Origin of the sequence: Tenacibaculum aiptasiae (assembly GCF_965221665.1) — a bacterium.
Classification (GTDB): domain Bacteria; phylum Bacteroidota; class Bacteroidia; order Flavobacteriales; family Flavobacteriaceae; genus Polaribacter; species Polaribacter aiptasiae.
This window is the reverse complement of record NZ_CBDCSN010000002.1, coordinates 403700-519042: the sequence shown is the minus strand read 5'-3', so window position 1 is coordinate 519042 and position 115343 is coordinate 403700. Positions and strand designations below refer to the sequence as shown.

The following is a 115343-nucleotide window of genomic DNA, read 5'->3' as shown; positions in this document are numbered from 1 at the left end:
AGTAGTGTTGTCTTTGTCAATAGTTACAGTTTCAGCAGTACCTAATAAATCTAAAGTTGCGTTTTCTAAAGAAAAACCTCTTTCTTCAGAAATAACAGTTCCACCAGTTAAAATAGAAATATCTTCTAACATTGCTTTTCTTCTGTCTCCAAATCCAGGAGCTTTCACAGCAGCAATTTTTAATCCACCTCTTAATTTGTTTACTACCAAAGTAGCTAATGCTTGTCCATCAACATCTTCTGCAATAATTAATAAAGGTCTTCCTGATTGAGAAACTGGTTCTAAAATTGGAAGAATTTCTTGTAAGTTAGAAATTTTCTTGTCGAATAATAAAATATATGGATTGTCTAAAGTAGCAATCATTTTGTCAGCATCAGTAACAAAGTAAGGAGATAAGTATCCTCTGTCAAATTGCATACCTTCTACAACATCAACATAAGTATCAGTTCCTTTCGCTTCTTCAACAGTAATAACACCTTCTTTACCAACTTTTTCAAAAGCTTCAGCAATTAAGTTTCCAATTACATTATCGTTGTTAGAAGAAATAGAAGCTACTTGTTGAATTTTTTCAGAAGAATCACCAACTTCTTTAGATTGTTTAGCTAAATCTTCAGTAATAGCAGTTACAGCTTTGTCAATACCACGTTTTAAATCCATTGGATTAGCTCCGGCAGCAACGTTTTTTAAACCTTCTTTTACTATAGCTTGTGCTAATACAGTAGCAGTAGTAGTTCCATCTCCAGCTAAATCGTTAGTTTTAGAAGCTACTTCTTTTACCATTTGAGCTCCCATGTTTTCTAACTCATCTTCTAATTCTACTTCTTTAGCAACAGAAACACCATCTTTAGTTACGTGAGGTGCTCCAAATGATTTAGAAATAATTACATTACGACCTTTAGGTCCTAAAGTTACTTTTACAGCATTAGCTAATGCATCAACTCCACGTTTTAATCCGTCACGAGCTTCTACGTCAAATTTTATATCTTTTGCCATTTTGATTTAATCTTTTAGTTGTTTTTTTGAATGAAATTAAATGATAGCGAAGATGTCGCTTTCTCTCATGATTAAATAATCTTTTCCTTCGTGTTTTAATTCAGTACCAGCGTACTTTCCGTATAAAACAGTATCACCAACTTTAACCGTTAAAGGTTCATCTTTAGTTCCGTTTCCAACGGCAACAACAGTTCCTTTTTGAGGCTTTTCTTTTGCGTTATCAGGAATAATAATTCCTGAAGCTGTAGTTGTTTCAGCGGCAGCTGGTTCTACAAGAACTCTATCTGCTAAAGGTTTAATGTTTAATCCCATTTTATATAAATTATGATTAAGTATTTGTTTTTTATTTTATGTTTTTGAAATAGTCAGAAATTATGCCATTAAAACTTTGCTGACATTTTTTCTAAAGAGGTTAAAATTACTATAAAAAAAATGCCAACGTGTCATTTACGTTGGCATTGTATATTTTGTATAGTTAAGATTAGTTAACGCTGTCTTTAGCCGCATCATTCGTTGCTGGCGTAGCAGGTGTAGTAGTCTCAACATTCTCTAATGTACTATCTAATTGAGGAGCATCTCCAGCATTACCTCTTGGGATAGCAAAATTAGCTAATAAGATCAATGCAAACATTGTAATCGCTAAAGTCCAAGTAGTTCTATCTAAAAAACTATTAGTGTTTTGTACTCCACCAATGTTTTGAGCACCACCACCTCCAAAAGAAGAAGATAATCCTCCACCTTTAGGATTTTGAACCATTACTATTAAGATTAATGCTATAGCAACAATCAAAATTAAAACTAAAAGTAAAGTATACGTTGTCATTATTTATTGTTTTGTAAAATTTGTATTCTTTTAATTTGGTCTGCAAAGAAACCACTTTTTTCTGGATATTTCAAACTTAATATTTTATAAGCCTGAATTGCGTTATCGTATTTTTTCTGTTCGAGATAAACTTTAGCTAAAGTCTCTGTAGCTAATTGAGAGTTTTGCTTACTTTCAATAACTTTTATTTCAGAAGGATTAGCCTTGTTTGGTCGAGAAATTTTAGGCGAAGTTTTAATAAATCGATCAATAATAGCTTCATGTTCTGACTTTTCAGGAGAAGTCTTTTCTTTTGGAGTTGATGAAGACTCCTGACTTCTTATAATTACTTTTTTTGAAGATAATTGTAGCCATTGATTAAATGAAAATGATTCATTTTTAGTAAATAAAAGAGGGCTTCCTATATCTAAATTTTTCTCAACTTCCGAGATTTTTTTTGCCTTTTTAGAAGGAAGTAGTTTTTCTTTTAATGTAACCTTAATCTCTTCTTTTAGGTTGGTTTTTTGAAAAACTTTTGAAGTTATAAAATCAAATAAAAGAGTACGGTCTGTCGTATAAGCAGCTGTAACCTTTAATTCGTTATTGTATTTATAACTTTCTTGATTTTTTAATTTTTTTAAATGTAAAGCTCTAGCTGATTGGAAATAAGGAAACTCTTGGATAATGTTTTTAAGCTCTGAATTATTTTCTTGAGAAATTAATTGAGGGCTTTCTAAAAGTTGTATGTACTTTTGTTTATCCAAAATTTACCACTTTCCTACAGATTCATTAAATATATCTTGAGTAATTCTCTCTAAGATATCTTTTAAAGCAGTGTCTAATAAACCTCCTGTTAATTGCTGAGTTGCCCCATAATCAAAATAGAAGGTAAAAGATTTTTCGAAATTTTTATCTTCATCTAGATTATTAACATAGTTTACATTAACAGTTATAGTTAGCCTGTTTTGTGCAGCAGTTTGGCTTGCTGTAGCACTCATTGGAGTAATTCTATAACCTGTTATTTCACCAGAAAAATGCAAATCACCACCATTATTAACTAAGGTTAAATTTGTTTGACGTGTAAACAAATCTTGTAATTCTTGTGTGAATCTTTGACTTAAAGAAGGTTCTACCAAAGGTGCTTGATTTGGAAAAAAATCAACTTGAATAGTTTTAGCATTTCCAGTATCACCACCCGTAAATGAATATGCTCCACAACCAATTAATATAGCTATTGAAAGTGCAAATGTAAATATGTAAAATAATTTTTTCATAGAGTCAAAAATAAAGAATTCATAGTCGTCTAATTGTTAATTAGATTATAAATCGTATTGTTTAATTTTTCTGTATAATGTTCTTTCAGAAATACCTAATTCTTTAGCAGCTAATTTACGTTTACCACTATTTTTTTCTAACGATTTTTTTATCATTTCAATTTCTTTTTCTTGCAACGATAAATTTTCATCTTCTTCTATTGTTTCAGCATATTCGTAATTGCTTGGAACTGTAGAAGATTGAGGTATTTGAACTACTTCAACGTTTTGCGTTTCTGGCAACTCTTGTTCTTGATATATCTTTTGTATCAATTGATGATTTTCTGCTTGTACCTGTTCAGAATTTCCGTTTTGCATCAAATCTAAAGTCAGTTTTTTTAAATCATTAATGTCATTACGCATGTCAAATAAAATTTTATACATAATGTCACGTTCATTTGCAAAATCTGAATTACTTGATTGACTTCCAACAATAGCAGGTAAATTACCTTTGTTGTTAGGTAAGTATTGAACTAATTTTTCAGGGGTAATTAGTCTAGTTTCTTCTACCACAGAAATTTGTTCAGCAATATTTCTTAGTTGACGAATATTTCCAGGAAAACGATAATTTAGTAACATTTTTACTGCATTCTGATCCAAACGAATAGTAGGCATTCGATATTTTTGAGCAAAATCTGAAGCAAACTTTCTAAATAATAAATGAATGTCTTCGTTTCTATCACGCAATGCAGGTAAACCTATTTCAATAGTACTTAAACGATAATATAGGTCTTCTCTAAATTTTTCTTTAGAAATAGCTTGATGCATATTTACATTGGTGGCAGCTACAATACGCACATTTGTTTTTTGTACTTGAGAAGAACCGACTTTAATAAATTCTCCATTTTCAAGTACACGTAATAAACGTACTTGAGTTGTTAACGGAAGTTCACCAACTTCATCTAAAAAAATGGTACCTCCGTCTGCAACTTCAAAATAACCTTTACGTGTAGCAGTTGCTCCAGTAAAGGCCCCTTTTTCATGACCAAATAATTCGCTATCAATGGTTCCTTCAGGAATTGCACCACAGTTTACAGCAATATATTTTGCATGTTTTCTGTGTGATAGTTGATGAATTATTTTAGGAATATTTTCTTTACCTACACCGCTTTCTCCAGTAACTAAAACCGAAATATCGGTAGGAGCAACGCGTATGGCTTTTTCTATGGCGCGATTTAAATGTAAATCGTTACCAATGATTCCAAAACGTTGTTTTATAGCTTGTAGGTTTTCCATTATTTATTTTAAAATTTAATTATTATCAGAGTATCCAACTGCAGTTCCTCTTAACGTAGCAGAAGTACAGTCTTCAACTTTAACATTTACAAAATCACCTAATTTATAATGCTCTTTAGGGAATACAATTATAGTATTTTGAGTATTTCTACCTTTCCATTCATTAGGGTTCTTTTTAGAAGTTCCTTCAATTAAAACTTCTTCTACTTTTCCTAAGTGCTGGCGAGTTCTATATAAACTGTGTTCTTGTTGTAAATCGATTACTTCTTGTAAACGTCTTTTCTTAACATCTAAAGGAACATCATCAGGCATTTTTTTAGCAGCTAGAGTTCCTGGTCTTTCAGAGTAAGCAAACATAAAACCGAAGTCGTATTTTACATGGCGCATCAAGTCTAAGGTGTCTTGATGGTCTTGTTCAGTTTCTCCGCAAAAACCAGCAATCATATCTTGACTTAAAGCCATTTCTGGGATAATTCTGAAAATATTATCTACTAATTCAATATACTCTTCGCGAGTGTGTTGACGATTCATGGCTTTTAACATATTGTTACTTCCACTTTGAACTGGTAAGTGAATGTATTTACAAATGTTTTTGTGCTTAGCCATTGTATGAATTACATCTAAACTCATATCCTGAGGGTTAGATGTAGAGAAACGAAAACGAGTCTTAGGATAGGCAGTAGCACACATATCTAAAAGTTGAGCAAAATCAACAGCAGTAGCTTGTGCTAACTCAGAAGCTTTTTTAAAGTCTTTCTTTAATCCACCACCATACCATAAATAGGAATCTACGTTTTGTCCTAGTAAAGTAATTTCTTTGAAATTCTTATCAACCATAGAGCCAATTTCCTCAATAATACTTTGAGGGTCACGACTACGCTCACGTCCACGAGTAAAAGGTACTACACAAAATGTACACATATTATCACAACCACGTGTAATAGATACAAAAGCAGAAACTCCATTTGAATTTAAACGTACAGGAGAAACATCAGCATAAGTTTCTTCTTTAGATAAAATCACATTTACAGCATCTCTACCTGCATCAACTTCTTCAATTAAGTTAGGTAAGTCGCGGTAAGCATCTGGTCCCACAACTAAATCAACAATTTTCTCTTCTTCTAAAAACTTCTCCTTCAAACGTTCAGCCATACAACCTAAAACACCAACTTTCATTGTTGGGTTTACTTTTTTTACCGCGTTGTATTTTTTTAAACGATTACGAACGGTGGTCTCAGCTTTTTCTCTAATAGAGCAAGTGTTTACCAATACTAAATCAGCGTCTTCTAAACTCTGAGTTGTATTAAAACCTTGTTCAGCTAAAATAGAAGCAACGATTTCACTATCGTTCATGTTCATTTGACAACCATAACTTTCAATAAAAAGTTTTTTACTGTTTCCTTCTTTCTGTTCAATAACAAGAGGTTTCCCTTGTTTATCTTCGTCAATTACCTTCTCTACGTGTTCCATAAATGCTAAAATCGTAATAAATAGTCTGCAAAGATACAACCAAAAAGGGTAACTTGTGACAAATTGGCATGAATACTTTTTAAAGTTAATAAATGGTAAAGTTTGTAGAAAAATCTTTCGTTAAAAAAAAACTACATACTTTTGCAAATTGAAAACACCATATTCTTATTAATATGGAGTGAAAAGAGATTAAGAGAAATACATATGGCAAAAAATTTAGTAATAGTTGAGTCACCTGCAAAAGCAAAAACAATTGAAAAGTTTTTAGGTAAAGATTTTCAAGTTGAATCGAGTTTTGGTCACATTGCCGATTTGCCTTCGAAAGAGTTAGGTGTAAATGTGGAAGGAGATTTTAAACCAAAGTATATAGTTTCTACAGATAAAAAAGCAGTTGTAAAAAAACTGAAAGATTTAGCAAAGAAAGCAGAAACTGTTTGGTTAGCAAGTGATGAGGATCGTGAGGGAGAAGCTATTGCATGGCACTTGGCTGAGCAATTAAAATTAAAAGAGGAGAAGACGAAACGAATTGTTTTTCATGAGATTACTAAAAAAGCCATTTTAAAAGCTGTTGAAAATCCAAGAGATATTAACTACAATTTAGTAAACGCACAACAAGCACGTCGTGTATTAGATAGATTAGTAGGATACGAACTTTCACCAGTGTTATGGAGAAAAGTAAAAGGAGGATTATCGGCTGGTAGAGTACAATCGGTAGCAGTACGTTTAATTGTAGAACGTGAGCGAGATATAGAAGGTTTTACGCCAGTTGCATCATATAGAGTAGATGCTGAATTCATAAATGAAAATGGTAAAAAGTTTAAAGCAAAATTAGCTAAAAACTTTACAGAAAAGAAAGAAGCAGAAGATTTTTTAAATTCATGTTTAGATGCAGAATTTTCAGTTGCTGATTTACAAAAAAAACCAGCAAAGAAATCTCCAGCGCCACCGTTTACAACATCAACATTACAACAAGAAGCTTCAAGGAAATTAGGTTTTCCAGTAGCTAAAACCATGATGGTTGCTCAACGTTTATATGAAGCCGGTTTGATTACTTATATGAGAACGGATAGTGTAAACTTATCAGATGATGCTAAAAATGCTGCACAAGCTGAGATTATAGCGTCTTATGGAGAAGAGTATAGCAAGCCACGTAATTTTTCAAATAAATCTAAAGGAGCACAAGAAGCTCACGAGGCGATTCGTCCAACTAATATGGAGAATCATGAAATTACAGGAGAGTATGATCAAACTAGATTGTACAGTTTGATTTGGAAAAGAACATTAGCATCACAAATGAGTGAAGCACAACTTGAAAGAACAGTTGTAAAAATAGATAATACTAAAAACGATAAACAATTCACTGCAAATGGGGAGGTTATCACATTTGAAGGTTTCTTAAAGGTTTACTTAGAAGGAACAGATAATGAGGAAGAAGAGCAAGCAGGAATGTTACCTAAAATGAGTGTTAAAGAAGTTTTAGGGAATGAATATATTACAGCAACAGAACGTTATTCACGTCCTCCAGCAAGATTTTCAGAGGCAGCTTTAGTAAAGCGATTAGAAGAACTTGGAATAGGGCGTCCATCTACATATGCACCAACAATTTCTACAATTCAACGTAGAGAGTATATAGAGAAAGGAACAGTAGAAGGAAAAGAAAGAAACTATGTTCAGTTACGTTTAGCTAATCAAGCAGTCAAAGAAGAATTATTAACTGAAAGAGTAGGTTCAGATAAAGGTAAACTAGTTCCTACCGATATTGGTAATATTGTAAATGATTTCTTGGTAGCTAATTTTGATGCAATTCTTGATTATGGTTTTACAGCTAAGGTAGAAAGTGATTTTGACGAGATAGCTGAAGGAAAAGAAGATTGGACTGCTATGATAAAGGAGTTCTATCAAGACTTCCATGTTGTTGTAGAAGATGTTGCAGCAAACGCCGAAAGAGCTAAAGGAGAACGTTTGTTAGGGGTAGATCCAGAAAGTGGTAAGAATGTTTATGTGCGTTTAGGACGTTACGGTGCAATGGTGCAAATAGGTGAGGCTACTGATGAAGAAAAGCCACGTTTTGCGAGCTTACAAGGAGATCAAACAATGAACTCAATTACTTATGAAGAGGCAATGGATTTGTTTAAATTGCCAAAAACATTAGGTGAATACGATAATTTAGAGGTAGTTGTAGCAAATGGTCGTTTTGGACCTTATATAAAGTTTGATGGAAAATATGTATCTTTAGATAAAGGTGAAAATCCAATGTCTGTAGATATGGATAGAGCTATTGAGTTAATTGAAGCTAAAAGAAAAGCTGATGCACCGATAGGAGAATATGAAGGCATGCCAATTCAAAAAGGAGTTGGACGTTTCGGACCATTTATTAAATGGAACTCAATTTTTATAAACGTAAATAAAAAATACGATTTTGATAATCTTTCTCAGGAAGATTTAGAAACGTTAATTGAAGATAAAAAGAGAAAAGAACGCGAAAAACTAATTCATAATTTTGAAGAAGTGGGTATTCGAGTAGAAAAAGCTCGTTGGGGGCGTTTTAATGTTATCAAAGGTAAGATTAAAGTTGAATTGCCTAAAACCACTGAGATTGAGAAGTTAACTCAAGAAGAAGCTGTGAAAATGATAGAGGCTAAAACTCCAAAAAAGAAAACAACTAAGAGGAAAACCACTAAAAAAAAATAAAGTAGCTTTTAGAAAAAAATAGTTTAGTATATTGCGAATTCGTTAATCTGATCCCCTTAAAGATGAATTACGATTTTTTTAAGCCAATAAAAGATGCTGTAGTTGAGCATGTATTGTCACAGCCAACATCTGCATTGGGTCAAAATATTAGTTTACACACAGCCGAAGATGGTTTCCCTAATTTATCAGGGGTAACCATAGCTATTCTTGGTGTAAAAGATGGTAGAGGAGCTGAAAATAATGAGGGCTGTGGTAACGACTTACAACATATTCGTAAAAAGTTGTACGAATTATTTCCAGGTAAATGGAAAACAAAAATTGCTGATTTAGGTAATATAGAACAAGGTAATACAGTTAAAGATACCTACTTTGCTGTGAGTTCTTCCGTAGAGTTTTTAATCAAAAAAAATATACTACCTATTATAATAGGTGGAAGTCAAGATATTACTTATGCCAATTATAGAGCTTACGATGCTTTAGAACAAACAGTTAATTTAGTATCAGTAGACAGTCGTTTTGATTTAGGTTCTATAGATGAGGAAATGTCTTCAAGATCCTTTTTAAGTAAAGTGATAATGGAGCAGCCTAATAACTTGTTTAACTATAGTAATATAGGATATCAAACTTATTTTAATTCACAAGAAGAAATTGACTTACTAGATAAGTTATATTTTGACGCTTTTAGATTAGGAGAAGTAAAAAATGTTACTTTAGTAGAACCTATAATGAGAGATGCCGATATTGTAAGTATAGATATTGGCTGTATACGTCAAAGCGAAGCTCCAGCAAATAGTAATGCTTCACCAAATGGATTTTATGGTGAAGATATATGTGCTATAACCAGATATGCTGGTATAAGCGATAAAGTTACTTCTTTTGGAATATATGAATATAACAGTAGATTGGATTCAAATTATCAAACAGCGAATTTAATTGCTCAAATGATTTGGTATTTTATAGAAGGAGTAAATTACAGAGCAAAAGATTACCCTTTTGTAACAAAAGAAAAATACCAAAAATTTACAGTTCTTTTGAACGATGACGACCCAATAAATTTTTACAAAAGTGACAAAACAGGTCGTTGGTGGATGGAAATAAATTTAATATCGAATAATAAACACAAAAGACATGCGTTAATACCATGTAACTATCAAGATTATGAACAGGCACTTAAGCAAAAAATGCCTAATAGATGGTTTAAAGCTTTGCAAAAGCTTGTTTAAAAGAGAGTTGTCTTTTAAATGGTAAAAAAATATAATACGTAATTGTTTTTTAATAAAAAAAATAATAGGTTTACGCCTCTTTTTTAAGAAAGGAATAATATGAAGAAAATAGCAGTACTTGCATTATTAGTATCTATCGCTTACTCTTGTGGTTCAAGTGGAGGAGATAGAGGAGAATTAGTCGGAGTAAAGTCAAAAAGAAAATGGTTCGCAGAAAAGCCATATGGTATGGCTAAAATCCCTGGAGGTTCGTTTACAATGGGTAAACAAGATGAAGATCCTTTAGGAGCTATGAATGCCCCAACTAAGACAGTTACCGTTCAGCCATTCTATATGGATGAGTCTGAAATTACTAATAGTGAATATAAACAGTTCGTATACTGGGTGAGAGATTCAATTACTAGAACAAAATTAGCTTACCAAGCAGAGTTTGCTTCAGGTGGTGATGAAGATCCAGCAAATGCAGGTAAAAATGCTCAAGGTATACAATTATATGCTTTCGCTTCTAAGGATACAGTAAATGAAACTCCTTACGAAAAGTATATGAGAGAAAATTACTATGAGTTAGGAGAAGGATTAGATTCTCTAAAGCCTTTAAACTGGCAGGAAGACTTAGTATGGGAAGCTCAGGAGTATCCAGATGCTGATTATGTAGAGGTTATGGATTCTTTATATATTAAAAAAGATGAAGCTTTAAACGGAATCAGAACTTTTAATACAAAATTATTAAACTACAGATACTTCTGGTTTGATAACGATGCTGCTGCAAGAACTGGTAAGAATAGAAAAGATTTCATGAAGAGTGAGGTAATCAATGTATATCCAGATACAACAGTTTGGATTAAAGATTTTAACTACTCATACAATGATCCAATGCACCAAGAATATTTTGCACACAAAGCTTACGAAAACTACCCAGTAGTTGGAGTAACTTGGAACCAAGCAAAAGCTTTTTGTCACTGGAGAACAAAAACAAAAAATAGATACCAAAGATCTAGAAAGAAATTAGGTTTAGTACCTAACTTCAGATTACCAACAGAGGCAGAGTGGGAGTATGCTGCTCGTGGAGGTTTAAACTATGCAAAATATCCATGGGGAGGTCCTAGTACAACAAGTGATAGAGGTTGCTTCTTAGCAAACTTTAAACCAGTACGTGGAGATTATGCAGCTGACGGAGCTTTATATACAGTAGAAGCAGTTTCATATAATCCTAATGAGTATGGATTATACAATATGGCAGGTAATGTTGCTGAGTGGACAAATACAGCATACAATCAAATGTCATACTACATGGGGTCAACAATGAATCCAAATGTAGAAATCAAAGAAAACAGAAGAAAAATCATCCGTGGAGGATCATGGAAAGATGTAGCGTATTTCTTAGAAGTAAGTTCTCGTGATTGGGAATATGCAGATACAGCAAGAAGTTACATCGGATTTAGAACAGTACAAGATTACTTAGGTACTAACAAAAATCAGTAAACAAATTACAAACAAGAATAAATATTAATTCCCTTAAAAATCAAAAGAATTATGGCACAATCAAAATCAACTAAGAAAATGTTCAATATGGCTTACGGTTTAGGAGCCGCAGTTGTAATTATTGGAGCATTATTTAAAATCTTACACTGGCCTTTCGGAAACGAAGTATTAATGGTAGGTATGATCGTAGAAGCATTAGTATTCGGTATTTCAGCATTTGAACCTGTTGAAGATGAATTAGACTGGACAAAAGTATATCCAGAATTAGCAGACGGAGAGTCTTTAGGAGGAAAAAATGGAGAAGCTACTCCAGCTGAAGCTCAAAGCATGTTATCTCAAAAATTAGATGATATCTTAAGAGATGCTCGTTTAGACGCAAACTTAGTATCAAGCTTAGGAGAGAGCATCAAAAACTTTCAAGGTGCTGCAGAAGGATTAACTTCAACTTCAAACACTATTGCATCAACTAATCAATATAACGAGCAAATGGCAATGGCTGCTGCTAAATTAGAGTCTTTAAACGGATTATATTCTACTCAAGTAGAAAATGCAGGTAAGCAAGCTGATTTAAACTCTGCATTAGTTGAAAATTCTCAACGTTTACAAGAACAAATGGAATCGTTAGCTACTAACTTATCTTCTTTAAATGGAGTATATGGAGGTATGTTAACTGCAATGTCGAATAAATAATTAGTTTATCTAATTAATATTAACTAACAAACTAATTATAGTATGGCAGGAGGAAAACTATCACCAAGGCAGAAGATGATTAACCTAATGTATCTGGTATTTATTGCGATGTTAGCAATGAATATGAGTAAAGAGGTATTATCTGCTTTCGGTTTGATGAATGAGAAGCTTGTAGAAGCAAATGATAAAGCAACTGTAAAGAACGCAAGTGCATACACTACTTTAGCTAAAAAAGCTCAAGAGCAAGCTAAACAGTATGGAGAAGCTAAAGAGAAAACAGATAAATTAAAAGTTTTAGCTGACGATTTATATGGATACATTGGAGATTTAAAAACTCAAATGATGGCAGGAGTTAAAGACCCTAAAGCATATGAATCAATGGACAAATCTAAATTCTTAGATGTACTTTTCTTCAAAGGAGGTAAAGTAACTAAGCAAGGAAAAGAATTTGTTGCTAAAATTGAAGAATTTAGAAATCAAGCTGCAGGTTTATTAGAAGGAACAGAAGTAGCAGAAGTTATTAAAGCTCGTTTTAATACAGACAAAGTAACTAATAAAGATAAAAAGAAAATTGACTGGTTAAAATATAACTATGAAGGATTTCCTTTAGTAGCATCTTTAACTAAGTTTACTCAGATTCAAGCTGATGTTAAAGCAACTGAATCTGATGCATTATCAACTTTATTACAAGGTGAATTAGAAAGTGCAGTTTCTTTAAAGAATTATGAAGCAATGGTTCTTTTTGAAAAGAATGCATATTATCCTGGTGAAAAATTATCTGGTAAAATTGTATTAGGTAAAAAAGATGATAATTTAACTGCAGAAAAAGTAATTGTTAACGGTAAGGAGATTGCTGCAGATAAAATTAAAGCTGGACAGGTTATCTTAGATGGACCAGCAGGATCTGTTGGAGATAAAGAGTTAAAAGGAGAGTTCCAATTCATGGAGAACGATTCTTTAGTAACTATTCCAATTGTTGGAGGTTATTCAGTAATTCCTAAACCAAATGAAGCTGTAGTATCTGCAGATAAAATGAATGTGGTTTACCGTGGATTAGCAAATCCTTTAACAATCTCGGTACCAGGAGTAGCAGGTAATAAAGTTAAGGCATCTGCACCAGGTTTAAGAAGAGTTAATGGAGATAAGTATATGATGAGACCAGGTAATGGAAGTGAAGTAACTATTAGAGTTTCAGCAGAATTACCAGGAGGTGGAAATATTAATACACCAAAGAAATATAGAATTAAAGACATACCACCAGCAGTAGGTATGGTAAGAGGTCAATATGGTACTGTAAGAATGCCTAAAGCTAGTGTATCTAGAATTAATGTAGGTGCAGGTTTACCAGATTTCTTATTCGATTTAAAATTAAATGTATCTAGTTTTAAAATTAAAGTACCAGGTCAGGTAACTGTACCAGTAAACGGAACAAGATTAACAGCTAGAGCAAAACAGGCACTAGGTAGAGCAAGAAGAAACGATGTAATTACTATTTATGATATTAAAGCATCTGTATCTGGTTCTAACTATAAAATCAAGAAAGTATTACCTGTTAGTATAGAAATTACGAATTAATAAGTAAAAATTTAAAGTATGAATTGGAAGCGTTTTTATATGGTTTTATTTGCACTTGCTACAACAAGTTATGTAAGTGCCCAAGCTAACCTCTTAAATGCTACAAAGGTAGATGAAATTGGAGTTAAATCTGAAGCACAAATAGTTTCAGAGGACGATAAGCCACTTCCTTATGGTTACATTAGCGATAGAGATGTGTTATGGTCTAAAGTGGTGTGGGAATATGTTGATTTAAATCAAAAGATCAATTTACCTTATTACTATCCAATTGATACTACAAATGCAGGTTTAACAAGACGTTCATTATTTGATACATTGTTAAAAGGTATCAAGAATGGTGAGATCAAAGAGGTTTATAGTGATTCTTATTTTACAACTAAGATTGGAATGGAAGAAATTAAATCTATGACTTACAACGAGCGTGATGATGGTTACGGAAACATTGACCCATATTCTGTACAGTCTGCAGATATCAAAGGATACTTAATTAAAGGTATTTGGTATTTTGACAAAAGAGGTGGAGAGCTTAAGTATCGTATGTTAGCTTTAGCACCAATGGGACCAGATGTACAGATTTTAGGTACAGATATTGAAGATGAAGGTGAGTATGCATTATTCTGGGTGTTTTTCCCAGATGCAAGAGAAACTTTACATGCATCAAAAGTATTTAATCCAGAAAACTCAGCACAACCGTTGTCTTACGATAACTTGTTAAATGCGAGAAGATTTACTTCTACAGTTAGAAAGGAAGAGAATATTTACGGAGACAGGTCTATTAAAGATTATGTAAGAGGTAATTCTTTATTCCAATTATTAGAAGCTGATAGAATTAAAGAAGGAATTCGTAACAGAGAAATGGATATGTGGAATTACTAATAATTCTCATTGAATAAAATAAAAAGCGTTTGCATTGCAAACGCTTTTTTTGTTTTAATAATAGTATTTTTGAACTATGAATATTGAGGTTGATTATATTATAGTAGGTTTAGGTTTAGCAGGGATATCATTTGCTGAAATTTTAGAAAGAAATAATAAGAGTTTTGTTGTTTTTGAAGATAATTCACAAAATTCCTCTATAGTGGCTGGTGGAGTATACAATCCAGTAATACTAAAACGTTTTACACCTGTTTGGAATGGACATAAACAAATAGAACTAGCAAAACCATTTTATAAAAATATAGAAGAAAAACTATCAACTCAATTGGATTATGAATTTCCAACAAAAAAAGTGTTCAATAGCATAGGGGATGAAAACAACTGGTTTATAGCTTCAGATAAACCAATGTTAGCTCAATACATGCTTCCTAAGGTATTAAAAGGAAAAATAGATGGAGTTGTAGGTGATTTTGGATTTGGCGAATTAAAAGGTACAGGAAGAGTTGATACTACAACACTTGTAAAATTGTATAAAGCGTATTTGAATGAAAAGAACTTGTTAATAAATGAAAGTTTTAAACATTCAGAGTTAATTTTAAAAGGAGAAAAAGTAAATTATAATAATATTATTGCTAATAGAGTTGTTTTTTGTGAAGGTTTTGGAGTAAAGAATAACCCATATTTTAATGAACTTCCACTAAAAGAAGCAAAAGGAGAAACGATAACAATTCATGCACCAGAATTAAAAATCAATTTCTTATTAAAATCAAGTGTGTTTGTAATGCCATTAGGCAATGATTATTACAAGGTTGGGGCTACCTTTAATTGGACAGATAAAACTTCATTACCTACAAAGGAAGGAAGAAAAGAGTTGGAAGATAAACTACAAAAAGTAATTTCAGTTCCATACACAGTAACCGATCAGTTGACAGGAATTAGACCAACAGTAAAAGATAGAAGACCTTTAGTAGGAACACACTCTAAATATAAACAATTAGCAGTTTTAAATGGTTTAGGAACTCGAGGTGTTATGATAGGTCCAAGTATAGCTACAAGTTTATTTAAATACTTAGAAAAAGGTGAAAAACTAGATAAAGAAATAGATATAAAGAGGTTTGAAAAATAAATTGTTATTTTTCAGATTGTAATTCCTTAGCCTTTTTATTGTAGGATACAAAGAGGTTAATCCAGATTATACGAGATAAACGTAAATTGATAGGAGTTAATAATAGAGAAACAACTACAATTGAGATAAAACTCTTTAAGATTGAGAGTCCAAGGAAAACTTTAGCAATAATAAAAATACCAACAAACAAAGCAACAGCAATAGCATAGTTAACATACATTGCACCAAAGAAAAAAGAAGGCTCCATCATGTATTTTAAGTTACATTTAGGACAGTTCTCATGCAAAGTTGTTATTTTCTTCGGATTGAAAGATATACGGTATTTAAAAAACTCACCTTCATGACAACGAGGGCATTTACTTTTAAAAATACTGTATAGTTTACTTCCTTTTCCAAACATATCTTATTATTGGCCTAATTAATTATTTCGTTTTGTAAGTTTGCACAAATTTCAACAAAAATAACACAGTATTTTGTAACAGTAGTTACAAAAACAAAGTAATTCGTAAAAAGACTATGTTAAACGTACATAATTTATCGGTTTCGTTCATGGGAACAGATTTATTCTCAGGAATCACTTTTAAATTAAATAAAGGAGATAGAATAGGATTGATTGGGAAAAATGGAGCAGGAAAATCTACTTTATTAAAAGTGCTTTCTAAAGATATTGAAAGCAGTGGAGGTACTATGGCTTTTGATAAAGAAGTACGAATAGGTTTTTTACGTCAGGATATAGATTTTGTTCATGGTAGAACAATATTAGAAGAAGCGTATCAGGCATTTACAGAAATTAAAGAAATAGAATTTGAACTTGATGAAATTAACCAACAGCTAGCTGAAAGAACCGATTATGAAAGTGAAGCTTATAATGATTTAATTATAAGCTTGAATGAAAAAACAGAGCGTTATGAGTTGTTGGGAGGTTATAATTATCAGGGAGAAACAGAAAAGATTTTACAAGGTTTAGGTTTTCAAAGAGAAGATTTTGATAAGCTTACAGATACTTTCTCAGGAGGGTGGCGTATGCGTATTGAATTAGCAAAACTATTATTACAAAGTAATGATATATTATTACTAGATGAGCCTACTAATCACTTAGATATTGAATCGATTATTTGGTTAGAAAACTTCTTAAAAAATTATGCAGGAGCAGTAGTCTTAGTTTCGCATGATAAGATGTTTTTAGATAATGTAACCAATAGAACTATAGAAATATCTTTAGGTCAAATTTACGATTACAAAAAGCCTTATTCAGAATTTTTAAAGTTACGTGCAGAAATAAAAGAAAAGCAGTTACAAGCGCAAAAGAATCAACAAAAAGAAATAGAGCATACAGAAAAGCTAATAGAGAAATTTAGAGCAAAGGCGAATAAGGCTGCAATGGCTCAATCATTAATAAAGAAGCTTGATAGAGTTGAGCGTATTGAAGTAGATCAAGATGATAACGCAACAATGAACGTTCGTTTTGCAATTTCAAAAGAACCAGGTAAAATAATTGTAGAAGCAGAAAACTTAGCTAAAAATTATGGAGAAAAACAAGTGCTTCAAAATGTAGATTTACTAATCGAACGTAATAGTAAAATAGCTTTTGTTGGTCAAAATGGACAAGGGAAATCTACATTAGCTAAAATGATGGTGGGAGAAATTCCATTTGAAGGAAATTTAAAGTTAGGGCATAACGTAGAAATAGGATATTTTGCTCAAAATCAATCAGAAGAATTACCACCAGAAAAAACAGTATTGGAAATTATGGAGGATGCTGCGACAGATTCTAACAGAATGCGAGTTAGAGATATGTTAGGGTCATTCTTATTCGGAGGAGAAGCAGTTGATAAAAAAGCAAAAGTATTATCGGGAGGAGAACGAAATCGTTTGGCATTATGTAAATTATTATTATCACCTTTCAATGTGTTAATAATGGATGAGCCTACGAATCACCTAGACATAGCTTCAAAAAATGTACTAAAGAAAGCACTTCAAAGCTTTGATGGAACATTAATTATAGTGTCTCATGATCGTGATTTTCTACAAGGTTTAACTACAACAGTTTATGGTTTTAAAGACAAGGTAATAAAAGAATATTTAGGAGATATTGATTATTTCTTAGAGCAGCACAAAATGGAAAGTTTGCGTGATGCAGAAAAGAAAACAGTTGTAAAAGAAGGTAAAGATACTTCAAAAAAAGAAAGCTATAAATTATCTAGAGAACAAGAGAAAGAAATAAAAAAGCTGAAGAATAAGATAAATAAAATTGAAAATAGAATAGCTGATATCGAAGCAGAAATAGAAAAAATAGACTTAGAGTTAGCTCAAAACTATGAAGAGGTATCTTCTCAGCCTAATTTCTTTGAAAACTATAAAGCAAAGAAAGCAGAAGTAGATACTTTAATGGAAGAATGGGAAACAATAGAAGAACAAATATCTAAATACTAAAAAAAAGCTCTTATAATTTTATAAGAGCTTTTTTAATGACTTAATTATTGTTGAAAACAGGTTTCCATAACAACGTAATCAATTCCTCCTTTGACAAATCGTTTGTCAGTAAATTTTAAATTAAATTTTGTATAAAATTTAGATTTTTCCACTCGGGCATTACACCAAAGTTTTTTTAGTTTTTCTTCTTTTACTAAGGAAATTATATGTTTCAATAATATAGATCCATACCCAAAGCCTTGAAATTTGGTAAGTGTTGCAAACTTTCTAAATTGAGCTTCTTTATTTTTAACAAACAAAGAAATAACAGATGTTAATTCTCCATTTATAAATAAACCAAAATGTCTAGCATCTTTATCATTTTTTAAAGAAACGTAGTTCATAGGCATATTAGGCCACATAACTTTATGACGAATAGGTAAAACATCTTTAGTGTTGATTTGCTTTATTTGAATAGTTTGATATGTCATTTTTAAACCCTCTAAAGTTAGAATATGTATTAGTTCTTTTGCATTTGCTGAAAAAAGAATTTTATAACCTCAAAATTTATGTCAGATGTAGTCCAATGTCCTACATTTTCATAAGTTTTAAAAATAGGAAAGATATTATTGTTTTGATATATTCTTTGGCATTCTAAATATCTTTTATAAACTGATTCTCCAATATTTTGATTTATTATTTCACGCTCCTTTTCGTCATAAGCATCGTCAAATTGAACAGCATCATTTTTATCTAATTTACCCATATAGATAAATTGTGGAATTTGTTTGTATTGCTTAAGATCTAATTTTTGATGAAAGAGTTTTTCAAAATTCATGATTCCAATTGGATAATCTAAGTTAATCTTATTAATTTTCCTTAAAGGCAACATTAGTTCTCCATTAAATCCACCAATAGCTAAAGCTTTAATCGTTTGAGGATGGATAAAAGAAAAGCGATTCGTAAATGTTGCTGAAGCCGAAAAACCATTCATGAAAATTTTAGGAGCTACTTTAATGTTTAAGGAAGATAAAGCGTTTTTAGCATCATTTATCATGGCTAATAATTGTAAGTCTAATCGTTTCAATTCAGGAGATTCTTCAAGCATTACATCTTTATCTAAAGCATGAGTATACATTAGAGGTTTAGAATTAGGTCTTGGAAAAATAGGGACAAGTAAAGGAATTTTAAGCATTGTAGAAATGTTATTTCCAACTGAGCTCACTGAAGCTAGATCAATAGCATGTTTTTTATGAATTTCTATATTATCTGATGTTTTCCCTGTATTATTTGGTTCAACAAGTAAGAATGTTGATTTGTTAAGAGGAGTTTTTTTGGGGATAAATAAAATATAATCATGATGAAACCCTCTTTTAGGTTTCTTTTTAACGATGATTAGACTATCGCTTTTAAAAGATTTTACTTTTGAATTTTGAGCAGAAGTAACAAAATATGATATTGTTAAAAATAGGAAGAATACAAATCGCATTTAAAAAATATTTATTCTAATTTAACGATTGTTTTAAATTAATGTTACAAGAATTCTTGGTAATGGAATATGAATTATTAAATAATCAAGTTTATAAAAGTCCAGTTTTCAGTAATAAATCTAGTATTTTAGCACGTCAAATACAGTAATATTGAATAGTATTAGTAACTCTTTTTTTAAACAAGATTTTTTAAGTCAAAATCAACAAGTTCTTCTACCTATTTTAGAAGAAAAACAAGTGACGCTTTATATAAAACGAGAAGATCAAATTCATCCATTTGTTTCTGGGAATAAATTCAGAAAACTTAAATACAATATAGCTCAAGCTAAAGAACAACAAAAAAGTACTTTGTTAACTTTTGGAGGTGCTTATTCTAACCATATAGCTGCAACAGCAGTAGCTGGGAAGTTATCGGGATTTAAAACCATAGGAGTAATAAGAGGTGATGAATTAGGAATAGATTTAGATAAAACATTAGCTCAGAATGAAACTTTAAGAGAAGCTTTTAAAAATGGAATGAAGTTTAAATTTGTTTCGAGATCAGTTTATAGACAAAAAACAGGAGAAAATTTTATAAAAGAGCTTCAAAAAGAGTTAGGAGATTTTTATCTGATACCTGAAGGAGGAACTAATGAATTGGCTATAAAAGGTTGTAAAGAGATCTTAACAAAAGAAGATGAAAAATTCGATTATATTTGCTCTGCAATTGGCACTGGAGGGACTGTTTCTGGTTTAATAGAATCAGCTAAAGAGCACCAAAAGATAATTGGTTTTCCAGCGTTAAAAGGAAATTTTTTACAGGAAGATATTCAGAAATTTGTGAAAAGGAGTGATAATTGGAATTTGGAAAATGGATATCATTTTGGTGGATACGGAAAATATAATGAAGAGCTAATTCGTTTTATAAATGAGTTTAAAAAAGCTACAAATATTCCATTAGATCCAATTTATACAGGAAAAATGATGTTTGGATTGCTAGAGAAGATTAAGAAAGATGAATTTCCAAGAAATAGTAAAATATTAGTAATTCATACTGGAGGTTTACAAGGAATTTCAGGTGTAAACCAAAAATTAAAGAATAAAAATCAAGAGATAATAAACATTTAATGAGAATAAAGTTAGTTTTTTATATAGCAATTTGCACAACGTTTTTAGTAAGTTGTGGTTCTAATAAAAATGTAGTCAAATCAAAGCAAAAAGAAGTTGTGTTGGAAGAGGTTGTAGAAGTTGTGCCAGAATTACCACAATTGGAACAAGTACAGAAACCTTTGAAAACTAATACAAACCATACAGTAGCTTATATTCAGAAGTTTGCACCAATTGCAGTAAAAAAAATGCATGAGCATAATATTCCAGCTAGTATAACATTAGCACAAGGAGTATTAGAATCGGGGAGTGGTAGAAGTGATTTAGCAAGGAGGTCAAATAATCATTTTGGAATCAAATGTCATAGAGGATGGAAAGGGAAAAGTGTAACACACGATGATGATGAAAAAGGAGAATGTTTCAGAAAGTATAAATATCCAGAAACATCTTATGAAGATCATTCACAATTTTTACTTACCCGTAAAAGATATGCTAGCTTATTTAAATTAGGACATACAAATTACAAAGGATGGGCTTATGGTTTACGAAGAGCAGGTTATGCAACAGATAAACGTTATCCGCAAAAATTGATAGGTATTATTAAAAAGTATGATTTAGCAAAATACGATAGAATTAAACCTAAAAATTATAGAAAATCTCAAAAGGTTAAAGCAGGATATCATGAAGTACAAAAAGGAGATACTTTGTATTCTATTGCTAAGAAATACCAAACAACTGTAAGTAAAATAAAAGAAGCCAATGGGCTTACAAGCAACAGTATTAGTATAGGAGAAAAATTAGTAGTAAAATAAAAAAAGCGGAGTACCACTCCGCTTTGAAAACTAACTACTAATCAAACTAAACCTACCAAGAATAGTTTTTCTTTTTCGCTTGCTTTTTTATAGCTTTAATCATAACACTTTCCAACTCGTTATTCTTAGATGATTCGCGTTGTTTTTTAGCAACGTATAGTTTTCTTTTTTTATCCAATTCTTTAATTTTTTCTTGAATTTTTAATCGTTCTTTACGTTTAGTTTCTACATATTTTTTTATCTCTTTTGATGATTTGTTTTGTAAATGTTTAGGAAGTTGCTTTTTCTTTATTTTACTATAATCAATTTCTTTTTCTTCAGAAGCATCTACTAAATCCCATTCAGCATTTTTATACAGTTTAGAACTTTTAGTAACAGCTCTTTTTACAACGACAACTTCATCTAAAGTTAGAGCGTTAGCATCTTGTTTTGTTTGATTACTATATTTAGAATATCCTTTGTTTCCATAATGAATATAAGTTTTGTTTAGTTTCTTGTTTAAAATGATAATCTCTTGATCATAAGGAGTAACTATATGAACAATGTTCTTATTGTGATTAATAGTCATGTAATCTCCACCACCATAAAAAGCACCATCTTGCCACATTCCAGAAATACCTAGGTTATAATCTCCACAAAAAATAGTATTAATAGTGATACCTTTTTCTTTAGCATTGGTAATCGCATCTTTATAGTTTAATTTACCTTGTGTAAAAGGTTCGTTACCAGCAATAAAAATCATTTTTAAATCATTCTTTCTTTTTCCCCAATCTAGTTCATTCAGAGAGATTTGAATAACTTGTCCACAAAATTCACTACCTCCATTTGTAGTTAAAGAGAACAAATGTTCCGAAATATCATCTAAGTTACTGGTGAATTGTAATACCTGACGAATATATCCTTCTTTTGAAGATAATTGATCGTTTCCATATTCATATAAGGCAATTTCTAATTTAGGAGTTATTCCATTGCATTTAGCATAAGATAGTTCATTTACAATTTCCCACAATTGAGTTTTTGCTTGATTAATGAGTCCATCCATACTATTACTTGTGTCTAATAATAATGCAACTTTGGTAGTTTGTTTTTTACTTTCAGGACTAATAGTAGCATAACTAACTATAGAAAATAGAAAAGCAAAAACGAATAATACTTTTGATACATGAGTTTTCATATTTTTTTGTTTTAAGTTATAAATAGTTTGTTAGCTAATTACTTCAAAACTAAAAGCAACTTATTTGGAAAAAAAACGAAAATGAGTAAACAAGTTATATTGTTGAGTAATTAGAGTTAAGAAATGAGTAAAGTAGGTTTTTTGATAAGTATTATAGGTGTTTTGGAGTAATAGTCAATTTTTTGAACTCAGTTTTTGTATGTATGTTTACACCAATTAAGAAAGAGATGAATAAAAAAATATACATATTATTTACCCTGTTATTACTGAATGTTTGTGTAGCTTTTTCACAAAATAAAGAGAATGTAGCTAAAGAGTTTTCAGTAAAAGTGAAGATTGTAGAGGATAGCTCTGGAAAAGTAATTAAAAATGCAGATGTATCAGTAAATGGTAGGAAGTTTTTATTTTCAAATTCACAGAATAGATATATTGTTAAAGCAAAATCAAAAGATGAACTAGTGGTTACTCATCCAGATTTTATGACTGTTTATTACACTATAAAAGATAATGAAGATATAAAGGTTTTAGTAAAAGATTTTGAGGGAAAGAAAAAATCAAAATATAGTTTAAATAAAATTTCTTTTAAAAATATAGAAAAATCGAGAAGGAAAAAAGGATTGGATTTGTATGGACAGTATTTTGATTCTGTAAAGTTTTATAAGGAAAAAAATTTAGATAAAAGTTTAACTTTTGTTGAGAAAATGCTGAATGAAAGTGAAACTAAAAGAAGAAAATCAGTTTCTTATAAAGAATTAGGAGAAATATATACATATTGGAAGCAGTACGATTTAGCAATAGAAAATTATAAAGCATCTATAAATGAAGTTTATGACAATAAAGTATTGTTATTGCTAGCTAAAACAGAATTACTAGCCTTAAAAAATGGAGATGCAAAGAGGAATTATAAAAAAGTTTTGAAAGGAAAACTAGGTAAATATGATCGTTTATTAGCTTATGAAGGGTTAGGAGATGTATATAAAAATTTACAAGAGTTTAATAAAGCCATAGATAGTTATAAAAGTGCTTTGAAAATTGCTCAAGAAAATCAAATAAAATCTAAGATAATAGATTTGAATGCTAGACTAGCAGAAGTCTATGTTAAGTTAGGACAAGAAAATAAAGCAGACTCATTATTTAAAAATTCTTTAGATTTTGCTTATGATAATGCTGGTCGCACATTTAATTCCTTGAAAGTGCAACAAAAAGTTGCCGATTATTACAATCAAGCTCAGCGTTATGATGATGAAATAGATTTAAGAAAAGAGAGTTTAAAAAATGCTAAAAACATAATAGTTGATGAAAAAGATAAAGAATCACAAGTCGATTCAATTACGTCTCAAAAAATAAATTATAAGATTGGAAACGCTTATGTTTTAAAAGAAGAATATGATGAGGCAATACCTTATTTAAAAAAGAGTATAGAAGAGGCAGGTAAAAATGAAGATATTATTATTCAAAAAGATGCAACACGAAAACTTTCAGAAGCATTTGAATCTGTAGGAGATAACAAAGGAGCATTAGAAGCTTATCAAAGTTATGTTAAGTTGGTAGATACACTATATTCCAGAAAAGAGCAAGAGATACAACAAATCAAACGTTTTGGTAGGAGAATAGCTGAGAGTCAAAATAGAATATCAAGCTTAGAAAAGGATAAAGAATTAGCAGAAAATAAAATAGATTTAGCTTATAAAGATCAACAATTAACCCAAGAAAGTAATAAACGTCAAGAGTTAATCATTTATTCATTATTAGCAGGGATTTTATTAATGTGTTTATTAGCCTATTTCATGCATCGTACTAATAAAGAACAAAAACTAGCAAATAATTTATTAGCACTAAAATCGATGCGTTCGCAAATGAATCCTCATTTTATATTTAATGCATTAAATTCTGTGAATAATTTTATAGCAGTAAATGATGAACGTAGTGCAAATAGGTATTTGTCAGAATTTTCAGTTTTAATGCGTTCAGTGCTAGAGAATTCAGATGAAGATTTTATACCATTAACAAAAGAAATAGAACTATTAGAATTATATGTAAAACTAGAACATAATCGATTTAAGGATAAGTTTGAATATGTACTTGCTATTGATAAAAAAATAAAATTAGATACCTATACTATTCCGCCAATGTTATTGCAGCCTTATATAGAAAATGCCATTTGGCATGGACTTCGATATAAAAAAGAAAAAGGAAATTTAACAATTTCTATGGTTCAGTATGATGAAGAAAGTATTTTGATAAGAATTCAAGATGATGGTGTTGGACGTAAAAAATCAAAGGAGATGAAAACTAAACATCAATTAAAACAAAAGTCGAAAGGTTTAAGTACTATTCAGAATAGAATAGCTATTTTGAATGATATGTATAAAGATAGAATAGCTGTTTCTGTTTCCGATTTATTGGAAGATGGAAGTGGAACAAAAGTAGAAATGATTTTAAAAAGAAATTAGCAATGAAACTGAAAGCAATTATAATAGAAGATGAAGCAATTGGAAGAGATATATTAAGAAATTACCTCTCAAAGTATTGTCTTAATGTTCAATTGATAGGAGAAGCAAGTAATATAGATGAAGGGCAAAAATTAATTGAAAATAATAATCTAGATTTAGTGTTTTTAGATGTAGAAATGCCTTATGGAAATGGATTTGATTTGTTAGATAGAATAAACAATCAAACATTTGAAACTATTTTTGTAACAGCTTATGATCATTATGCAATTGAAGCATTAAATAATCAAGCAACATATTATTTATTAAAACCAATTTCAATTGATGAATTAATAAAGGCAGTAAGTCTAGTAACTGAAATAAAAGAAAGAGAAAAAGAGTTAGAAAATACAGTACTGTTACCAAAGAATAATCAAGCTTCAAAAAAAATAACAATACCGCAACAAGATGGCTTTGAAGTTATTGATATTAATGATATTCAGTTCTGTAAGGCAGATGATAATTATACTGAAATTCACTTTTTAAACTCTAAAAAATTAGTTAGTAAGACATTAAAATATTTTGAAGAATTATTAAAAGAAAGCTCATTTGCGAGAGTACATAAATCGTACTTAGTAAATGTAAATATGATTGTTAAATATAAAAAAGGAAAAGGAGGAAGTGTAATTTTATCTAATGGACAAGAAATTATGGTTTCATCATCAAAAAAAGCGAACCTGTTATCATATTTTAAATAGAAATGAAAAAGATTGCATTATTAATTTTAGTAGTTGTTTTTGCTTCTTGTCACTTTTGTGGAAGCAAAGTTGAATTCGAAATAGTTAATAACACAGAATTTGTTATAGATTCATTAAATATTGTTCCGAATTCAGAAAAACCATTAAAAAACATAACCTTAAAGCCATATCAAAAGTCTATGTATGTAGTTGATATGTCTGATATTCCTCCAATAGATGGAAGTTATAATTTGAGTTATAAAATGAATAACGAGTTTGTAAATAAGAATTATGGTTATTATTCAAATGGAATACCTCTCGAAGAATATGTAGTGGTTACTATAGAAAAAGATACAGTAACATTTAATCCAAAAGAAATAGAGTAAAAATGAAAATTATAAAACCAGTAAATGGAAAGTCACCTCAAATACCAGAAGATTGTTATGTAGCAGAAAATGCAACAATTGTTGGGGATGTAGTGATGGGAAAAGAGTGTAGTGTTTGGTTTAATGCGGTAATAAGAGGAGATGTTCATTACATTAAAATGGGAGATAAAGTAAATGTTCAAGATGGAGCAGTAATTCATGCAACATATCAAAAATCTCCAACAACAATAGGAAATAATGTATCTATAGGTCATAATGCAATAGTACATGGATGTACAATACACGACAATGTTTTAGTGGGAATGGGAAGTATTATTATGGACGACTGTGTTGTTGAGTCAAACTCAATTATAGCAGCAGGTGCAGTGGTAACCAAAAATACTAGAATAGAAAGTGGTAGTATTTATGCAGGTATTCCAGCCAAAAAAGTAAAAGATATTTCTAAAGAATTAATCTCGGGAGAAATAGATAGGATAGCCAATAATTATGTAAAGTATTCAGGTTGGTTTAAAGAATAAAAAAAGCCCGGTTTTGTTTCCAAAACTGGGCCTTCAATCAAAAACTACTACTACTAATCAATTTTATTTTTCATCATCATTTTTATGATGTCTTTTTTTATGTTTTCTACGCTTCATTTTTTTCTTAGCTTTATGCTTCATTTTAGTAGCCATTTTTTCAAATCTTTCGTATTGCTTCTCATTTAGAATACGTTTCATGTCAGCTTTAAAAGCAATTTGAGCATCTAACATTGCACTTTTTTTCGCAAATCGCTCATCAGCTGTTAATTTTTTTCTTTCTTTTCCGCTTTCCTTCATTGCTTTTCTTTTTTCGTGCATAGCTTTACGTTTAGCTATTTTTTCAGCAAGTAAAGGTTTAATTTTACGTTGTTGAGCAGGAGTTAAGTCTAGCTTTAAAGTCATTTTTTTAACAGCTAATTCAGTTTGTTGTTCTACAGTTAATTTTTCAAAATCACCTTTTTTTCCTTTTTGTGCTTGAGTTGTTAAAGTAAATCCAACAGCTAAAACAAATAGTGCGATTAATTTCTTCATCTTTATAAAATTTTAAGTTTTTTAAATATTTACACATCTATGACTATGCTACTTTAAAAAAGTTTAAATTTGAAATACGTTTTTAACATTTCTTTAAAATTTTATGAAAAATATAATCAGAGTTTTAGTAAGGCTGCTTGTTTTGGCAGCAGCAATGTTTTTAGTTTTTTTCTTTTGGGCTTCATCTCCAACTATGGAAGCAGAAGAGTATTCAAAATTAATTGAAAATAAATATCCTCAAAGTAAAGATAAAGACTCTGTATATAGTATAGTTACTTATAATGTTGGTTATCTGAGTGGAATGACGAATAATTTACCAATAGCAAAACCTAAAGAATTATTTGATACTAATTTAAAGAAAGTAAAAGAAGAGTTAAGTAAAGTACAGCCAGATATTATAGCTTTTCAGGAAATAGATTATAATGCATCAAGGTCTTATGAAGTTAATCAAGAAGATGAGTTTTCTAAACTAGGTTATAATTATATTGCTAGAGGAGTAAATTGGGATGAACGTTATTTACCATATCCATATTGGCCTCCAAGCATGCATTTTGGAAAAGTAGTATCAGGACAATCAATATTAAGTAAATACAAGCTGAAAGATTATGAGCGTATAGTTTTAGAACGAGTTCCAGATAGTCCATTTTATAGAGATGCTTTATATTTAGATAGACTAGTACAAGTGGTTAAAGTTGTACTAGAAGGAAAAGAAGTTGTAGTTATAAATATTCATTTAGAAGCATTTGATAAACCAACAAGAGTTCGTCAGTTTGAATATGTTTTAAATGTCTTTAAGAGGTATAAAAATAACTATCCAACAATTTTATTAGGAGATTTTAATTCGAGAGCTAGAGATCAAGAGGCAATTATCCAGAAAATGTTTAAAGAAGAAGGTATAGGGAATGCAGCGTTTAACAATCAAAATCCTGAAAATACATTTGATACTAGAGATTTGTATGAACGAATAGATTATATTTTTTATACAGAAAACAGCATTGATTATATAGAAGGTAAAGTGTTAAATGCTTTTGGAGAAGCATCAGATCATTTACCTGTTGAGATGAAGTTTAGATTAAAATAAAAATAAAACTCGAAGTGAAAACTTCGAGTTTTTTATTGTGTAAATATGCATTTATATCAAACGTTGATTTATTGTAGACTCTCCATTGAGTTTTTAACATTATCAAAATGTTCCATTTTATAATTAGCTAAATGAGTAAAAAACTTATAATGCTTGTTGTCTTTCTTGTAATAAAAAATGTAACGTTTATCTGTTTTTCCTTTTTTATTTGGTTTTGTCTCATAAGAAACTCCAAAAGCACCATTTTTTAAAGAGTGTTTTTTAATGTTATCATGTTCGCTTAGTGCTGTTACTAAGAATTCTACATTATTAGGAAAGTATTTTTCATCTATTTCATCCCATATAACAGTACTCTTGTTTTTTCCAAAATGTATAGATCTGTTATCGTCTCTAATTTTATTATAGGTATCATAAAGTTTGGCTTCAGATTCGTAAAGAGTTATTTCTAAATTTGTACCTATAACTTTTACAGTAACTAATTTTTCTTTTTTACAAGAAATAAAAATGATAGAAAAGAAGGCTAGTAGTATTAAAAACTTATTTTTCATAATTAAATTAATTAAGATTATTTTACTTTTTTACAACTCAATGGTGCAGTAGCTCCAACAGTATGCTGTTTAAGAAATGAATCATAACGACCACCTCCTAGATACTTTTTGATAAAACCAAAGTTTCTGTAACCACAGCCTTCGTTACTCTTATAAAGTACGTCACCCTCAATATACTTTCCTTCTATATTTCCGTATCTATCTTTTAGAACTGTCCAATCTAAGGTGATTATTGCTCGTTTAAAATCAACATCTGACCAATTGTTTTTTGATCCCCATAATTTTACTTGCATTAGCATGTCTCTTTCAATATTTCGGTCTTTACGAACAGCGGTAGGTATTTTCTTTTCATCTAAAGCTTTAGATGCTATTTTTTTAGACATTTCCAATAAGGTTTCTGTACCAGCGGTAGCATCATAATTAAAATAACCAGCAATTTTTTCTTCATTTTGTTCCATTTTACCATCAGTTAAGGCTACTCTAATTTTATGTTTCTTGCTTTGTAAGCGATTTCCCATACGTTTTAATAAAAACACACTTCCTTTTTTATCCATAACAGAAGTTTCGATAGTAGCTGGAACTAATTGAAATACAACATAATTTTTTTCAATATCTTTTTTGTATAAAGACTTTACAGTACATTGATTTACAATTTCGTTTTCCTTTGGCAATCTGTCTTTATCATTTTTATCAACACCAACAGTAATCCAATAATGAGTTTTACCATAGGCGTCATAAAAAGAATTGGTTAAACGTTTAAAGTATCTGTTAGAGTTGAAAGCACTAGGTAAATAAGCTACTGCCCATATTTCGTCTCCAACTTTAAAAGAGTTTTTAATTAAGGTTTTGTCTTCTTTACCAATTTCAGGCTTCTTAGAAAAGAATACTATTTTTCCTACATTTTGTTTATGGAAATCAGAAGTAGGATGTTTTAAAAAATACTCTTTGGTTGATTTAGCTTTATTATTATTTAGTTTAGCAAATACACTATTTTTAATACCTAGTTTTTTCTTTCCTTCACGTAAAGCTTTTTTAGAAGTAGCTAGTGCAACAGTGTGTTTTATTAAATTATTTTTATCAAGTTCTAAAAGAACTAGCACTCCTTTTTTATCAGTTAAAACAAAGTTACCTTTTGTTGATTCATAACTGCCTTTATTTTTATCTAAAGGTTTAAAAATGTAGTTGTAATTTCCTCTACTTGTATTAAAAGTAGCTTTTATAACGTTGTCATCTCTCAAAAGAACATCGATAGTGTTAATAGCATCTCCAGACGTAAAGTAACTGCCTGTTTGAAAACTTTGTGCAACTAATTGCTGAGTAAATACAAATAGTATTATATAAATTATAGACTTTATTTTTTTCATTTTTATGAGTATTAAACTAATCTTATTTCTTTTTTATCGAATGGGTCTAAAACAGCGCTTTTTACATCGACCTCTACTTTAATGAAGTAAGCAGATTTTTCATTGTTAGCGAATTTTGCAATACTTCCAATTTTTCCAATAGTACCGCCTTTTTCCTTTAGATTATCTGCATTAGATTTTAAAAGTTGAAAGGGTAATTCGAAATCAAAAGTTTTATTTTCTCCAGCTTTAATAAAGAAGCTGTTGTCGTTTGTTGTTTCGCCTAGTTCGAAAGATCTAGTTGTTTGGTTGTCTCCTCTTCCTTTAGAAAACTCTTCAATAAATACAAAGCGCATGTTTTTTACTTCTTGATCGCTTTTTGATTTTAACTCAACACTGCCATAAACAATGTTAGAATCTTGTTTAACTTGACCAGGTACTAATAATTTCACTTTAACACCACCTATACCAAGTTTGTTTTTAATCGTTTGTAATAGTTTCATCGTAATTTTATTTGTAATTAGGTATATAATTATGCTGTAAAATTATTTGAAGTAAAATGAGTTGACTTCACCCGAAAGGGGTGATTTTTAAGAAAAGCTCATTTAATTAAAAAATGAGCTTTTATAGAAGTAATACTTTACCCTTCAAAAACAGTATTACCAAAAACAATTTGTTTTTGAGGCAAAATTATAATGAATAACTCAAGTTTATTTCACCCTAAAAAGGTGATTTTTCTATTTTTAAAATATTGATATTTGTAGTTTACTACTGTTTTGATATTGAAAACATTTAATACATATTACAATACGATACTTCTTTTTTTAGGAATGATGTCAGTCTTGAATACAATTGCTCAGAATGCAGTGTATAAGCATTTTACAACAGAAGAAGGACTTTCGCATGATATTACTTATCAGATAATTCAGGATTCTGAAGGTTTTATTTGGATTGGAACAGATGATGGATTAGTAAAGTATAATGGTAGTGAGTTTGTTGTTTTTGGTAGTGATAAAGGCTTAAAGTCTAATTTCGTAATTGATGTTATTGAAGATGCTGAAAAGGAAGAATATCTTATAGCTACTTGGGGAAGAGGAATTCATATTTTAAAAAATGATAGCATTTTAAAAAAGCAATCTAGGGTTAAAGACTACTCGAAAATTAGTAAAATTTTTAAATTAAATGATACGCTAGTTTATGGTGTAACCAATAATAGTAAACAAATATTTTATAATTTAAACACAAGAGAAGTTATTCCTCATTTTTTAGGTTTTGATAAAGAACATTTATTATTGAAATTAAAAAATGAATTTAAAAAAACAATTCTAGATATAAATCAAGAGTTTGTTGAAGGTAAACTTTATGTATTCGATTCAGAGTTAAATACAGCAAAAGACAGTCCATTAAAAGGAGTTTATTCGCTAAATGATTTAGTATATGATAAAGAATATTTTGAAGGGGTAGGAGACAAAAATATTCATGCACTAACAAAAAATAATAACAACTATATATTATCATCTTACAATATCTTGTTTTTTTATGAAGGAAAAAGATTGATAAGCAAAAAGGCACTTAATTTAGAGAAAGGGAAGATAATACAACTTCAAATTTATAAAGACAAAATATTTTTTGTATTCATAAACGCTGAGAATGGAACGAGGGAGCTGTATAGGTATAATTATCTAAATGATTCTATAACTAATATATCAAGGAAATATTTATTAAAGAGTTCAGTATCAGATTTTATGTTTGATAATGATGCAAATTTATGGATTACAACTTATGGGAATGGAATTTATCAGGTGCTTAACACTAATAATGTTTTTTACGATAAACATTTTTTTTTAAATCCAGATTTAAGAGATGTAGCTGTTTATAAAGAGGGACTTATAACTATGGCTCCTAACATAGTTTATAATGTAAGAAATTCAGCTATTACATCTATAAAAATACCATTTCATACGGAGGTTTTTCAAGTCAAAGAAAGTAATTTGATCAATGTAATTGCTCCTAATAAAAGAAACCGAAGTTATAAAGAAAAAATAGGGGATTTTCAATTAAAAAACGAAAACTGTAAGCATTTTAACTTCAATATTAAAGAGAAACAGGTTGAGGTTTCTGGATTATCGTTTAAAATAGTAGATGATGAAACAATAAAAAAAGGCGAGTTTCATACAGTAGAAGGAGCTTATTTAAAAAATGCAATTGTATATAAAGATAATGTTTATGTGGTATTTGGAGCTTTAGGAGTTTATAAATTAAATGTTCTTTCAGGGAAGTTAGAAAAATGGAGTGAAAATTTAGGGATAGAGTCTAATATATTCATGGATATTGAAAAAGATGGTGAGTTTTTATGGTTAGCAACAAGTAATGGAGTTTATAAAGTTTCTAATAATAAAATTGTTAAACGATTTACAATTAAAGATGGTTTATTAAGTAATTATGTGAATGATCTTTTTATAGATAAACATAAAGTTCTTTGGACGGCTACACAAAAAGGGTTGAATGTTTTAAAAAAAGAAATATTTTATTCGTTAGATAAAAATTTAGGACAAGAATCTTCTTCAGTAAAGAAAATAGCAGAATACGATAGTTCCTTATATGTGGTAGGAAATAAAGGGCTTTTTAAATATGATAATTCACAACCATTTAGTCCTATATCGCATACAAGTTTAAAAATAAAACAAGAGAATACGAGTTTTGAAATAACCTCCATTAATTTTACAAATGCAAATACTGTAAAAGTTCAATATCAGTTAAATAAAGATTCTTGGATTGAAACTTCAGATAATAAAATAGATTTTAAGAATTTAATAGAAGATAATTACCAAATTGTTTTTAGGTATAAGGATGGTTTGAGCGATTGGAATTATTCTAAGATTTACGATTTTGAAATTATTTACCCGTGGTATAAGCAGTTGTGGTTTTATGTGTCGTTAATTTTTTTCATCGCAAGTAGTATTGTATTATTAGTGTATAAACAGTTAATAGAGTCGAGGAGAAAGAATAAAATAATACAAAGGACCTTACTGGAGAGGGAGAAGTTGCAAAAAGAACTTAAGAATGTAAGACATCAGATAGCACAAGATTTTCATGATGATTTAGGTAATAAATTAGCTAGTATATCAATGTTGTCAAATTTATCACTCAAAAAGACAACGGAAGAAAGTAATATATATCCAAATTTGAGTCAAATAAATAAAGACGCTAATTTTTTATATGCTGGTATGAGAGATTTTGTTTGGTCTTTAGATTATAAAAATAACAAACTTAGTGAGGTTCAGATTTATTTAAATGATTTTGGAGAAAAACTGTTTGAATATTCTGATATCAATTTTAAGAGTGCAAATAATGTAGCTAAATCAGGTGTTTATTTACCGCATTATTGGAATAAACAATTGGTGTTAGTTTTTAAAGAAGCTATGACTAATGTATTAAAACATAGTAAAGCTACAGAAGTATTGTTTTCAGTGTATTTAAATAAAGGAGTTTTAAAAATAACATTGGAAGATAATGGAGTAGGATGTGATTTAGAAGCCCTAGGAAGAAAAAATGGATTGAGAAATATGAAAGAAAGAATGAAATCAATTAATGCTGTTTTAAGTATGGATACTTTAAATGGATTTAAAGTTAGTTTCGAAAAGAAAATAAGAGAGTAAGATGAAAAATGTAGTTATTATAGAAGATAATGAGAGTCTTTTAATATCTTTTAAAGAAATAGTTAACTCTTCGGAAGAGTTTGAAGTTATTGGAGCTTTTTTAAATTGTGAAGAAGCGCTTTCTTATTGTAAAAATGTAAGTCCAGATATAATTTTAATAGATATAAAGTTACCTGGGATAAATGGAATTGAAGGAGTGAAAAGGTTTTATTATCAAAATCCAAAGGCTAAGAGCATGGTTATATCAGTGTATGAAGACTCTGATTATATTTTCGAAGCTTTATCAGCAGGAGCTATAGGGTATTTAACTAAAAACACGAGTCCAGAAGAATTAATAAACGCTTTAAGGCAAGTTAAAAATGGGGGGTCACCTATGAGTGGGAATATAGCCCGTAAGGTGGTTTCTTATTTTCAAGTTCCCAAGCAAGAAGAGTTAACGGTTAGAGAAAATGAGGTGGTTAAATTATTATCTAAAGGAAAGAGTTATGCTACTATAGCTGAAGAATTGTGTTTATCTGTAAATACAATTAAAACACATACAAGAAATATTTACGAAAAATTACATGTAAGTAAGAAAGAAGAACTGATACGAAAATTAAATAAGTTTAAATAAAAAACCCGAACGAATGTTCGGGTTTTCGGTGGTGCCTCCAGGAATCGAACCAGGGACACAAGGATTTTCAGTCCTTTGCTCTACCAACTGAGCTAAGGCACCAGTTAAAGCTTATTGAAGTAACAATCGTATAAAAATTATAACCAAAGTTAAAATTTAAATAGTGGTGCCTCCAGGAATCGAACCAGGGACACAAGGATTTTCAGTCCTTTGCTCTACCAACTGAGCTAAGGCACCAGTTGCTACTTTCGTTAAGCGGATGCAAATATACAATGGTTTTTTAATTATACAAAGTAATTGTTTTAAAAAAATGTATTGTAAATTTGAAATCTAAGAATTAGAGATATGAATTTGATTATTGATGTAGGTAATACTAGAGTTAAAGTTGCTGTTTTTGAAATAAATACGATAAAAGAAGTTTTCATTTTTGAAAAGGAAAAAATTATTTCAGAATTGAAAAAAATTATTTCAAAATTTAAGATTTCAGGGTCTATTATATCTTCAGTAACCAATTTTTCAGACTCAGATAGGGATAAAATAGTCGAATTATTAGATCCAATTTTTTTAGATAATGAAACAAAAGTCCCTTTTAGTAATTTTTATCATTCGCCAAAAACATTAGGAGTAGATAGAATAGCATTGGCATCAGCAGCAGTTAAAAAGTATCCTAAAAGAAATGTATTAGTTATCGATGCAGGAACTTGTATTACTTTCGATTTTATTAATAATAAAAAAGAATATTTAGGCGGAGCTATATCTCCAGGGATAAATATGAGGTACAAAGCGTTACATAATTTCACTTCTAAATTACCGTTATTAAAACCAAATGAAGTTTTAAGCTTTATAGGTAAGGATACAAAAAGCTCAATACATTCAGGAGTTGTGAATGGAATTTGTAATGAAATAAGTGGGGTTATAAAGCAATATGAAGATGAGTATCAAGATTTAACAGTTGTTTTAACAGGTGGAGATACATATTTCTTGGCTAAACAATTAAAAAGTGGCATATTTGCCCATCCAAATTTTGTTTTGGAAGGGTTACAAACTATTTTGATATACAATATAGCGAATGATTAAGAGATTTTTATTAGGGGTACTCGTATTTAGTACAATAACAATAGTAGCACAAAGAAATAGTGCATCACCATACTCTTATTTTGGAATAGGAGAAAGTTTTGAAGCAGTTACTGTAGAGCAAGCATCTATGGGAGGTATTGGTGTTGCTTTAAAAGATACACATCGTTTAAATTTTACCAACCCAGCAGCTAATGCAGATTTAAGAGCTGCAACCTATGGTATTGGAGGAAGTTTAAGCTTTTTAACAATAAAAGAAGGTGACAAATCACAAACTGGAAATTCAACAAATTTACGTTATTTAGCATTAGGTTTTCCTATAGGTAAAAAAGCAGGAGTATCAGTTGGTTTACAGCCGTTTTCTTCAGTAGGATATTCTTTATTAGAAAATCAAACTAGTAATGAATTTAATTTATTTAGAGGAGAAGGAGGAGCTAGTAAGATTTATGCAAGTTTTGGAATGTATGTTTTCGAAGGTTTCTCAGTTGGACTTGAAGCAGGATTTATATTTGGAAACCTTACTAATAGTGTATTAAACCAAAGAGTAAATGTAGCCTTTGCTACAAAGCAAGAAGAGAAGGTAAATTTAAGAGGAGGTCAGTTTAAAATAGGAGCTCAATACAAAAAAGAATTAAAAAATAAATTAAATTTATATTCTGGAGTTTCAGTTACATTAGATGGAGACTTGTCAGCTAAAGGGAACGAGAAAATGTATTCATTAGCATTTTCAAGTTCTGGTCAGGAAATATTAAAAGATGAATTATTTAATAGATCAGTTAATGGTGATTTAAGCATTCCTTTAAAAAGTGTTTTTGGAATAGGATTAGGAAAAGAAAACAAATGGTATGTAGGAATTAACCAACAATTCCAAAATGCTTTAAGTACTTCAAGTTCTTTAATAGCAAATGGAGGAGCATACAGATATGGTAAATCAAATAAATTTTCTTTAGGAGGTTATTATCTTCCAAAGATTAATTCAATATCAAGTTACTGGGATCGAATTGTTTATAGAGCAGGTTTGCGTATTGAAGATACAGGATTACAAGTTAAAACTAATAACGAATTTACTTCTATAAAAGACTTTGGCATAAATGTTGGTTTAGGATTGCCATTACCAGGACAGGTATCTAATTTGAATTTAGGATTCGAATACGGACAAAAAGGGACAACAAATAATAATCTTATAAAAGAAAATTATTTTAATATAAGATTAAGTTTATCTTTGAACGATATTAACTGGTTTAAAAAACGACAAATAGATTAATAAAAACTGATAAATGATGAAAAAACTTACGTATTTACTTACAGGATTATTTTTGTTTGTAGCCGTAAATGGTGTTAAAGCGCAGGCAAGTCAAGAGTGTAATATAAAGTATAACCTTTTTAAAGGAGATGCTAATACCAAAAAATATGCACAAGCTAAACCTAGTTTAGAATATTTATTAACGAATTGCCCTAAATTATCGGTTAATATTTATAAAATTGGAGCGAAAGTAGCAGATAAATTAAAAGATCCAGTTTTAGCAAAAAGAATTTACGAAACAAGATTAGCTAATTTTCCTAACAAGGGAGCAGCTAAAGCTCATAATGATTATGCTACTTATTTAATTAAAAATAAATTAGGGACTGATGCTGAAGTTTTTGAACTTTTAAAGAAGGCTTATAAAATTTCTCCAAAAGATATGGGGGTAAAAAATATCTTTAGATATTTTAAAGCAGTAACCGAGCAAAATAAAGATACAAACCCACAAGTAGTATTTGATACTTATGATGATGTAATGGAATCTGTACAAGAGAAGTTAGATGGTTATAGTAAGAAAATACCAGGTTTACAGGAGAAAGATTCAATGGGAACTATTGGGGCTAAAGAGAAAAAGTTATTAAGAGCTTATACTATGAATTCATCTGCATTAGGTAAAGTTGAAGGAGGACTAGATGCAATGATATCTAAATTAGCAACATGTGAAAGATTAATACCTATCTATACTAGAGATTTTGAAGCGAATAAAACTAATGGAGTTTGGTTAAAAAGAGCGGTGTCAAGAATGTATAATAAAGGTTGTCAATCAGATCCTTTATTTGAGAAGTTAGCAAATTCTTATGCAGAAGCTACCCAATCAGCAGATGCATATAACTTCTTAGCAGGAGTATTATCTAAGAATGGAGATAAGAGTGGAGCTGCACAAATGAGAAAGAAAGCATTTGATTTAGAAACAGACCCATTTAAAAAAGCAAAGTATAAGTTAAGAGAAGCTCAAAGTGCAAGCGGAAGTAGAGCAAGAGCTTTAGCATATGAAGCTTTAAAGTACAACCCAAATATGGGTAAAGCATATTTGTTCATAGCTAGTTTATACCAAAAAAGTGCTAACTCTTGTGGAAGCGATGAGTTTGAAAAAAGAATGGTATACGTTGCAGCTTTAAATAAGGCATTAAAAGCAAAGAGAGTTGATCCAGGATGTGGAGCAGGAAGATATATTTCTAGCTATAGAAAAAATGTACCATCTAAGAAATTGATTTTCCAAAAAGGAGTTTCATCTGGAGGAAGCCATAAAATTGGATGTTGGATAGGTGAAACTGTTCGTATTCCTTAATAGATTTAAATGAAATCATTTTTAGTAAATATATATAATAGCATTGCTGCCATTTGTTTGGTAGCAATGTTTTTTTCTTGCACAAACACAAAAAAAGAAGTACGTGATTTTTTAGCTGATAAGAATTTACCAATGGGTACGGCTAAGAATATTTATCACATACATAAAGACTCTGGAAAAATAACTTCAAAAACAAAAGCTCCAGTTTTTTACGATTTTTCTAATAGAAAAAAACATCCGTATAATGAATTTCCAAAAGGAATAGAAATAGTGTCAATAAGTAAAAATGGAAAAGATTCTATAACAATTACTGGTAATTATGCTTTAACTTATAACAAAACTAAGGTTTCAGAAATTAAAGGTAATGTAGTAATTGTAAATCATACGGAAAATTCTAAATTAGAAACCAATCAGCTATTTTGGGATCAAAAAGAACACTATTTTTTTACAGAAGACGGGTTTAGATTAACTACCCCAAAAAGTGTAATTAATGGATTTGGGTTTGAGTCAAAAGAAGACTTAACCAAATGGATAGCTAAAGATATTACAGGAGACGTAGAGGCAAATCAAAAAGAAATATAATGAACACACTTTGGAAATATTTACAATATGGATACCTTGTTGTAGGTGTTATTTTTTTAGTAGAAGGGATCTTAAAATGGAATTCAGATAAAGAAGAAGCATTTATTATGTTTGGATTTGCTATCTTTATTACATTAATTTTCTTCTTTAAAAGACATTTTAGAAGAAAAGTAGAAAATAGAAACCAACAGCGTTAATGCAACTTGAAGTCATTATAATTTTAACTTCTATATTGTTTTCAGCCTTTTTTTCGGGGATGGAAATAGCTTTTGTTTCAGCCAATAAACTACATATTGAGCTAGAAAAAAAGAGAGAAGGAATTTTGCCTAAGATTTTAGCAAAACTAACAAGAAAATCATCTAAGTTTATTACTACTATGTTAGTAGGAAATAATGTTGCACTGGTGATTTATAGTTATTTTATGGGGCAAATGTTAATGACTTGGTTTCAATCATTGTTGCCAACAAATATATCGTTTATAAACTATTTATTAGATGATTTAAGTTTACTAACACAAACCATTATATCAACAGTTGTAATACTAGTTACAGCTGAGTTTTTACCTAAGGCTATCTTTAGAATTTATGCAAATGAAATGCTAAAGGTATTTGTGATACCCGCCTATGTTTTTTACTTGATTTTTTATGGAATAACTTGGGTTATTACAAAAATTTCTGATTTCTTTTTACGTGTATTTTTCAAAACAAAAGAAGATGCAGTGCAAACAGAATTCAGTAAAGAAGAACTAGGGAATTATATTTCAGAACAATTAGATGGAGGAAATGATGAAGGAGAAGTTGATTCCGAAATTCAAATTTTTCAAAATGCATTAGAGTTTCATAAAGTAAAAGCAAGAGAAATAATGGTGCCTCGTACAGAAATCATAGCAGTAGATATACATGAGTCTGTAAGTAACCTTAAGAAAGTTTTTATATCAACAGGTTTATCTAAAGTTCTGGTTTATAAGAATTCTTTAGACGATATTTTAGGATATGTAAACGCTTTCGAATTATTTAAAAAACCTAGAGCAATCAAATCAATATTGTTGCCAGTTGAGTTTGTTCCAGAATCAATGATTATAAACGATGTTTTGAATAGTTTGATGAAGAAACGTAAAAGCATTGCAGTGGTTGTAGATGAATATGGAGGAACATCAGGAATTATAACAGTTGAAGATATTGTTGAAGAGTTATTTGGAGAAATTGAAGATGAACATGATAATCAAGAATTGTTAGAAGAAAGAATAAGTGAAGAGGAATTTAATTTATCAGCAAGGTTAGAAGTTGATTATTTAAATGAAGAATATGATTTAAGTATTCCTAAAGAAGAGGCCTATGAAACTTTAGGAGGTTTTATTATAAATTATACTGAAACAATCCCAAAACAAGAAGAAATTTTGGAAGTAAATAAGTTTCAAATTAAAATATTGAAAGCAAGTGCTACCAAAATAGATACTATTTATTTGAAAGTTCTCGATAAAGAAGAGTAGAGAGAATTTTAAGCTTAACATAGCAAACTACCTCAAAAACAGCTAAAAAAAACATTGCATTATTTAATGTGAAATTGTATTTTCGCACACTGTTAATAAAATAAACTACGTATGGCAATTTTATCGAAAATTAGAGAACGTTCAATGTTCTTAATTCTTGTAATTGGTTTAGCACTTTTTGCATTTGTTTTAGACCCATCTACAATATCAGATTTTTTTAATGCAAGTAAAGTAAATGAAGTAGGGGAAGTGAATGGTGAAACTATATCGCGCCAAGAATTTGCCGAAGCTTTAGATGCATACAAAGCACAAACTGGAAATAGAGTTTCTGAAATGCAGGCAGCAAAAACTGTTTGGAATAACTTAATCAGACAAAAGATTTATCAAACTCAATTAGAAGAGGCAGGTATTACAGTAGGAGACGAAGATATTATGACTGCTCTTTATGATTCTCCAGCATTACAGAATGATCCTAGATTTCAAACTTCAGGTATATTCGATAAAAATAAATTAAAAGAATTCTTAGCAAGAATTAAAGAAGAAAATGGTCAAGAGTGGAGTATTTGGCAAAACTACATGACTTCTTTAAAAAATAATATAGAAAAAACAACTTACGATAACTTAGTAGCTGCTGGTTTAGGAGCATCTTTAAAAGAAGGTGAAGCTCAGTATTTAAGTGAAAATACTAAAGTAAATGCAAAATTTGTTTATGTACCATACACTACAATAGCAGACAGTTTAGTTGTACTAAAAAAGAGTGATGTTGAAAATTACATCAAAAAGCATGAGGATGAGTTTCAAGTTGAAGCTTCAAGAGATATTAAATTTGTAAAATTCGATATTAAACCAACTGAAGCAGACGAAGCTGCAACTAAAGAAGAAGTAGCTAAATTAATTAATGATTCTGACAATAGAGGAGTTGTAATTAAAGGATTAAAAAATGCTACTGATTATGTTGAGTTTTTAGATGAAAACCAATCAGATATATCTTTAGATGATAATTATAAATTTAAGGTACAAGTACCACAGGTAATTGCAGAAGAAATTTTTAATGGAAAAGAAGGTGATGTATTTGGACCATATAAAGATGCAGATCACTTCAAAATTTCTAAAATTTCTAAAGTAATTCAATTACCAGATTCAGCACAAGCAAGCCATATCTTAATTCCTTTCGTTGGAGCTTCAAGTGCAGATGCAACTGTAACTCAAACAGAAGAAGAAGCAAAGAAAACAGCTGATAGTTTATTAGCAGTGGTAAAAGCTGATAAATCTAAATTTGCAGATTTAGCTAAAGAAATGTCTTCTGATAAAGGATCAGCAGATAAAGGTGGTTTTTACGATTGGTTTAGTTACAACAGAATGGTACCAAGTTTTAGAGACTTTGTTTTTGAAGGTAAAGAAGGAGATATGGGAGTAGTACAATCTCCATTTGGTTTCCACGTAATCAAAATCGATGGTCATAAAAACTTTCAACCAGCTGTTAAGTTAGTAACATTTGGACGTAAGATAGAAGCTTCTGAGGCAACAGAAAATGCAATTTTCCAAGATGCAGAAACTTTCGCTTTAGAGTTAGCAAATGGTAAAGATTTTGACGAAGCAGTAAAGGAAAAAAGTTTAGCATCTTTCCCAGCAGTAGGATTAAAGTCATTAGATGAAATGGTTCCAGGTGTTGGTAATGAAAGAGAGATTATTACTTGGTCTTTTGGAAATGATGTAAATAAAGGAAGTTTTAAACGTTTTGATGTAGAAGGAGGATATGTAGTAGCTGTTTTAACAGGAATAACAGAAAAAGGTTTAATGCCAGTAGATAAAGCAATTTCAAGAGTTCGCCCTATTTTAATGAACGAAAGAAAAGCTAAAATGATAGAAGATAAAATTAGCGGAGCCACATTAGCTGATATTGCTAAGTCTGTTAATGAAATAGTAAGAAATGCTGCAGATGTTAATTTAAATTCACCAACCTTAGCAGGAGTAGGTTATGAGCCTAAAGTTGTAGGAGCAATGTTAAATGCTAAAGAAAAGCAAGTAATTAAGAATGTATCAGGTGATAAAGGAGTTTTTGCTTTTGAAGTTGAGTCTAGAGAGTTACCAACTGCTTTACCAAATTACGATACTTACAGAAAGCGTTTAGCTAATGAGAGAAAGAACAAGACATTCCAAATGTATGAAGCAGTTAAAAAAGCTTCAAATATAGAAGATAACATAAGTTCATTCTACGGAATCCAATAAGGATTAGAAAACTTAATAAAAAAGCCGAACGATATTCGTTCGGCTTTTTTTATGTTATTATATAAATGAAACTCTCCATGGTATAAACAAAAAAGCAATCTCATTTGAGATTGCTTTTTAAATATGTTTTAAAGCTTTTTATTAAGCGTTTAATGGTTTTCCATCCCAAGCAGCTTTAGCAGCTTCTTTTACTGCTTCAGAATACGTTGGATGTCCATGACAAATACGAGCTAAATCTTCAGCAGAAGCTCTAAATTCCATAGCTACGGCAGCTTCCATAATTAAATCAGCTACACGAGCACCAACCATGTGAACACCTAATACTTCATCAGTATTTTTATCAGCTAAAACTTTTACAAATCCATCAATGTCTCCACTAGCACGAGAACGTCCTAAAGCACGCATTGAGAATTTACCAGCTTTATATTCAATACCAGCATCTTTTAATTCTTGTTCAGTTTTACCAACAGCGGCAACTTCTGGCCAAGTATATACAATACCAGGAATTAAATTATAATCAATATGAGGCTTTTGTCCAGCTAAATACTCAGCAACAACAACACCTTCTTCTTCAGCTTTATGAGCTAACATAGCACCACGTACTACATCACCAATAGCATAAATGTTAGAAACGTTTGTCTGTAAATGGTCATTTACTTCAACCATACCTCTTTCAGTAACTTTTACACCAGCTTTATCTAAAGCTAAACCTTCAGTATAAGGTCTACGTCCAACAGATACTAAACAGTAATCACCAGTAAATGTAACTTCTTCTCCTTTTTTGTTAGTTGCTTTTACAACAACTTCATCACCATTTCTTTCAACAGAAGTAACACCATGACTAGTGTTAAATTTCATTCCTTGTTTCTTTAAAACTTTAGTAAGCTCTTTAGAAACATCTTTATCCATAGTAGGAGTAATTGTTGGAGCATATTCGATAACTGTTACATCAGCACCTAAGCGTTTATAAACAGAACCTAATTCCAATCCAATAACTCCACCACCAATAACTAATAAATGTTTTGGAACTTCTTTTAATTTTAAAGCTTCAGTAGAAGTAATTACACGTTCTTTATCAATAGAAATAAAAGGTAATGTAGATGGTTTAGAACCAGTAGCAATAATGATATTTGTACCTTCAATAACTTCTGAAGTACCATCATTTTTACTAACTTTTACATGAGTAGCATCCTCAAAAGAACCTAAACCTTCGTAAACATCAATATTATTTTTATCCATTAAATATTTGATTCCTCCAGTAGTAGTCTCTACCACATTCGCTTTACGAGCAACCATTTTACCAAAGTCAAACGTAGGATTTTCAACAGAAATTCCATGTTCGTCAAAATGTTTTATAGCGTCATAATAATGGTGAGAAGAGTCTAATAATGCTTTAGAAGGAATACACCCAACATTTAAACATGTACCACCTAAAGTTGAATATTTTTCAATGATAGCAACTTTAGAACCTAATTGAGAAGCTCTGATGGCAGCAATATATCCACCTGGTCCAGAACCAATAACGATTAAATCGTATTTCATCTGTTTTATATTTTGTATTTCAGAATTATAACTACAAAATTACACAATCTAACTGACTTGCAATAAAGGTTTTTAGATTTGTTTTGTTCTATTTGTTATACCTTTGAAAATTATATGAAAACACTTTTAATAATTGGGTATGTTTGGGTAGAAAAAACCACTGGAGCTGGAAATAGAATGTTACAGCTTATAGAGGTTTTTAAAAATCAAGATTATAAAATTCTTTTTGGTAGTCCTGCCCAAAAAACCGAAAATTCAATTGAGTTAACGAATGTAGGAGTTGAAGAGGTTTCTATTGAGTTAAATTCTTCTTCTTTTGATGAATTTATAAAAGATTTGCAACCAGATATTGTTATGTTCGATCGGTTTATGATGGAAGAACAATTTGGTTGGCGTGTAGCAGAAAGTAGCCCAAAATCTCTCCGTGTATTAGATACTGAAGATTTACATTTCTTGCGAAAAACACGTCATAAACAGTTAAAAAAAGGAGAAGAGTTTTCTACAAATACATTGTTGAATTCTGATGATGCTAAGCGAGAGATTGCATCTATTTTACGATGCGATTTAACTTTAATTATTTCAAGCTATGAAATGAAATTACTTAAGGAAGTTTTTAAAATAGATGATAGTTTATTATACCATCTTCCATTTTTATTAGATAGAATAGATCAAGGTAAAATCAATAAATGGAAAACTTTTGAAGAAAGAGATTATTTTGTTTTTATTGGTAATTATTTTCATGCTCCAAATGTAGATACAGTTTTAGAATTAAAAAAACACGTTTGGAAAAAGATAAGAAAACAATTACCCAAAGCAGAAATACATATTTATGGAGCTTATGCAACGCAACAAATAAAACAATTAAATAAACCACAAGAAGGTTTTTTAGTAAAAGGTTTTGCAGATGATGCAATTGAAGTAATTAGTAAGGCAAGAGTAGTTCTAGCACCTATCCGTTTTGGAGCAGGTATCAAAGGAAAGCTAACAGAAGCTATGATTACAGGAACACCATCTGTAACTACTTTAATCGGAGCAGAAGGTATGCATGAAAATTTACCATGGAATGGTTTTATTGAATCAAATTTGGATGAATTTTCTAATAAAGCAGTATTACTTTATTCTGACCAAAAAGTATGGAACGAATCTCAGAAAAAGGGAGTTGAAATTATAAATAAAATTTATGAGAAAGAAAAAATAATTCTTCCTTTTTTGAACCGAATAACTGAAATTCAAAAGAATTTAAATGCTCATCGATCTCAAAATTTTTTAGGTAGCTTATTACAACACCAAACACTTCAAGCCACAAAATATATGAGTAAGTGGATTGAAGAAAAAAATAAGAATTAGTTTTTAGGTGGTTGATAATCCAAAGGAAGCATGTTTGCGAAAGATTCAAAGGCCCAATATCCTTCATTAAAAATCGCGTGAGGATTCAATAAAATTCCAGCATTCTCAATTTGAGATTTTCCATCTAATAAAACAATATTAGAAGTTTGTACTCCTGAGGCTCTTTTGCGCTTACCAAATACACCCATTAAATATTTTTCTTCTTCAGGTTCTTTGGTATAGGTGATAGAAAGATAATTTTCAAAATTTAAAAATTCCTTACCTTTAATATATTCAACCATACTTTTATAAGGTACATCTTTTTTGTATAAATAGTCTCTGTATTTTGGTAATCTACCTTTTCTAAGAGTAACTAAAGCGCTATCTAAAGGATTTTTTGGTGTAGTTATTTTTTTAGAAAAATTAATGTTTTTACGATGTAATTGAATTAACTCTTTAGCCATTTTTATTTTCTCTTCTGATGGTCTTTGTGGGTTTAATACTCGTTTAAATTGATTTACAACAAAACCTTCTTTTTTTAAGTTTTTAAAAAGTAAACTTCTAAAAAAGTGCATTCGAGAACCATTATAAGCTTTTAATCTGCTTTTTTTCCATTTACTTTTTATAGATTTATTTAGGTTTTTATAACGAGAATATCCACTAAAAAATAATCGTTTGCCTTTAATCTCAAAATGAACCAAGTCATAAGTTATCAGATAACCTAAACCTTTATGTTTTATTTGTAACGGTTCCTTAGCAAAAGCAGTTAAACTATTTGTTTTTCTATCAAATTCAAAATGAAGTACTTTAGGGTTTAGAATTTTACATTTTTCAGCAAGAGATGTTCTTCCTAAAAAAGTTTTTTTAAAACGAGCTAAATTGTATTTCCATTCATCATCGTATTTAGTTTTATGAACAATAACTTCATCTAAAAGAGTAGTTTCTTCCTTAAGAGTAATATTAAGAGAAATTTGTTTGCTTAGAGAGTTGATAGGTATTTGTTCAACCTTATAACCTAGGAAAGAAATTACTAATGTGTAATTTCCGTTAGGAGCTTTTAATTGAAATTCTCCTTTATCGTTAGTAATTGTACCAATCGTAGTATTGTTAAGATATACAGAAGCTCCTTCTATATTCTCATTACTGTCCGAAATAACCTTTCCTAAAATCTTAGTTTGAGAAAAGCTATATATTGAAATAAGAGTAAATAGCAAGAAAAAAATAAATCCCTTTTTCATGTAAAAAATTTTCATAAAAATAGGGACTTATTTTGATGTGTAAAAAGAACTAATGTTATTTAGTGTTAAATCAAATCAGTCCAGCTCGTTTTAATAATGCATCAGGCTTAGGCTCTTTCCCTCTAAAGCGCACATATAAATCCATAGGTTTTTCTGTACCTCCTTTAGAAAGTACATTATCTTTAAATTTATCAGCAACTTCTTTGTTAAAAATTCCTTTTTCTAAGAAATACTCAAAAGCATCGGCATCTAAAACTTCTGCCCATTTATAAGAATAATAACCTGCAGAATAACCTCCTTGAAAAATATGAGAAAAAGCAGTGCTCATACAATTTTCGGCTACATTAGGATATAATTGAGTTTCAGAAAATGCTTTTGTTTCAAAGTCTTTTACTGAAGAAATATTTTGAGGCGAAGCTCCTCCGTGCCAACTCATATCTAATAAACCAAAACTTAATTGACGTAAAGTTTGCATACCTTCATGAAAGCTTGCAGACTCTTTAATTTTAGTAACATATTCCATAGGAATAGTTTCTCCTGTTTCGTAGTGTTTTGCAAACAATTCTAAAGCTTCTTTTTCGTAACACCAGTTTTCTAAAACTTGACTAGGTAATTCTACAAAATCCCAAGAAACTGATGTTCCAGATAAGCTATTATAAATTGTATTGGCTAACATTCCATGTAAAGCATGACCAAATTCATGAAATAGCGTAGTAACTTCATTAAAAGTTAATAATGAAGGCTTAGTTTCTGTTGGTTTAGTAAAATTACAAACAATAGAAACTTGTGGTCTTTCGTTAACTCCTTTTTTGATTTGTTGCGATTTGTATGAAGTCATCCAAGCTCCATTTCTTTTTCCTGGTCTAGGATGGAAATCAGCATAAAGATGAGAAATGAAATTTCCTTTTGAATCTGATACAGCATAGGTTTTTACGTCCTCATGGTATTTATCAATAGAATCGATTTCTTCAAATTGTAAATCGAATAATTTACTTGAGATTTCAAAAACTCCATCAATTACATTTTCTAACTTAAAATAAGGTTTCAGTAATTCTTGGTCTAAACTAAATAATTCTTTTTTTAATTTTTCTGAATAATAGGCTGAGTCCCACTTTTGAAGTTGATCAATATTATCTAATTTTTTAGCATAGTTTTCTAAGTTTTCAAATTCCTTTTTGGCAGCTGGTTTAGCTTTCTCTAATAGTTCATTTAAAAAGTTTAGTACTTTTTCTGGACTTTCAGCCATTCGTTCTTCCAAAACAAAGTGTGCATGAGTTTTATAGCCTAATAAGTTAGCTCGCTTGTGTCGAAGAGTTACTATTTTTAAAACAATTTCTTCGTTGTTGAAATTATTTTTTTGGAACCCTTTTTTCCCCATTGCAATAGCTAACTTTTTTCTGAGTTCTCTATTGTCAGCATAGGTCATAAAAGGAATGTAACTAGGATAGTCTAATGTAATAAGCCATCCTTCTTTTTCTTTTGATTTGGCTAATTCTTTAGCCGCTTCTTTTGCACTTTCAGGTAATCCTTTAACATCCTCTTCATTTAGTAAATGCATTTCAAAAGCATTGGTTTCAGCCAGTACATTTTCTCCAAATTGTAAAGATAATTTGGCAAGTTCAGCATCTAATTTTCGTAATTCTGTTTTTTCTTCTTCATTTAAATTAGCACCATTTCTAGAAAAACCTTTGTATTGTTTTTCTAATAGCATAGTTTGCTCAGGAGTTAACTCTAAAGAGTCTTTTTGATTATAAATTATTTTTACTCTATTAAATAAAGTTTCATTTAAAATCATGTCATTTTTGAATTCACTTAACCAAGGAGAAATATCTTTAGCTATTTCTTGAATAGCAGGGTTGGTTTCAGCTGAATTTAAATTAAAGAAAATAGAAGTAACTCTATCTAATTTTTCACCTGTATAATCTAAAGCCTCTGTAGTATTTTGAAAAGTAGCTTTTTCTGGATTTTCAGCAATTGCATTAATTTCATTTCTAGCTAATTCAATAGCTTTTTTAATAGCAGGTTTATAATGATCTGTATTTATTTTAGAAAAAGGAGCTGTATTAAAATCTTGTAATAGCGGATTTTTTGTCATGAAAAATTCATTTTAATAATTAAGGAAACCTCACAAATCTAATATCTGTGAGGTTTCTATATATGTACTGTACTAAATTACTTATTTTTTTACTCTTTCAGAAGCTTTTTCAACTTTAAGTTTTAAGCCTTCTTTATAGGCTATAATTTTATCTAATACACATTTATCAGAAGCACCAATAATTTGTGCTGCTAAAATCCCTGCATTTTTAGCACCATCAAGAGCTACAGTAGCTACAGGGACACCACCAGGCATTTGTAAGATTGATAAAACAGAATCCCATCCATCAATTGAGTTTCTACTTTTTACAGGAACACCAATAACAGGTAAAGGGCTCATACTTGCTACCATTCCAGGTAAATGAGCAGCTCCTCCAGCTCCTGCAATAATTACTTTTATTCCTCGTGAATGCGCATTTTTTGAATAGTCAACTAATTTTTCTGGAGTTCTATGAGCAGAAACAATATCTACTTCTATTTGGATATCAAAACTTTCTAAAATATCAATTGCTTCTTGCATGATTGGAAGATCTGAATCACTTCCCATTATAATTCCTACCATAATTATTTACTAATTACTTTAATAGTTTCTTTTACTTGTTGAGCGATTTCTCTCGCTTTATTTATATCTTCATTTACAATAGTTACGTGCCCCATTTTACGAAAAGGTTTGGTAATTTTCTTTCCATATATATGTGGAGTCACGCCTTCTATTTTTAAAATATCTTCGATGTTTTCGTACACAACTTCTCCTGTATAACCTTCAGCACCAACTAAGTTAACCATAATACCAGCAACTTTACTTTCTGTGTTTCCTAAAGGAAGATTTAAGATACTTCTTAAATGTTGTTCGAACTGATTTGTATAACTAGCTTCAATTGAGTAATGTCCAGAATTATGCGTTCTAGGAGCGACTTCGTTAACTAAAATTTCGTCATTTTCAGTTAAAAACATTTCCACAGCAAGTAAACCAACGAATTCAAAAGCATTAGCTACTTTTAAAGCAACTTCTTGAGCTCTTTCGGCTATGTTGTTATCAATTCTTGCAGGACAAATTACATATTCTACTTGATTTGCCTCTGGATGAAATTCCATTTCGACTACAGGGTAAGTACTTGTTTCACCATCAGAATTTCGAGCAACAATTACTGCCAATTCATTTTTAAAAGGAATTAATTTTTCGGCAATACATTCACCATCTGGTAATGACTGTAAATCATCATAATTACGAACTACTTTTACACCGTTTCCATCATAACCAAAACGAGCAGCTTTCCATACAAAAGGAAATTCAATAATGTTGTTTTCGTAAGAATGTTTTAATTCTTCTAAAAAAGCATAATGTGAAAAACTAGCGGTAGGTATGTTATTGTCTGTATAAAAGGTTTTTTGACGTGCTTTACTTTGAATAATTCTTAAATTAGATGGTTTTGGGTAAATAGTTAAACCTTCTGTTTCAAGTTTGTCAAGGGCATCAATATTTACATTTTCAATTTCAATGGTTAAAGCATCTACTTTTTTTCCAAAATTATATACTGTATCAAAATCTAATAAATCTCCTTGATGAAATTCATTACAAATTCGAGCACAAGGTGCCTCTTTGTTGGAGTCTAAAATAGCTGTGTAAATATCAAATTTTTGAGTTTCGGACAGCAGCATCCTTCCTAATTGACCGCCACCAAGAACGCCCAATTTAAAATCTGAAGAAAAATAATTTTTCAAGATAAATATTTTATTGTGTTGTTGTTAACGCAAAAATAAGAATCTTAATAATAGTACAAATAGAATTAACGAGATATTCTTAACTGTGTACTGTTAATTTGTGTAACAAAATACATTAAAGCATTACAACCAGAGTTATCTATTGGAGCCCCACCAGCTAAGTAATTGTATTTTTTATCATCACAAGGACATTTAATATGAATACCATCAAATGTCATTAAAGAATTACAGGTAGCTTCTGGACATTGTCTATCAAAAGCTCTATAACCACTGTTACCTGTTCTAAAAATATAAACATTCCTACCTTGAATTATGTTTTGAGAACTTCCACTAGGAACTAATAGACCTTGAAATTCAGGTAGTGTTAAATCGATTATAGAATTTATACTTACTCCATTAAAACAATTGTTTACAGATGCATTATCGCTACAGCCTAAGCTAATTAAAAGAATAAATAGATAAAATAATTTTTTCATTGTTTTTTAAATAGAGTTGTTTATGTAACGCTACGAATTTACAAATATTTTGTACATTTGTTATACAATCTCATTCCTATCGGTGTGAGATTTTTAAATTTATAAGTTATGAGTGGAGTATCATATTATACTGAAGAAGGATTAAAAAAATTAAAAGAAGAGCTAGCTCATTTAGAGCAAGTTGAAAGACCACGTGTGTCTCAAGAAATTGCAGATGCTCGTGATAAAGGTGATTTAAGTGAGAATGCAGAGTATCATGCAGCTAAAGAAGAGCAATCTTTGTTAGAATTTAAGATAGCTAAATTAAAAAACGTAGTAGCTAGTGCACGTGTTATTGATGAGAGCCAATTAGATACTTCTAAAATATTGATACACTCTGTTGTTAAAATAAAAAATACAGCTAATGGTATGGAGTTCTCTTATACTTTAGTTGCCGATTCTGAAACTGACGTAAGAAATGGTAAGTTATCTGTAAATTCACCAATAGGTAAAGGATTGTTAGGTAAAAAAGTAGGTGAAATAGCAGAGATTAAAGTACCTAATGGAATTATGAACTTTGAAATTATAGAGATTTCTCGTTAATCTTTCTGAAAATATTATTCTAAATTAAAGTGTTGCCTTTGCTGCACTTTTTTTATTTTTACAAGCATACAAAATATAAGATTATGGCTAGTATTTTTACAAAGATAGTATCAGGAGAAATTCCATCATATAAAATAGCAGAGGATGAAAATTATTTTGCTTTTTTAGATATTAATCCAAATGCTAAAGGGCATACTTTAGTAATTCCTAAAAGAGAAGAAAACAAGTTATTCGATTTATCTAAAGAAGAGTATGATGGATTGATGTCTTTTTCTTATCGAGTAGCAAAAGCGATTGAAAAAACAATACCTTGTAAACGTGTTGGAATGAGTGTAATTGGTTTAGAAGTACCTCATGTACACGTACATTTAATTCCATTAAATGCGATGAGCGATATTCAGTTTATTGAAAAAGTAAAGTTATCTAACGAAGAATTTGTTGAACTAGCAGCAGGTATTTCAAGCAATTTCGAATAATTAATTATAAAAGCTTATGAAAAAGTGGATGAAAACTGGTTTAATTTGGGGAGGAATAATGTTTATAATAATGAATTTTATTTTTCCTTTTTTTACCAAAGAACCAATAACAACAAAAAAGGTTTTAATATCATTACCTATTTGGATACTAGCTGGAATTTTATTTGGACTATCTCAAAAGAAAAGAATAGAGAAAGAAGCTTAAGAATAAATTATATTTTATTTAATTGAATTTCAAAAGTAGTACCTTTTCCTATTTCTGATTTTAGAACCGATATTTTCCCGTTATGGTAATCTTCTATAATTCGTTTAGAAAGAGATAACCCTAATCCCCAACCACGTTTTTTAGTTGTAAAACCTGGCTTGAATATTTGTTTAAATTGTGATTTTTGGATTCCTTTTCCAGAATCTGATACTATAATTTTCACAAGTTTATTAGTGTCTTTTATCTCTAAAGAAATACTACCTTTTCCTTGCATTGCATCGATAGCATTTTTTACTAAATTTTCTATAACCCAACCATACAATTCAGCATTTAACTGTGTTATAAGCTCATTTTTATTTGAAGAAAAAGTAAAGTTAATTTGTTTAGAACTTCTTGAACGTAAATAATTAAAAGCAGTTTCAGTTATTGAAACAATATTATGTGTTGTTAATTTTGGTAAAGAACCAATTTTAGAAAATCGATTAGCAATAGTACTTAAACGATCAACATCTTTTTCTATCTCTATAATATAATCTTCATCAACATTTTCTGTACGTAAAATAGCAATCCAACCTAATAAAGAAGATAAAGGTGTACCTATTTGATGAGCAGTTTCTTTGGCCATACCTGTCCAAAGTTTATTTTGTTCGGCTACTTTACTCGACTTATAAACCATATAAATAATGGTTAAGAAAAGCCCTAAAATAAGAAGTAAAGCTAATGGATAGTATTTAAGTTTGTATAATAAATCTGAGTTTCTGTAATAAAGATATTGTGTAAAGCCAAAATATTCAATAACTATAGGATCGTTTTGACTTTTCATTATAGTTAATTGCTTTTGTAAGTACTTAGGGTTTTTAGATTTTATAGAATCTAAATTTCTATATAAATTGATGCTTCCATCTTTATTAACTAGAATAGTTGGGATGTCTTCAATAGTTTCGTAAACTTTGTTAATCAGATTTGTATTGTCATTCAAATCAGGATTAGAGGCAAGTTCTTTAATAGCAGTTGCATAAATTTCAATTTTACCTCGCTCTTCTTCTTTAAATTTTTGAAAGAAAATATAAGTGTTCCACAAAATAAATGAAACGATTAAAAGGGATATGAAAATGGCAATCCGTTTAACCCAATAAGTATTCTTAAAAAAAGTCATTAGTCAAATATAAACTATTCTGTATAATAACTTAATTTGTAAAACCGTAGTATATTTACATTAAAAATAAAAAACAGCATGTTATCATTAGATCCTAAAGATTTACCTACAGGAAAATTACATAGTTATTTACTTGGCGCTATTGCCCCAAGACCAATTGCTTTTGCAAGTACAATAGATAAAGAAGGAAATCCTAATTTATCACCATTTAGTTTTTTTAATGTTTTTGGAGCTAATCCACCTATGATGATTTTCTCTCCAGCTAGAAGTGTAAGAGGAAATAAAACAAAGCACACTTTAGATAATGCAGAAGAAACAAGAGAAGTGGTTATTAACGTAGTTAATTACGACATGGTACAACAAATGTCATTGAGTAGTACAATGTATCCAAAAGGAGTTAATGAGTTTGAAAAGGCAGGACTTACCATGCTAGCATCTGATAAGGTAAAACCGTTTCGTGTAGCAGAATCACCAGTACAGTTTGAATGCAAAGTGACCGATATTATTTATACAGGAACAGAAGGAGGAGCTGGAAATTTAATTGTTTGTGAAGTAGTTAAGCTTCATGTAAATGAAAATGTAATAGCTGAAGATGGAAGTATAGATCAACATAAAATAGATTTAGTAGCAAGAGCAGGAGGTAGTTACTATTCAAGAGCAAGAGATGGTTTTTTTGAAATTCCTAAACCTATTTCAACATTAGGAATTGGGGTTGATCAAATTCCAGAAGAAATAAGAAATAGTACTGTTTTAACGGGGAATAATTTAGGGATGCTAGGGAATGTAGAGCAGTTACCAAACGAAGAAGCTGTTAATAACTTTGGTAAAGAACATCCAGAATATATTTCGCTTTCAATTGAAAAAAGACATACATTTGCACAAGATTATTTACAAAAAAATGATGTAGAAAGTGCGTGGAAGGTACTTTTAATTAAATAGATAAGAATATGGAAGTTATAGGGAAGATTAAATTAATTAACGAAACTCAAACATTTGGGGCTAGTGGGTTTAGAAAGAGAGAAATGGTTGTTACTACAGATGAGCAGTATCCACAAATGCTTTTAATTGAATTTGTACAGGATAAATGTGATGTTTTAAATAACTTTTCAGTTGGTCAAGATGTTAAAGTATCTATTAATTTAAGAGGTAGAGAGTGGATTAACCCAGAAGGAGTTGCTAAATATTTCAATTCTATTCAAGGATGGAGAATAGAAAACTTAGCACAATCTGCACCTCAAGGTACACCTCCTGCAGGTCAATTTGAACCAGCTCCAGATTTATCAGCTAACGAACCAGACGATTTACCTTTTTAATATAAAAAAGTTAAATAAGGTGTTATATACAAAAAACCATGAATGAAAATTCATAGGTTTTTTGTTTTATATAATTAATTGTCTAATAATACTATAGATCTAGTTTTTCGAATAATTTTTTCATTGTTTTCTAAGTTTTTTAAACCTCTTGAAATTGCTTCTCTTGAAAAATTTAAATCTTCAGATATTTCTAAAAGAGGTATTTTAATCTCTATGCTTTTATATAACCTAGATTTTGTTTTTATATAGCTTAACAAGAGTTCTTCCAATGTTTGATTACTAATTTCTTGAGTTTTATTTATAATGTTCATGTAATGAAATTGGAAAGAAGTAATCATAAAATCTCTAAGCTCAATATAGGTGCTTGTCAGTTCTAAAAATAAATCATTTGGAATGTTTAAAATAGTGGTATCTTTTATAACAGTACTGCAAATTACATCTGAAGATATATTTGGAGTATTAGTATAATTCATAATTATAGGTTTACTACAATCTAAGTGATATAAAAGTATTTTTTTATCATTGTGTTTAACAGACATTTTAACGATTCCAGAAATTAAAATACAAACCCCTTGATCAAAACGATTACAGTCTTGTAATAAATACCCTTTTTCGTAGTGTAATATTGTTCCATAGTTTTTCAATAGGTCGATTACCTCTTTAGACAGTGGTAAATTTTTTAGCATAAATTTAGTTTGTTGATTGTCTAACCTAGGTAGTATCCTAGATTAATAGTTAGTTAGCATTTATTTGAAATAATTAAGGGGTAGTAGACTTTTAGAGGCTTGCAATTAAAACATACAAACCTCTGTTAAATAGTAATTTATTTTAAATGTAAGTTTATACAACTAATTGTATAGACCTAGGTTTTCCAATTATTTTATGTTGATTTTCTAAACGTTTTATAGCTCTAGAAATTGAAGCTTTCGGAGTTTTTAAGTCTGAAGAAATTTCAGCTCTAGATATACGAATGTCTTTTTGTTCGTAGATATTAGACTTATTTTTTAAGTAATAGAACAACCTGTTTTCCAATGAATGTGTTAGTAGGTTTTGAAGTCTATAAACCATTGTACTAATGTTGTGTTCACTAGAGTTAATAATAGCTTTTTTAAAAGATAAGCAATTATTTTCCCATTCTGAAACTTTATCGTTTGGTACCCATAACAGAGTGCTATCTTCTATTGCAGTTATAGAAATAGGAGAAGCTTGATTTTCTGTCATATTCATTAACACTATAAGTGGATTGTTTTTTGGTGAAATGTGATATAATAGTAATGAACTATCATCTTGATCTAAATGTGCTTTTAAAACACCTTTAATTATAATAGCACTATGATTGATAGGTACATCTTTTAATAAGATAGGATCACCTGTGATATATTTCTTTTTTATAGCAGTAGATTGAATTAATCTAACTGTTGATTCTTTACAATTGATGAGGGACTTTAAAATCATTATAAATTATTTTACAATTAATTATTGCTTAAATCTATAAGCAGTTATTTAGTAGTAAATTATATTGTGTTCTTACAATATATTTTAAACAGCGTGTAAAAAGAAAACCCTATGCTTTCTTTATACAAAATACTTATAGGGTATAAGTATTACTTATAGTTTAGGAATAGAAAGGGCTAAGCAATAGTTTGCTTGTTCTATTTTGAAAAAAAGAAAGTAATTTTTTATTCATAAGTATTAGTTTTTAGGGGATTAATATTCTAGTAAAGACGAATTTAATGTAAAACGTTAAATAAATGTTAATTTTTAATTAAAAAAATACTACCTGAATTGTTTAAGCTAGAATTTGGTAACTCTTTTAGTTGAAAATACTAGTGAATAGCTTATAAACAGATGCTTAATGTGATATAAATCAAATTTTGATGCATGTCAAATCGTGACTTCTGTTAAATCAAATGGTTTTTGTTATCTCAATTTTGTGGACTTGAAATTAACTAAGTGTTAGTTAAAAATTAATAACCATAAAATAAAGATTAATGAAAAAAACAATTTTTTTGCTAGGTGCATTATTACTAGCTAGCTTCAATTTGAAAGCACAAGGAAGTACACACATTATTTATTTCGATAAAGATGGAAGTCATCAAGGATCCGAAGGATTATTTATTAATGGAGGAGTAGGAGGTGGAACAATAACCACTTTTAGATCGTTTACAACAGGTAATATTTCTGAGGTAAACTTTAAAGCTAATAGAGAGTTAAGAGCCAAAGGACGCTTTTATGCAGATGGCGATGCTTTTTTTGCAAGAGCAGCAAACTTTAATAGTGGTTTAAGTGCTTCAGGAAATAGTACGTTTTCAAGAATAGGTATTGGTGTTACTCCACAACAAGCAATACATGTAAAAAACCAAAACGTTAGAGTTGATAATGGTGAATATCAGAGTTGGGGAGCGTTAATATTCCATCCAGATGTAGATAATACAGGAGATGATATTATTTCTTTTAGAAATAGTGCCAACGGTGAGATGGCTAAGATTCATGATGGTGTCCTAACAACTAATAGAGGAGTTTTTAATAATAGTATTTCTGCTACAGAAGGTAATTTAGGTAGTGTTTCCTATACACAAAGTACAGGTAGACTTAGTTTGGGGCATGGTACTAATGGAAAAATAACATTCCTAAATGGAAGTAATAACGAAATGGCATTTCTACAAAATGGAGTTTTAACTTTAGATAGAGTAGTGTTGAATGTAGGTTCGTTTCCAGATTATGTTTTCTCAAAAAATTATGAGTTAATGCCTTTAAAGGAAGTTGCAGCTTATATTAAAGAAAACAAACATTTACCTAATATGCCATCGGAAGCTGAAGTAATAGCTAAAGGAATGGATATAAAACAAATTAATACTGTTTTAGTAGAAAAAGTAGAGGAGCTTACGTTGCATACAATTTCACAAGAAGAAAAAATAGATGCTCTTTTAGATGAATTGAAAGCAGTTGAAAAGAAGTCAAAAGAGACTGAAAAAAAGATGCAAGCTCTTTTAGAAAGATTATCAAAAATTGAGCAACAATATAACTCTACCAAAAATTAGTTTCAGAATGATTAAAAAAATTACGCTAACAGGTTTGTTATTGTTTGGAATTAGTATTGCACAAGCTCAGCATGTAATTGGAACTGTTCGTGGAATAGATATAAAAGCAGATACTGACGCAGATCCAACATATTATGAAGGAATACGATTTTATGCAGCAAACAAAAAAATGGCTGCATTCTACCCAGGATATAATAGGTTTTATGTGCCTACTCATTTTTCTGATAGAGTAAACTTTAATGAGTCAGCAGTTTTTTACAAAGAGACAAATGTTTATTCTGATTTTGAGGTGTCTGGCAATGGTAAATTTTCAAAAATAGGTATAGGTATAACTCCAACAGAAGGAATTCACATAAAAAATAAAAATGTGAGAGTAGATGGTGGAGAGTATCAGAGCTGGGGACCAATAATACTACATCCAGATGTAGATAATAATGGAGATGATATTATTTCTTTTAGAAACAGTGCTAATAGTGAAATGGCAAAGATTCATGATGGTGTTTTAACAATTAATACAGGAGTATTTAATCAAAGAATTACATCTGATAATGTCCAGTTTCAGCAAGGTACATTAGGAAGTGTTTCTTATAATCAAACTACAGGTCGACTTAGTTTAGGGCATGGTACTAATGAAAAGATAAGTTTTATTAATGGTAGTAATAATGAAATGGCATCTTTAGAAAATGGAGTTTTAACTTTAGATAGAGTGGTATTAAATGTAGGATCGTTTCCAGATTATGTTTTTTCAAAAAACTATAAGTTAATGCCATTGAAAGAAGTTGCTACTTATATAAAAGAAAATAAGCACTTGCCAAATATGCCATCTGAAGCTGAAGTACTTGCCAATGGAATGGATATAAAACAAGTAAACACAGTTTTAGTAGAAAAAGTTGAAGAACTTACATTACACACAATAGCTCAAGAAGAAAAAATAGAGAAGTTGTTAAAAGAGTTGACAGCGATAAAAGAAGCTATAAAATCAACAAAAAATAAATAAAGAAAATGAGAAACAAATTTATTTTGTTTTTGTGCCTATTCTTCATAGGTGCAGGGATAACTATTGCTCAAGATATAGAGTTATATAGGTTTACCAATACCAAATTGGTAGATGGAAATGAGATGGTTTTGTTCCATAATATTTCAAACAATTCTATAAGTTTAATCAAGAAATCAAGTTCTGACTTCAATAAAAAAGATGGTTATTTACAATCATTCATTTTGAAAAGGTTAGAAAAAGGAAAGGTATTAATTGCTTCGGCAAAGCAGAAAAAATACTTTTTAAAATTTAATAATACTTCGAATGAAATAGTTTTTTCAACTATTGAAAATCCAGAACAACTAAATGAATATACATGGCAAATTCAATTTGCTGGAACAGGTAAGGTTTTAATTTCTCCTTTAAATAATCCTACCAAAGGACTAGTACAGATGGATAACAATACCATTGGAGTAAATGTGTTTAAAGATTCTGAAAATCAGTTGTTAGTTGGGAATAAAAAAGTAGGTGATCAATATCGATTCACCATAGAAAAATTAGCAAACGTACTTTAAAATAATAACGATGAAAAAAAATAAAATTTTAGGCTATTTAATCATAGCACTATTGCATTCTTTTTCTTTTGTACACGCTCAACAATCGTATGATTTAGCGGTACTGCAATTACAAAGTAAGGGAAAGTATAGCAGGATATTTAATCCACAAACAAACTTAAAAAGTTTGTTAGATAAAGGAATAAATAAAAAAGCAACCATTGAGTTTTGGGGAATGCATAATACAGCAAGTTCAGGGAATACTGAAGCTGTTAATTGGCAATTTTCAAATTTAGAAACAGGTACTAAAGAGTTTACTTTAAGTATAGAAGAAGATAAAGTTACTTTAAAAGTAGGCGATAATGAACAGGTAGGAGATTTATTACTTAGTGATAAATTATTTAAAAATACATGGCATCATTATGCTATTACTTTAGATAAAGAATTCAATGAGTTAAGAGTATATATAGATGGTGATGAATACTTTTTTAATAACCAACTTACTTTTGATGTACACGAATTATATTTTTCAAGTGATAAGAAAACCGATTTGTTTTTAGCAGAATTTAGAGGTTGGTCGAATGTAAAGAGTAAGAATCAAATAAAAGATGAACAGTATCGAACTTTTTATAAAGAAACTCAAAACTCATTATCTGAATTAAAAAATAATGGTTTAGAAATAGTTTATACCAATACTAACTATAAAAACGAAGATTATTTTGGAGGAAATGTTTTAACTTCTGTCTCTTGGGAAAATTTATTATATGAGTATTTTCCAGATGATAACTTGGTAAAAGAGGCAGAATTTTCATCAAGTTTAAAAACAAATGCAATTGGAAGAATAGGATCAGATATAGCACATCCTATATTAAACTTGAATAAAATTATTGTTAGAGCAAGTGATGGAGATGGTATAGACAATCCATTGTTATCAGGTACAAACGGTATTTTAATAGAGTGGCAACATGTAAGAAATGTTGAGGCTTATGATGTAAAAAGAAGAAACTTAAGAGCTGGAACTACCAGTACAGTAGTACATTCATTAAAAGATACAGAAACAAGAAGTCCCTCAGAGTCTTTGTTTTTCGTTGATAGAGGAATTTTACCAAACGAAATATACGAATACACAGTTGAAGCTAAAAAAAATGGAGCTACAACATTATCAGGAAAAGATGTAGGATTTGTATTACCAAATGGAAAAGTAAGTGGAATCATTGAAACATCGTCAAATGTAGCTACCAAATATGCAAAAGTAGAAGCAATTGCTGATAGAAATATAAACCCAGGTGGAGCTTTAAAATTTGTACAAGGAAAAAAGCCGTTATTAATAAAAAATATTGATGCTTTTAGAAAAGCTAAAGGAGGCGCTACATTAGAATTTTGGTATAAAACTCCTACTGTATCGGAAGGAGAAAATAAGATTTTAAAAGTAGGGAATAGCGAGTTAGTTCTTCAGAGAAATAAAATAATAGTAAAAGTTAATGGTACTAATTACTTAGAAGGAACAAGAACATCAGATGCAAATTGGCACCATTATGCATTTGTATTTAGTGCTTCTGGTGGAACGTTATATGAAGATGGAAATCCTATAGATAATGCTAGTACAGCTACTTTACTTAACTTGAACTTAAGTAGTGTAAATGCATTTTCTTTAAATGAAACAGTGAATGTAACATATTATTTAGATGAGGTTCGTTTATGGGATAGACCAAGAACAGCATTAGAGATAAGTAAATATTCAAATCATATTATTGGAGGAGATGTAGAAGGTTTATTTGCTTATTATCGTTTTGATTTTAACGATACACATAAAGCATTTAACTATTCACCAACAAGAAGAGGACAGTATATAGCAGAAACTGAAAGTGAGTTAGAACATTTAGCAGCAGAAGAACAGCCGCAAATAACATATGCTACATATACCAATGAAACTGGAAATTATGAGTTTAATACATTAAATACCGGAATTCAAGGTGTAACAAATAACGATAATAAGTTTGAATATACAGTAACACCATCAAAACCGAGATTTGAATTTTTACCAAAAAATAGATTGGTAGGTGTACCAAGAAGACTAAATGGTGCTGAGGTTACAGCTGTAAACTTTAATGATGTATCTAGTTTACCAGTAACTGGAGTTATTTCATATAAAGTAGGAGAAGAATTATATCCAGTAATTAGAGGAACTTCAATTGAGGTAGACGGTTCAGTAATTCAAAGTAGTGAAGATGCTAAAGTTACTACAGATAATACAGGAACTTATGCTATTAAAACAGCTCCTGGAAAACATATCATTACACCTAGCGCTAGATTATCATTAGCAAATGAAGAGCGTTTAAATGAAGGAAGTTTAGCTTTTGATGGAAAAACAGGATATGCTCGTTCTTCTAAATCTATTACGAATGAAGGAGAAAGTTTTGTTTGGTCAGGTTTCATCAGACCATTTTTAAGAACAAATACAGAAGAGGAAATTCCAGCAGTTCAAACAATTTTGCAATGGGGAACTTTAAGTTTAAAATTAGTTAATAATACAACGTTAAAGGTGTATAAAGGAACTGAAGTAAAGTTATCGGAAACATTGCCAACAAATAGCCCAGGACAATTTTCTTTCTTCAGTATAAATTTCGACAAGGCAAAAGGAACAATGTCGCTGTATGTAAATAATAAGAGGAAGAACACAGCTTTAAGTAGTTTAGCTATAGCTGGTAATTTAGTAGTAGGAGCAGAAGAAAAAGCAGGTGAGTATGTTAACTTTTCAAAATCACATGTAGACTTATTAGAGTATAGAACAACAGCACTTGAAGAAGAAGATGTTGTTAAGATAAGAGAAGGTAAACATCTTACAACAGAAAAATCTCAATTAACATTATCGTATAGTTTTGATCAAAAGTATGGAACTAAAGCAATTAATTTAGTTACTAGCGATTTAGAAAATAACTATTTACAATTTGAAGGAGGATGTAAGTTTGATAATACTACGCATAAACAATATGTTAGAGAAGTAGAGTATACATATAAAGCTACCAATGAAAGCTTAAATCCTAAAGGAAATAGTTATGAAGTGGTTTTAGAAGAGCCTTTACAAAATGTGAATTTTGAAAATACTACGCGTCGTAGTTTTATAGGAAACATAGTAGTTCCATGTAATAATAGTGTGGGAGCTTGGACAGGAAAAATAGTCCGTACAGATATTGAGTCTCCAAAGTTTGAAAAAACAATTAGTGTAGCAAACTTTAATAATAATGCAACAGTATTTACAGTAAATGATTTATTACCTGGTCAATATAGAGTAGAGATTACCAATGTTGATAGTAATAGAAAATTAGATAGCCCTATTATAGATTTACGTAGAAGTAATGTAATTTATGATTTCGAATTTAGAAACCCTATAGAAATCGAAATAGAATTATTTAAGTTTGACATGGCAGGTGTTAGAGATGTAGGTAATATGAGAGATTATGTTGGAGAACAAATCAATAGTACATGTGATGGAAGCTATACATTTAATTCTCATGATGGATTTAAAATGGACGTTAGCGTTTTTGAAAGATATGGAGCAAACAAATGTGTGGTTGAAGGAGCTGAGGTGACGCTTGGTGGAGATGCTATTTTATCAGATAGTAATTTATCAGGAACTACTTTAAGTAAGGGACTGTTAGAAATCATTACACAAGTATCATCGCCAAACTTTTTAGGAGATCATACAAGAAACTTTTTAATCTCAGCAAGTCATAATGGAAGAACTGCATCAGTAACTAAAAAAACAATTATTTTAGGAGCTCGTCAAGGAAATTCAGATTTTACATTAGTAGAACCACAAGTAGGATTTGTATTACACGATCCTCCAGGAGATAACAGTTCTGCAACTTTAGCTAAAGGAGCTACCTATTCATATTCTTTTTCAGCAGAAAATGGAATTGGATTAGAAATAGACAATTCAATTGGAGCTAAATTAAAGTTTAAAAAACAAATTTTAACAGGAGTCGTAGCAGCGCCATTAGGAGTTGGAACTGTAGCAGGTTTTGTAAATCCAGCACTTCAAACAAGTAGTGATACTAAAGGACTAATAGGAGGAAAATTCGATTATGTAAGACATAGTGGTAATTCTGAAACAGTAACCCTAGAAAAATCTATTTCAACACCTTCAGATCCAACTTATGTAGGTGAAGATGCCGATGTATTTATAGGTACTTCTAAGGTAATTACATTTGGAACAGGACAAGTATTAAAGTTAAACGGATGTTCGCCAGTAGTAGAAAGCTCAAGTAAGGTAGCAAAACCATCTACAATTACACCATTTGCTTATACAAAACAAAGTTTAAATGACATTGTAATACCTAATTTATATCAATTAGCAATAGCTAAATATGATAAAAATAATAATATAGTAAGTCCACCTAAAGACAGAGATTATTTAGATTTAAAAGGAACTTTAGAAAAGTTATTAGCAAGTACTCCAAAAGATAGAGAAGATAAGGATATAGTTAATTATTTACATCAAATTTCTAGATGGAACGCTATTATTAAAAAGAATCATGATAAGCGAACGAAAGCATATTTTGATAGTGCACCAAACTTTAGTTCAACAACTAAAAAGCTTACTAACGATAATGATGTAGGACAAAGTGGAGCAGGATTAAATGCATCTGCATTAGATCAGCGTATTACTTTTGATGCACTAACTGAAATAAGCTATACATTATCTAGAGGTAAAACAAAAAGTACAGGGAATTCGTTTAGTGGAGGACCATACGTAGGAGTTAGTTTTTCAACAGATTTTACAGTTTTTGGAGTAGGGCTTACGTTAGAAAACCAGACAAAAGTTCATAACTTTAATAGTAGAACAGATACTGATGAAAACGGAAACAATAGAGTAGATAGTTTTACTTTAAATGATGATGATGCAGGAGATCATTTTGATGTATTAATAAGAAGAGATCCTGAATATGATACTCCAATGTTCTTAACAAATGGAGGAAGAAGTTCTTGTCCATTTGAATCAGGAACAGTACCTAGAGAAGGAGTAGAATTAATTGTAGATAAAGTAGTAGGTTATGGAACTGGTGATGAGTCAGTTTTATTTAACTTAACATTACGAAATACGCAAATTGCAAAAGATGCTACCAGAAAAACTTATATAGTAGGTATGGCTGGAGCTTCAAATCCATTAGGAGCCGTGGTGAATTTAAATGAGTCACCTATTTTTGAACCCACAACATCTTCAAAATTTGTATTCGATTTAGATCCGAGTTCACCAACAGGAGTTAAGAATGAAATCAAAGCACAATTAAGAATCTCAAGAGGAACCGATGCTCCTTCTGAAATATCATATGAGAATATCAAAATACAAATGTATTCAGAATGTGAGCAAACAGGAGATAGATATCGTTCATATGGAGTTGATGAATATAATGAAGTAGGTGTAAAACCTTATGCAGAAATCTTAGTAACAGCTCATTTTACTGGGGCTTGTGTAGAGGAAATTACAGCAGATGCTCCACAAGACGATTGGATTGTAAATGGTTCTGATAAAAAGAAATTAGATTTTACATTTAGAATTCCAGAGTTAAAAGGAATGCCAGATGATAAAGATTTCTCAGTAGATTTAGAGTATACTATTAAAGGAAATAACACGCCTAAAATTTTAAAGAAATTAAATCTACAGACTTTAAAAGCGCACTTGAACTCTAAAACAGATCAAGTAGAGTATAGTGCAGATGTATCTGCATTAACAAATGGAGAATACAACTTTAGAATTGTACCAGTGTGTGGCGATGGAGGATCAGATAATCCTAATAACAGAAAGAATCCTACACCATTTGTAAAAGGAAAGATTGCCAGAGATGCACCTCAGTTAGTATTAACAACACCAGATGATGGTGGAATTTTTACAACAGGAACTATTTCAGCAAAATTCTCAGCACCTATAAATCCAGCTACTGTAAACTTAAATTCATTAGCAATGAGAGGGATTTTAGGAGGTGTGCCAAAACCATTAACTTCTGTTAAACTAGATAATGTTGCTGATTTAATAACAATTCCTCATAACGATAAATTTAACTTAGAGGATAAGTTAACAGTTGAGATGTGGGTAAATCCATCTAAGTATCCTTCAGGAACTAACATTCCAATTATTCAAAAAGGAGAAAACTATCATGTTTCATTAATGCCAGATGGTAAAATAATTACAAATGATGGTGTAAAATCTACTAGAGGAATTCAGCCATTTGCATGGACACATGTTGCTGTAGTATATGATAAAACTAATGGAAATGCTGTCATTTATTTTAATGGTGGAGAAGTTGGTTCAGGAAATATTTCAACTATAGGAAACGAAGCCAATACAGAGAATTTAGTAATTTCTCCTATGGTATCATCAGATTCTTTTGTGGGATCTTTAGATGAAATGAGACTATGGCAATCGGCTAGAACACCATTACAAATAGCTAGTAATTTTAAAAATCAATTATTAGGAAATGAAGATACCTTAGAAGCATATTTTGTATTTAATAATAATACATTGGCAAAACAAGGAGTAGATGGAGAACCAGATGAAGCAATTCAAGATTTTACAGGAACAGCTAAAGGAACAACAGCCGTAGGAATTGACTTTGTTACTAATGAAGAAGCTGCACCATTAGATAAAACAAAAATGGTTGATGATATTCAGTTTACAACAACAATGTCTGAAAATAATACGATTATTAATTTTAATATGAAGATTTCAGATTTAGAGTTTGTAGAAGGAGCGAGATTAACGGTCTTTGTAAAAGATAAAAAATTAGAAGATCCATTAGGAAATAAAATAGATAAAACATCTTGGAGCTTTATTGTAAACAGAAGTAAGTTAAAATGGAGTCATAATAATATTTCAATAAGTCAAAATCAAGGAGAAGCAACAACAATTGATTATGTAGATTTAATAAATGAAGAAGGAGGAGTAGATGTAGCTTATACTTTTGAAAATTTACCAGTTTGGTTTAGTGTAAACAAAGGAGCAAACCCTGATAAAGATGCTTTAAATATAATTAGAGCTACAGAAACAAATAGAGATTTGGAGTTTGAGGTTAAGAATTGCCTAAATCCAGGAGTTCATACAGCAACAATCTATATTAAAACTAGTAATAGAAATACAGGTGTAAAATTAGGAGTTGAAAGCTTTAGGGTTGAGGTTACGGTTAAATGTCCAGAACCAACAGTTGAGGCTGGTTTTGAAAACAATTATCCATTCTCAATGAATATGAAAGGTAATTTAGTTATTAACTCAGAAAACTCTGTAGATATAAACGATGTTGTAAAAGCTTATGTAGGAAATCAAATAAGAGGATATGCAAAAGTAGGAGCAAATGGTTTGGTAGACTTAACAGTATTTGGAAATATTGGAGAAACAGCTGCTTTAAACTTTAAAGTATGGGATGCTTCAGAGTGTACCGAGTATGAAGGTATTGTTGAGAACTATAGCTTTAATTCAAATGCTACAATAGGGTCAAATTCAGCTCCAGTAAAGTTTACAGTAGGAAATAAAGTTACTCGTAGAATACCAGTAGTATCAGGATATCAAGAGTTAAGTTTTAATTTAAAAGATAATCAAGCGTCTAATAAATTATCATTAACATCGCTTAAAGGATTACCAGTTAATTCTCAAATTCTTGATTTATTAGAGAATAAAGTAGCGGTATTAGGAAGTAACAATATTTTTACTGGAGGATTAACAGAAATTGATGTAACAAAAGCTTATTTAGTAAATGTAGCACCTACACACGAAGATGTTAAATATATTGAAATAAGTGGGGTTCCAGTTAACTTAGATACTAACCTAACTATAAACGGTGGAAACACAAGAAATGCGATTCCATTTTATCCTAATGATTTACAACGTACAGGATATGCATTACGATCATTTACATCAACAAATGTTAGTGAAGGAGATAGAATTGAAAGAAGAGGGTTATTTGCAGAGTATTCAACTTCTGAAGGATGGAGAGGTAGTTTAACACACTTAACTCCTGGGTTAGGTTATATCTTTAAATCGCAAAATGCTGGAGCAATTAATTACTCAGGTATTGTTAAGAGTGGAGCAGCAAGATCAATGGCTAGAAATTCAGAATCTAAAGTAGAAACAGTTGAAGAATTATCAAGTAAGTTAGAAGAAACGCCGTCATATAAAGACTTAGATCTTAAAATAGATATTAATAAGTATGCTAACTTTATGTATTTGAATGGTGTAATAACTGATGAAAATTTAGACGCATCAAAAGCACAAACTATTTTAGCATTTGTTAATGGTGAATTAAGAGGAGTTTCTAAATCGGAGTTTATTAATAACGAATATCATTATTATATTGGAGTTGGAAGTAATAACCAAGAGGAAGTTAGTTTTAAACTATATGATGGAGTTAATTTATTTGATTTAGATAATGTAGAAGAGTTTATTGTAGATAAAACGTTAGGAAATATGAATGTTCCTTATGAATTTACATTAAAATCTAGAGAAGATATATCGAGTAACAATTATGAGTTATCATTATCTCAAAATGTACCAAATCCAATCGATTCATATACTCAAATTAGTTTTAGTATTTCTAAAGATGGATATGTAGATCTTAGTTTATATAATTTATTAGGCCAAAAGTTACATACTTTTATAGCTGGAAAGGTAAAAGGTAATGTTAAACACCAAGTAAATTGGGATGGCCAAGTAAGAGGAAGTAAACTTCAAACAGGTGTTTATGTTTATGAGTTAAGAGTAAATGGAAAAAGAGTGAAACGTAAATTAATTGTTAAATAAATATCCCAAATTTTAATAAAAAGTAAAGGGGCTGTCTTAACAGCCCCTTTTTAATGCTTTTAAATGGAATTATCAATAGCTTATGTAAATAATTTTGCATTTTGCGGAAATCTGCATTTTTTATTGCGGAAATCCCGTTTTTTTATCTAAGCCATCAATATATATTTGTACCATCTTCGTCCAGTTTTTAACTGGAAGGGGAATTTAAGGGGAAAAATAAAACCTTCTGATTTTCAGAAGGTTTTTTATTGTTTTTATTTTTTCTTTTCGGGCATTGGACCTCTTAAATGAATGATTAAACCGTTTAAAAAGTTTCTCAAAATTTGATCTCCACATTCCATGTATTTTGGATGATCTTCACTTCTAAAAAAAGCTCCTAATTCACTTTTAGAAACTTTAAAGTCAACTAAAGCACAAATTTCAATAATATCAGTATCTCGTAGTTTATGAGCTACTCTCAATTTTTTAAAAACATCATTGTTAGATAATCCACCCATAATAGTAATATATATTAATTAGTTAACCATTTTAAAAATTGCCCATGCGTAAATGGCAAAACGCAAGAAACGGAATAAACCAAATAGTACTACGTTTCTAAAAGGATATTTAATCATACCAGCTGTTAAACAACTAATAGCAAAAGGTAAAGGCAATAATGCTCCTACAAGAATTAAAAATCCTCCCCATTTACTAGTGTTTTTAAGGTTTTTAGCCATTTTAACTTCTAAATAAGTTCTAATAGACTCAATTTTTAAAGAAGCTCTACCAATAAAATAAGCAGTAAGACCTCCAAAATATGATAAAGTTGCTAAAATAGATAAGTTTAAAACTGGATTAGCAGTTTTCTTAGACCATGCTATAAAAATTTCTGGTGGAATTAATCCTAAGATTGTTTCAGATATAAAGAAGGTAACTAAAACACCAAGCCTAGAAAAAGTTTCGGTCATGGCTTGTAAACCATCATTAATATTATAAACGTATTTATTAAATAAATATATACCTACAACTGCCCCCACTATTGGCCAGAAAGCCTTTTTCAAACTTTCCCATATAAACATATAAAAACCTGTACGTTGGTAGTAGGTATGTAGTCTTTTAACGTGAGGTTTATTCTTTTTTTTCTTTCTTTTTTTCTCCACTCTCTTTTACTTATTTTTCTAAAGTCATTTGGAAGGGGCAAAAATACAAGGTAATTACAGATAAATCAAAGAAATATTGTTAATTATAAATTAGCAATAGCAGCTTCAGCACAGCGTTCTCCATCCATGGCAGCTGAAATAATACCTCCAGCATAACCTCCACCTTCTCCACAAGGGAATAAACCAGCTATTTGTGGATGCTCTAAGTTATCTTTTCTAGGGATGTTTATAGGAGATGAGGTACGAGATTCAACCCCAATAATATTCGCTTCTTGTGTATAATATCCATGCATTTTTTTACCAAAGGCAGCAAAACCTTTTCGTAATCGACTTCCAATTAATTTTGGAAGTAATGAATGCATCGGAGAAGAATTTAGTCCAGGTTGATAGGATGTTTCATTTAAAGAGTGTGAAAATCTACCTTCAACAAAATCAGTTAAACGTTGCGCTGGTGCAACTTGAGTTCTACCACCTGCATTAAACGCTAATTTTTCTAAATCCTTTTGATATTGCAGTCCTTTAAGTACTCCAAACTTTTCATATTTAGGTAAGTCTTTATCAACGTTAATTTCAACAACAATCCCAGAATTTGCAAATTTGTTATTTCTTCGAGATGGCGACATTCCGTTTACAACAACTTCACCATTAGCAGTAGCCGCAGGAACAATAAACCCACCAGGACACATGCAGAAAGAATAAACTCCTCTGTTATTTACCTGATGAACTAAACTATATGCAGCAGCTGGTAATAATTCATCTCTTTGACCGGTACAGCTATATTGAATTTGATCAATAATTTCTTGCGGATGCTCCACACGAACTCCCATTGCAAATGATTTAGCTTTTAATAAAATGTCTTTTTTATGTAATAATTCATAAATATCTCTAGCTGAATGTCCAGTAGCTAATATTACTGAGTTTACAGTCATTTCAGTACCATTTTGCAACTGAATAGCTTGTAGTTTATTATTTTTAATAATAAAGTCGGTAACTCGAGAATCAAAGTGAACTTCACCACCGTATTTTAAAATATTCTCACGTATGTTTTTTATAATTTTAGGAAGCTTGTTAGTTCCAATATGTGGGTGAGCATCAATCAAAATTTGTTCAGTAGCTCCATGGTACACTAAATTTTCAAATATTCTTCGAACATCACCACGTTTTAAACTACGTGTATATAATTTTCCATCAGAATAAGTCCCAGCTCCACCTTCACCAAAACAATAATTTGAATCTTCATTAACATCATGAAATTGATTAATAGCACGTAAATCTCTACGACGATCTTGTACATTTTTACCACGTTCTAAAACAATAGGCTTATAACCTAATTCAATACAACGAAGAGCAGCATACATTCCTGCAGGACCAAAACCAATGATATGAATTTCTTTTGCATTAGAAACATCTTTATAATCGAAAACATAATCAGGAGTTTCTGGTAAAGGTTCGTTAATATAAACAGCTACTTTATAATTGAAAATAACATCTTTTTTACGGGCGTCAATAGATTTTCTAAGAACTTTTATTGCTGTGATGGAAGCAATATTAATTTCTAACTTTTTAGAAGCTTTCTTTTTTAAGATATCTTCTTTTCTTTCTTCTATTAAATTAACTCGTAGTTGAAGTTCTTTTACCATGCTGCAAAGCTAGGTAAATTTTGATTTACTCGCTAAAAGAGAAATAAAATACTCATAAGTGGAAATTATTATAGAATAAGAGCATCCTGAAGTCATAAAATATGCCTTCATAAAGTTTGCTTGATTTGTTTATTTTAGCAAAACAAACTTAGTTTTATGAAGATTACTCAGGTTATCGAAAACGTATTTAAAAAATACTTACCATCTCCTTTTACCATTGCTATTCTATTAACTTTAGTCACATTAATTTTAGCCTTAATATTTACCAAACCTATTGATGTTTCTGTAGGGAATTATTCTTTAGAAGTTTTAAAATATTGGGAAAAAGGCGTTTGGAATAATAATCTATTGGTTTTTGCTTACCAAATGATGTTAATATTAGTATTAGGACATGTACTAGTATTAAGTAAACCTGTGAGTAATTTAATTTTAAGAGTAACGCAATATTGTACCAATACAGCAAATAGTGCGGCTATTGTTAGTTGTACGACGATGTTAGTTGCTTTTTTTAATTGGGGATTAGGTTTAATTTTTGGAGCGCTTTTAGCTCGTAAAGTAGCCGAACATGCTCAAAAGAATAATATTAAGTTAAATTACCCAATTATAGGTGCTGCTGGTTATGTAGGTTTAATGGTATGGCATGGAGGAATTTCAGGATCTGCACCTATAAAAATTAATGAAAGCGGACACATTAAAGGTATTATGAATTCGATATCATCAGAAAGTGTTTTAGTCCAAATACCTGATATTATAGATTATTCTCAAACTGTATTTAGCTGGTGGAATTTGCTTATTTTTTTAATCGTATTACTAGTGGTTTCTAGTACTTTTTATTTCTTAGGAAAAAAAGCAGCACCAACTAAAATAGATTTACCAGAGTATAAAATGGATGTTGATGAAAAAGCAATAACAAAAGCAGAAAAATTAGATACATCTAAAGTATTAGCTTATGTGTTTGGAATTTTGATTTTAATAGTATTTTCATATCGATATTTTGATGAAATTAAAACATTAAAAATAACACCAAATCTAATTAACTTTTTTATGTTAGGGTTAGGGATTATGTTACATGGAAGCTTAAAAAAGTTTAGCAAAGCAGTAGGAGAATCAATCAGTGATGTATCAGGGATATTAATTCAATTTCCTCTTTATTTTGGGATCATGGGAATTATGAAAAGTACTGGAATGGTAACTTTAATTTCTAGTTTTTTTGTGTCTATTTCAACAGCAACGACTTTGCCTATTTTTACTTTTTTTAGTTCGGGATTGGTAAACATTTTTGTGCCTAGTGGAGGAGGACAATGGGTAGTACAAGGTCCTATAGTAGTAGAGAGTGCATTACAATTAGGTGTTCCTTTACCTAAAGCAATTATGGCCTTAGCTTATGGTGATCAAATAACAAATATGTTACAGCCATTTTGGGCACTACCATTATTAGGAATTACTAAGTTAAAAGCAAAAGAAATATTACCCTATACATTAATAGCTATGGTAGTTGGTAGTATTGTTTATTTATTAGGATTATTATTGTTTTAGTATGATTTGGCTTTCCGATAAAATAGAATTTCCACCATATGAGTTAGCTACAGAAGACGGGCTTTTAGCTATAGGCGGCGATTTATCTGTAGAACGTTTGGTTTACGCATATCAAAACGGAATATTCCCTTGGTATAATGAAGGGGAACCTATTATTTGGTACTCACCATGGCAACGAATGGTATTATTTCCAGAAAATGTCAAAGTATCAAAATCGATGAAACAGGTTTTGAGAAAAGAAAATTATACAGTTACTGAAAATAAAGCATTTAAAGATGTAATTTTTAATTGCAGAAATATTGATAGAAAAGATCAATTTGGAACTTGGATAACTAATGAAATGGAACATGCTTATATAAACTTACATAAAAAAGGCCATGCAAAATCTATAGAAGTTTGGGTAAATGATGAGTTGGTTGCAGGCTTGTATGGAATTGATTTAAACAATGGAGTTTTTTGTGGTGAAAGTATGTTTAGTAAAGTGAGCAATATGAGTAAAGTAGCATTTATTCATTTAGCTCAAAATTGTGGATATAAATTAATAGACTGTCAAGTATATAATGAGCACCTAGCTAGTTTAGGTGCTCATGAAATAGAAAGAAAAGACTTTCTAAAGTGTTTAAAATAAATAAATTATATTTTTAAGAAGGAATAACTGAAGGGAAAAACTTACCAATTATTAGTCCGATTATTCCTCCAATAATCGAAAGTATAATAACTAATAAAACTAGAACAAGAATAAATCTAAGTAGTTTTAAAAATGACCTCCAAAAATTATGTTTAAATAGTTTATGAAAAACATAAAGGTAATATACGATTGTCAAGAAAAAACTAGCCGCAAAAACGCTTGGGTGAATAAGCATTGCTAAAAAGAAAGTAATAATGGAAATAAACATCATTGTTCCTTGTATGTATGCGTTCATTACTATATGCTCACCATAATTATAAGGTTTAGGGTAAGTAAGTTTGCTCATTAACGCATAAAAAGGAAGGAATAAAAAAGTCATTATATTAAAATTATTCAAAACAAATCCAACCCAACCATTCATAAATTGAACTTGTTTTTTAGCTATCTGCTGTTGAGCTTTAATTCTCCTTAATTCTTTTTCTGATAGATTTTTAACATTTGAAAGATCTTTATTAGCTGTTTCTTTAATTTCCTTTACTTGCGATTCGTTAAGACTCCCTTGCATCCTTATATAGTCTTCAGAGAAAAAATTATAAATGATTAAAGACAAAGCAGCCCCCACAGCCAAATAAGCAAAAGGATTTACATATCTACGCCTTACACCATTCATGTATTCATTCAAGACTTCATGAGGAGCTTGAAGTGTTTTTTTCAAAGTTTTAAAAAACAAACTATCAAAACCTAATACAGCAAATAATTCAACCATTAAAAAGCGGAAAGTAATTCTGTCTTTAATTACTTTCGCACCGCAGTTATCACAAAAGTGATCGTTTACATCTAAAACTTCATTACAGTTTTTACAATTCATAGTTATTCTTTAAGAACAGTTAAACTAATAGACGAATCGGTAAATACCGTATGTGTTTGTGTTTTAAAGTCTTTCTCGTCAGCCTTGTAAATATTGTCTACATATGTTTGAGGGTTTAAGTCAATTAAAGGAAACCAAGTACTTTGGATTTGAATTTGCACTTTATGACCTTTCTTAAACGTGTGAAATACATCTTGTAATTTAATATTTACAGAAGTCTTTTTGTTAGGAATGAAAGGCTCTGGCTTTTCAAAGCTATTTCTAAAACGACCACGCATTATTTCACTACGCACCATCATATGATAGTTGCTTAGTTTTAAATGTGTTTGCATTTCTTTATTGTCGTTTTTTAAATCATGAGGATGTACATCAATAACTTTAACAATCCAATCGGCAGCAGAACCCGTAGTAGCTACTTTTAATTTAGCTAAAATATCACCAGCTAATGTAAAATCATCAGTTAATACATCAGTTTCAAAAACTAATACATCTGGCCTTCTAGCAGCGAAACGCTGATCGTCTGTCATATATTTACGAGGTGTAAATACAGTTTTAATATCTTCAGAATAAGGAACAGGACGTTTGATGTCACTAACAAAATTAATTTTTTCTACTCCATTTTGTGTAGAAGTCAATTCTTGATTTTCTGATAAATAAAAAGTCTCTTTTTGAGTGTTTTTTGGTGGCCAAACATCGTATGATTTCCATTCTTTCTTACCTGTGTCAAAAACATAAGCTTCAGGTAGCCCACTGTTTTTAGAACCATCTCCTTTTAAGAAATGATTGAAAAATTTAGTTTCTACATTTTTCTGAAATTTCAAAGAAATAGAATCCCCAAAATAGTAGTTTCCTACTTTATTAGCTACTTTGTTTCTAGACCATCCTCCATGATCCCAAGGACCAAATACAAGAGTATTGTAATTGTTAGGTTGGTATTTTTCTATGTTTTTATAAGTTTCTAATGGACCATATAAATCTTCAGCATCAAACCAACCACCAACAACCATTGTTGCTACTGTTGAAGGAACTTTGTTTAAGTGTTGAATAATTCCTTTACTTTTCCATATAGAATCATAGTTTGGATGATTTACAATTTCTTTCCAAAAGAAATCATCGATATTATTTTCACTACCAGGAGACTTTGTGTCTAACTTATCATATTGAAAATAACTATTTAAGTTTTTTAAAGGTCCCTTATCTAAGAAAAATTGATACTGATCTTGCGTTTTCATATCAGCAAAAGAGTACCAAGCAGAATCTGTTGGTTGATCTTTATAGGTTCCAAACAATGGAATTACTTTAAAATAGCTTAATAAGAAAGCACCATTATGATGAAAGTCATCAAAAAAGAAATCACCAATACAAGCTTGTGGAGATGCTGCTTTTAAAGCTGGGTGTGCATCAATAGTAGATACAGTAGAGTAGTGCCCAGGGTAAGAAATTCCCCAAGTACCAACTTTTCCATTATTGTGTGCTACATTTTTTACCAACCAGTCTATAGTATCATAAGTATCAGTAGTTTCATCGGCTTGTTTTTCTGTTTTGTTAGGAATATAAGCACGCATATTATCATAAACTCCATCACTCATCCAACGACCGCGGACATCTTGATAAACAATAATATTACCTTCTTTCATTAAGTTTAAGTTAGGACCAATTTTGTTTTTAAATTGATCTTCTCCATAAGGTCTACAACTGTAAGGTGTACGTTGTAATAATATTGGATATGTTTTACTAGTGTCTTTAGGAGAATAGATAGTTGTATGTAACTTTATCCCATCTCGCATGGTAATACGTACTTCTTTTTTGGTGTAATTATCTTTTACAAAAGAATCATTTTTTGAAATTTTAGGTTTGTTAGGCGTTGTTTTTTTAGTACAACTTACTGAAGTAAGTAAAACAGCTAAAAATAGCTTTAAGTAAAGTTTCATAACGATATTTGGTTGTTTAGGAGGTAAATATAAAAAACTGATGCGGTTTAACTATGAATATTTAATATTTTAGCTTTAAAATATATTTTATGAGAGTTTTAGTTTTAAGTATCTCTATTTTAATGTTATTAGGATGTACTAATACAATAGCCAAAAAAACTACCAAAGAAGTAGTTGAGAAAAAAGTTTTTCCTGAAATAAAACCAGATAGATATAATGTTGCTTTTTTAATTATGGATGGAACTTTCAATACAGAATTGACAGCTCCGTTTGATATTTTTCAACATACTATTTTTAGAAAAGGAATTAAACCGATGAATGTTTTTACTGTGGCTGATACAGATAAGCCTATTAGAACATTTGAAGGCATGCGAATATTACCAGATTTTAACTATCTAAAAGATAGTTTGCCTAAAATAGATATTTTGGTTGTTCCTAGTGCTGAACATCATTTAGATACCGATTTAGAAAATGAAGCATTAATTAATTTTGTAAAAAAAGTTGATAAAGAAGCTCAGTTTGTTACTTCTCATTGCGATGGAGCTTTTGTATTGGCTAAAGCTGGAGTTTTAAATGGAAAAGTATCAACAACATTTCCATCTGATATTGAGAAAATGCGTGCTATGTTTCCTAATTTAGATATAATGAGTGAAGTATTATTTGTTCATGATGGAAAATACATTACTTCGGCTGGGGGTGCAAAATCTTTTGAAGCTGCTTTGTATTTATGTGAATATTTATACGGAAAAGAAATTGCGAAGTCTTTAGCAGGAGGGTTAGTTATTGATTGGGATGTTGATAAAGTTCCACATATAATATTGAACGATTAAATAAAAAAAAGGAGAGCAATTAGCTCTCCTTTTTTATTCAGCTGTATAATTCATTGTGCCAGTTAAAGTTTTAAATTTTCCTTTTTTCATTTTAGAACGGACTTTTTTCATACTTTTTTGAATTGTCTTTTCCATTTTTTTTCGTTGCTTGTTCAATTCTTCATCGCTAAACTTTTTGGCATCTTTCTTTGCTAGTAATTTGTTTATTCTCTTTATCTGTTTTTTGCTGTTAAAATCTACAATTTTAAATTTAGCACCAGCAGAGAATGCTCCCATTACTGCATTGGTTTCAACCAAATAAATTTTATTAGGTTCTAAAGTTGCTTCTAAAACATCAATATTTTCCGCTTTAATCCAAAAATAAGTTTTACCAGGATCACATTCATATCTTATGTAGTTTCTACCTTTGAATCGACCTAAGTATTCTCCATTGTTAAAGTATCTAATATTCATTAAAGCTCCTAAAGAGGTTGTTCTTAAAAAATAAATTACAGATTTGCCTTCTTGAGGAGGTGTAATTTTATCACTTTTTATTTGAGAGTAAGAGTAAAGGGAAGTAATTAATGCAATTAAAAGCAAGATGTTTTTTTTCATGGTTATGTATGTTGATTTCTTCAAATATAGAAAAATAAAAAAAGCTGCCAATTGGCAGCTTTTAGTTTGTAAGTTGTTTGGTTATTAGTTTTTTAACCAAGCGTTTCTTAAAGTTACTTTAGCATTGTTGGCAGGTAACTCTTCTAACACTAAGCTAGAACTTTCGTAAGTTGGCTGTACAAAGTCTCCTTCTAATTTCAATATTTTTCCATCTCTAGAAACTTCTAAAGCTATTTTATCTCCAGCTTTCCATTGCATTGTTTGTCCTATTACTGGGCGAATATTTGCTAATGATACTTTTTCTCCGTTTACAGCTTCTAAGATATCTCCTGCTTTTACCCCTAAAGCAGTTAAAGCAGAGTTAGTTCTTGAAGTGAAAAATATTTTTTTGTCTTTATTTACTGAAATAAAAGGTTGCCCTTTAGCATCAATAAAGTATGCAGAGTTCATAGTTTTTGTAGCTTTTTTTACACCTACTTTATCTAAATATTTAGTATAATCGATTGGAGTAGCTCCTTCTACGTGATTAGCAAAGAACGCACCAATTTTAGGGTTTGTCATCTTTACAATTTCAGCAATAATCTCATCATCTTTAAAAGGTTTGTGTTGTCCGTACTTGTTAGATAAATCTCTCATTAAGTCACGTAAACCATATTTACCATCAGTTTCTTCACGTAAAATAATATCTAAACACATTCCAATTAATGCTCCTTTCATGTATACATTAGAGTAATTCGCAGCATATTCTTTATCTAAAATATTTTTACTCATTTTAGTAAAAGACATATCATCTTTAAAGTGTTTAGAAGTAGCAATCTTACCTTGCATTTTAGATATGAATTCTTGTGGTGTAATTAATCCTTGATTTACTTGGAATAAATTAGCGAAGTATTCAGTAATACCTTCATACATCCATAAGTGTTTAGACATATTAGGTTCATTAAAGTTGAAATTATGAATTTCTTCTGAGTGTACAGATAATGGAGATACAATATGGAAGAATTCATGAGAAATAGTTCCATTAATCATACCATCTGCTAATTGTTCTTTAGAGTAAGTTTCAGGATATACAACAGTAGTTGAAGAAAGGTGTTCTAAAGCTCCAAAACTACTCCAGTTATAAACTTTAGGGTCAAATAAATATAATAAAATATTATATTCTTTAGTTGTTTTAAACCCTTTTAAAAAGTTACTTTGTGCTTGCACCATTTTCTTTAAATCTGCTTCCATATCTTTTGCGGAATGCACATTGTTAGGAGAGTAAACAGCTAAAGTAACGTCAATACCATCTACATTAAAACTAATTGAGTTTAACGGAGCATACATAATAGGGTTGTCTGATATTTCATCATATCTAGAAGCAACAAAAACATCCTTAGTATTATCTTCTTTAGTAGTGTTTTTATTAATTAAAGAAGAAGTTTCATATAAGTTTGATGGGTGTACAACAGTAATTTGGTAAGGAGTTTCTTTTTTTCCTTTGAAATACCCAACAAAACCAGGAAGGTTTATAAAAAAGTTTTTGTCTTTTTCAATATTAGTTCCAGCCATTACGTAAATTCCATGCTTTACTTCAGAATCGAAAGTGTCATCTACCCAATAAGATAACTTATCCATTTTGGTAGCGTTATCAATTTGCCATGAATTTTGATCTAATTGTTTTACTGTTAATTCATTTCCATCATAATCAAATGCCTTGAAATTTGTAGCAAATTGTCCATAGTTACTCATGGCATATGTACCAGGAACTATAGCTGGAATTTGATATACAACAGTTGATTCTTTTATTTTTTGTGGATTTATTTCTACTTTAACTCTATCGTCTACTACATTGGTAATGTCAATCGTAGTTTCTATTAAAGGCTTACTTTCTGCAAGCTTTTTTGTTGACGAACAGCTAGCTAACAGTGCTAATGAAGCTATTCCTAATATGATTTTTTTCATGATTGTATTTTGTTATAGTTGATAAGTATCTACAAAAGACGTTATGTTACAGTTTTTGTTACTTATTTAACATCTTTTTATGATATGTAATATCGATTAAAACATCGTACCTTTGCAACGGCATGAGAATTAGACGAGTTTCAGATTGGTTACCTACTACAAATAAGGAGGTTAAGTTAAGAGGATGGGAAGAATTAGATGTAATTCTTTTTAGTGGAGATGCATATGTAGATCATCCATCATTTGGTCCTGCAGTAATTGGACGTATATTAGAGAGTTACGGGTTAAAGGTAGCAATTGTACCACAACCTAGTGTACACGATAATTTACAAGATTTTGAAAAATTAGGAGTTCCTAGATTATTTTTCGCAGTTACTGGTGGATGTATGGACCCAATGGTTAGTAATTATACGGCTAGTAAACGTAGAAGAGATAAAGATGCGTATACTCCAAATGGAGATAAAGGTTTTAGACCTGATTATGCTACTTCTGTATATTCTAAAATTTTAAAAGAAAAGTTTCCTGATGTACCTGTATTGATTGGAGGTATAGAAGCTTCGTTACGTCGTGTAACTCATTATGACTACTGGTCTGATAAATTATTACCAACTATTTTAGAAACTTCTAAGGCAGATATGTTGGTGTATGGAATGGGGGAACAACCTTTGCGTGAAATAGTAGAGCTATTACAAAAAGGAGTGCCGTTTTCTAGTTTAAGAACTATTAAACAAACAGCAGTTCTTATTGAAGAAGGAGAGAAAATACCAAAAAACAAGAATTGGAAAGATGTAGAAATAAATTCTCATGAACTTTGTTTGAAAGATAAAAAGGCATATGCTTCTAACTTTAAAGTAATAGAGCAGGAGTCTAATAAATTATATGCACGTCGCATTTTTCAACAAGTTGGAGAAAAAAAGCTGATGATTAATCCGCCATATCCAACAATGACTGAAGAAGAAATTGATGCTTCTTTCGACTTGCCATTTACTCGTTTACCACATCCAAAGTATAATAAACGTGGACCTATTCCTGCGTTTGAAATGATTAAGTTTTCTATAAATATTCACCGAGGGTGTTTTGGGGGATGTAGTTTTTGTACGATCTCTGCACATCAAGGAAAGTTTATAGCAAGTAGAAGTCAAGAATCTGTATTAAAAGAAGTAGATGCAGTTACTAAGATGGATGATTTTAAAGGTTATTTATCTGATATTGGTGGACCTTCTGCAAACATGTATAAGATGAAAGGTAAAATACAGTCTATTTGCGATAAGTGTGTGGCACCTTCTTGTATTTCGCCAGTTATATGTAGTAATTTAGATACTTCACACAAACCATTAACAAAATTATATCAGGCGGTAGATGCACATCCAAAAGTGAAAAAATCATTTATAGGAAGTGGTATTCGACATGATATGTTAGTGCCTGAGTTTAATAAAAATGCAGATCCGAAAGAGTTAGATGCTTATACGGAAGAGGTAATGACGAATCATGTTTCTGGACGTTTAAAAGTAGCTCCTGAACATACTTCTGATCCTGTTTTAAAATTAATGCGTAAACCATCATTTAAATATTTTCATTTATTTAAAAATAGGTTCGATCGTATTAACATAAAGAAGCGATTAAAACTTCAACTAATACCTTATTTCATATCTAGTCACCCAGCATGTGAAGCTGAAGATATGGCAAATTTAGCTGCAGAAACCAAAGATATGGGATTTCAGTTAGAGCAAGTGCAAGGATTTACTCCAACTCCTATGACAGTTGCGACGGTAATTTATTATAGTGGATATCACCCATATACTTTAAAAGAAGTAAAAACTCCCAAAACAAAAAAGGAGAAAGAAGATCAACACAAGTTTTTCTTTTGGTATAAAAAGGAAAATCGTAAGTGGATTAAAGACACTTTAACTAAGGTTGGACGTAATGATTTATTGAAAAAATTATTACCTGAGGATACTTCTTGGAGAAAAAATAAAGCTGGTAAAACTAGAAATACCTTTGATGATGCTGTCACAACTTTTAATCCTAAATCTAGAAATTCTAGGAATAAATCGAAAGGCAACAAAGGAAAAGGCTTTAAAAAGAGAAGAAGGTAAATAATTGATATTATAGATTTTTATAACAAGCTTTAAACAACTATATTTAGAGCAAATTTGTTATGAAAATGCGATATATTTTACTTTCATTACTATTAATTTCTAATGTTACTTTTAGTCAGGATAAAAATAAAACTGATTCCAATCCCTGGATTTTAAAACAACTTTTAAGTCAAGGACTTTCAGATCAGAAAGAAGGTAAGCATGAAAGAGCTATTAAAGATTTTAGTATTGCTTTAAAAATACCAGATCTTAAAAATATCTACACTGAGGAGTATGCTAATTTTTTAGAAGGCTATGCTGTAAGTAGTTTAGCTTTAGGGAAAACAAAAGGACTTTTAAAAAAGTATGAAGAAGTTTTAAGAGTTAGAGAAAAGTTGAATGATGCTAGAGGGTTAAGTTCTATACATCTAAATATCAGTGATTATTATCAGAAAACAAATAATTATAGTTTAGCTGATAAATATGCAAAGAAAGCCTTTGATTATGCTGTTGATTTAGAGGATAAGAGTGTTAAGTTTAAAATTATAGAAAAGGTTTTAAATTTAAACTCAAATAAAGGATCTAAAGAGTATTTAAAAAAATATATCAATTTAAAGGATGAGTTGGTAGAAGAAAAAGCTGAAATTACCAATAAAGCAGATAGGTATAACCATTTAAGTACTAAAAAAGATAAAGAAATTTCTCTTTTAAAAACTGAAAAAATAAATCTTCAGAATGAAGTTTCAAGTCAAGAAAATATTAGTTTAAAACTTGGATTCTTAAGTTTATTTATATTGATAGTTGGAATTATATGTTTGGTTATCCAACAAAGGAAAAAGAATAATATAGTTTTAGCTAATAATGAAAAAACTAAGTTATCTCATGAGCTTCATAATACTCTATCAAACAAATTATTTAAAGCTAGAGAAAGTTTAAGTTCAATGCATGTGCACGTTGAAACTAAAGAGTTGAATAAATATTCATTTTATATAAGAGAGCTTGAAAATATAGAAAAAGAAATTAAAAATTTTTCTCATAAAATTGAGTGAATAATGTATAAAAAAAGGTTGGAATATTTTCCAACCTTTTTTAATGTTATATAGTTGCTAATTCATTTGTGAAGTTTTGTACTCTTTCTCTAATATTACTTAACTTTTCATCAATAATTAATTCTCCATCTCTAAAAACTTCCCTTAATTCTCCTTGTTGTTCTTCTTCCCAAGTTACTTGATCATATAATTTGTATTCTCCGTTTTCTAAAGTTATTTTTAATAAACCTTTGGCAGATTTTTTAGTACCATCATCAGTAATTGGATCTTTAAAAATCTCTCTACCTATTCCATCAACTTCCCCATAAGTAGCTTTCATAGCAAATCCAAAAGTATCTCTAGTATTGTATTGGTATGTAAAAGAACCAATTCCTAATACTATGTTGGTAGAAGCAAAGCCTTTTTGCTTTAAACGTTCGCTAATTTGTGTAGCTCTTTCAATAGTTATACTGTCACCGTAAATAGCTCCAATATGGCTGTCTAACTCTTTATATCCTTTTTCGTTAGTTATACCACCAAAAGTTTCCCAAAGTAGTTCTATCACGCCTTTTTGTTCTTTTTTAGTTTTTCCATTCGGATTTCCACAAATAATGTCAACAGGATCTCCACTATCTGGTCTTATAACTACTTTTCCATCACGAGCAAGTACTTCTTCTTTTAAGTTAGGTAAATATTCAGTAAGAACTTTCCATAGGTCCCAAGTATCAGAAACTATTGAAACAATTCCATTTGGATATACATCAGTAATTAGTCGTTTAAAGGTTTCTTGTTCTCTATCATTTGTTCCCATACACATTACAGAGTGTTCTGTAGCAGCAACGGTACCTCCAATTAATTCTTCGTCAGCATTAGCATTGTAATAAGTTTCTAAGAAATCTATAGCAGGAATGGTATCAGTTCCAGTAAAACTAAGTAAATGACCAGCTGCACTTAATTCAGCAGCTTCTAACCCAGCCATACCTCTCATAGAAAAATCATGACCTTGCCAGTCTACAAATTCAGGAGTTGAAGAAGTCTCCTGTGCATATTGATCTAAAATTTTTCTGTATTGTTTAGCAATTGTTGCAGAGTTGCATGGTAACCAGACTGTAGTAGATAAAAGTGTTTCAAAATAATTGGTTAACCAAAAAAAGTCTGGCAAAGTATTGTACATGGTAAACATTGGTACTCTTATTGGTACTTCTGTACCTTCAGGTAATGCTTTTATAACCATTGGGATGTAGCCTAAATCGTGTAGGTTTTCAATATGTTTAATACCTACTTGGTTTTCTCCTAAATAGTTATTGATGCGTCTGCTATATTGTTTACAAACTTCTTCTTTAGGCTTATTGAAAAAATTTGTTTGAAAGTCTTGAAGAATATATTTTTTGATGAAGTATTGTAGTCCGAAGAAAACTACTTTTTCAATCCCATTGATTCTACTTTTTCTTGGTGTCCAGTTTGAATATACTAGTGTTGTTTGATTAGGATATTGCCTTCTGTGATCTACTTTATAACCGTCTGTATATAATAATGGATTCATAGTAAATAATTTAATTTGCGTCAAAATTACGCAAATTAAATTATTCCTACAAAATTTTAAGATTTATTTCTTCCAATTTCATCAGGGTATAAATCTTTTACGGGTTGACTTTGCCAAAATTCTTTGGTGTCAATATCCATAATTGTTAGTGAACCAGTAAATGCAGCACCTGTATCTAAATTCCATATGTTAATAGCATTTATTGGAAGTGTACTACTATAACGAGTTGTAGGTGTATGTCCAATGAATATTTCGTCATAATGTTTTAACCTATTTGGATATAATTCTGAATTTTTTTCTATTCTTTTATCCATGGTGATTGCCATTTCCCATAATGTTCTATCAAAATAATAGTTCATTTTGAAAGTCTCTTTTTCTATACCATGCATAGAAGTAAATCCAGCATGAACAAATAACCTGTTTTTAGTATCTAAATAATACGGAAGCATTTGCTGAAAAAAAGTTATATGTTTTTGTTTTTCTTCTTCTGAAAAATGCAAATAACTTTCTTTAGTTTCATTACCTCCGTGCATTTCCCAAACGGCTTCGCCTTTTCCTGTTCTTAACCAATCTTCACACCATAAATCGTGATTTCCTTTTACAAATACACATTGATGCGTTTTTGATAGTTCTATTAAAAATTCAATTACCTGAGCAGATTCACTCCAGCCATCAACATAATCTCCTAAGAAAATTAAAGTATCTTTTGTAGTTACATTGGCTTTAACTAGTACTTGTTGCAAAGCTTTTAATCCCCCATGAATATCTCCTATTGCAAATGTTCTCATTAGTTTTAATTTTTAAACTGAATAAAATGCGATGGTACATTGTCTGTTAACCAAACCCCATTATCAGAAATATAAAATTTATAACCTTTCTGATACATTTCAGCACTATTAACGGTTAAAATTATAGCTTTTCCTCTTCTGCTTGCAACTTTTATAGCTGTTTCTTTATCTATGCTTAAATGAACATGTTGTCTGTTCATTTTTTGTAAACCAATTTCTTTTATAGATGAAATGAATTTGGATACTGTTCCATGATATAAAAATGGAGGAGGAGTTTGTGTTTCGGTTAAAACTTCCACATTTTTAATTGAATGTCCCTGACTAGCTCTTATTTTAGTTTTGTCATCATTAAAAGAAAAACGTTTTTTATCATTTGTCATAACAACATAATCTAAATTTTCCCTTGTAAATGAAGTTCCTGATTTTTTTGATTTAATAAGAAGTTCATCAACTAATGCCCAGCCATTCTTATCTAATGTTAAACCTATTTTTTCTGGTTTATGTCTTAATAATAAGCTTAAAAATTTACTAATTCTTTTAGTGTCTTTTTCATTCATGATTGTTTAACTTTCATAACCATACTTTTTTGCAAATTGTTCACTTAGCTTGTAGATATCTTCTTTTCTAGCTAAACAATTAATCCAGTCTTCTGGAATATTATTTAAACCATAATACATACCAGCTATTGCTCCTACTACGGTTGCTGTTGTGTCTGTGTCATCTCCTAAATTAACTGCTTTTAAAACAGCGTCACTATAATTTGTACTATTTAATAAACACCATATGGAAGCTTCTAAAGTATCTATAACATATCCGCCAGAGTTTATTTCTTCCTCGGTTAACTCTTTTAAATTATTGTTCAGTACTCTTTTGAAAACATCAATTTCCTTTTGAGAACATATGGGATTGTTCTTTAGAAATGTGTTTATTTTTTCTTTAGTGTTTTTGTATGCTGTTGTCAATTCATTTTTATTTAAAAGTTCAATAAAAAACTCTAAATAAATAAAGCAACAAATTATTGATCGTATATGTCCATGAGTTGTTTGTGATACTTCTTTTATTACATCAAATCTTTTTTCTAAAGGAAAGTCCTTAATATAAAAAGCAAGTGGACTAATTCGCATTAGTGAACCATTACCGTTATCATATTCTGTATTTCCTCCACATAAGCTTGGAGGTGTGCCTCTTAAATATGCTTGTATAGCTTTTCTTGTTGTGTTACCAATATCGAAAACAAAGCCATGTGGAGTCCAAATTTTTTCATGATACCATAAAGCGGATTTTTTAGCAATATCATTAATGTCATATTTTTTACATAAACTTTCAGCCAGACAAAAAGTAAGAGAGCTATCGTCTGACCAAGTACCTTTGGGTTGATGATGACTTCCATAAGACATCATATCTGTTACTGGACTTTCTTTTAAAACTTTCCTACTTTTAAATTCAACTGGTACTCCTAGTGCATCAGCCACAGCCAATCCAATAAATGTTGATTGAATAATGTTATTTTTCATAGTTATTCATTTCAAGCATTAATCTTTGGTTTACCTCATTATCATATGATAAATAAGGTTTCTCTGCAGGAACAATCAATTTATCTAAATCATTGTTTAAAACATGCTGGTATTGTTCTTTTACAAAATCAGAAATGTCTTCAATTTCTATAATATCCTCAGTAGCATATTGAATAATTTCTTCATTTCTAATACCAAGTTGTATAGCTCTTCGTTCTAGCTTATTACCATAAGGATCGTGATCGGGATCCCACTGTAATCTTATTGAAGATTTTTTTACTTCTTCTTGCCATTTGTCCCAACTTTCGTATAAGTTTTCTTTAAAGCTAGAATATACAGCTTTACTTAAATAGCGTTCAAAAGCTTCTCGTTTTATATGTATAGCTAGTACTACTTCTTGTCCTTCTTTAGTCCCCCAACCATTTCGATACATCATCCATAAAAAGTTGGGTTTTATCCAAGTCATTCTTGTGTATTTAAAAGGGCCTCCGAAGTATTGGTTCTTCATAGCAAAATTCCCAATGGCTGGTCGATACGATTGATAAACAATCACTTTTTCATCATCATATTGTGCCATAATATGATGTCCTTCATGAGGCCACTTTTTTAATTGTTCTTTATATAGCTCTTTTTTTAGTTTCATCTTAATATCTCTTTCAGTTCAATTTGTTCACAATTTTTATGTGCAATAGTTTTAAAACTATCAGTTGTATATATTTTGGTAAATACTTTTTCTAAATCTTCAAATCCTCTGCTGAAAATTCCATGACTTACCGCTAAATATAAGTTTCCTGCATTTTTAGCCTTTAGCTCTTGTGCCAATCCTAAAAAGGTTCCGCCTCCATCGCAAATATCATCTACTACTAAACAATCTTTACCTTTTAAGTCTTCTGCATATACTTTGAATCCTGTTAATTCTCCTGTTCTAACATTTCTGCTTTTTGACCCTTCTATAACTTCATACTTCTGTAAATGAGCAGCTACTTTATAAATTTTCTTTAAAGCTCCACCATCAGGTGATATTAATAATAAATCATCTGGGAGTTGCTGCGTTATTTGTCTAATAAAAGCATGATTGTCTATTACTTTACAATTGTTTAATACTGCTGGTGCTACCTCTGAATGTGGATCGAATATAGTAACGGATTCATAGTTTTGTGCATTGATAATATCAGCATATACTTTTACAGATAAAGGTTCGCCAGTTTGCATTAATCTATCCTGTCTTGCTGCTGGAAAATAAGGAAGTAGTACTTTAATTTTTTTTACATCCATATTTTTTAGTGCATTGGTAGCTAACAATAGTATACCTAAATCATTAAAAGATTGGATACGATGAGTTATAGTTACTTCCGAAACACCTTTTAAATCTGTTATGATTTTAATATGCGGTTCTCCTCCAGAGAAAGTAAAATAATTGTATTCTATGGTATTTGTAGTTCCGTATGGAGAAAAATGTTTGTCTAAATTTAAAATCATATTGCGTATTTTTGACGCAAATATAAAAAACATTTATAGTTGTAAAAAAAGTTTTTGTGTTTTTTTTACGCAAACTTTATTTCGAAATGGAAACCACTTTCTTGTAGCTCTTTATATTTTTGAGCATTGAACTTAAAAAGCTTGGCAGGTCTACCGCTAGAAGGTTGGTGAATTTTATCGGTTTCTGTTAAAATACCAAAGCTTAAAATCTTTTTTCTGAAGTTTCTACGGTCTATTTTTCTATTTAAAATAGTTTGATACAAATGTTCTAGGTCTGAAAAAGGGAATTCTTTCTTTAATAACTCAAAGCCTATGGGCTGGTAGTTAATTTTACTTTGCAATCGTTTTAAAGCAATGCTTAGAATTTTATCATGATCAAAAGCTAGTTCAGGTAATTCATTTATAGAAAACCATTGTACTTCATCGGCATCAGTATCGGCACTAATTTTAAAGTTATTCGGCCTAACCAAAGCAAAGTAGGTTACTGATACAACTCTATTTCTTGGATCTCTTCCAGGTGTACCAAAAGTGTATAATTGTTCTAGGTAATCAATAGTAACTCCAGTTTCTTCTTGTAATTCTCTTTGAACTGCATCTTCTAGTGATTCGTTTTCTAAAACTAAACCTCCAGGAAGTGCCCAGCTACCTTTATAAGGATTAACACCTCTTTTGATTAATAATACTGAAAGCTCTTTTTGTTCGTAACCAAAAACAACAGCATCTACAGCAACTTTGATATTTTGTGGAATCTTCATTTAGTGTTGTATTTACACAAAACTACAAAAACTTTAGATAAATTATATCCAAGATTTAAGGAGAAAAGGGAAGGAGTATGAAAGTCTTTTTTAGAAGTCTAGGTTAGTTAGTCAGCATTGTCTTCAAGTCTCAATTCTTTCCATTTGTAATTACCTTTATTCATAATGGCTTGGTATTCCTTATGAATCTCATTTATCATTTCTGGATTATTTTTATCGTCTTCACTTAAAAGTCTCAATTTTAGTAAAAGTGCTTTTAAATTATTTTTTGAATCTCCATAATAAACCCATAATTGTTTGTGGTTGTAAAAGCCATCCCATGCAGCAAGTACGGTACTAAATGCGCTGAAAAATAGTGTAACAACTTTTAATGTAGAACTCCATTCTTTAGGAATGTCTCCTCCAATGGCAACTAGAAAGGTAACCAATGCTGAAGATATTGAAATACCAATGTAAATTCTGAATGATTTTTTCTTGTTTTGGATGCTTGAATTTGAGGTTTTTTCTATCATTTTTGAAATTTCTTCTTGCAAAATTTCAAACTTGCTTAGAGGAGTTTTATTCATAGTTGGTTGAATCTTTTTTCAAACATATTTAAAAAAAGAAAAACCACAAAATAAAATAGCTAATGACAGATTTTACAATCCTCTTTATCTTGAATCTCACCTACTAATTTTCCATCTTCATTTAATACAAAGCCACAACAATCCATAAAGCCTTTTGCTATTAATTTACGAGCTCGTTGTATTTGCGATTTGGTTGTTGGTAAACTTTGTTTCAAAGTGTCTGCTACTTCTTGTTGTTTTAAACCTTTTATATCTGATAGAAATAAAGGGTCTCTATACTTTTTAGGTAAACTTTTTAAAATACCTTGCAAGCAATCTTTTTCGGTATGGGGGCTTTCTTCTATTTCGGTTTCAGTTTCAAAATTGGCTAACTCAAATGTTTGATTAGTGCTCTTAAAATAATCCATCATAGAATTTCTAGCAATTGTAAAAATCCAAGGTTTTAACTTTGTTAAATCTTTTAAAGTGTGCAATTTGGTATGGACTTTAATAAAAGTATCTTGTAAAAGATCGTCAGTAACTGTTGTGTCTTTTACTTTACTTAGGATGAAAAACTTTACATCTTCGGCATATTTTGTCCAAACTTGATTTGTAGTCATACTATAAATTTACGAAAAATGTTATTACGAAGTTTAATACGATTTTTAAACTTCGTAATAACAGTCATTATTGTTGTTTAGCAGTTGCAATTATTACATGTGCAATTTACGCATGTGCAGTTTACACAACTTCCTGTTTTACATCCTTCGCAATTACAAGTACACTGATTTTTATATTTCATAATTATTGTTTTTTAAGTTCATATAGTAGACTTTTAATTATTTAAAAAGATGCATTTATGATGAAAAATATTTTTGTAATTCTTTTCTAACAGGAATAGGTTTTATTGGAGAAATATTTGCGCCTCCAGTATTTCCTTTTGGTACCCAGATGTTTGTAAAGAAAATTGATGCAATAATTCGAGTAAACTGCCCTAATATTTCCTTTAAATTTTTGGTTTTAATTCCAAAAACTAACATTTTATAATGCGATAAAGTATGGCGAAATAAATGTTTTTGTCCCAATATATGAGCATTTTCTAAATGATAAAAAGACACTTTAAAACTATTGTTTTTAAGTGCCTTTTTAGATAATGTTAATTGACGATAAAATTCTTGTCTTCGTTGTGTTTTAGTCATGATTTTTAACAATCAGACTTATTTTTATATGGAAAGATGCATTTTTAGTTTACTTTCTCTCCGTTTACATAAGTAGCAATAACTTTTGTATTTGGTATTTTACTTCCATCTACTGTCATAATATCGTTTTCTAGAATGATAAAATCCGCTACTTTTCCTACTTCAATACTTCCTTTTTCTTTTTCTTCAAAATTTGCATAAGCATTCCATATGGTCATTCCTTTTAATGCGTCTTTTCTTGACAATGCATTATTCATTTGGTAACCTTTTTCTGGGTATCCTTTTAAATCTTTTCGAATGGTTGCTGCATAATAAGTGTATAATGGACTTACATGTTCTATAGGGAAATCTGTTCCTAGAGCAACTTTTCCGTATTCTTTTAATAAATCATTATATGCATAAGCACCTTTTATTCTTTCAGCTCCTACACGGTCTTTAGCCCAGTACATATCACTAGTCGCATGTGTTGGCTGTATAGATGGTAATACGTTTTTAAAGAAATGGAAATCCTTTAAATCTACTATTTGTGCATGTTCTATTCGCCAGCGACGATCTTGTTTATTTTTTAAAACATTATCATATGTTTTTAGCATTACATAATTAGCAGAATCACCAATAGCATGAGTATTCATTTGATATTCTGAAGCAGCAATTCGCTTTGCTAAATCTTGTAAATCGTTGTAAGAATTTACTAATGCTCCAAAATGTCCTTTTTTGTCTGAATATTCATCTTTTAAAGTAGCTCCTCTTGATCCTAAAGCTCCATCTGAATATACTTTTACAGAACGAACATTTAAGCGATCTGTTTTTACAACTCCTTTGTTTAAGTAATAATCTAGATTTTCTTTATTGTTAGAGATCATAGCGTAAATACGCATTTTTAAATCTCCTGTTTGTTGTAAACTATCAATTAATTCAATTACTTGTTTGTCTAATCCAGCATCATCAACAGTTGTTAACCCTAGATCAAAACAAATTTTTTGGGCATCTTTTAATGCTTGAATTTGTTCTCTTTTTGAAGGTTGAGGAACTTTAATAAAGTTCATAGCGTTATCAATTAAAACACCAGTTAGTTTTCCATCTTTTTGTAAGAATTCTCCTCCTTCTACTTTTGTGTCAATAGTAATTCCAGCTAAGTCAATTGCAGCTTGATTTACCAACATAGCGTGTCCGTCAATTCTACGAATGGCTACTGGAATTTTTGGGAAAAGATGATCTAATTTTTCTTTGGTAGGGAATTCTTTTACTTCCCAATCATTTTGATCCCAACCACGTCCTGTAATAAATGAAGTGTTTTTTTCTTTTTGAAATTTAACTAACTTTTGAAGTACTTCACTATAACTTTTAGTACCGACTAAGTTTACTTTTTGTTGTTGTAAACCTAATCCGTAAAAATGACAATGCGCATCAATAAACCCTGGATATACAGGTTTGTTATTTGCGTCTATAGTTTGTAAAGTAGCATATTTATCTTGAATCTCTTTGTTGCTTCCTACTGCAATAAATTTACCATCTTTTATAGCGAAGCTCTCTGCTTTATCAAAATTAGTATTTACTGTGTATGTATTAGCATTGATAACTATTACATCTGCTTTTTCTTGTTTTTTACAAGAGAATAAAACTCCTGTTAAAACTAGGGGGAATAGTATTTTTTTCATTTAGTTAGACGATGTTTGTAATAAATTTTTTCTCGAACAAATCATAATATGCACGAGAATCGTTCTTTTTATTTTGTTCAGCTTTCTTAGTTAAGTAATTGAATAAAAGGTTAAACAGGAAAATCAAAATAACTGTAATAATTAAGTTTATAAATACTTTTTTAGCAGTTAAAGATTTCTTTTTATACTCGACTTTGTGCTTTGCTTTTGTCTCAAAATATTGATTGTTCAGCTTTTTATTCATCTGAATAATTAAGGTTTCAAAGTCTCGTTATTGTATAAGTATTTATCCATTAAATATACAATACTAGTCATAGAAGCACTTCCTAATTCTAATTCACGTTTGTTTACTTTATCAAAAGTATCAGTAGCTGCATGGTGATAATCAAAGTAACGTTGAGAGTCTGGTCTGTAACCAACTAAAGTTACATGGTCATCTTTTAAAGGTCCAATATCAGCGCCGCTACCTCCTTGAGTTAAATCATGTAGGCCATAAGGTGCTAATAATTTTTTCCAACTTTGTAATAATTTTCTATTCTTTTCATTGGCATCTATTGAAAAACCTCTTGGTGTATGACCACCTGCATCAGATTCTAATGCTCCAATATGTATTTCGTTATTTTGTTTTGCTAAGCGTGCATATTCTGTAGCTCCTCTTAAACCATTTTCTTCATTCATAAAAAATACAATACGAATAGTATTTTTTGGTTTGATGTTGTTCTTTTTTAATAAATAAGCTACTTCTAACGATTGTACAACTCCTGTACCATCATCATGAGCACCTTCTCCTAAATCCCAAGAGTCTAAGTGACCTCCAATTACCATAATTTTATCAGGGTTTTCGCTTCCTTTTATTTCTCCAACTACATTATGCGAAGGAGCGTCTGGTAATGTTTTGCAACTTTGTTTAAAATAGAATTTAATATTTGGGTTTTCTTTTAAGTGCTTGCTTAAGTTTTCTGCTGCTCTTGAACTAATAGCTGCTGCTGGAATATATTCTGATTCAGGAATATCTCCGTAACCCATAGAACCTGTGTGTGGATAGTCATCAATTCCATTAGTCATTGAACGAACTATAACTCCTTTTGCTCCAAACTTACCAACAATTGATGCTCCTCCATAACGTTGTCCAACACATCCTCCGTAAGCTTTAAATGTTTGTATGTGAGTATTGTCGAAAGCTCCATTAAAGAATACGATTTTACCTTTAGCTTTGTCTCCTAATTTTTTAGCTTCTTCTGTACTTTTTACTTCAATAACTTCAGCAGTTATTCCGTTGTTAGGTGTTGCTATAGATCCTCCTAAAGCACAAATAGGTACATTTACTTCTTGTCCGTTAAAAGTATAATTTGCTACTTCTTTTTCGCCACGTACCCAATGAGGAACCATAACTGGTTGTAGCCATACTGAGTCTAAACCAACATCCTTCATTAATTGTTCACTCCAAACAACCGATTTAGCTGCTCCTTCTGAACCAGATAATCTGCTTCCGATGTTTTGAGTTAAATCACGTAGCCATTCATATGATTTACCTTCTGTTAGTGCAGTATTGAATATGTGTTTAATCTGTGCTGAGTCTATTTTTTCTTCAGCAGTTAAACCTTTTGAGATTACTATTTTTTCTTTTTTTTCTGTTTTGCAAGCAATTACAAATAGCCCAGAAATTAATAGGAGAGTTAGTTTTTTCATTTATGACACTTTTTTAAGTGCCATAAATGTAAGTTTTATATTTTAAAATATTAAAAAATTGAATCAAACTTCCAAGTTGCACCTCCCATTACTTGGAAACCTTGCACGTTAAAGTTGTTGAATCTTTGATAGCTGTTATTTAATACGTTATTAAGGTTTAGGAAAACTGAAAAAGAATCACTGAAATTATATCCTCCATTAAAGTTTACATCGAAATAACTTTTTAAATTAATTGTATTAAATGTTTGTGCTGGTAATACGTCGAACAATTTTCCTTTTCGTTCTCCAACAAAATAAAGATTTGCTCCAGCATACCATTTCTCTGTTTTGTAAGTTCCAAAGATTTCTCCTTGTATTTTAGGAGCATTCCAAGCTTCTAACTGATTTGTTAATGTAAATGAGTTGAATTGCCCATTGAATCCTACAGTTAAATTTTTAAAGCCATTGTAAGCTACTTCTCCAAAGAAGTTAAGAAGTTTTATGTCGTCATAAACAGTAGTGAAAGAGTTTCCATACTCATACCCTAAAAAACTAAAGGCATTACTTCCTGCAGTATTACTCCCATTTGATTTTGACTGATTCAATGCAAAGAATGGATTGTTCTCTATATTTGAATAACTAGCTTTGAAGTTGTAACTAAATTGTGCGTCTAGTTTTCCTTTAATACCTCCAAAAACTGAATATTTTGTATTTTTTAATAATAAGTTTTGTGTTGGTGATACGTAAGGGTTTTGCTCTACAATGGATTGATATGAAGTTATATCAACATCACCACCAGCTCCAACAAATACATTTGCAAAATCTTTTACAATAGGGTAGGATAGCTCAACATCTGGATAAATTAAAAAATTGTTCTTGTTGTTTTCTAAATCCATTGCAAAATAACTTTTAGCTCCAATTTTAATAGCTAGATTTTGTACGTTGAATTTGTATGTAGGGTGTGCGCCAACAACAAAGAAACTATGTTTTAATTGGTTTTGAGAGTCGTATGCTTTGTCAAATTTAGTTCCTAAATAACTTATAGTAGTATTTAAACTTAAGTCATTTAAGTCACGATGAATTATTTCACTTAGACGAAATTCAAAAAGTGCATTTCCGTTTATAAAGAATTCATTGCTACTCAAAGCATCTGAGAAATAGGTAATAGAACCATTTGCTTCTTTAAAATCAGTGTCGTCAAACTTAATAGTTCCAAAAACCTTAAAGTTGTTGTAAGCCTGTTCTTCTTCTATAGCACTAATAGTAGCATCTGTAAAAGTAATGTTGCCAGGCAAACCATACCAATTGTATTTATTTCGTTCTGCTTTTACACCTGCTTTCCAGTTAAAGAAACGTTCTTGTTGTGCATAAAATAAATTAAGACTAGCATTATAAAAAGTACTACTCAATCTTGTGTTTTCAACTGGGTCAGCTGACAATAAAAATTTAATATGTGCTCCGTATTCACTATTGAATCGTTCATTGCGTCTAACATATGCTTCAAGGTAAGGTGCAATTTTATTAGCCAAACCTATAGAAAAATAATTAGGATATAATCTTTCTCGTTTTCCTAAGTTAATTTTTTTCATAGTTCCACTTTTAGGTATAAAAGTAGAAGCTACTGGCACAGAAAATATTTGGTATTTTAACTCTTTCTTTTGAGTTTCTTTAGTGTGCTTAATTATTGGCTTTTGCTTTATTTTAAAAGCATCAGTAATTTTAGGGACATAAGAAGTAACTACATTAACTACTTCCGTTTTTATTATGGTGTCTTTAGCTTTTTCGGTTGTTTTTTTCTCCTGCGCATTTGCAATTAATGTTACAAATAAAACAAGGAAACCTATGTGCTTTTTCATTAATCTAATCATTGAACTTTCTTTTGTTGTTAACAAATTTTAGTTTTGGGTAGTTACTGATTCGTTTGTTTTTGCTTCTTTATTCTTAATGTTGCTAAGCTCGTTTTTAGCTTCTTCCAACACATCTTTGTATTGTGTAAAGTTTTTGATAATGTTTTCTAAAATGTAAGTAGCTTGGTAAGCATCTTTTAACGCATAATAGTTTTTTGCCATTATAATATAACTTTTCACTCCCCAATACTTATAAGAAGAATAATTAGCTATTAAATCTTGTACAGCTTTATTGGAAGCTTCATAGTCTTTATGATCATTTAAAAAGAAGGCATTGTAGTATAAGCTTTCTGCTTTTAATGCACCTGTTGCTTTTTTGCTGATTTCAAGGAAGAATTCTTCTGCTGTTAGATAATCATTAGTTTTGAAAGCTGAACGAGCTATAATTACTTTAGCATCTTCAATAATATTTGCGTCTACTTTACCGTTGCTTAATACTTTTTCAGCATAGTTTATAGCGCTGTTGTAATCTTCCTTTTTATAATGTCCTTTCATCAAATTACTTTGCGCGAAAATGATGTTTTGAGGATAATTTGCTTCTTTTTCTAGTTGCTCTAAAACTAACATTCCATTATCCCAGTTTTCATCCTCTAAATAGATTTTAGCAAGTTTTGTTAAAGATTCTTCTGTGTACTCGCTTTTATCCTGACTTATTACATAAGTGTAGTGAGGAACTGCATCTTTAAACTGATTAATGTTGTTGTAGGATTGGGCAAGATAGAAGTGTGTTTTTAAAGCATGTGCTCCATTTGGAAATGCTTCAAGATATTTGTTAAATCCTTCTATTGCTTTTGCGCTATTATTTTCTAAGAATTTATTTTCAGCAGATTGGAAAGTAGCATTGTCTAATTCTGCATTACTAACATTTACAAATTTTACGTTTTTAACCCAAGCGGCATATTCATCAACTTTACCTATATCAATGTATACATTTTTAACATTCGTAACCGCTTGTTTTGCCTCTTTTGAATTTGGGTGTTTTGCTACAATTTCTTTATATTTTTCTAATGCTTTTTTGTTGTCATTATTGTTATAAAATAATAATCCTTGTCTTAGAAGTACATTAGGAATATAGCTACTTTTAGCGTGTTTTGATAATAGTTTGTTGTATGTGCTCTGAGCTTCTGTAGAATTATTAGCTGTTGTATAAGTTGTAGCTAATTGAAACATTGCATCATCTTGTAATTGAGAGTCTGGATAGTTATTGATTAAAGTTTTTAAGTTTTCAATTTTAGAATCACTTTTACCCATAAATCCATTGCTCATAGCAATTTGATATTGAGCATAATCAGAACCAACACCTCCTTCTTGAACTACTTTATTGTATGATTCAATAGCTTCTGGATATTTTTTAGAAGCATAATAAGAATCTCCTAAACGATTAGAAGCATCGTCATTTAAATCGTTGTCATCTAATTTTATATCTATAAATTGTTGAAAGTGCTTGGCTGAATTTTCATAATCTTTCAACTTAAAATAAGTATATGCAATATTGTAATCTAACTTTTTAACTTCTTCTATTTCTTTATTTGTAACTAATAAAAAACTAGTTAAAGCTTCTTTATAGTTTCCTAATAAGTACTCTGTTTCTGCTAACCAAAAAGTTCCTTTGTTACTTACAATAGCGTTTTCAGCCAAAGTAGCTTTTGAAAAATATGGTTTAGCTTCTTTTAATTTACTTTCATTAAATAATTGAATACCTCTGTATAAAGATACTTCATTGGCAAGATTTTGATTTTCTGGCGATTTAGACTCGTTTAAATAATCTAAAGCTCCTTGGTAATCTTGTTGATGTAAATAAGAAGTTATTAATAAATTGTTTATTTCACTTGTGTTAGGAGAGTTAGGATATTTTGCTATAAAACCTTTTAAAACATCTGGAACGTTTTCATAAGGATTCCCTTGTTCGTAACTTAACTTTGCATAATTAAATAAAGAACTTTCAGTAATTTTTAAATCAAAATCCATTTCGCTAGCATTTCTAAATGCATTTAAAGCTTCAGGTTTTTTTTGTAATTCTAAATAACATTCACCTAAATGATAATATGCATTTTGAGCAACTTTGTTATTACCACCTATAATCTTATTAAAGTTACTAATTGCCTTTTCGTAGTCTTTTTGCTTATAATAAGCGTATCCTAAATAGTAATAATCTGTATTTGTCCATTTTCCCTTCTTTCCTTTATAAGCCTTTAAATATGGGATTGCTTGGTCGTATTTTTTTAAATTAAAATAACTTTCTCCCATGATTTTAGAAATTTGAGAAATTTCTTTTTTGTCTTTAGTGCTTTCTAGAAGTTTTTTTCCAATTTGTACTGACTTGTCAAAACGTCCAGCTTTAAAACTAATATCTAAGATATAGTAATTAGCTTTTGCCTGATAAGTAGCATCATTTGCTAATTGACTTAGGTTATCTTCTGCTTCACCAAAGTTTTCTTGTTTATAAGCAACGTATCCATAGTAATAACGAGCATCGTTACCATAAATAGGGTTTCCTAATAAGGTTTTAAAACGAGATTTAGCATCTTTCAAATAATTAGAGGCTAAAAGGGCGTATCCCATTTTGTAGTTTAACTCATCTCGCTCTGGTTGAGTTAAAAGTTTTTCGTTTACTTTTTGATACCATTTTAAAGCGTGTGCAGCTTTTCTATTTGCAAAATAATAATTACCTACATTTAAAAAAGCTTTTTCTTTTTTATTGTTGTAAGGGTAGTTTTTTACAAACTCTAGCACTTTTTCATCTGCATCATCTTGTATTAATTTTATCGCACACATTGCATCGTAGTAATCTGCATCAGCTTTACGATTTTTATGTTGGTCTGAATTCTTGGATACTTCAACAAATAAATCTTGAGCAGCGGCATAAGCTTTATTGTTATAAAACTTTAATGCTTTATGGAAGTTGGAAGCAACGTCAGTATTAATAGCTGATTCTTGGGCTATTAATGATGTTGAAAAGGCTAATAAAAATAATAAATAGCAGCTCTTATTAGAACAAATAAATCTCATATTTTTCAGTTATCTAAGTAGTATAACGTTTGTTTTTTGTTTTTGTTGGAAGACTTTTTATCAAAAGTAATAAATGTTATATAATTACGTAATAAAATTTTAGATTTGTAGAAACAAAACGATATATGGAAAGACCAGTTTTACACCTTGAAAACGCAGATATTTATCAACAAGACAGTTTAGTTTTGTCTAAAGTTAACTTTACTTTAAATAAAGGTGACTTTTATTACTTAATTGGTAAAACTGGAAGTGGTAAAAGTAGTTTGTTAAAAACTCTGTATGGAGATTTGCGTTTGCAACGTGGTTTAGGTGATATTGTTGGTTTTGATTTAAAGAAAATTAAGGAAAAGGATATTCCTTTTTTAAGAAGGAAGTTAGGTATCGTTTTTCAAGATTTTAAATTATTAAACGATAGGAATGTTTTTGAAAATTTAGAATTTGTTTTAAAAGCTACTGGTTGGAAAAATAAAACCGATATGAAAGATAAGATTTATGAGGTTTTAGACAAAGTAGGGATGAAAGAAAAATACTATAAAAAAACTTTTGAACTTTCAGGTGGAGAGCAACAACGTGTTGCAATAGCTAGAGCTTTATTGAATAATCCAGAATTGATTTTAGCTGATGAGCCTACAGGGAATTTAGACCCTAAAACTTCTTTAGAGGTAATGGAATTATTGAATGAAATTCATAAAAGCGGAAAAACAATTTTAATGGCTACTCACGATTATCAATTAATTGTAAAGTTTAAACAAAAGACTGTAAAGTGTGAAGGAGGAGAGTTGTTTGAAGTGGTGCAGCAATCAGTATAAAAAATAAACCCACTTCTATCGATAGAAAGAAGTGGGAAAATTGCTATGAAAAACTATGAAAAAGAAACACTGCTGATGTTTCTCTTACTATAAAGACGTATAGAATTCAAATTTCTTACAACTATAGTTACATTTTAACATATTTTTATAAAGATAAACCCCTGAATAAGTTCATTATTCAGGGGTTTATTATTTGTTTTTAAAGCTAATTTTAGATGTCTAAAGCAGCATTGTTATTTTTAACAGCTTCCGCTGATGCAGTTAAATGTGCTTTCTCTTCTTCGCTTAAGTTGATGTTAACGATTTTTTCAATACCGTTAGCTCCTAATACAACAGGTACACCAATACATAAATCAGATAAACCATATTCTCCATCTAATAAAGCAGAACAAGGGAATATTTTCTTAGTATCGCAAGCAATTGCTTGAACCATACCTGATACAGCAGCACCTGGTGCATACCAAGCTGAAGTTCCTAATAAACCAGTTAATGTTGCTCCACCTACTTTAGTGTCTTGTTTTACTTGTTCTAAACGCTCTTCTGATAAAAACTCAGAAACTGGAACAGAGTTACGAGTAGCTAAACGAGTTAAAGGAACCATTCCTTTATCTGAGTGACCACCTATAACCATACCATCAACATCAGAAATAGGAGCCTCTAAAGCTTCTGCTAAACGATATTTGAAACGTGCAGAATCTAAAGCACCACCCATACCTATAATTCTGTTTTTAGGTAATCCAGTAGTTTTGTGAGCTAAGTAAGTCATAGTATCCATTGGGTTAGATACTACAATGATAATTGTATTTGGAGAGTGCTCAATTAAACTAGCAGAAACTGTTTTTACAATTCCAGCGTTAATTCCTAGTAACTCGTCGCGAGACATACCTGGCTTACGAGCAATTCCAGAAGTAATAACACATACATCAGACCCAGCAGTTTTACTATAATCTCCTGTTGTTCCTGTGATTTTAGTGTCAAAACCGTTTAAAGAAGCAGTTTGCATTAAGTCCATAGCTTTACCCTCAGCAAAACCTTCTTTAATGTCAACTAATACAACTTCAGATGCGAAGTTTTTAATAGCAATGTACTCTGCACAACTTGCACCTACAGCACCTGCTCCTACAACTGTTACTTTCATTTTATTTATATTTTTAATTGTGATGATTAATTTAAGATGCACAAAAATAGCGATTTGCCTATGGATATAAAAGCAAAACTCCATTGAAATTTCAATGGAGCTCTGTGTGTTACCTTTTTGAAGTCTATATTAAAACTTGTAAGCAGATATTAGATGGTTGTTTTCATTTACAAAAACATTATTCTCTACTTGATCTATTACGTAATTTGGTGTTTTGTCTAATAGGTCAATTTCAGTTTCGATGGCTCCAGTTTTTTTGTTAATTTTTATAATTTTATGAATTGAAGGAGCGTCTTCTCTTTTTACTTTAGTAACAATAAATTGGCTGTCTTTCAATTTTTTTGAATTAAAAAATCTTTGAGAAGAAATACTGAAAACTTGTCTCATATTCTGTAGGTTTTCATCTGCAGAATAAACTCCAATAAATTCATAGCTATCAGAAGTTCCATCTGTTTGGTCTAAAGAGGTTCTGTATGCTCCGTTAGATAGGCTGCTTAACATTTCAATATTTTCCATAGATCCTTTAATATCAAAATCTACCCCAGCAGCGGCTAAGCCTATTTGAGCTACACTTACTAATCCATTAATAGAAGAAGCAGGTTTGTAGTAAGATGTATATTTAACTTCTCCGTTAGGTTTTAATAAAGACATATGCTGAGGAGTGCTTAATAAATATCCTTCATCTTTTATGTATTCAGCAACTAAAGGTGTTTTTCTTCTTACATGATCTAATTTAATATCTTCAGCAAATAAATTAATTTGTCCAGTATTTAAATCAAATTTATACCCTTTTTTGTTTTCAAAAAGAATTACTTTTTTTTCATTTTCATCATAAGTAACAGCAGGTATAGATTTAAATTTTATATCTCTTTTCCATACATCTTTTCCTTTTTTGTAGTCTAATATGTTAGATCTTTCAGTAGAAATATATAAAACTCCTTTATCTGTTGGAGTTGCGTAATAAGCGTATCCATTTACGTTAGTGTCCCATATTTTTTTTCCTTCATTTGATACTAATGCAATGGTACTTTTCTTTTCGTCTTTACCCACAGCAATCATTCCTTTTTCATGAGGGATGACTTCATTTAAATTAACTATTTTAAAGCTTTTTTTCCACTTAAATAGATTAGTTTGTGGGTCAATAATATTGAAACCTTCTGTTTCAACCAATATAAAGTTTCCAGAAGGGTCTGGTTTTACATCAATCAATGTACCTCTTAATTTTAATTTTCCCGGAGTGATGTCATCACCATTATCTGGATTTAAAATTTTAAGTTTACTTGATTTTTTAATACCAACGTATAAGCTATTATTATTTTTAGAATATACTAACGCTTTTATTTTTTTCTTCGCTTTATATTTCCAAATAAGCTCTCCGTTTGTAAAGTTAATTGCAAAAATCTCATTTTTTATGCCTATAACTAAGTTGTCTTCTTTGGTAAAAATTGGACCGTGATTAATGAATGAAATACCCACAAATTTTTTAAATAAACCACTTATTTTTCCAAGGTCAGTAATCCATTTTACAGAGCTTTTGGTTAAGTCAAAATTCATTAATTTTTGATCTTTATTGTCTAGAAGCTCAAAAAGGATAGTGTTTTTATCGCGTAAAATAGTGTAATCTTTAATTCTGTAGCCTTTATCTTTTGTGTCAAAAACGATATTACCATTACTAGAGTTTATAATAATACCTCTAGTTTTTCCTACAACAGGACTGTATTCTACATAGAAAAAAGGCAAGCCATCTATATTTAAAAAAGTGTTTTTGTCTATGGCTTTTAATTCTTTGTTGTGCCAAATGATTTCACCATTGTTATGGTTCATGGCTAATAATCCTTTCGCACCAGAAGCAATAATGTTTCCTTCGCTAGATTGTTTTATCCATCCAACTTGGTATAATTCCTTTTTTAAATCTCTTTCCCATCTTTTTTCTTGAGAAAAACCAGAATAAGAGATTAGGGATATTAATAAAATAAGTAATCTTGTTTTCATAATTTTTTTAATGTTGAAAATTTCTTTTTAATAATCGAGTTTCGAAAATAAAAAAAAGAACCTCACTCATTAGAGTAAAGTCCTTTTTTTATTAAGATTTTTTTAACAAATAAATTTTATCTAAAACTGAAAGCTATTCCGGCATTAACAGTGTTGTAATCTTGTAAAGAATAACTACCAAAAAGCTTAAAAAATCCTAAACTAATTCTTGCACCTATGGTTGTATTAAAACTACTTGATTTAAATTCTAAACTAGGAGGAGTTAAGGCTACTTGCTCTGTTCCTCCAGCATGGTTAAATGTACCAGTGTATGTACCAGTCATTCTTAAATCTGCATTACCAGTATTGTATCCGATACCACCAAATACATTGATGATAGGAAAATTTAAAGAAGCAATTGCTTGAAAAGAAAAAGCAGATAAACCAAATTCTCCAGCACCATTTTGGATTGCTAAAGCTCCAGTAGTTTGAGTGCCAAAACCGTAGTTTACATCAAGATTAGTATAAGCTGCTAATAGAGAAACATGTAAAGGTAATTTGTCTAAAGGTCCAAACCAGCTAGTTATTTCTTTCTTAAGTCCAATACCAAACATGTTTATTTTACCTCCATCGTCACCAAATTTTGTTTCAGGGAAAAAACGAGCCATAACTTCAAATTTGTAAGGTAATCCTAATCCTACTTGAACAGCCGGTGCTGGAACAGCCTTTAAAGGTAAGTCTCCAATGATTCCTCCTGGTAAATCAAAATTAGCTGTTACTACTTGGGGAGTTCCTCCAACATCTATAGTTCTAGTAACTGCAAATGTAGTAGGAGTGTCTGGTCCTGCAAAAGTAGAAGCAGTTGTTGATGTTGATGTGATAGAAGATCCTGGACCTAAAGCTTGTTGAATATTAAAAGTTTCTTTTTCTGAACCAATAAAACTTCCATTTAATCCGATAGTGATATCAAAACCAAATTTTTTATGAACCTTTGCGGTGTGGTACCATCCAGAGTTCATACTATTTATTAAACCTTCCATACCTGGATTAAAGTATGCTTGGATAAGATTTCCTGCATCTTTTGCGCTACCTAAGATAGCTTGCTCAAAACCATCTTGAGCTTTTGTACTAAAAACTAAGCTGAAAATTGTAAAAAGGGATAAAGTAATTTTTTTCATGTTACTAAGTTGTTAATTAGGTAACAAATGTATAAAAAAGAGAATACTATTGTGGTTAAAATAAAAAAACTCAACCAAAACGGTTGAGTTTTTAATTTATAGTATTTCAAAAAAACTAAGCATCAATATTAGCGTACTTGGCATTTTTTTCAATAAAATCTCTACGAGGAGGAACTTCATCACCCATTAACATAGAGAATACTCTGTCGGCTTCAGCAGCGTTATCAACAACAACTTGACGTAGTGTTCTAAACTCTGGGTTCATTGTAGTGTCCCATAATTGTTCGGCGTTCATCTCTCCAAGACCTTTATAACGTTGGATATTAACACCTCCACCCATTTTCTGAGCGATTAAATCACGTTGATTGTCATCCCATGCATACTCGCGCTTTTGTCCTTTTTTAACTAAGTATAAAGGTGGGGTAGCAATATAAATGTAACCTTGTTCTACCATGTCTCTCATGTATCGGAAGAAGAAGGTTAAGATTAAGGTAGCGATATGAGATCCGTCGACATCGGCATCACACATAATAACTACTTTGTGGTAACGTAACTTAGATAGGTTTAAAGCTCTAGGGTCTTCTTCTGTTCCAATTGTAATACCCAGTGCAGTAAACATGTTTTTGATTTCTTCATTTTCAAAAACTTTATGTTGCATTGCTTTTTCAACATTTAAGATTTTACCTCTTAAAGGAAGAATTGCTTGGAAATTACGATCACGTCCTTGTTTTGCAGTACCACCTGCCGAATCTCCCTCGACAAGGAAAATTTCACATTGTGCAGGATCTGTTTCAGAGCAGTCAGATAATTTACCAGGTAAACCACCAATACTCATTACAGTTTTACGTTGCACCATTTCACGAGCTTTTCTAGCTGCATGACGTGCTTGAGCTGCTAAAATTACTTTTTGAACAATAGTTTTAGCGTCGTTAGGATTTTCTTCTAAGTAGTCAGTTAGCATTTCTGAAACTGCTTGAGAAACAGCAGAAGTAACCTCTCTGTTTCCTAACTTAGTTTTAGTTTGTCCTTCGAATTGAGGTTCACCTACTTTTACAGAAATAATAGCGGTAAGTCCTTCACGGAAATCGTCTCCAGAAATATCAAACTTTACATTTTTTAATAATCCAGATTCATCAGCATACTTTTTTAAAGTATGAGTTAATCCACGACGGAAACCAGATAAATGTGTTCCTCCTTCGTGGGTGTTAATGTTGTTTACATAAGAATGTAAGTTTTCAGAATAAGAAGTATTATATACCATAGCTACTTCAACAGGAATTCCGTTTTTCTCACCTTCCATTGCAATAACACTAGCTGTTAACTGTTCACGGGTAGAGTCTAAATATTTTACAAATTCAGATAAACCTTCTGTAGAGTGGAATGTTTCAGCGATGAAGTTTCCTTCATCGTCCTTATTACGCTTATCAGTTAAGGTAATTGTTATTCCTTTATTTAAATAAGCTAGCTCACGCATACGAGTAGCTAATGTATCGTAATTGTACTCTGTAGTTTGCTGAAAAATAGATCTGTCTGGTAAGAAAGTAACGATAGTTCCAGTAAAATCAGTCTCTCCAATAGTTTTTACTGGATATAATGTTTTACCTCTTTCGTATTCTTGTTGCCAAATTTTACCTTCTTTATGTACTGTAGCTGTTAAGTGATCAGAAAGTGCGTTAACACAAGATACCCCAACACCGTGTAAACCACCAGAAACTTTATATGAATCCTTGTCAAATTTACCACCAGCACCAATTTTAGTCATTACAACTTGTAGTGCAGAAACTCCTTCTTTCTTATGTATTCCAACTGGAATACCACGTCCATTATCACGAACGGTGATAGAATTATCTTCATTAATGTCTACTGAAATAGTATCACAATGACCAGCTAAAGCTTCATCAATAGAGTTATCAACTACCTCATAAACTAAATGATGTAAACCACGAACACCAACATCACCAATATACATCGATGGACGCATTCTTACGTGCTCCATCCCCTCTAGTGCTTGAATACTATCGGCTGAATAATTATGCTTTTTTTCTTCGCTCATTTCTTAGAGTTAAAAGTTAATTTGTTTTCTGAATGTTATTCTTTAAAATTCCTAACTGATTATAATCGTATGAGAAACAATATTCAATAACATAAAAAATAACCGCGTTTTGCGATTATTTATCCTTACAAATCTACAGTTTTTAAATTTGATAATAAAGTTTTTAAGCTGTTTTGTTTGTAAAGCTGTTAAAAATATATTTTGTTAGAAAGTCTGTTAAAAGGCTTAAAAACATGCTTAAAATTGAAAATTGATTTTTTATTTTAATTCTGAAAAATAGGAAAATGAAAAAACTCTTAAAAAGAAGATTTTAGATTAGTAAATGTGGTTATGAAGATTTAAAAACAGTCAAATAAAGAGTGATTAACTTAAATTTATTAAATAATTGTTATTGAGTGAAGATTAATTAGTTTTTTTGTATTTAAGATTGATTAATTGTAAAAATTTAACATTTTTAACATAATATAATGTAATTTTTGTATGTTTGGTCTCGATATTAATAAATTAAATTTTTTAAAAAATGAGAATCCCCCGATTTTTAGTAAAAGCCTTATTGGCTTCAGTGTTATTAGTGAATTGTACTAATTCGAATGAGTTAGATACTCCTAATCAACAATTAGAATTAAATGAAGTGAATAAGAAAGAAGTAGCTTTCAAGTTCATTGATTTAATGCAGAATCAAGAATTTATGGGTAAAACAATTGAGATGTTAAAGGCTCAACAGCCTAGTGTTGCATTATCCGAAATTTTAGATGAAACAAAAACTATTGTAGGTAATGAAGAGGCTTACAAGAGTTTATTTACTCAAACAACTACTTTAGAGGAGAGAGCTAGTGCTGATGTTGCTCCAGACAAAATTCAGATTTTAGAAGTTTGGATGCATAATCCTACAAAGAAACTTGACTTTTCAAATGTATTATTTTCTTTTGCTCCTGAAGGAGAAGAGAAAAATTGGTCGGCAGTAGAGGCTTATACTATTGATAAGAAGTTAGTGCTTTTAGATGCTAGAGAAGCTCCTGAACAGCCAGTTATTGTTATTGAAACTAATGGTTTTGAAACATTGAAAAAGGAAGTAGCTTATATGAATAAGTATCTTCAAGAAGAAGGTGTGCAAAATGAAAGACTAACAAAATCTAAAATGGATTTTAGTCCTGTGTCACCAAGAAATTCAGGATTAGAGACTACGAAGTTAGACAAGATTAGATTGAATAACGATGAGGAGCCATGGATAAGTGGTGCTGCTGAAGTGTATGCTATTACTTCTGGAATTAAAGACGCTGCAAATAAACCAGAAATAAAAGTAATTCCAATGTACTATTTAGATCACGATGGTACTGATTACTATCCTAATCAAATACTTTTATTTTGGGATGATTATAAGTATCAGGCTGCAAATATCCAGTTGTTTGAAAAAGATGATAATGTAAATTATAAAAGTTTAGTTTCTACTATTGTTAGTGGAGTTTTTCAAATAATAGGAACAGTAGCAACGCAACCTTGGGTAAATGTTTTAGGGCAAGTTGCTGGAGCAATTATCCAAGCTATGCCAGATCAATGGTATACTAATAATGATGATTATGTTGATTCTTTCTACACTATTGAAAAGAATAAGAGTTATAACAATCACTATGGGGCAAGAGGAAATGCGAAAGTAAATTTATCTCCTTTCTTTGTTGCATCTAATTAATTGTGTAATTATGCATAAAGAAGAGCATCCTATTTTAGGATGCTTTTTTTGTTATTAAAAATAAAGGATAACTAGTTTTTTGAGTTTTAAATTAATGTAGTTGGTGGCGAATGATTGTGTTTTTCTTATGGTTTTGGTTATGAGGTTAAAATGTGAATAAGATTTTTGGAATGATACCGAAAGTTCCTATGTCTTCTCTTAAGGCGCCTTCTACTTTATAAGGTGAGTATTGAAGGTTTAAACCAAAAGTGATTTTTGTTTTGGTGTTGAATTGATGATGCCAATTAATCCCAGGGCTGATTAATAAGGAGGAAACCATTTCGTATTTTTCTTCATCTTTTCTTCCAGTGTATGAGGGGTTTCTGGCGTCAGTTCTTATTGTAGAACCACCAATTCCTAATGATATATCTATTGTAGAATTATGTTTACTATATAATTTCTTTTTTAGGTTGATAAAAAGATTAATCATCATTTTGCTTTTAACTTGCAGGGTATCAATAGTTCTTAAGTACAAGAAGTTTTGTTTTTGATTAGGAATCACGAATTGAAGTGCTAGCTCTATAGATTTTTCTTCTTTAATAGGAAAATTTGCGTTTAATTCAATAAGAGGAGCTACCCCAAAATAAGTATTTAAATTTCCTTGTGGAATAAACAAACCACCACCTACTTTGAATACAATTCTTTCTAGGTAATTTGGAGAATTTTTATTTAATGATTTTGAATCTAATCTCGTTGTTAAAGAGTCTTTTTTCGATTGACTTATACATGAAATTGTAATAAGCAAGGATGTTATTAAAAGTATTTGTTTCATAGGTTTTGGGTTTTAGTATGTTTCAAAATTATTGTGATTAACACATTTTTAATTGTTTGTAAAACAAATTTTAGTATTTTTATTTGTGATTATCGCAAATAAAAAAGTTGTTATATGTTTCAAGAGATATTAATACAGAAGATTAAAGAAGGGTTAGCGGAACGAGATTCTCTTAATAGTGAAATAGCTACAGCATTAGATATTAGTTACGATGCCGCGCATAGACGTACAAGCTTGAAAAGTAAGTTTACTTTAGAAGAAAGTGTTTTATTAGCTCGTTATTTTAATTTGTCGTTAGATAGTTTGTTTGGTATGTCAAAGAAAAATTTTGTTTCAATACAAAAAACAAAACAAATAACTAATGAAAAAGAGTTGCAGTATTATTTTGAGAGTTCATATCAATCCTTGTTGCCTTTGTTGAATGTAGATAAAAGTGAAGTGTATTATTCGGCAAAAGATATCCCTATTTTTTATACACTAACTTCTAGTGTATTGAGTAATTTTAAATTTTATGTATGGTTAAAACTTCTCGATAAAAGTTTTAGAAATAAAAGTTTTGATAGTTATCACCCAAGTTTATCTACGTTACAATCGGCAAAAAGACTGGGGGATTTGTATCGTGATTTATCTATTACAGAGATTTGGGATACAACTACAATAAATAGTACGTTAAAGCAAATCCATTTTTATTATAAAGCAGGTCAGCTTTCGGGGGAAACAGCAATTAAAATTTGTAAGGATTTAAAACAATTATTAAACGATATTTCATTAAAAGTTGTTTCAAAAAAGAAGTCTTTTAAGTTGTATTATAATGAGTTGTTGTTAATGAATAATAATGTGTTAGTTACAACATCTAAACAGCAAAAGTTGTTTGTTCCGAGTTCAATGCTTTCCTATTTTTCAACAAGTGATAAACAAACCTGTTTAGAAGCAAAAAAATATTTTAATAAGCAATTGTATCATTCAAAATTATTAAATACAGCGGGGGAAAAAGAGCAAAATGTGTTTTATTATAAAATGATGGAAAAAGTAAAAGCATTACAAAAGCTAATTGAAGCAGAAAATGTTTTAGATTTTGAATAAAAAAAATCCCACCAGATGGTAGGATTTTTTCGATTGTAAATTTTAAAATATATTTAATAAGCATCTTCGTGTACAGCTTTAATTGCACGACCTGAAGGTTCGTTTACGTTTTGAAAACTGGCGTCCCAAGCTAAAGCTGTAGGTGTACTACATGCTATTGATGGAACAGAAGGAACTGTTAAAGCTGCCGTTTCACTTGAAAAGTGCTCTTCAAATATTGAACGATAATAGTATTCTTCTTTAGCTCTTGGTGTTTGAGTAGGGAAACGATGTTGTGCATTTTTCATCATTTCATCAGTTACTGCAGTTTCAACTAATTCTTTTAAAGTGTCAATCCAGCTGTACCCAACTCCGTCAGAAAATTGTTCTTTTTGTCTCCAAGCAACTTCTTCAGGTAAATAACTTTCAAAGGCTTTACGTAATACCCATTTTTCCATACGTTCTCCGTTAATCATTTTATCTTCAGGGTTAATACGCATTGCTACATCCATAAATTCTTTATCTAAGAAAGGAACACGTCCTTCAATTCCCCAAGCCATTAAACTTTTGTTAGCACGAAGGCAATCGTATTGATATAATTTATCAAGTTTACGAACAGTTTCTTTGTGGAATTCTTCAGCATTAGGTGCTTTATGGAAGTATAAATATCCTCCAAAAATTTCATCAGCTCCTTCGCCAGATAATACCATTTTAATTCCCATAGATTTTATAACTCTTGCCATTAAGTACATTGGAGTAGAGGCGCGGATAGTTGTAATGTCGTAAGTTTCTAAGTTGTAAATTACATCACGAATAGCATCTAAACCTTCTTGAATAGTGAAGGTAATTTCATGGTGAATTGTACCAATGTGATCAGATACTTTTTTTGCAGCAGTTAAATCTGGTGACCCTTCTAATCCAATAGAAAATGAGTGTAATTGAGGGTACCAAGCGTCTTTAGTGTCGCCACTTTCTATACGTTTAGCAGCATACTTTTTAGCAATGGCAGAAGTGATAGAAGAGTCTAATCCACCAGAAAGTAAAACTCCGTAAGGAACATCACTCATTAATTGACGGTGAACAGCAGCTTCTAAAGCGTCACGTAGTTCATCAATTGATGTTTGGTTGTCTTTAACAGCTTCGTACTCCATCCAGTCTCTAGAGTACCAACGTTGTAAACCGTCTTCACGAGTGTAGTAATGACCCGGAGGAAATACTTCAATTTTGTTACAAACTCCTTCTAAAGCTTTTAGTTCAGAAGCGACATAAAAAGTTCCTTTTTTATCCCATCCCATATACAATGGAATAATTCCCATATGGTCACGGGCAATTAAGTATTCGTCAGTAATAGAATCGTAGATTGCAAAACCAAAAATACCGTTTAATTCATCTAAAAACTCAACACCTTTTTGTTTGTAGAGAGCAATAATAACCTCACAATCAGATTGTGTTAAAAATGTGTGTTTTCCGTTAAATTGTGGGCGTAATTCTTTGTGGTTGTAAATTTCTCCATTAGCAGCTAGGACAAAACGACGATCTTCACTAAATAAAGGTTGTTGTCCAGAAGCAGGATCTACAATAGCTAAACGTTCATGAGCCATAATAGCTTTTTCATCGCTATAAATACCGCTCCAGTCTGGACCACGGTGTCTAATTTTCTTTGACATTTCTAAGATTTGAGGTCTTAGTTGTTCAGTTTTTTCTTTTAAATCAAATGCACATACAATTCCACACATAGTTTTATATTTTTAATTAGTATCTCGAAATAGAATCAAGAAACATATTTTGTTTTTTCGTTTATTATTTCGATACAAATAACCGAATGATGTTTTTTTTTGAAAACAATATTTGTTGTTTGGGTTATAAATTAAAACTTATATGTTGTTATTTGTGTTAATATGTAATCGTTTTGTGGTTGTTTTGATTTTTAAACTTACTTTTTTTGATTTTTTAGAAATAAACTGAAATAAAAATTTGGATTTTTAAAAATCTGTTATACATTTGCTTCATAATGATGAAACAATTATTAAATAACTGGTGGTGGAGAACTCATAACTTACGTTAGTGAGACCATACCGTTATATCCATAATACAACGAAAAGGCTTATCTCATGATAAGCCTTTTTTTTTATAATAAAATTAAAAATGAATAAAATAAAGTTTACAACAATATCTAAACAACAATTAGCAGATACAATTACTCCTGTAAGTTTGTATTTAAAAACAAGAGATAAATATGCAAATAGTTTATTGTTAGAAAGTTCAGATTATCATAGTAAAGAGAATAGTTACTCATTTTTATGTATTGAGCCTTTAATAACAATTAAAGCAGATGGAAATGATATTTCATTTTCATATCAAAAAAAGGAGTTAGAAAGAAAGGCTATAGACCGTAATTTTTATGACTATTTTGATAATTATAGTAGTTTGATAGATGTTGATTGTACTGAAGAAGTCAAATCGTTTAATGGCTTATATGGATATACAACTTTTGATGCTGTTCAATATTTTGAAACTATAAAATTGAATTCAAAAAAAGCACCATCAGAAATACCTATGTTGCAGTATAGTTTCTTTCGATTTATAATTGCAATTAATCATTTTAAAAATGAAATGATTTTAATAGAGAATATTCCAGAAGGAGAAGAATCTCGATTATCAGAAATCTCGAATTTGGCTAATTCACAATCCTTTGCAAAGTATCAATTCAATTTTGAAGGAAGTGAAACTTCTAATATTACAGATGAAGACTTTAAAAATAGTGTAACCAAAGCCAAAGAGCATTGTAAAAGAGGAGATGTGTTTCAATTGGTATTATCACGTCAGTTTCAACAAAAATTTAAAGGAGATGAGTTCAATGTATATAGAGCGTTACGATCTATAAATCCATCACCGTATTTGTTTTATTTCGATTATGGAAGTTTTAAATTGATGGGTTCATCGCCTGAAGCTCAGATAAAAATTAATGCAAAAGAAGCTATTATAAATCCAATTGCAGGAACATTTAGAAGAACGGGAGATGATGCAAAAGATACTGAGTTAGCAAAAGAATTAGCAAACGATCCTAAGGAAAATGCAGAACATGTAATGTTGGTAGATTTAGCTAGAAACGATTTAAGTAAGCACGCTACAAATGTTACAGTAGAAACCTATAAAGAAGTACAGTATTTTAGTCATGTAATTCATTTGGTATCTACGGTTACTGGGAAAATTACTGGAAATCCAATAGAAATTGTAGGAGATACTTTTCCTGCTGGAACTCTAAGTGGTGCTCCAAAATACAAAGCAATGGAATTGATAGATACATATGAAAATCAAACACGTGGATTTTATGGAGGTTGTGTTGGATTTATTGGACTAAATGGAGATGTAAATCAGGCCATTGCAATACGTTCGTTTGTAAGTAAAAACAATACGTTGTTTTATCAAGCTGGAGCAGGAATAGTTATCAATTCAAAAGAAGAAAATGAGTTGCAAGAAGTAAATAATAAATTGGCGGCCTTAAAGAAGGCTTTGGTGTTAGCGGAAGAAATATAAAATGAAGAAAATAAATGTCAATTTAGCGGATGTGTTAGATAAAGAGAGTTTTCATAATGTTTTTGCATTAGCATTTAGTTTTCCAAATTATTATGGGAAAAACATGGATGCTTGGATAGATTCTGTTGATGATTATTGTAGTGAATACAAAATGGTTGTATTAGAATTAAAGAACAGTGAAATATTAAAAAAAACGAATAGAAAAATTTTAAACGATTTATTGGAGTGTTCGGCTTTTGTCAATTATAGAAGATTAAAAAGAGGAGATAATCCATCGTTAATCATTTCAATGAATTAATAAGTGAGTCTATCAAAAAATAACGATATGTACTCGTCATTCAATACTTAAAAAAAATGAAAATATTAATACTAGATAATTACGATTCGTTTACCTATAACTTGGTACACTATGTAGAAGATATAACTGGAGAATTACCTGACGTCTATCGTAATGATGAAATTTCAATTGATGAAATTAAAAATTACGATGCTATTATTTTATCGCCTGGTCCTGGAATTCCAGATGAGGCAGGTATTTTAAAAGAAACGATTAAAACTTACGCGGGAAAGATTCCAATTTTTGGTGTGTGTTTAGGTTTACAGGCAATCACAGAAGTTTTTGGTGGTGAATTAGAAAACTTAAATGATGTATTTCATGGAGTAGCTACAGAGATGAAAGTTTTAAAGGATGATTGTATTACTTTTAAAGATATTCCAAAAACATTTGAAGCAGCACGATACCATTCATGGATTGCTTCGCATACAAATTTTCCAGAAGAATTAGAAATAACAGCTATTGATGATAATGAAAGTATAATGGCATTGCGTCACAAAATACATCATTTAGAAGCTGTGCAATTTCACCCAGAAAGTATCTTAACACCAGAAGGGAAAAAGATGATTCAAAATTTTATTAATTCAGTTGAAAGTCTAAAGCTTCAAGCTTAAAGCCATTGAAATGAAAAAAATATTAAATACGCTTTTCGAACAAAAACGATTGACTAAAGAACAATCGAAAGAAGTACTTATAAATATAGCTCAAGAAAAATATAATGCGTCTCAAATAGCTGCATTTATTACAGTATTTTTGATGCGTCCAGTTTCTGTAGATGAATTATCTGGATTTAGAGAAGCTTTATTGGAATTAGCCATAAAAGTTGATTTGTCAGATTTTAATACTATTGATTTATGTGGTACAGGAGGAGATGGGAAAAATACATTTAACATTTCAACTCTAACTTCATTTATTGTTGCAGGAACAGGAAACAAAGTAGCCAAGCATGGTAACTATGGAGTATCGTCTGCTTCTGGATCATCAAATATGTTGGAGTTTTTAGGATACCAATTTACTAATGATGAATCAGTATTAAAACGACAGTTAGATGAAGCAAATATTTGTTTTTTACACGCTCCATTATTCCATCCAGCAATGAAGGTAGTAGCTCCAATACGAAGAGAGTTGGGAGTAAAAACGTTTTTTAATATGTTAGGTCCTTTAGTAAATCCGAGTGCGCCACAAAATCAATTAGTAGGGGTGTTCAATTTAGAGGTTGCTAGAGTATATAATTATATGTTGCAACAGTCTAGTGTAAATTACGGAGTGGTACATGCATTAGATGGTTATGATGAGATTTCGTTAACGGGTGATTTCAAATTGTTTACTAAAGAGGCAGAACAACAAATTTCGCCATCAGATTTAGGTCAAAAACAAATATTACAATCAGATATTTTTGGAGGAGACACAGTAGCAGAAGCAGCGAAAATATTTGTAGATATTATTAACGGAAAAGGAACAGAACAACAAAATAATGTAGTGCTAACAAATACGGCATTTGCATTAAAAACATTTGATAAAAATAAAAGTTTTGAAGTTGCTTTTGAAGAAGCAAAAGATTCATTGTTTGGATTAAAAGCAAAAAAATCATTAGAAAAACTAGTAAGTTAAAATGACAATTTTAGATAAAATAATAGCGTTTAAAAAAACAGAAGTAGCAAAAATAAAAGCTGAAGTTCCTGTTAAGAAGTTGGTGGAGAGTCCAAACTTTAAAAATTCATCATTTTCATTAAAAAAATCTTTATTACAAGTTGGTTCAACAGGAATCATTGCTGAGTTTAAACGTCAATCTCCGTCAAAAGGAATTATAAACGATAAGGCTACAGTTGTAGAAGTTACTGAAGGGTATTTAGATGCTAATGTAGCAGCGCAATCTATTTTAACTGATACTTCTTTTTTTGGAGGTTCTATGGCAGATTTATTAGAAGCTAGAACAGTAAATCAAGTAAAACCAATTTTAAGAAAAGATTTTATTGTAGATGGTTTTCAAATTGTAGAGGCTAAAGCTATTGGAGCAGATGTAGTATTGTTGATAGCTGCTTGTTTAACCAAACAAGAATTGAAAAACTATGGACAGTTAGCATCAGATTTAGGTTTGGAAGTTTTATATGAGGTACATACACAAGAAGATTTAGATAAAATAAATGATTTAGATAATAAGATTATTGGTATTAACAATCGAAATCTTAAAACTTTCGAAGTAGATTTAGAACATTCGATAAAGTTAGCAGGTCAAATTCCAGATACAGCTCTAAAAGTTTCAGAAAGTGGAATTTCAGATCCTAGAATTATTACAGGATTAAAAGAGCATGGGTTTCAAGGTTTCTTAATAGGAGAAAACTTCATGAAAACAGAAAACCCAGGTGAGGCGTGTAAAGAGTTTATCAGCCAAATTAGATAAGGTATGAAACTGAAAGTATGTGGAATGAAATATGTAGAAAATATCCAGCAAGTAGCAGGTTTACAACCAGACTATTTAGGATTCATTTTTTACGATAAATCAAAAAGAAATTTTGAAGGAATTATTCCACAATTACCTAAAGGTATTAAGAAAACGGGGGTTTTTGTAAACGAGTATTTAGAAATAGTAATTTCTCTTGTTGAAGAATATAAGCTAGAAGCAGTTCAGTTACATGGAGATGAATCAGTAACTTATATTGAAAGTTTAAAAGAGCATTTACCTAAAGTTGAACTTATTAAAGTTTTTGGAATTAAAGACGAATTTGACTTTG

The 115343-nt window shown here is 30.3% G+C and carries 99 protein-coding genes and 2 tRNA genes (2 of these 101 running past the window's edge); 48 read left to right on the top strand and 53 right to left on the bottom strand.

From position 1 onward, the window contains the following. The 7 genes from groL to miaB form a co-directional block, all read right to left on the bottom strand. Nucleotides 1-993: the 5' portion of a chaperonin GroEL gene (gene groL, locus ACOQN8_RS02685; RefSeq protein ID WP_150900106.1), read on the bottom strand. The gene continues 642 nt to the left of window position 1, outside the view; 993 of the gene's 1635 nt are visible here — the first part of the coding sequence; its start codon is at nucleotides 991-993; its stop codon lies off the left edge, out of view. 36 nt (nucleotides 994-1029) lie between these two features. Continuing rightward, nucleotides 1030-1305 carry a co-chaperone GroES gene (locus ACOQN8_RS02680; RefSeq protein WP_150900107.1) on the bottom strand — a complete coding sequence of 92 codons (276 nt, stop codon included), beginning with the start codon at nucleotides 1303-1305 and terminating at the stop codon, nucleotides 1030-1032. 169 nt (nucleotides 1306-1474) lie between these two features. Beyond that, nucleotides 1475-1816: a preprotein translocase subunit SecG gene (gene secG, locus ACOQN8_RS02675; protein WP_272151911.1), complete on the bottom strand. Its 342-nt coding sequence runs from the start codon at nucleotides 1814-1816 to the stop codon at nucleotides 1475-1477. Further along, a complete protein-coding gene (locus ACOQN8_RS02670; RefSeq protein ID WP_420551500.1) occupies nucleotides 1816-2559 on the bottom strand; it encodes a hypothetical protein in 744 nt (247 codons plus the stop codon). Before ACOQN8_RS02670 ends, secG begins: the two co-directional genes overlap by 1 nt. A 3-nt stretch (nucleotides 2560-2562) precedes the next feature. Then, nucleotides 2563-3069: an LptE family protein gene (locus tag ACOQN8_RS02665; protein ID WP_420551499.1), complete on the bottom strand. Its 507-nt coding sequence runs from the start codon at nucleotides 3067-3069 to the stop codon at nucleotides 2563-2565. A 45-nt stretch (nucleotides 3070-3114) separates the two neighbouring features. Beyond that, nucleotides 3115-4344 carry a sigma 54-interacting transcriptional regulator gene (locus ACOQN8_RS02660; protein ID WP_420551498.1) on the bottom strand — a complete coding sequence of 410 codons (1230 nt, stop codon included), beginning with the start codon at nucleotides 4342-4344 and terminating at the stop codon, nucleotides 3115-3117. 15 nt (nucleotides 4345-4359) lie between these two features. Continuing rightward, nucleotides 4360-5814 carry a tRNA (N6-isopentenyl adenosine(37)-C2)-methylthiotransferase MiaB gene (miaB, locus tag ACOQN8_RS02655; protein WP_420551497.1) on the bottom strand — a complete coding sequence of 485 codons (1455 nt, stop codon included), beginning with the start codon at nucleotides 5812-5814 and terminating at the stop codon, nucleotides 4360-4362. A 204-nt stretch (nucleotides 5815-6018) separates the two neighbouring features. Between miaB and topA the strand changes: the two genes are divergently transcribed. The 7 genes from topA to ACOQN8_RS02620 all read left to right on the top strand — a co-directional run bounded on the left by topA (nucleotide 6019) and on the right by ACOQN8_RS02620 (nucleotide 15477). Continuing rightward, a complete protein-coding gene (gene topA, locus ACOQN8_RS02650) occupies nucleotides 6019-8505 on the top strand; it encodes a type I DNA topoisomerase (RefSeq protein ID WP_420551496.1) in 2487 nt (828 codons plus the stop codon). Nucleotides 8506-8567: 62 nt separating this feature from the next. Continuing rightward, nucleotides 8568-9728: a formimidoylglutamase gene (locus ACOQN8_RS02645; RefSeq protein ID WP_420551495.1), complete on the top strand. Its 1161-nt coding sequence runs from the start codon at nucleotides 8568-8570 to the stop codon at nucleotides 9726-9728. Between the two features lie 99 nt (nucleotides 9729-9827). Then, nucleotides 9828-11210 (top strand): T9SS ring complex lipoprotein PorK/GldK, encoded by a 1383-nt coding sequence (porK, locus tag ACOQN8_RS02640; protein WP_150900115.1) that lies wholly within the window; start codon nucleotides 9828-9830, stop codon nucleotides 11208-11210. Between the two features lie 51 nt (nucleotides 11211-11261). After that, nucleotides 11262-11900 carry a type IX secretion system motor protein PorL/GldL gene (gene porL / locus ACOQN8_RS02635; protein WP_420551494.1) on the top strand — a complete coding sequence of 213 codons (639 nt, stop codon included), beginning with the start codon at nucleotides 11262-11264 and terminating at the stop codon, nucleotides 11898-11900. Between the two features lie 42 nt (nucleotides 11901-11942). Further along, complete coding sequence (porM, locus tag ACOQN8_RS02630) at nucleotides 11943-13475, top strand: type IX secretion system motor protein PorM/GldM (RefSeq protein WP_420551493.1); 1533 nt, start codon at nucleotides 11943-11945, stop codon at nucleotides 13473-13475. Between the two features lie 18 nt (nucleotides 13476-13493). Next, nucleotides 13494-14351 carry a type IX secretion system ring subunit PorN/GldN gene (porN, locus tag ACOQN8_RS02625; RefSeq protein WP_235273373.1) on the top strand — a complete coding sequence of 286 codons (858 nt, stop codon included), beginning with the start codon at nucleotides 13494-13496 and terminating at the stop codon, nucleotides 14349-14351. Between the two features lie 76 nt (nucleotides 14352-14427). Then, on the top strand, nucleotides 14428-15477 hold the full coding sequence (locus ACOQN8_RS02620; RefSeq protein WP_420551492.1) for an NAD(P)/FAD-dependent oxidoreductase: 1050 nt from the start codon (nucleotides 14428-14430) through the stop codon (nucleotides 15475-15477). A 4-nt stretch (nucleotides 15478-15481) separates the two neighbouring features. Here the strand turns inward: ACOQN8_RS02620 and ACOQN8_RS02615 are convergent, their stop codons facing one another. After that, a complete protein-coding gene (locus tag ACOQN8_RS02615; RefSeq protein ID WP_150900119.1) occupies nucleotides 15482-15877 on the bottom strand; it encodes a DUF983 domain-containing protein in 396 nt (131 codons plus the stop codon). A 116-nt stretch (nucleotides 15878-15993) separates the two neighbouring features. Here ACOQN8_RS02615 and ACOQN8_RS02610 point away from each other — a divergent pair, with 116 nt between their 5' ends. Then, complete coding sequence (locus tag ACOQN8_RS02610; protein ID WP_420551491.1) at nucleotides 15994-17910, top strand: ABC-F family ATP-binding cassette domain-containing protein; 1917 nt, start codon at nucleotides 15994-15996, stop codon at nucleotides 17908-17910. 44 nt (nucleotides 17911-17954) lie between these two features. Here the strand turns inward: ACOQN8_RS02610 and ACOQN8_RS02605 are convergent, their stop codons facing one another. Together ACOQN8_RS02605 and ACOQN8_RS02600 are read right to left on the bottom strand one after the other, a co-directional pair. Continuing rightward, nucleotides 17955-18380, bottom strand: a complete 426-nt coding sequence (locus ACOQN8_RS02605; protein WP_420551490.1) for a GNAT family N-acetyltransferase — start codon at nucleotides 18378-18380, stop codon at nucleotides 17955-17957. Nucleotides 18381-18409: 29 nt separating this feature from the next. Beyond that, entirely contained in the window at nucleotides 18410-19378 is a 969-nt protein-coding gene (locus tag ACOQN8_RS02600) for a hypothetical protein (RefSeq protein ID WP_420551489.1), read from the bottom strand. 151 nt (nucleotides 19379-19529) lie between these two features. Here ACOQN8_RS02600 and ACOQN8_RS02595 point away from each other — a divergent pair, with 151 nt between their 5' ends. Together ACOQN8_RS02595 and ACOQN8_RS02590 are read left to right on the top strand one after the other, a co-directional pair. Continuing rightward, nucleotides 19530-20486 (top strand): 1-aminocyclopropane-1-carboxylate deaminase/D-cysteine desulfhydrase, encoded by a 957-nt coding sequence (locus tag ACOQN8_RS02595; protein ID WP_420551488.1) that lies wholly within the window; start codon nucleotides 19530-19532, stop codon nucleotides 20484-20486. After that, nucleotides 20486-21277 (top strand): glucosaminidase domain-containing protein, encoded by a 792-nt coding sequence (locus ACOQN8_RS02590; protein WP_420551487.1) that lies wholly within the window; start codon nucleotides 20486-20488, stop codon nucleotides 21275-21277. Before ACOQN8_RS02595 ends, ACOQN8_RS02590 begins: the two co-directional genes overlap by 1 nt. A gap of 52 nt (nucleotides 21278-21329) precedes the next feature. Here the strand turns inward: ACOQN8_RS02590 and ACOQN8_RS02585 are convergent, their stop codons facing one another. Beyond that, nucleotides 21330-22451: a vWA domain-containing protein gene (locus ACOQN8_RS02585; protein ID WP_420551486.1), complete on the bottom strand. Its 1122-nt coding sequence runs from the start codon at nucleotides 22449-22451 to the stop codon at nucleotides 21330-21332. 227 nt (nucleotides 22452-22678) lie between these two features. On the opposite strand from ACOQN8_RS02585, the gene ACOQN8_RS02580 reads away from it, so the two are divergent. From ACOQN8_RS02580 to ACOQN8_RS02565, 4 genes are read left to right on the top strand one after another with little or no spacing between them, the layout of a single operon-like run. Next, entirely contained in the window at nucleotides 22679-24904 is a 2226-nt protein-coding gene (locus ACOQN8_RS02580; protein ID WP_420551485.1) for a tetratricopeptide repeat-containing sensor histidine kinase, read from the top strand. 2 nt (nucleotides 24905-24906) lie between these two features. Then, nucleotides 24907-25638 carry a LytR/AlgR family response regulator transcription factor gene (locus ACOQN8_RS02575; protein WP_420551484.1) on the top strand — a complete coding sequence of 244 codons (732 nt, stop codon included), beginning with the start codon at nucleotides 24907-24909 and terminating at the stop codon, nucleotides 25636-25638. A 2-nt stretch (nucleotides 25639-25640) separates the two neighbouring features. Continuing rightward, entirely contained in the window at nucleotides 25641-26003 is a 363-nt protein-coding gene (locus tag ACOQN8_RS02570; RefSeq protein ID WP_420551483.1) for a hypothetical protein, read from the top strand. A gap of 2 nt (nucleotides 26004-26005) precedes the next feature. After that, complete coding sequence (locus tag ACOQN8_RS02565) at nucleotides 26006-26521, top strand: gamma carbonic anhydrase family protein (RefSeq protein ID WP_420551482.1); 516 nt, start codon at nucleotides 26006-26008, stop codon at nucleotides 26519-26521. Between the two features lie 63 nt (nucleotides 26522-26584). Here ACOQN8_RS02565 and ACOQN8_RS02560 read toward each other — a convergent pair whose 3' ends face one another. Further along, entirely contained in the window at nucleotides 26585-27052 is a 468-nt protein-coding gene (locus tag ACOQN8_RS02560; protein ID WP_420551481.1) for a hypothetical protein, read from the bottom strand. A 103-nt stretch (nucleotides 27053-27155) separates the two neighbouring features. Here ACOQN8_RS02560 and ACOQN8_RS02555 point away from each other — a divergent pair, with 103 nt between their 5' ends. Continuing rightward, nucleotides 27156-28133 (top strand): endonuclease/exonuclease/phosphatase family protein, encoded by a 978-nt coding sequence (locus tag ACOQN8_RS02555; protein WP_420551480.1) that lies wholly within the window; start codon nucleotides 27156-27158, stop codon nucleotides 28131-28133. A 68-nt stretch (nucleotides 28134-28201) separates the two neighbouring features. On the opposite strand, the gene ACOQN8_RS02550 is transcribed toward ACOQN8_RS02555, so the two are convergent. The 3 genes from ACOQN8_RS02550 to ACOQN8_RS02540 are packed head-to-tail and all read right to left on the bottom strand — an operon-like array spanning nucleotide 28202 to nucleotide 30527. Then, complete coding sequence (locus tag ACOQN8_RS02550) at nucleotides 28202-28681, bottom strand: hypothetical protein (protein WP_272151889.1); 480 nt, start codon at nucleotides 28679-28681, stop codon at nucleotides 28202-28204. A 17-nt stretch (nucleotides 28682-28698) separates the two neighbouring features. Continuing rightward, nucleotides 28699-30045: a hypothetical protein gene (locus ACOQN8_RS02545; protein WP_420551479.1), complete on the bottom strand. Its 1347-nt coding sequence runs from the start codon at nucleotides 30043-30045 to the stop codon at nucleotides 28699-28701. An 11-nt stretch (nucleotides 30046-30056) separates the two neighbouring features. Beyond that, the gene (locus ACOQN8_RS02540) at nucleotides 30057-30527 is read right to left on the bottom strand and encodes a sporulation protein (RefSeq protein ID WP_272151887.1); all 471 of its coding nucleotides are present in this window, start codon (nucleotides 30525-30527) and stop codon (nucleotides 30057-30059) included. Between the two features lie 279 nt (nucleotides 30528-30806). Between ACOQN8_RS02540 and ACOQN8_RS02535 the strand changes: the two genes are divergently transcribed. Together ACOQN8_RS02535 and ACOQN8_RS02530 are read left to right on the top strand one after the other, a co-directional pair. Further along, nucleotides 30807-33683 carry a sensor histidine kinase gene (locus ACOQN8_RS02535; RefSeq protein WP_420551478.1) on the top strand — a complete coding sequence of 959 codons (2877 nt, stop codon included), beginning with the start codon at nucleotides 30807-30809 and terminating at the stop codon, nucleotides 33681-33683. A 1-nt stretch (nucleotide 33684) separates the two neighbouring features. Then, nucleotides 33685-34296, top strand: coding sequence for a response regulator transcription factor (locus tag ACOQN8_RS02530; RefSeq protein ID WP_420551477.1), 612 nt, complete (start codon nucleotides 33685-33687; stop codon nucleotides 34294-34296). Nucleotides 34297-34325: 29 nt separating this feature from the next. Here the strand turns inward: ACOQN8_RS02530 and ACOQN8_RS02525 are convergent. Together ACOQN8_RS02525 and ACOQN8_RS02520 are read right to left on the bottom strand one after the other, a co-directional pair. Then, nucleotides 34326-34398 (bottom strand) — tRNA-Phe (locus tag ACOQN8_RS02525). A 62-nt stretch (nucleotides 34399-34460) separates the two neighbouring features. Beyond that, nucleotides 34461-34533 (bottom strand) — tRNA-Phe (locus tag ACOQN8_RS02520). A gap of 108 nt (nucleotides 34534-34641) precedes the next feature. Here ACOQN8_RS02520 and ACOQN8_RS02515 point away from each other — a divergent pair. The 7 genes from ACOQN8_RS02515 to ACOQN8_RS02485 all read left to right on the top strand — a co-directional run bounded on the left by ACOQN8_RS02515 (nucleotide 34642) and on the right by ACOQN8_RS02485 (nucleotide 42261). Beyond that, on the top strand, nucleotides 34642-35373 hold the full coding sequence (locus ACOQN8_RS02515; protein WP_420551476.1) for a type III pantothenate kinase: 732 nt from the start codon (nucleotides 34642-34644) through the stop codon (nucleotides 35371-35373). After that, complete coding sequence (bamG, locus tag ACOQN8_RS02510) at nucleotides 35366-36634, top strand: BamG family beta-barrel-assembly machinery protein (RefSeq protein WP_420551475.1); 1269 nt, start codon at nucleotides 35366-35368, stop codon at nucleotides 36632-36634. The genes ACOQN8_RS02515 and bamG overlap by 8 nt, the downstream gene beginning before the upstream one ends. Nucleotides 36635-36647: 13 nt before the next feature. Next, nucleotides 36648-37961: a hypothetical protein gene (locus tag ACOQN8_RS02505; protein ID WP_420551474.1), complete on the top strand. Its 1314-nt coding sequence runs from the start codon at nucleotides 36648-36650 to the stop codon at nucleotides 37959-37961. 9 nt (nucleotides 37962-37970) lie between these two features. Beyond that, nucleotides 37971-38543: an LPS export ABC transporter periplasmic protein LptC gene (lptC, locus tag ACOQN8_RS02500; RefSeq protein ID WP_272150104.1), complete on the top strand. Its 573-nt coding sequence runs from the start codon at nucleotides 37971-37973 to the stop codon at nucleotides 38541-38543. Beyond that, nucleotides 38543-38740 (top strand): hypothetical protein, encoded by a 198-nt coding sequence (locus tag ACOQN8_RS02495; protein ID WP_272150103.1) that lies wholly within the window; start codon nucleotides 38543-38545, stop codon nucleotides 38738-38740. The genes lptC and ACOQN8_RS02495 overlap by 1 nt, the downstream gene beginning before the upstream one ends. Further along, nucleotides 38740-40032, top strand: coding sequence for a hemolysin family protein (locus tag ACOQN8_RS02490; protein ID WP_420551473.1), 1293 nt, complete (start codon nucleotides 38740-38742; stop codon nucleotides 40030-40032). Before ACOQN8_RS02495 ends, ACOQN8_RS02490 begins: the two co-directional genes overlap by 1 nt. 111 nt (nucleotides 40033-40143) lie before the next feature. Next, nucleotides 40144-42261 (top strand): peptidylprolyl isomerase, encoded by a 2118-nt coding sequence (locus tag ACOQN8_RS02485; protein WP_420551472.1) that lies wholly within the window; start codon nucleotides 40144-40146, stop codon nucleotides 42259-42261. Nucleotides 42262-42402: 141 nt separating this feature from the next. On the opposite strand, the gene lpdA is transcribed toward ACOQN8_RS02485, so the two are convergent. Beyond that, on the bottom strand, nucleotides 42403-43803 hold the full coding sequence (lpdA, locus tag ACOQN8_RS02480; protein WP_420551471.1) for a dihydrolipoyl dehydrogenase: 1401 nt from the start codon (nucleotides 43801-43803) through the stop codon (nucleotides 42403-42405). 114 nt (nucleotides 43804-43917) lie between these two features. On the opposite strand from lpdA, the gene ACOQN8_RS02475 reads away from it, so the two are divergent. Beyond that, complete coding sequence (locus tag ACOQN8_RS02475; RefSeq protein ID WP_420551470.1) at nucleotides 43918-45150, top strand: glycosyltransferase; 1233 nt, start codon at nucleotides 43918-43920, stop codon at nucleotides 45148-45150. Here ACOQN8_RS02475 and ACOQN8_RS02470 read toward each other — a convergent pair. The 5 genes from ACOQN8_RS02470 to ACOQN8_RS02450 form a co-directional block, all read right to left on the bottom strand. Beyond that, nucleotides 45147-46367, bottom strand: coding sequence for a carboxypeptidase-like regulatory domain-containing protein (locus ACOQN8_RS02470; RefSeq protein ID WP_420551469.1), 1221 nt, complete (start codon nucleotides 46365-46367; stop codon nucleotides 45147-45149). The genes ACOQN8_RS02475 and ACOQN8_RS02470 overlap by 4 nt on opposite strands. Nucleotides 46368-46437: 70 nt before the next feature. Further along, nucleotides 46438-48462, bottom strand: a complete 2025-nt coding sequence (locus ACOQN8_RS02465) for a M3 family metallopeptidase (protein WP_420551468.1) — start codon at nucleotides 48460-48462, stop codon at nucleotides 46438-46440. A gap of 81 nt (nucleotides 48463-48543) precedes the next feature. Beyond that, nucleotides 48544-49023 (bottom strand): 5-(carboxyamino)imidazole ribonucleotide mutase, encoded by a 480-nt coding sequence (gene purE, locus ACOQN8_RS02460; RefSeq protein ID WP_150900529.1) that lies wholly within the window; start codon nucleotides 49021-49023, stop codon nucleotides 48544-48546. A gap of 2 nt (nucleotides 49024-49025) precedes the next feature. Continuing rightward, a complete protein-coding gene (locus ACOQN8_RS02455; RefSeq protein ID WP_420551467.1) occupies nucleotides 49026-50183 on the bottom strand; it encodes a 5-(carboxyamino)imidazole ribonucleotide synthase in 1158 nt (385 codons plus the stop codon). Between the two features lie 65 nt (nucleotides 50184-50248). Then, nucleotides 50249-50659, bottom strand: coding sequence for a Rieske (2Fe-2S) protein (locus tag ACOQN8_RS02450; RefSeq protein WP_272150094.1), 411 nt, complete (start codon nucleotides 50657-50659; stop codon nucleotides 50249-50251). 108 nt (nucleotides 50660-50767) lie between these two features. Between ACOQN8_RS02450 and greA the strand changes: the two genes are divergently transcribed. From greA to ACOQN8_RS02435, 3 genes are all read left to right on the top strand, one after another. Further along, nucleotides 50768-51241, top strand: coding sequence for a transcription elongation factor GreA (gene greA, locus ACOQN8_RS02445; RefSeq protein WP_420551466.1), 474 nt, complete (start codon nucleotides 50768-50770; stop codon nucleotides 51239-51241). An 83-nt stretch (nucleotides 51242-51324) separates the two neighbouring features. Next, on the top strand, nucleotides 51325-51717 hold the full coding sequence (locus ACOQN8_RS02440) for an HIT family protein (RefSeq protein WP_420551465.1): 393 nt from the start codon (nucleotides 51325-51327) through the stop codon (nucleotides 51715-51717). 16 nt (nucleotides 51718-51733) lie between these two features. Further along, complete coding sequence (locus ACOQN8_RS02435) at nucleotides 51734-51922, top strand: hypothetical protein (protein ID WP_420551464.1); 189 nt, start codon at nucleotides 51734-51736, stop codon at nucleotides 51920-51922. Between the two features lie 7 nt (nucleotides 51923-51929). Here the strand turns inward: ACOQN8_RS02435 and ACOQN8_RS02430 are convergent, their stop codons facing one another. After that, nucleotides 51930-53078: a sensor histidine kinase gene (locus ACOQN8_RS02430; RefSeq protein ID WP_420551463.1), complete on the bottom strand. Its 1149-nt coding sequence runs from the start codon at nucleotides 53076-53078 to the stop codon at nucleotides 51930-51932. Between the two features lie 78 nt (nucleotides 53079-53156). On the opposite strand from ACOQN8_RS02430, the gene ACOQN8_RS02425 reads away from it, so the two are divergent. Beyond that, on the top strand, nucleotides 53157-54017 hold the full coding sequence (locus ACOQN8_RS02425) for a flavin reductase family protein (protein WP_420551462.1): 861 nt from the start codon (nucleotides 53157-53159) through the stop codon (nucleotides 54015-54017). 8 nt (nucleotides 54018-54025) lie between these two features. Continuing rightward, nucleotides 54026-54391, top strand: a complete 366-nt coding sequence (locus ACOQN8_RS02420; protein WP_150900522.1) for a DUF3127 domain-containing protein — start codon at nucleotides 54026-54028, stop codon at nucleotides 54389-54391. A gap of 74 nt (nucleotides 54392-54465) precedes the next feature. Here the strand turns inward: ACOQN8_RS02420 and ACOQN8_RS02415 are convergent, their stop codons facing one another. Then, nucleotides 54466-55077, bottom strand: a complete 612-nt coding sequence (locus tag ACOQN8_RS02415) for a Crp/Fnr family transcriptional regulator (RefSeq protein ID WP_420551461.1) — start codon at nucleotides 55075-55077, stop codon at nucleotides 54466-54468. A gap of 154 nt (nucleotides 55078-55231) precedes the next feature. Further along, on the bottom strand, nucleotides 55232-55846 hold the full coding sequence (locus ACOQN8_RS02410; protein ID WP_420551460.1) for a Crp/Fnr family transcriptional regulator: 615 nt from the start codon (nucleotides 55844-55846) through the stop codon (nucleotides 55232-55234). A gap of 536 nt (nucleotides 55847-56382) precedes the next feature. Between ACOQN8_RS02410 and ACOQN8_RS02405 the strand changes: the two genes are divergently transcribed. Genes ACOQN8_RS02405 through ACOQN8_RS02390 form a run of 4 tightly spaced genes read left to right on the top strand, consistent with a single transcriptional unit; the run spans nucleotide 56383 to nucleotide 67750 of the window. Further along, nucleotides 56383-57432: a hypothetical protein gene (locus ACOQN8_RS02405; RefSeq protein ID WP_420551459.1), complete on the top strand. Its 1050-nt coding sequence runs from the start codon at nucleotides 56383-56385 to the stop codon at nucleotides 57430-57432. A gap of 7 nt (nucleotides 57433-57439) precedes the next feature. Further along, on the top strand, nucleotides 57440-58429 hold the full coding sequence (locus tag ACOQN8_RS02400) for a hypothetical protein (RefSeq protein WP_420551458.1): 990 nt from the start codon (nucleotides 57440-57442) through the stop codon (nucleotides 58427-58429). A gap of 5 nt (nucleotides 58430-58434) precedes the next feature. Further along, nucleotides 58435-58983, top strand: a complete 549-nt coding sequence (locus tag ACOQN8_RS02395; RefSeq protein ID WP_420551457.1) for a hypothetical protein — start codon at nucleotides 58435-58437, stop codon at nucleotides 58981-58983. Nucleotides 58984-58993: 10 nt separating this feature from the next. Beyond that, a complete protein-coding gene (locus ACOQN8_RS02390) occupies nucleotides 58994-67750 on the top strand; it encodes a LamG-like jellyroll fold domain-containing protein (RefSeq protein ID WP_420551456.1) in 8757 nt (2918 codons plus the stop codon). Nucleotides 67751-68004: 254 nt separating this feature from the next. Here ACOQN8_RS02390 and ACOQN8_RS02385 read toward each other — a convergent pair whose 3' ends face one another. From ACOQN8_RS02385 to ACOQN8_RS02375, 3 genes are all read right to left on the bottom strand, one after another. Next, nucleotides 68005-68247: a DUF1456 family protein gene (locus ACOQN8_RS02385; protein ID WP_150900515.1), complete on the bottom strand. Its 243-nt coding sequence runs from the start codon at nucleotides 68245-68247 to the stop codon at nucleotides 68005-68007. 18 nt (nucleotides 68248-68265) lie between these two features. Next, entirely contained in the window at nucleotides 68266-68889 is a 624-nt protein-coding gene (locus ACOQN8_RS02380; RefSeq protein WP_150900514.1) for a YqaA family protein, read from the bottom strand. A gap of 83 nt (nucleotides 68890-68972) precedes the next feature. Then, nucleotides 68973-70529, bottom strand: coding sequence for an NAD(P)/FAD-dependent oxidoreductase (locus ACOQN8_RS02375; RefSeq protein WP_420551455.1), 1557 nt, complete (start codon nucleotides 70527-70529; stop codon nucleotides 68973-68975). 156 nt (nucleotides 70530-70685) lie between these two features. On the opposite strand from ACOQN8_RS02375, the gene ACOQN8_RS02370 reads away from it, so the two are divergent. Further along, nucleotides 70686-72065 carry a short-chain fatty acid transporter gene (locus ACOQN8_RS02370; protein WP_420551454.1) on the top strand — a complete coding sequence of 460 codons (1380 nt, stop codon included), beginning with the start codon at nucleotides 70686-70688 and terminating at the stop codon, nucleotides 72063-72065. Nucleotide 72066: 1 nt separating this feature from the next. Then, complete coding sequence (gene aat / locus ACOQN8_RS02365; protein WP_420551453.1) at nucleotides 72067-72693, top strand: leucyl/phenylalanyl-tRNA--protein transferase; 627 nt, start codon at nucleotides 72067-72069, stop codon at nucleotides 72691-72693. Nucleotides 72694-72706: 13 nt separating this feature from the next. Here aat and ACOQN8_RS02360 read toward each other — a convergent pair whose 3' ends face one another. Both ACOQN8_RS02360 and ACOQN8_RS02355 read right to left on the bottom strand, forming a co-directional pair. Continuing rightward, nucleotides 72707-73561 (bottom strand): DUF3667 domain-containing protein, encoded by an 855-nt coding sequence (locus tag ACOQN8_RS02360; RefSeq protein ID WP_420551452.1) that lies wholly within the window; start codon nucleotides 73559-73561, stop codon nucleotides 72707-72709. 2 nt (nucleotides 73562-73563) lie between these two features. Beyond that, nucleotides 73564-75492: a CocE/NonD family hydrolase gene (locus ACOQN8_RS02355; protein ID WP_420551451.1), complete on the bottom strand. Its 1929-nt coding sequence runs from the start codon at nucleotides 75490-75492 to the stop codon at nucleotides 73564-73566. Nucleotides 75493-75581: 89 nt separating this feature from the next. Between ACOQN8_RS02355 and ACOQN8_RS02350 the strand changes: the two genes are divergently transcribed. Beyond that, nucleotides 75582-76322 (top strand): DJ-1/PfpI family protein, encoded by a 741-nt coding sequence (locus tag ACOQN8_RS02350; RefSeq protein WP_420551450.1) that lies wholly within the window; start codon nucleotides 75582-75584, stop codon nucleotides 76320-76322. A 33-nt stretch (nucleotides 76323-76355) separates the two neighbouring features. Here the strand turns inward: ACOQN8_RS02350 and ACOQN8_RS02345 are convergent, their stop codons facing one another. Both ACOQN8_RS02345 and ACOQN8_RS02340 read right to left on the bottom strand, forming a co-directional pair. Then, nucleotides 76356-76916 (bottom strand): hypothetical protein, encoded by a 561-nt coding sequence (locus ACOQN8_RS02345; RefSeq protein WP_420551449.1) that lies wholly within the window; start codon nucleotides 76914-76916, stop codon nucleotides 76356-76358. An 84-nt stretch (nucleotides 76917-77000) separates the two neighbouring features. Next, a complete protein-coding gene (locus tag ACOQN8_RS02340; RefSeq protein WP_420551448.1) occupies nucleotides 77001-78860 on the bottom strand; it encodes a M61 family metallopeptidase in 1860 nt (619 codons plus the stop codon). 122 nt (nucleotides 78861-78982) lie between these two features. On the opposite strand from ACOQN8_RS02340, the gene ACOQN8_RS02335 reads away from it, so the two are divergent. Together ACOQN8_RS02335 and ACOQN8_RS02330 are read left to right on the top strand one after the other, a co-directional pair. Further along, nucleotides 78983-80956, top strand: coding sequence for a YgiQ family radical SAM protein (locus ACOQN8_RS02335; protein WP_420551447.1), 1974 nt, complete (start codon nucleotides 78983-78985; stop codon nucleotides 80954-80956). 62 nt (nucleotides 80957-81018) lie between these two features. Continuing rightward, complete coding sequence (locus tag ACOQN8_RS02330) at nucleotides 81019-81987, top strand: hypothetical protein (protein ID WP_420551446.1); 969 nt, start codon at nucleotides 81019-81021, stop codon at nucleotides 81985-81987. A gap of 46 nt (nucleotides 81988-82033) precedes the next feature. On the opposite strand, the gene ACOQN8_RS02325 is transcribed toward ACOQN8_RS02330, so the two are convergent. The 14 genes from ACOQN8_RS02325 to ACOQN8_RS02260 form a co-directional block, all read right to left on the bottom strand. Further along, on the bottom strand, nucleotides 82034-83509 hold the full coding sequence (locus tag ACOQN8_RS02325) for a nicotinate phosphoribosyltransferase (protein WP_420551445.1): 1476 nt from the start codon (nucleotides 83507-83509) through the stop codon (nucleotides 82034-82036). Between the two features lie 56 nt (nucleotides 83510-83565). Next, a complete protein-coding gene (locus tag ACOQN8_RS02320; RefSeq protein ID WP_420551444.1) occupies nucleotides 83566-84297 on the bottom strand; it encodes a metallophosphoesterase in 732 nt (243 codons plus the stop codon). Nucleotides 84298-84302: 5 nt separating this feature from the next. Continuing rightward, the gene (locus tag ACOQN8_RS02315; protein ID WP_420551443.1) at nucleotides 84303-84854 is read right to left on the bottom strand and encodes an RNA 2'-phosphotransferase; all 552 of its coding nucleotides are present in this window, start codon (nucleotides 84852-84854) and stop codon (nucleotides 84303-84305) included. A gap of 6 nt (nucleotides 84855-84860) precedes the next feature. Then, nucleotides 84861-85811 (bottom strand): ADP-ribosylglycohydrolase family protein, encoded by a 951-nt coding sequence (locus tag ACOQN8_RS02310; RefSeq protein ID WP_420551442.1) that lies wholly within the window; start codon nucleotides 85809-85811, stop codon nucleotides 84861-84863. Next, the gene (locus ACOQN8_RS02305; RefSeq protein WP_420551441.1) at nucleotides 85801-86454 is read right to left on the bottom strand and encodes a DUF4291 domain-containing protein; all 654 of its coding nucleotides are present in this window, start codon (nucleotides 86452-86454) and stop codon (nucleotides 85801-85803) included. Before ACOQN8_RS02305 ends, ACOQN8_RS02310 begins: the two co-directional genes overlap by 11 nt. Beyond that, entirely contained in the window at nucleotides 86451-87290 is an 840-nt protein-coding gene (gene prs / locus ACOQN8_RS02300; protein ID WP_420551440.1) for a ribose-phosphate diphosphokinase, read from the bottom strand. The genes ACOQN8_RS02305 and prs overlap by 4 nt, the downstream gene beginning before the upstream one ends. Before the next feature lie 65 nt (nucleotides 87291-87355). Then, complete coding sequence (locus ACOQN8_RS02295) at nucleotides 87356-88045, bottom strand: NUDIX domain-containing protein (protein ID WP_235273307.1); 690 nt, start codon at nucleotides 88043-88045, stop codon at nucleotides 87356-87358. A gap of 107 nt (nucleotides 88046-88152) precedes the next feature. Beyond that, complete coding sequence (locus tag ACOQN8_RS02290; protein WP_420551439.1) at nucleotides 88153-88611, bottom strand: SLATT domain-containing protein; 459 nt, start codon at nucleotides 88609-88611, stop codon at nucleotides 88153-88155. Between the two features lie 59 nt (nucleotides 88612-88670). Then, nucleotides 88671-89210, bottom strand: a complete 540-nt coding sequence (locus ACOQN8_RS02285; protein WP_420551438.1) for a sigma-70 family RNA polymerase sigma factor — start codon at nucleotides 89208-89210, stop codon at nucleotides 88671-88673. 237 nt (nucleotides 89211-89447) lie between these two features. Then, nucleotides 89448-89789 carry a DUF3703 domain-containing protein gene (locus ACOQN8_RS02280; protein WP_420551437.1) on the bottom strand — a complete coding sequence of 114 codons (342 nt, stop codon included), beginning with the start codon at nucleotides 89787-89789 and terminating at the stop codon, nucleotides 89448-89450. A 44-nt stretch (nucleotides 89790-89833) separates the two neighbouring features. Then, nucleotides 89834-91447, bottom strand: a complete 1614-nt coding sequence (locus tag ACOQN8_RS02275; protein WP_420551436.1) for an amidohydrolase — start codon at nucleotides 91445-91447, stop codon at nucleotides 89834-89836. 252 nt (nucleotides 91448-91699) lie between these two features. Next, the gene (locus tag ACOQN8_RS02270) at nucleotides 91700-93136 is read right to left on the bottom strand and encodes a M20/M25/M40 family metallo-hydrolase (RefSeq protein WP_420551435.1); all 1437 of its coding nucleotides are present in this window, start codon (nucleotides 93134-93136) and stop codon (nucleotides 91700-91702) included. Nucleotides 93137-93186: 50 nt separating this feature from the next. Further along, a complete protein-coding gene (locus ACOQN8_RS02265; protein ID WP_420551434.1) occupies nucleotides 93187-94971 on the bottom strand; it encodes a hypothetical protein in 1785 nt (594 codons plus the stop codon). Between the two features lie 39 nt (nucleotides 94972-95010). Then, nucleotides 95011-98031 carry a tetratricopeptide repeat protein gene (locus ACOQN8_RS02260; RefSeq protein WP_420551433.1) on the bottom strand — a complete coding sequence of 1007 codons (3021 nt, stop codon included), beginning with the start codon at nucleotides 98029-98031 and terminating at the stop codon, nucleotides 95011-95013. A 125-nt stretch (nucleotides 98032-98156) separates the two neighbouring features. On the opposite strand from ACOQN8_RS02260, the gene ACOQN8_RS02255 reads away from it, so the two are divergent. Beyond that, nucleotides 98157-98840 (top strand): cell division ATP-binding protein FtsE, encoded by a 684-nt coding sequence (locus ACOQN8_RS02255; RefSeq protein ID WP_235273295.1) that lies wholly within the window; start codon nucleotides 98157-98159, stop codon nucleotides 98838-98840. A gap of 211 nt (nucleotides 98841-99051) precedes the next feature. Here the strand turns inward: ACOQN8_RS02255 and mdh are convergent, their stop codons facing one another. The 4 genes from mdh to gyrB form a co-directional block, all read right to left on the bottom strand. Beyond that, nucleotides 99052-99978: a malate dehydrogenase gene (gene mdh, locus ACOQN8_RS02250; RefSeq protein WP_420551432.1), complete on the bottom strand. Its 927-nt coding sequence runs from the start codon at nucleotides 99976-99978 to the stop codon at nucleotides 99052-99054. Between the two features lie 129 nt (nucleotides 99979-100107). Further along, nucleotides 100108-101970: a hypothetical protein gene (locus tag ACOQN8_RS02245; RefSeq protein WP_420551431.1), complete on the bottom strand. Its 1863-nt coding sequence runs from the start codon at nucleotides 101968-101970 to the stop codon at nucleotides 100108-100110. Between the two features lie 116 nt (nucleotides 101971-102086). Next, nucleotides 102087-103127, bottom strand: coding sequence for a DUF6588 family protein (locus tag ACOQN8_RS02240; protein ID WP_420551430.1), 1041 nt, complete (start codon nucleotides 103125-103127; stop codon nucleotides 102087-102089). Between the two features lie 115 nt (nucleotides 103128-103242). After that, on the bottom strand, nucleotides 103243-105180 hold the full coding sequence (gene gyrB / locus ACOQN8_RS02235; protein WP_150900478.1) for a DNA topoisomerase (ATP-hydrolyzing) subunit B: 1938 nt from the start codon (nucleotides 105178-105180) through the stop codon (nucleotides 103243-103245). A gap of 520 nt (nucleotides 105181-105700) precedes the next feature. On the opposite strand from gyrB, the gene ACOQN8_RS02230 reads away from it, so the two are divergent. Beyond that, entirely contained in the window at nucleotides 105701-106867 is a 1167-nt protein-coding gene (locus tag ACOQN8_RS02230) for a DUF3103 family protein (RefSeq protein ID WP_420551429.1), read from the top strand. A gap of 145 nt (nucleotides 106868-107012) precedes the next feature. Here the strand turns inward: ACOQN8_RS02230 and ACOQN8_RS02225 are convergent, their stop codons facing one another. Then, nucleotides 107013-107678 carry a hypothetical protein gene (locus ACOQN8_RS02225; RefSeq protein ID WP_420551428.1) on the bottom strand — a complete coding sequence of 222 codons (666 nt, stop codon included), beginning with the start codon at nucleotides 107676-107678 and terminating at the stop codon, nucleotides 107013-107015. Nucleotides 107679-107792: 114 nt separating this feature from the next. Between ACOQN8_RS02225 and ACOQN8_RS02220 the strand changes: the two genes are divergently transcribed. After that, nucleotides 107793-108761 (top strand): helix-turn-helix domain-containing protein, encoded by a 969-nt coding sequence (locus tag ACOQN8_RS02220; RefSeq protein WP_420551427.1) that lies wholly within the window; start codon nucleotides 107793-107795, stop codon nucleotides 108759-108761. 53 nt (nucleotides 108762-108814) lie between these two features. Here ACOQN8_RS02220 and asnB read toward each other — a convergent pair whose 3' ends face one another. Beyond that, nucleotides 108815-110476, bottom strand: coding sequence for an asparagine synthase B (asnB, locus tag ACOQN8_RS02215; RefSeq protein WP_420551426.1), 1662 nt, complete (start codon nucleotides 110474-110476; stop codon nucleotides 108815-108817). 409 nt (nucleotides 110477-110885) lie between these two features. On the opposite strand from asnB, the gene ACOQN8_RS02210 reads away from it, so the two are divergent. The 6 genes in view from ACOQN8_RS02210 to ACOQN8_RS02185 are tightly spaced (at most 56 nt apart) and all read left to right on the top strand, a layout consistent with a single transcriptional unit that may run on beyond the window. Further along, the gene (locus ACOQN8_RS02210) at nucleotides 110886-112277 is read left to right on the top strand and encodes an anthranilate synthase component I family protein (protein WP_420551425.1); all 1392 of its coding nucleotides are present in this window, start codon (nucleotides 110886-110888) and stop codon (nucleotides 112275-112277) included. A gap of 1 nt (nucleotide 112278) precedes the next feature. After that, nucleotides 112279-112575 carry a barstar family protein gene (locus tag ACOQN8_RS02205; RefSeq protein WP_150900472.1) on the top strand — a complete coding sequence of 99 codons (297 nt, stop codon included), beginning with the start codon at nucleotides 112279-112281 and terminating at the stop codon, nucleotides 112573-112575. 56 nt (nucleotides 112576-112631) lie between these two features. Beyond that, the gene (locus ACOQN8_RS02200; protein WP_420551424.1) at nucleotides 112632-113225 is read left to right on the top strand and encodes an anthranilate synthase component II; all 594 of its coding nucleotides are present in this window, start codon (nucleotides 112632-112634) and stop codon (nucleotides 113223-113225) included. A 10-nt stretch (nucleotides 113226-113235) separates the two neighbouring features. After that, entirely contained in the window at nucleotides 113236-114222 is a 987-nt protein-coding gene (trpD, locus tag ACOQN8_RS02195; RefSeq protein ID WP_272150042.1) for an anthranilate phosphoribosyltransferase, read from the top strand. Between the two features lies 1 nt (nucleotide 114223). Further along, nucleotides 114224-115012: an indole-3-glycerol phosphate synthase TrpC gene (gene trpC / locus ACOQN8_RS02190; RefSeq protein WP_150900469.1), complete on the top strand. Its 789-nt coding sequence runs from the start codon at nucleotides 114224-114226 to the stop codon at nucleotides 115010-115012. Between the two features lie 3 nt (nucleotides 115013-115015). Then, a protein-coding gene (locus ACOQN8_RS02185; RefSeq protein WP_420551423.1) for a phosphoribosylanthranilate isomerase crosses the window boundary here: on the top strand, nucleotides 115016-115343 show its 5' portion. The gene runs 296 nt beyond the window's last position; 328 of the gene's 624 nt are visible here — the first part of the coding sequence; the start codon lies at nucleotides 115016-115018; its stop codon lies off the right edge, out of view.

Excerpts from the sequence above, each read along its gene's own strand:
- ACOQN8_RS02680 (WP_150900107.1), bottom strand. The coding sequence starts at position 1,305 with ATGGGATTAAACATTAAACCTTTAGCAGATAGAGTTCTTGTAGAACCA.
- secG (WP_272151911.1), bottom strand. The coding sequence starts at position 1,816 with ATGACAACGTATACTTTACTTTTAGTTTTAATTTTGATTGTTGCTATA.
- ACOQN8_RS02665 (WP_420551499.1), bottom strand. The coding sequence starts at position 3,069 with ATGAAAAAATTATTTTACATATTTACATTTGCACTTTCAATAGCTATA.
- ACOQN8_RS02660 (WP_420551498.1), bottom strand. The coding sequence starts at position 4,344 with ATGGAAAACCTACAAGCTATAAAACAACGTTTTGGAATCATTGGTAAC.
- miaB (WP_420551497.1), bottom strand. The coding sequence starts at position 5,814 with ATGGAACACGTAGAGAAGGTAATTGACGAAGATAAACAAGGGAAACCT.
- topA (WP_420551496.1), top strand. The coding sequence starts at position 6,019 with ATGGCAAAAAATTTAGTAATAGTTGAGTCACCTGCAAAAGCAAAAACA.
- ACOQN8_RS02645 (WP_420551495.1), top strand. The coding sequence starts at position 8,568 with ATGAATTACGATTTTTTTAAGCCAATAAAAGATGCTGTAGTTGAGCAT.
- porK (WP_150900115.1), top strand. The coding sequence starts at position 9,828 with ATGAAGAAAATAGCAGTACTTGCATTATTAGTATCTATCGCTTACTCT.
- porL (WP_420551494.1), top strand. The coding sequence starts at position 11,262 with ATGGCACAATCAAAATCAACTAAGAAAATGTTCAATATGGCTTACGGT.
- porM (WP_420551493.1), top strand. The coding sequence starts at position 11,943 with ATGGCAGGAGGAAAACTATCACCAAGGCAGAAGATGATTAACCTAATG.
- porN (WP_235273373.1), top strand. The coding sequence starts at position 13,494 with ATGAATTGGAAGCGTTTTTATATGGTTTTATTTGCACTTGCTACAACA.
- ACOQN8_RS02620 (WP_420551492.1), top strand. The coding sequence starts at position 14,428 with ATGAATATTGAGGTTGATTATATTATAGTAGGTTTAGGTTTAGCAGGG.
- ACOQN8_RS02615 (WP_150900119.1), bottom strand. The coding sequence starts at position 15,877 with ATGTTTGGAAAAGGAAGTAAACTATACAGTATTTTTAAAAGTAAATGC.
- ACOQN8_RS02610 (WP_420551491.1), top strand. The coding sequence starts at position 15,994 with ATGTTAAACGTACATAATTTATCGGTTTCGTTCATGGGAACAGATTTA.
- ACOQN8_RS02605 (WP_420551490.1), bottom strand. The coding sequence starts at position 18,380 with ATGACATATCAAACTATTCAAATAAAGCAAATCAACACTAAAGATGTT.
- ACOQN8_RS02600 (WP_420551489.1), bottom strand. The coding sequence starts at position 19,378 with ATGCGATTTGTATTCTTCCTATTTTTAACAATATCATATTTTGTTACT.
- ACOQN8_RS02590 (WP_420551487.1), top strand. The coding sequence starts at position 20,486 with ATGAGAATAAAGTTAGTTTTTTATATAGCAATTTGCACAACGTTTTTA.
- ACOQN8_RS02585 (WP_420551486.1), bottom strand. The coding sequence starts at position 22,451 with ATGAAAACTCATGTATCAAAAGTATTATTCGTTTTTGCTTTTCTATTT.
- ACOQN8_RS02580 (WP_420551485.1), top strand. The coding sequence starts at position 22,679 with ATGAATAAAAAAATATACATATTATTTACCCTGTTATTACTGAATGTT.
- ACOQN8_RS02575 (WP_420551484.1), top strand. The coding sequence starts at position 24,907 with ATGAAACTGAAAGCAATTATAATAGAAGATGAAGCAATTGGAAGAGAT.
- ACOQN8_RS02570 (WP_420551483.1), top strand. The coding sequence starts at position 25,641 with ATGAAAAAGATTGCATTATTAATTTTAGTAGTTGTTTTTGCTTCTTGT.
- ACOQN8_RS02565 (WP_420551482.1), top strand. The coding sequence starts at position 26,006 with ATGAAAATTATAAAACCAGTAAATGGAAAGTCACCTCAAATACCAGAA.
- ACOQN8_RS02560 (WP_420551481.1), bottom strand. The coding sequence starts at position 27,052 with ATGAAGAAATTAATCGCACTATTTGTTTTAGCTGTTGGATTTACTTTA.
- ACOQN8_RS02555 (WP_420551480.1), top strand. The coding sequence starts at position 27,156 with ATGAAAAATATAATCAGAGTTTTAGTAAGGCTGCTTGTTTTGGCAGCA.
- ACOQN8_RS02550 (WP_272151889.1), bottom strand. The coding sequence starts at position 28,681 with ATGAAAAATAAGTTTTTAATACTACTAGCCTTCTTTTCTATCATTTTT.
- ACOQN8_RS02545 (WP_420551479.1), bottom strand. The coding sequence starts at position 30,045 with ATGAAAAAAATAAAGTCTATAATTTATATAATACTATTTGTATTTACT.
- ACOQN8_RS02540 (WP_272151887.1), bottom strand. The coding sequence starts at position 30,527 with ATGAAACTATTACAAACGATTAAAAACAAACTTGGTATAGGTGGTGTT.
- ACOQN8_RS02530 (WP_420551477.1), top strand. The coding sequence starts at position 33,685 with ATGAAAAATGTAGTTATTATAGAAGATAATGAGAGTCTTTTAATATCT.
- ACOQN8_RS02515 (WP_420551476.1), top strand. The coding sequence starts at position 34,642 with ATGAATTTGATTATTGATGTAGGTAATACTAGAGTTAAAGTTGCTGTT.
- bamG (WP_420551475.1), top strand. The coding sequence starts at position 35,366 with ATGATTAAGAGATTTTTATTAGGGGTACTCGTATTTAGTACAATAACA.
- ACOQN8_RS02505 (WP_420551474.1), top strand. The coding sequence starts at position 36,648 with ATGATGAAAAAACTTACGTATTTACTTACAGGATTATTTTTGTTTGTA.
- lptC (WP_272150104.1), top strand. The coding sequence starts at position 37,971 with ATGAAATCATTTTTAGTAAATATATATAATAGCATTGCTGCCATTTGT.
- ACOQN8_RS02495 (WP_272150103.1), top strand. The coding sequence starts at position 38,543 with ATGAACACACTTTGGAAATATTTACAATATGGATACCTTGTTGTAGGT.
- ACOQN8_RS02490 (WP_420551473.1), top strand. The coding sequence starts at position 38,740 with ATGCAACTTGAAGTCATTATAATTTTAACTTCTATATTGTTTTCAGCC.
- ACOQN8_RS02485 (WP_420551472.1), top strand. The coding sequence starts at position 40,144 with ATGGCAATTTTATCGAAAATTAGAGAACGTTCAATGTTCTTAATTCTT.
- lpdA (WP_420551471.1), bottom strand. The coding sequence starts at position 43,803 with ATGAAATACGATTTAATCGTTATTGGTTCTGGACCAGGTGGATATATT.
- ACOQN8_RS02475 (WP_420551470.1), top strand. The coding sequence starts at position 43,918 with ATGAAAACACTTTTAATAATTGGGTATGTTTGGGTAGAAAAAACCACT.
- ACOQN8_RS02470 (WP_420551469.1), bottom strand. The coding sequence starts at position 46,367 with ATGAAAAAGGGATTTATTTTTTTCTTGCTATTTACTCTTATTTCAATA.
- ACOQN8_RS02465 (WP_420551468.1), bottom strand. The coding sequence starts at position 48,462 with ATGACAAAAAATCCGCTATTACAAGATTTTAATACAGCTCCTTTTTCT.
- purE (WP_150900529.1), bottom strand. The coding sequence starts at position 49,023 with ATGGTAGGAATTATAATGGGAAGTGATTCAGATCTTCCAATCATGCAA.
- ACOQN8_RS02450 (WP_272150094.1), bottom strand. The coding sequence starts at position 50,659 with ATGAAAAAATTATTTTATCTATTTATTCTTTTAATTAGCTTAGGCTGT.
- greA (WP_420551466.1), top strand. The coding sequence starts at position 50,768 with ATGAGTGGAGTATCATATTATACTGAAGAAGGATTAAAAAAATTAAAA.
- ACOQN8_RS02440 (WP_420551465.1), top strand. The coding sequence starts at position 51,325 with ATGGCTAGTATTTTTACAAAGATAGTATCAGGAGAAATTCCATCATAT.
- ACOQN8_RS02435 (WP_420551464.1), top strand. The coding sequence starts at position 51,734 with ATGAAAAAGTGGATGAAAACTGGTTTAATTTGGGGAGGAATAATGTTT.
- ACOQN8_RS02430 (WP_420551463.1), bottom strand. The coding sequence starts at position 53,078 with ATGACTTTTTTTAAGAATACTTATTGGGTTAAACGGATTGCCATTTTC.
- ACOQN8_RS02425 (WP_420551462.1), top strand. The coding sequence starts at position 53,157 with ATGTTATCATTAGATCCTAAAGATTTACCTACAGGAAAATTACATAGT.
- ACOQN8_RS02420 (WP_150900522.1), top strand. The coding sequence starts at position 54,026 with ATGGAAGTTATAGGGAAGATTAAATTAATTAACGAAACTCAAACATTT.
- ACOQN8_RS02415 (WP_420551461.1), bottom strand. The coding sequence starts at position 55,077 with ATGCTAAAAAATTTACCACTGTCTAAAGAGGTAATCGACCTATTGAAA.
- ACOQN8_RS02410 (WP_420551460.1), bottom strand. The coding sequence starts at position 55,846 with ATGATTTTAAAGTCCCTCATCAATTGTAAAGAATCAACAGTTAGATTA.
- ACOQN8_RS02405 (WP_420551459.1), top strand. The coding sequence starts at position 56,383 with ATGAAAAAAACAATTTTTTTGCTAGGTGCATTATTACTAGCTAGCTTC.
- ACOQN8_RS02400 (WP_420551458.1), top strand. The coding sequence starts at position 57,440 with ATGATTAAAAAAATTACGCTAACAGGTTTGTTATTGTTTGGAATTAGT.
- ACOQN8_RS02395 (WP_420551457.1), top strand. The coding sequence starts at position 58,435 with ATGAGAAACAAATTTATTTTGTTTTTGTGCCTATTCTTCATAGGTGCA.
- ACOQN8_RS02390 (WP_420551456.1), top strand. The coding sequence starts at position 58,994 with ATGAAAAAAAATAAAATTTTAGGCTATTTAATCATAGCACTATTGCAT.
- ACOQN8_RS02385 (WP_150900515.1), bottom strand. The coding sequence starts at position 68,247 with ATGGGTGGATTATCTAACAATGATGTTTTTAAAAAATTGAGAGTAGCT.
- ACOQN8_RS02375 (WP_420551455.1), bottom strand. The coding sequence starts at position 70,529 with ATGGTAAAAGAACTTCAACTACGAGTTAATTTAATAGAAGAAAGAAAA.
- ACOQN8_RS02370 (WP_420551454.1), top strand. The coding sequence starts at position 70,686 with ATGAAGATTACTCAGGTTATCGAAAACGTATTTAAAAAATACTTACCA.
- aat (WP_420551453.1), top strand. The coding sequence starts at position 72,067 with ATGATTTGGCTTTCCGATAAAATAGAATTTCCACCATATGAGTTAGCT.
- ACOQN8_RS02360 (WP_420551452.1), bottom strand. The coding sequence starts at position 73,561 with ATGAATTGTAAAAACTGTAATGAAGTTTTAGATGTAAACGATCACTTT.
- ACOQN8_RS02355 (WP_420551451.1), bottom strand. The coding sequence starts at position 75,492 with ATGAAACTTTACTTAAAGCTATTTTTAGCTGTTTTACTTACTTCAGTA.
- ACOQN8_RS02350 (WP_420551450.1), top strand. The coding sequence starts at position 75,582 with ATGAGAGTTTTAGTTTTAAGTATCTCTATTTTAATGTTATTAGGATGT.
- ACOQN8_RS02345 (WP_420551449.1), bottom strand. The coding sequence starts at position 76,916 with ATGAAAAAAAACATCTTGCTTTTAATTGCATTAATTACTTCCCTTTAC.
- ACOQN8_RS02340 (WP_420551448.1), bottom strand. The coding sequence starts at position 78,860 with ATGAAAAAAATCATATTAGGAATAGCTTCATTAGCACTGTTAGCTAGC.
- ACOQN8_RS02335 (WP_420551447.1), top strand. The coding sequence starts at position 78,983 with ATGAGAATTAGACGAGTTTCAGATTGGTTACCTACTACAAATAAGGAG.
- ACOQN8_RS02330 (WP_420551446.1), top strand. The coding sequence starts at position 81,019 with ATGAAAATGCGATATATTTTACTTTCATTACTATTAATTTCTAATGTT.
- ACOQN8_RS02325 (WP_420551445.1), bottom strand. The coding sequence starts at position 83,509 with ATGAATCCATTATTATATACAGACGGTTATAAAGTAGATCACAGAAGG.
- ACOQN8_RS02320 (WP_420551444.1), bottom strand. The coding sequence starts at position 84,297 with ATGAGAACATTTGCAATAGGAGATATTCATGGGGGATTAAAAGCTTTG.
- ACOQN8_RS02315 (WP_420551443.1), bottom strand. The coding sequence starts at position 84,854 with ATGAATGAAAAAGACACTAAAAGAATTAGTAAATTTTTAAGCTTATTA.
- ACOQN8_RS02310 (WP_420551442.1), bottom strand. The coding sequence starts at position 85,811 with ATGAAAAATAACATTATTCAATCAACATTTATTGGATTGGCTGTGGCT.
- ACOQN8_RS02305 (WP_420551441.1), bottom strand. The coding sequence starts at position 86,454 with ATGAAACTAAAAAAAGAGCTATATAAAGAACAATTAAAAAAGTGGCCT.
- prs (WP_420551440.1), bottom strand. The coding sequence starts at position 87,290 with ATGATTTTAAATTTAGACAAACATTTTTCTCCATACGGAACTACAAAT.
- ACOQN8_RS02295 (WP_235273307.1), bottom strand. The coding sequence starts at position 88,045 with ATGAAGATTCCACAAAATATCAAAGTTGCTGTAGATGCTGTTGTTTTT.
- ACOQN8_RS02290 (WP_420551439.1), bottom strand. The coding sequence starts at position 88,611 with ATGAATAAAACTCCTCTAAGCAAGTTTGAAATTTTGCAAGAAGAAATT.
- ACOQN8_RS02285 (WP_420551438.1), bottom strand. The coding sequence starts at position 89,210 with ATGACTACAAATCAAGTTTGGACAAAATATGCCGAAGATGTAAAGTTT.
- ACOQN8_RS02280 (WP_420551437.1), bottom strand. The coding sequence starts at position 89,789 with ATGACTAAAACACAACGAAGACAAGAATTTTATCGTCAATTAACATTA.
- ACOQN8_RS02275 (WP_420551436.1), bottom strand. The coding sequence starts at position 91,447 with ATGAAAAAAATACTATTCCCCCTAGTTTTAACAGGAGTTTTATTCTCT.
- ACOQN8_RS02270 (WP_420551435.1), bottom strand. The coding sequence starts at position 93,136 with ATGAAAAAACTAACTCTCCTATTAATTTCTGGGCTATTTGTAATTGCT.
- ACOQN8_RS02265 (WP_420551434.1), bottom strand. The coding sequence starts at position 94,971 with ATGAAAAAGCACATAGGTTTCCTTGTTTTATTTGTAACATTAATTGCA.
- ACOQN8_RS02260 (WP_420551433.1), bottom strand. The coding sequence starts at position 98,031 with ATGAGATTTATTTGTTCTAATAAGAGCTGCTATTTATTATTTTTATTA.
- ACOQN8_RS02255 (WP_235273295.1), top strand. The coding sequence starts at position 98,157 with ATGGAAAGACCAGTTTTACACCTTGAAAACGCAGATATTTATCAACAA.
- mdh (WP_420551432.1), bottom strand. The coding sequence starts at position 99,978 with ATGAAAGTAACAGTTGTAGGAGCAGGTGCTGTAGGTGCAAGTTGTGCA.
- ACOQN8_RS02245 (WP_420551431.1), bottom strand. The coding sequence starts at position 101,970 with ATGAAAACAAGATTACTTATTTTATTAATATCCCTAATCTCTTATTCT.
- ACOQN8_RS02240 (WP_420551430.1), bottom strand. The coding sequence starts at position 103,127 with ATGAAAAAAATTACTTTATCCCTTTTTACAATTTTCAGCTTAGTTTTT.
- gyrB (WP_150900478.1), bottom strand. The coding sequence starts at position 105,180 with ATGAGCGAAGAAAAAAAGCATAATTATTCAGCCGATAGTATTCAAGCA.
- ACOQN8_RS02230 (WP_420551429.1), top strand. The coding sequence starts at position 105,701 with ATGAGAATCCCCCGATTTTTAGTAAAAGCCTTATTGGCTTCAGTGTTA.
- ACOQN8_RS02225 (WP_420551428.1), bottom strand. The coding sequence starts at position 107,678 with ATGAAACAAATACTTTTAATAACATCCTTGCTTATTACAATTTCATGT.
- ACOQN8_RS02220 (WP_420551427.1), top strand. The coding sequence starts at position 107,793 with ATGTTTCAAGAGATATTAATACAGAAGATTAAAGAAGGGTTAGCGGAA.
- asnB (WP_420551426.1), bottom strand. The coding sequence starts at position 110,476 with ATGTGTGGAATTGTATGTGCATTTGATTTAAAAGAAAAAACTGAACAA.
- ACOQN8_RS02210 (WP_420551425.1), top strand. The coding sequence starts at position 110,886 with ATGAATAAAATAAAGTTTACAACAATATCTAAACAACAATTAGCAGAT.
- ACOQN8_RS02205 (WP_150900472.1), top strand. The coding sequence starts at position 112,279 with ATGAAGAAAATAAATGTCAATTTAGCGGATGTGTTAGATAAAGAGAGT.
- ACOQN8_RS02200 (WP_420551424.1), top strand. The coding sequence starts at position 112,632 with ATGAAAATATTAATACTAGATAATTACGATTCGTTTACCTATAACTTG.
- trpD (WP_272150042.1), top strand. The coding sequence starts at position 113,236 with ATGAAAAAAATATTAAATACGCTTTTCGAACAAAAACGATTGACTAAA.
- trpC (WP_150900469.1), top strand. The coding sequence starts at position 114,224 with ATGACAATTTTAGATAAAATAATAGCGTTTAAAAAAACAGAAGTAGCA.